The following is a 111,062-nucleotide window of genomic DNA, read 5'->3' on the forward strand; positions in this document are numbered from 1 at the left end:
CAGGTCGTTTAGCTCAGCTGGGAGAGCACCTCCCTTACAAGGAGGGGGTCACTGGTTCGATCCCAGTAACGACCACCAGATTGAAAAAGCCCGCAGCAATGCGGGCTTTTTTTATGGCCGTTCGGCGTCAGGTTCTCAGTCGATCGAGTTGGGTGGCCAGTGCCGTGGCAGCCTGCTCCAGCTGCTCGCTCAGGTGATGGCTGGCGTTGGCTTCCTGCCCCAGGGTGGTGGCGGCGTCGCCGATCCGCATCAGATTCTGGTTGATGGTGTCGCTGACGGCGCTCTGCTGCTCGGCCGCCGTGGCCACCTGGCTGATGTGATCGTGGATCTGCTGGATCTGGGTGACCACCTGATTGAGGGCCTCAAAGGCCTGCTCCGTCCCTTCCACCGTGCTGGCCGAGCGAGTGATGCCGGTACTCATCAACTGCTGGCTGCTGTTGACCTCGGTCTGCAGGCTGCCGATGAGCTGACCTATCTCGTCGGTGGACTCCCGGGTCTTGTTGGCCAGCGCCCGCACTTCGTCTGCTACCACGGCAAAGCCGCGCCCCATGTCGCCGGCCCGCGCCGCCTCGATGGCCGCATTGAGCGCCAGCAGGTTGGTCTGCTCGGCAATGGCTCTGATCACGTCGAGAATGCGGCTGATGTTGGTGCTGCGCTGGGCCACCTGGGCGACGGCCTTGTCGGCGAGGTGCATGTCTTCAACCAGGGTGTGGATCTCGGTGCGGGCCCGGCTCAGGGTCTGCTGGGCCGTGCTGATGTGATGGGTGGCCGTCTCCGATTCCTGGGCTGCCTGCTCGGCATAGCCCGCCACGCTGACCGCCGTGGTGCTCATCTGATGCATGGCACTGACCACGCTCTCCAGCTCCAGGCTCTGCTCGTCCAGACTGCTGCGCATGGTGTCGGCCGTCTGCTTCATGCCCTGGGCCTGCTGGTGTACCTGCTGGCCGATCTGCTTGCTGCCTTGCACCATGCCGCGCAACTTGCCGAGGAAGGCATTGAGGTGGCCGCCCAGCTCGATCAGCTCCTGGTGGGTGTCTATCCTCATCTGCTGGGTCAGGTCCCCCTCGTTGCTGGAGAGGTGGGATACATGGCGACTGATGAGGGAGAGGGGAGCCGTGATGGTCTGGATGAACCAGATGAGCAGCGCCAGCGCCAGCAGGGTGATGACGACGATGGCAATCAGCTGTTGCTGCTGGGTGGCCTGCAGCAAGTCGCCAAGCTGGTTGCTGATGGTGTTGGCCTGGCTGAGTGCCAGCGCCTTGGGCACCTTGAGCATCAGCCACCACTGGGTGTCGGCTGCGTCGATCCTGACCGGTTGTTGCAGGATGAAGTCGGTCTCGGTGTCCTGCTCCTGGCCGGTGGGGGCGGTGAGGCCGGCTTCCGTCAGCGGCCGCCCCAGCTTGTCGGCGTGACGGTTGCTGCCGACGATGAGGCCCATTTTGCTGACCAGAGTGACCTCGGCCTGGTTGTCATACAGGCTCTTGCCGAGGTTCTCGGCCAGTTGCTGGAAGATGGGCAGGTTCATGTCGACGCCGGTGATGCCGACAAACTTGCCGGCTTTCAGAACGGGCACCGTCAGGCTGGTCATCAGCATCTTGTTGCCGGGGCTTATCTCGTAGAGGTAGGGCTCCATCAGACAGGGGCGCAGGGTGTCGCGGCCGCACAGGTACCATTCGCTGTTGCGGATGCCGAACTCGTTGACCGAGGTGTCGTATTTGGCGGCACTGGTGGCGGCATCCACCGGCTGCTGGCTGATCTGGCCGCCCTGGTCGCGAGTGAAATAAATTTCCAGGCTGCCCTTGCCGGCGACGGAGTGGGAGGCGCCGGCTTGCCAGCTGGCATCCTGGCCGTCGTACCCGTCGGGTTCAAACTGGGCATAGATGGAACTGATGCCGCCCGCTTGTTGCAGTCGACTGTGAAGCAGCGTCTCGACCTGGGGGCGGCTCAGCAGCCTGTCCGGCTGCGCCATGCTGCCCTCCAGCTGGGCCGCCATGCCCAGCGGCACCTGATAGGACTGCTGCAGCAGGTCGGCGATCTGCACCGCATAGCGTTCGGCCTGGAACTGCAGGGTACGGGAGACTTCCTGCTCCAGCGCCTGGCGGGTCTGGCTGACGATGTTGCTGCGCAGGGTGTTCAGCGAGGAGGACTGCATCAGGGTCATGGCGAGACCGCTGGCGAGAAACAGCCCCATGGTGAGCAGTAGCAGCTTGGTTTTGAGGGAACGTTGTTTCATTCGACAACTCCTTTGGCAAGAATGACAACGAATTACTTGAGTATATTCGGACACTTGCGCAGCACCGGATTTGTTGATGGGTTTGTGCGCGGCTTCTGGTTATAATTTTTGCCTTTCCAAGCGTTGATGGAACAGTCGCAATGAGCAATGCACTGAACAATGTCCCGCCGGTAGTCGAGATGGACTATCCGTTTCCGGCCAAGCCCCTTCCCCTGAGTTCCGAGCAGAAGACGACCCTGATCGCAGACATCAAGGCACTGCTCAAGGAGCGCAAGGCGGTGCTGGTCGCCCACTACTACACGGATCCCGAGATCCAGGCGCTGGCGGAGGAGACCGGTGGTTTCGTCGGCGACTCCCTCGAGATGGCCCGCTTTGGCCGTGATCACGCCGCACAGACCCTGATCGTCGCCGGGGTGCGCTTCATGGGAGAGACCTCCAAGATCCTGAGCCCCCACAAGCGAGTCCTGATGCCGACGCTGGAGGCCGAGTGCTCGCTTGATCTGGGCTGCCCCATCGAGCAGTTCTCCGCCTTCTGCGACGCCCATCCCGACCATATCGTGGTGGTCTATGCCAATACTTCGGCGGCGGTGAAGGCGCGGGCGGACTGGGTGGTGACCTCCAGCATCGCGCTGGAGATCGTCGAACATCTGGACAGCCAGGGTCACAAGATCATCTGGGGCCCGGACCGTCACCTCGGTGCCTACATCGAGAAGAAGACTGGCGCCGAGATGTTGCGCTGGCAGGGCCACTGCATCGTCCACGACGAGTTCAAGGCCCGCGCCCTGCGTGAGCTGAAGGAGCAGAATCCGGATGCCGCCGTGCTAGTCCACCCGGAGTCCCCTGCCTCGGTGATCGAGCTGGCCGATGCGGTGGGCTCTACCAGCCAGCTGATCAAGGCGGCCAAGGAGCTGCCCCAGCAGAAGCTGATCGTGGCGACTGATCGCGGCATCTTCTACAAGATGCAGCAGGCCTGCCCGGAGAAAGAGATGGTGGAGGCGCCGACCGGTGGCGATGGTGCGACCTGCCGCAGTTGCGCCCACTGCCCCTGGATGGCGATGAACGGCCTGGTGGCCATCAAGGAGGCCCTCACCGATGGCGCCGAGCGTCACGAGATCCTGGTGGACGAGGATCTGCGGGTGAAGGCCTTGATCCCGCTCGACCGCATGCTCAACTTCGCCGCCGAGCTCAGGCTCAAGACCCAGGGCAATGCCTGATCACCAAGACAAAGAGATGCAAAGAGGGCTCCCGCGGGAGCCCTCTTTATTTATCTGAACCTCATCCAGCTCAGATGATCACGGTGGAGAAGCTGTGCTCTTCATCCGGTGCGACGGTCACGCCTGCCTCGCTGGCGATGGCGGCTTCGACGCAGAGCATGGTGCGATAACCATCATCGCTCATGTCGGCCATGGTGCGGGCACCTTCCAGCCAGGGAGTCCAGACCACCACGCTGTCGTGGTTGCCGCTGACCACCCGGGTCTCGCGTTCGCCATCCTGGATGCTGACGTGGGCCGCAGGCTGCCAATAGACCCGATCCAGCGGTCCGTTCAGGGTCAGAGGGCCCTGCTGCTGGCCATTCTGGCCGGTCAGTTTGTCGGCATAGGGCTCGCCAAGGCCGCTGACGCTCACTGACTCCGGTGAACTTATCTGCAGGTAGGTGTGCAGGGCGCCGCTGTAGACGAGCGGCGCTTTGCCGGTGTTGCGGGTGGTCAGTACCAGAGCCAGCTCCTTGCCGACCAGCACGTCCAGCTCCAGCTCGAAGGCATGAGGCCAGAGCTGACGGGTTGCCTCGTTGTCACGCAGGGATAGGTGTACCAACGTTCCGTCTCCGTGATCGGAGACACCGTCCAGCGTCCACAGGCTGGTGCGGGCAAAGCCGTGGGAGGGCTTGCCGCTGCCGACGCGGGCAGGGGCCGGGCCGAACCAGGGCCAGCAGAGGGGAATGCCGCCACGGATGGGTTTGCTGCCATCCAGCACCGCCTTGTCGCTGAGCCAGATGGAGGCGGGTTCGTCGTGACGCTGGTAGCTCAGCACGTGGGCGCCAAACAGGCTGATTTCTGCCTTGGCGTAACCGTTGTTGACGGTCAGCAGGGGTTGGCCAGCCGGGTGGTGGCTGAGGGTACAGTGGGCAGTCAGAGAGCGTGTCGGTTGCATGAGGGCTCCTGTGCTCGCGCACATTCAGAAGAGAGGGTTGGAAAAATCCCGGTCCAGAATACAAAAAGGCGGCCCATGGCCGCCTTTTTCAAGCTACTTGATTGCGTATCCCAAATTACTTGGAGATGTGAGCGATCAGGTCCAGAACTTTGCTGGAGTAGCCCATTTCGTTGTCGTACCAGGATACAACTTTAACGAATTTGTCGTTCAGCTGGATACCAGCTTTGGCGTCGAATACGGAGGTCTGACGCTCACCCAGGAAGTCGGTAGATACAACTTCGTCTTCGGTGTAGCCCAGAACGCCCTTCATGGCGCCTTCGGAAGCAGCTTTCATCGCTTCGCAGATTTCTGCGTAGGTGGCAGCTTTCTTCAGGTTGACGGTCAGGTCAACAACAGACACGTCCGGAGTCGGAACGCGGAAAGCCATACCGGTCAGCAGGCCTTTCAGTTCCGGGATAACCACGCCAACAGCCTTGGCAGCACCGGTAGAGGACGGGATGATGTTCTGAGCCGCACCGCGGCCACCGCGCCAGTCTTTGGCAGACGGACCATCAACGGTCTTCTGGGTAGCAGTGGTAGCGTGAACGGTGGTCATCAGGCCGGACTCGATACCGAAGGTATCGTTCAGAACCTTGGCGATCGGAGCCAGGCAGTTGGTGGTGCAGGAAGCGTTGGAAACGATGTCCTGGCCAGCATAGGTAGCGTCGTTAACGCCCATTACGAACATCGGGGTAGCGTCTTTGGACGGACCGGTCAGAACGACTTTTTTGGCGCCGGCAGCGATGTGCTTGCGAGCGGTCTCGTCGGTCAGGAACAGACCGGTAGCTTCGGCAACAACGTCAACACCGATTTCGCCCCATTTCAGGTTGGCCGGGTCACGCTCAGCGGTAACACGTACGGTTTTGCCGTTGACAACCAGATTGCCGTCTTTGACTTCAACGGTGCCCTTGAAGCGGCCGTGAGTGGAGTCGTACTTCAGCATGTAGGCCATGTAGTCAACGTCGATCAGATCGTTGATACCAACCACTTCGATGTCAGAACGCTCAGCGGCCAGACGGAAGACGAAACGGCCGATGCGGCCAAAACCGTTAATACCTACTTTGATAGTCATAATTGGTTACCTAACTGTTCAGTAGTCAAAGAAAATTCCGTTTGTAAATTTACTAGAACTCCCCCGTGAGTCAACCAACAATCTGTCTGAAATTGCGCTATATCATGAAAAACTGTGAAATTTATTTTCTGTTTATGTAACTGACTACCAGCTTTTGTCGAAATAACTATCTATCTCCTGGCGGTGCGGTTATCAACAATAGTGCCTGCTCGGTCACACAACCAGCCAGGCAGATGTGTAAAAATGTGCGCGGTTTAGCATGGCCCATAGAGCCACTGTTCAAGTACCACCCATAAAAATTAATCAAAATAGTATAGATAGAATCCACAGCGGGAATTCTCAAACTATGACCACCCTGATTGAACAGCTGGCTGCCGCCAAAGGTATCGCCAGCGAGTATGTTGATGCCTGGGGCCACCCGGCTCAGGTATCCGAAGAGAGCAAGGCCGCCATGCTGGGCGCCATGGGTTACCGCGTCGATGACGAGGCCGCCCTGACCGAGCAGCTTGAGCAGGAGCACCGCCAGCACTGGTTGCGTGCACTGGATCCCGTGATGGTGGTCCGCAGCGGCGAGCCCATTACCCTCGAAGTCCGTCTGCCCATCGAATTCGTCAACGACGCCCTCAGCTGGCAGCTCAAGCTGGAGCAGGGCGGCCTGTTGTCCGGTCAGCTCACCCCCATCGACGGCGAGCTGGTCGGCGTGGCCGAATTCGAAGAGATGGAGTGCCAGGCCTATCGCGTGGCTCTGGATGTGCAGCCCGAGCTGGGTTATCACGATCTGATCCTGCTGGAAGAGGGCAATGACGAGCCGCTCGCCAGCATGCGCCTCATCGTCGCGCCCAAGGCGTGCTACAAGCAGCCTCCCATCGCCAATGGCCGCAAGGTGTGGGGTCCGAGTGTGCAGCTCTACTGCCTGCGCAGCCGCCACAACTGGGGCATCGGCGATTTCAGCGATCTGGGCCAGCTGGTCGAGAAGATGGCTACCTGGGGCGCTCACTTCGTCGGTCTCAACCCGATTCATGCCCTCTATCCGGCCAACCCGGAGAGCGCCAGCCCCTACAGCCCCTCATCCCGGCGCTGGCTCAACGTGGCCTACATCGATGTGGAAGCCGTGCCCGAATTTCTGGCCAATGCCAGGCTCAAGGCCGAGGTGGCGAACCCCGCCTTCCAACAGCACCTGAGCGAGCTGCGTGCCAAGGGCAACGTGGATTACACCGGCGTCATCGAGACCAAGCTCGGCATGCTGCGTCAGGTGTTTGACCAGGCCAGCCTGAGCGCCGAGCGCCAGGCCGCCTTCGATGCCTTCGTTGCCGCCGGCGGCGACAGCCTGCAGCAACAGGCCGCCTTCGATGCCCTGCAAGCCCACTTCTACGCCAAAGGCGAGAATGCCTGGGGCTGGCCGGTGTGGCCGGAGCCGTTCCGTGACTACCACAATCCCGAAGTGGCGGCCTGGATGGCCGAGCACCGCCAGGATGTGAATTTCTACCTCTATCTGCAGTTCCTGGCCGACGAGCAGCTGGCCCGGGCCGACGCCCGTGCCAAGGCGGCCGGCATGGTGATGGGGATCTACCGCGATCTGGCGGTGGGCGTCTCCGAAGGCTCCACCGAGATCTGGGCCAACCGGGATCTCTACTGCCCGAAAGCCTCGGTCGGTGCGCCGCCCGATATTCTGGGTCCGCTCGGCCAGAACTGGGGCCTGCCCCCCATGAACCCGAACCAGCTGTTCGAGGCGGCCTACCAGCCGATGGTGGATCTGTTCCGTGCCAACATGCGCTCCTGCGGCGCGCTGCGCATCGACCACGTGATGGCCTTGCTGCGCCTGTGGTGGGTGCCGCCTGGAGAGTCTGCCGCCAAGGGCGCCTACATCTATTACCCGGTCAACGACCTGCTCGGCATCCTGGCCCTCGAGTCCCACCGCAATCAGTGTCTGCTGATCGGCGAGGATCTCGGTACCGTGCCGGAGGGGATCGACGTGACCCTGAAAGAGAACGGCGTCCACTCCTACAAGGTGTTCTTCTTCGAGCGCTCCAAGGCCGATGGCGGCTTCATCTCTCCGGCTCACTACGCCGAGCAGGCGATGTCGGCGCTGACCACCCACGACATGCCGACCCTCAAGGGCTTTTGGCATTGCGACGATCTGGCGCTGGGACGCGAGCTGGGCTTGTATCCGGATGAAGACGTACTCAAGACCCTGTATGCTGATCGCCACCAGGCCAAGCAGCGGATCCTCGACAGCCTGCACGGCCACGGGGTGATCTCCGGCAACATCAGCCACGACGTGAACTGGGTCGGCATGAACACCGAGCTCAACCACGGTCTGCAACTGCACATGTCTCGTGGCAGCTGCGCCCTGTTCAGCACCCAGCTGGAGGATTGGCTGGAGATGGACAAGCCGGTCAACGTGCCGGGCACCAGTTACGAGTACCCGAACTGGCGCCGCAAGCTGTCTACCGATCTGGAGGATATTTTTGCCAATGAGGCGCTCAAGGCGCTGGCAGGCAAGATGAGCCAGGCCCGTGACGAGGCCAGTCGTTGAGCCACTGCCGACAAAACGTGACTCACTTACATCCGCTTCGGCCCAGGCCGGAGCGGATGCTCAGCTATGAAAGGAAATCTCGATGCTCGTTGAACGTTTGGTTGCAGCCCGCTGTTCCGATCCCTTCTCCCACTTAGGCCTGCAGGCCAATCCGGATGGGCCCGGCCTCAAGCTGACCGTCTGGTTACCCGATGCCCAGGCCGTACGGGTCAGGGATCTCAAGTCGGGCAAGATTGTTGCCACCCTGGCGCCCACCGATGATTCGGGCCTCTTTGAAACTGTTTTCACCCGCCGTAAAAATCCCTTCCCCTACCAGTTGCTTGCCGACTACCCAGATGCCACCGTCGAGGTCATCGATCCCTACCAGTTCCAGGATGCGGGCTGGGCCGGGTTGGCGGAACTCACCTACCAGCCGGAAAACCTCTACCACACGCTGGGTGCTCAGCTGCGTACCGTGGAGCATCTGGACCAGCAAGTGGAGGGGGTGCGTTTTGCGGTCTATGCACCGAGCGCCACCGCGGTGAGCCTCATCGGCGATTTCAACTTCTGGGATGGCCGTCGCTACCCGATGCAGCGCAGCCAGTGCGGTCACTGGGTGCTGTTCGTACCGGGCCTCAAGGCCGGGGATCGCTACAAGTTTGAACTCAAAGACCCGGCGGGTAACCGGCTGCCGCACAAGAGCGACCCGGTCGGTTTCTATTGCGAGCAGTACCCCTCGTTCGCCTCCGTGGTCTATGACCACGACCAGTACCAGTGGCAGGATGCCGCCTGGCGCGAGAGCCAGCTCAACGACAAACGCGAGCAGCCGCTCTCCATCTACGAGCTGCACGTGGGCTCCTGGAAGCGTCACCCCAACGGTGACAGCCTGAGCTGGCGCGAACTGGCGGTGGAGCTGGTGGATTACGTCAAGGGGATGGAGTACACCCACATCGAGTTGCTGCCGGTCTCCGAGCACCCGTTCAGCGGCTCCTGGGGCTACCAGCCGGTGGGCATGTTCTCGCCCACCAGCCGCTACGGCACGGCTGATGATTTCAAATACTTCGTGGACCAGTGCCACCAGGCCGGCATTGGCGTCATCCTCGACTGGGTGCCTGCCCATTTCCCGTCCGATGCCCACGGGCTGGCCCGCTTCGACGGCACCCCGCTCTACGAGTACGAGGATCCGCGCCGTGGCTGGCACCCGGACTGGAACTCCTACATCTACGACTTCGGCCGCAATACGGTGCGCCAGTTCCTGGTGGCCAGCGCCCTGTTCTGGCTCGACAAGTTCCACGTCGACGGCCTGCGGGTGGATGCGGTCGCCTCCATGCTCTATCTGGACTATTCGCGCAACGCCGGCGAGTGGGTGCCCAACGTCGATGGCGGCAACCACAACTACGAGGCGATCAGCCTGTTGAAGTGGACCAACGAGGAGGTGTACGGCAAGTACCCCCACGCCATGACCATCGCCGAGGAGTCCACCGCCTTCGCCGGGGTCTCCCGTCCCACCTTCCTGGGCGGCCTGGGTTTTGGCTTCAAGTGGAATATGGGCTGGATGCACGACACCCTCACCTACATGCAGAAAGAGCCCATTCACCGTCGCTACCACCACAACGACATGACCTTCTCCATGGTGTACCACTATGACGAGAACTTCATTCTGTCGCTCTCCCACGACGAGGTGGTGCACGGCAAGCACTCCATGCTCTACAAGATGCCGGGTGACGAGTGGCAGCAGGCGGCCAACCTGCGCGCCTACATGGGCTTCATGTATGCCCACCCCGGCAAGAAGCTCAACTTCATGGGCACCGAGATCGCCCAGAGCAACGAGTGGAATCACGATGCCCAGCTGCCCTGGCACCTGCTGCAGTATCCCAAGCACGGTGGCCAGCAGCGGCTGATCCACGATCTCAACCATCTCTACCGTCATGAGCCTGCCTTGTATCAGGCGGATTATGAGCAAAACGGCTTCCGCTGGCTGGATCACAACGACGCCGACAACAGCATCTTTGCCTGGCTGCGGGCCGACAAGCAGGGGGCCAACCCGCTGGTGGTAGCCTGCAACTTCACGCCGGTGCCGCGGCTTGCCTATCGGCTCGGGGTGCCGGCGGCCGGTCACTACCGGGTGGTGCTCAACACCGACAGCGAGCATTACTGGGGCAGCAACTATGATGTGGGTCTGGTCTTCGTCGCCGAGCCGACCCCGTGGCAGGGGATGGCGCACAGCATAGTGCTGGATCTGCCGCCGCTCGCGACCTTGTTCATCAAACAGGAGTCTTGATGTTCGTAATGGAAAAGGGGCAGGACCATCCGCTGGGGGCCCTGCTCGACGAGACGGGTTGTCACTTCTGCGTCTGGGCACCGCAATCGGACAAGGTGGAGCTCTGCCTGTTCGACGAGCAGGAGCGGGAGCTGGCTCGCCTCGAGCTGCCTGGCCGGCGCGGCCAGAACCGCTTCGGCCATGTGCGCGGCGTCAAGGCCGGTCAGCGCTACGGTTATCGGGTGCACGGCACGCCCCAGGAGGGGATGCTGTTCGACCCGGACAAGCTGTTGATCGACCCCTACGCCAAGGCGCTCAGTCGCCCGACCCACTGGGATGACGCCCTCTATCAAGGGGACAGTGCGGCCATGGTGGCCAAATCCGTGGTGGTGGATGACACCTTCGACTGGCAGGGAGTGGGCAAGCCCGCCATCGAGCCGGCCCGCACCGTCATCTATGAAACCCACGTCAAGGGTTTCACCCGCCAGCATCAGGGGGTGCCGAGCGAGCTGCGTGGCACCTATCTGGGCATCTGCCACCCGCTCATCATCGAGCATCTCAAGTCCATCGGCATCACTTCGGTGCAGTTGATGCCGGTGGCGGCCTTCATGTCCGAGCCCAGGCTCGAGCAGCTGGGGCTGACCAACTACTGGGGCTACAACCCCATCGCCTTCTTCGCTCCCGAGCCGCGCTATGCGGTGCAGGAGGCGGTGACCGAGTTCAAGACCATGGTGCGCGAGCTGCACAAGGCCGGGCTCGAGGTGATCCTGGATGTGGTCTACAACCACACCGCGGAGTCTGGCTTTGATGGCCCCATGCTCTCCTTCAAGGGCTTTGACAACGCCGGTTACTACGCCTTCGAGGCGGGGGCGCACGGCCCCGATTACACTCGCCACGCCAACGTCACCGGCTGCGGCAACAGCGTCAATCTGGATCACCCCAACAGCCTGCGGCTGGTGCTCGACGCCCTGCGCTACTGGGTCACCGAGATGCAGGTGGATGGCTTTCGCTTCGATCTGGCGGTCACCCTGGCGCGGGAGGCGGGCGAGTTCGACCCCATGGGGGCCTTCTTCAAGGCCATGATGGCAGACCCCGTGCTGGCACGGGTCAAGCTCATCGCCGAGCCCTGGGATATCGGCCCGTTCGGCTATCGGCTCGGCCAGTTCCCGAGCCAGTGGCTGGAGATCAACGACCGCTACCGCGACACGGTACGCGCCTTCTGGCGCGGTGATGCTGGCAAGATGGGGGACTTTGCCACCCGGCTGGTCGGCTCACGGGATCTGTTCCCGAAGAACTGGCGATCCCCCCATACCAGCGTCAACTACCTCTGCTATCACGACGGTTTCACCCTGGAGGATCTGGTCTCCTACAACCAGCGCCACAACCAAGCCAACGGCGAGGACAACCGCGATGGCCACGGCAACAACCTCTCCAACAACCACGGGGTGGAAGGGCCGACTCTGGATCCGCGGGTCAACAATCTGCGCCAGCAGCAGAAGCGCAACCTGATCGCCACCCTGCTGTTGTCGCAAGGCACCCCGCACTTCCTCGCCGGCGACGAAATGGGCCGCAGCCAGCTTGGCAACAACAACGCCTACTGTCAGGACAACCAGATCAGCTGGGTCAACTGGCAGTGGCGGCCGGAGGACGAGCGGCTGCTCGCCTTCACCCAGCAGATGCTGGCGCTGCGGGCGGAGTCCACCGTCTTCTCCAACCTGCAGCTGAGCGACGACAGCTGGAACGGCGCCCCCAGCAGCTGCCACCAGGTCAACTGGTATCACCCGGACGGCCATCAGCTCACCGATCAGGACTGGCACGCCCCCATGGGGCAGGCGTTTGCCATGGACATCGGCATGATCGGCTGCGGCGGGGAGCGCTGGTACGTGTTGTTCAACGCCAGCGACTACGACATCCAGTTCCGTCTGCCGCCGCCGGGGGAGGGGCTGGAGTGGATCCAGACCATCGATACCGCCACCAACGACGGGCTGCCGTTCCTGCCTGACGACATCAAGCGGCAGGTGGCGGTGGGCCGGGCCCACTCCCTCAAGCTGCTGGAGCGGGTCGCCCTGAGTGCGGTGGCACTGGCCGAGGAGGGGGTGGTCGCCACCCCGGATGTTGCCGTCGTGTTGCCAAGCGGATCACAGTTCCCGCTGGCGGGGTAGAGCGCGGCGCCCTGACTGGGTATGCTGGGCACCGATATTCACGGCAAGGAGTCAGTATGAGCGGCAACACCCCCAACCCCGAGCAGTGGCGCCGGCAGTTGAGCGCCGAGCAGTATCACGTCTGCTGGGAGAAGGGCACGGAGCGTCCCTACAGCGGCGCCCTGCTCCACAACCGCAAGAGCGGCGACTACCTGTGCGTCTGCTGCAAGCAGGTGCTGTTTCACTCGGATGCCAAGTTTGACTCGGGCTGCGGCTGGCCCTCGTTCGATCGGGCCATCGAGGGGACCGTGACCTACACCGAGGATGGCAGCCACGGCATGAAGCGGGTGGAGATCACCTGCAGCCAGTGCGGCTCCCACCTTGGCCACGTCTTCCCGGACGGACCGACCGAAACCGGTCAGCGCTACTGCGTCAACAGCCTGAGTCTGGATTTCGATCCCGAGCCCTGAGTCTGGCGCCCGGCATCCATGCAAAAACGGCCCCCTGCCTTGGCAGGGGGCCGTTTCTTTGTTGGGCCTATCAGGCCAGCAGCAGGGTGGCTACCACCAGCAGGGTGGCCAGCGCCAGAATGGGCAGCTTGAGTCCCCGCAGCAGATAGAAGCCGACGGCGGCCAACGCCAGATCGGTGGGAGCCAGCACGGCGCTCTGCCAGACCGGCTGATAGAGCGCCGCCAGCAGCAGACCCACCACGGCGGCGTTGATGCCGGCCACGGCGCCGGCGAGGCGGGGGCGGGTCAGCCAGCTCTGCCAGCAGGGGCCCATGGCCCACAGCAGCAAAAAGCCGGGCAGAAACAGCGCCAAGGTGGCCAGCAGGGCGCCGCCCACCGGGCTGGTCGGCAGCAACTGGGCGCCGAGATAGGTCGCCAGGGTAAACATGGGGCCGGGCACCAGCTGAGCCAGGCTGTAGCCGGTCAGGAACTGCTGCTGGTTGAGGCTGTGGCCCACGCTCTCCGCCAGCAGGGGCAGCACCACGTGACCGCCGCCAAACACCAGGCTGCCGGCCCGGTAGAAGTCACCGACCAGCTGGCCGACGGGGCTCCCCAGCAGTGGCAGGCCGACAAACAGCAGGGCAAACAGCAGCAGGGTGGGCCAGTGGGGTTGGCGCACAGGGATGGACTGAGCCGGCGAGGGCTGTGCGCCCGGTGTTTGCGGCGCGCCGACGCGGGCACAGAGCAGGGCGGCGCCCGCCAGCATGACGAGCTGGGTGAGCAGGCCTGGCTGCCACCAGAGGGCGGCCGCGGTGGCGACCATGATCCCCTGATTGCGCGTCGTCTTGCAGAACTGGCGGCTCATGGTGAGCACCGCATCCGCGACCACCACCAGCGCCAGCAGCTTGAGGCCGTGCAGGGCGGCATCGAGCCAGACGTTGTTGCCGAGCTGGCCCAGACCGATGGCGGCGGCCAGCAACAGCAGGAAGGAGGGGAGGGTGAAACCGGCGAAGGCGGCCAGTGCCCCAGCGAGCCCGGCCCGCTGGCGGCCGATGGCAAAGCCGAGCTGGCTGGAGGCGGGGCCCGGCAGCAGCTGGCAGAGGGCCAGCAACTGGGCGAATTCGGCCTGGGTCAGCCAGCCCAGCCGCTCGACGAAGGTGCGCTGGAAGTAGCCGATATGGGCGGCGGGTCCGCCGAAGCTGACACAGCCCAACCATAAAAACTGAATAAACACCTGCCCCACGTCCTCACTCCCTCGTTGTCATCATCGACCCCGATGATATGACAAAGCGGTGACTTTTTTATGACAAATCAGGGGGCTGCTAGCAGGTAGCCGCACCTTGTCAGCCGCAGGTCACTCCATCGGCTGGCCTGGTTGTGGCAGATAGCAACGGCCAGCAAGCCAGCAGGCGATGGCTTATGGGGCCGGCTGGCTTGAGGTCGGCAGGTAGCAACGATTCGCCAGCCTGCAGGCGATGGTCTATGGGGTGGGCTGGTTTGGCGTCGGCAGATAGCAACGACCGGCGAGCCAGCAGGCTATCGATTGGCGACTGGCATCGAAGTGGGGCTCGGGCAGATTGCGCGGATCGCACCAGACCCAGCCTTCGCACTTCTCCGGCTCCAGCAGCTGGGGCTCTCCCTCTACCTCGGCCAGCAGGGTGACCGAGACATAGTGCAGGCCGCTCTCACGCCAGGTCTCTAGGTTGTTGGTGACGGCGATGACGCTGGGGTTGCTGATCTGAAAACCCGTCTCCTCGGCCACTTCCCGGATCGCTGCCGATTCGAACGTCTCTCCCAGCTCCAGATGGCCGCCGGCAATCGACCAGTAGGGGGCGTGGCTGCCCTTGCGTTTGCCAAGCAGCACCTGGCCCTGGCGGTTGGTGAGGATCACGCCGACACCGACGCGGGGATAGGGAGTAGACATAAGAAGAGCTCCTTGCTGAGGGGGGTAATGGGTTGGTCAGGATCACTCTGTCATCGACCGCCGACGTGGGGATAGGGGGTAGACATAAGAAGGGCTCCTTGCTGGGATGACGCGAGACAAGCAGGGAACCCATGAGCGGCTCCTTGCACAAACTGCGAATTGCACCATAAAAAACGGGCCCACCTTAGGGCGGATGGGCCCGTCATGCAAGCAGTCTGCGGCGTCAGGCGCCAGTGCTGCGGATCACGCCAGCTTGACCAGCATCTTGCCTGTGTTGCGCCCTTCGAACAGCCCGATGAAGGCCTGCGGCATGCTGGCGAGCCCCTGATAGACGGTCTCCTCGGCCTGCAGGGTGCCAGCATCGAAGGCCGGGGTCACCTCGGCCAGAAACTCGCCGTAGTGCTGCCAGTGATCGAACACGATCAGCCCCTGCATGGTGAGGCGCTTGCGGATCACCTGGGAGAGGTTGCGCGGGCCGCTCGCCTCGCTCTGGCCGTTGTACTGCTCGATGAGGCCGCACATTACGATGCGACCGTGCACCACCATGTGGTTGAGGGCTGCGTCCAGCATGGCGCCCCCCACGTTCTCGAAGTAGACGTGGATCCCGTCCGGTGCCAGCCGGGCCAGCTCGGCATCGAGATCCGGGGTCTCACGGTAGTTGATCACCTCGTCGGCCCCCAGGCTCTTGAGGTAGGCCACCTTGTCGGCCGACCCGGTGGAGCCGATGACGCGAGCCCCCGCCCGTTTGGCAAGCTGCACCACCATGGAGCCGACGGCGCCGGAGGCGGCCGACACCAGCACGGTTTCACCGGCCTGCAGTTTGGCGATGCGGTTGAGCCCGGTCCAGGCGGTCATGCCCGGCATGCCGAGGGCGCCGAGAAAGAGCTGGGGCGGCAAGCGGGTGTCGGGCAGGCGGGTCAGCTGGGCACCGTTGGCGACGAAGCGATCGCGCCAGCCCAGCATGCTGCTCACCCGGTCGCCCACCGCGAAGTCCGGGTGACGGGAGGCTTCCACCACGCCGATGGCGCCGCCATCGAGGGGGCCGTTGAGGGGGAAGGGGGGAACGTAGCTCTTGGCTTCGCTCATGCGACCGCGCATGTAGGGATCCACCGACAGCCACTGGTTGGCGACCTGCACCTCTCCTTCTTGCAGCTCGGGCAGAGCCACCTCGGTCAGGGTGAAATCGGCCAGGCTGGGCAGGCCGACCGGGCGACGCAGCAGCTGGATCTGATGGCTGGACGGATTCATGGTTTTTTCTCCAGTGTAAGGGGGGTTGGCAACCTGCGGGTCGCCAGCATGGCTATTTCCAAGGGGTTGAGGCTGAACGGGTTCACGCCGTCTCATCCAGCGGGGCGCCGTTGAGCAGCAGCCGGGTGACCACATTGCCCCGCATGGCGTTGGAGAAGGGGCAGGTCTGGTGGGCCAGCCGCACTATCTGCTCGGCCTGCGCCGCCTGTTCAGGTTGGGTCGTGGCGAGTGCTACGTCCAGCGTGATGGCGAAGTTGAAGCGGCCATCGTCCAGCGCCAGCAACTCGACCCCGGCGGTGACGGGAGCACTGGAGAGGGACGAGCCAAGTTTGTGGGCCACGTGGATCAGCGCATTGGAGAAGCAGGCAGCATAACCGGCGGCCAGCAGCTGTTCCGGGTTGTTGCCCTTGCCGTTGCCGCCGAGGGCGGTCGGCAGGGCCAGTGCCAGCTGCAGGCTGTTGTCCAGGGTGTGAACCTCACCGTTGCGGCCGGCCTGGGCGATGGCTTGAGTGCGATAGAGCGTCTTCATGTCGGGGTCTCTGATTTTGTTTGTGTGCAAAGTAAATTCAGACTAATCCCGAAAATACGGGCTGACAACTATTTTGTGTGCAAATTATTCGACCCCCGATTTTCCTGGGGTATACTGGCCCCAGTCGTCAGCGAGGTGCCCCATGAGTGAATTGAAAAAGCAGGTCTGTTTTGCCCTCTACAGCGCCTCCAACGCGGTAATGCGGGCCTATCGGCCGCTGCTGGACAAGCTGGATCTCACCTACACCCAGTATCTGGTGATGCTGTCGCTGTGGGCGCGGGACGAGGTCAGCCTCAAGGAGATAGGTCAGGAGACCGGGCTGGATGCGGGCACCCTGACCCCCATCGTCAAGCGGCTGGAGAGCAAGGGCTGGTTGACCCGCACCGTCTCCAGCGAGGATGAGCGGCAAAAATGCATCGGCCTGACCGAGGCGGGGCGTCAGCTGCAGCAGGAGGTGAGGGAGTGCTGTCTGGCGGACAGCTTGCGCAATCAGGTGGATCTGGCCGATGCTGAACTGGCCCAGCTCAAGCAGCTCTGCGATCGCATCTCGGCCCAGCTGGGGCGTTGAGTCGGCCCATCCATCCAGTCTGAGGATCCACCCATGAAACTCCTGTTGCCCCTGTTTGTCCTGTTGCTGACCGCCTGCAGTTCTGGCTCCCATGCCCCTTCGATGGCCATCGACGATGCCGATGCCTGGCAGGCTATCTGCAAGGACGGCACCCGGGTGCGGGCCGTGGTGGAGGAGGGGATCTGCGCGGATCATCGCGGTGTTGCCATGTGGACGAATAAGCCAAGAGCCGCACGGATGGCAGAGGAAGCCGCCAAATAGTGTGATCCAGGCGCCATAAAATGACACAACCGGCCGACTGGCCGGTTTTTTTCGCGATCCCGTCGGCACTTTGCCATCTTGTTCATGGTGCGCTCAGTTTTCTCTTCCCATACTGGCCCTACAGTTCCAAAAGAGGAGAGACGAGATGCAATCATCGTTGGTTGGGCTCTCCATTCTGTGGGGGCTGGCCAGTTTTGGTGTTCAGGGGGATTTCATCGAGAGCCGTGATTCCGTTGCGCCATCCTGGCAAGCCGAGTCCAGAGTGGAGATGGAAGGTTATCTGATCGAGTCGCTGGGTGAAGATCGCTGGCTGTTCGACAACGGCAGCGAGAGCCTGCTGGTCTCCCTGCCCCAGGGGCAGTGGGTGCCGACCGGCGAGCGGCTGCGGGTCAGCGGAGAGCCCCAGCAGGAGCAGGCCGGCTGGCTGTTGCAGGTGCAGGATGTCAGCCAGGTAGCGGTCTGAGTGCAGGCTGCTGACTGAAGATAAAAGAAGAGGAGGCCAGTGGCCTCCTCTTCTTTTATCTTCAGTCAGCCGATCAGGGCCGGCGGTCAGCCCAGATGGTTGAGCGGCAGCGCCGTCTTGTGCTTGATCCGGCGCAGCACGAAGCTGGAGCGCACTCCGGTCACCCCCGGGATGTGGGTCAGCTTGTCCAGCAGGAAGTGCTGGTAGTGTTCCATGTCCCGCACCACCACCTTGAGCTGGTAGTCGGCGTCGTTGCCGGTGATAAGGTCACACTCGAGCACTTCGGGCAGCTCACTGATGGCGCGGTCAAAATTTTCGAACCGCTCCGGGGTGTGCCGGTCCATGGAGATGTGAATGTAGGCGGTGAGGGTCAGCCCCAGCTGGCGGGCGTTGAGCAGGGTGACGTGGGTGTCGATGAGACCGGCATCCTCCAGCGCCTTGACCCGGCGGGAGCAGGGGGAGGGGGAGAGCCCGACCAGCTCGGCCAGCTCCAGGTTGCTGATGCGGCCATTCTCCTGCATCAACTCCAGAATATGCCTGTCTATGCGATCAAGTTTCAGCATTCTCCGTTCCTCGTTGCAATTACTAATTCACTTTTCCTAGATTAAGGGTGAACTATTGCAAAAACAACTGAAAATACATGCTACTTCGCAACCACTCACCGGGCCGGCAGGGATACCATGGTTACATCTTCCGGTGGCAAGACAGAAACCCAACCCGGTCTCTGTGGTGAAGGACCTTACCGGGTCAACAACCCCATCAGCCGTCTCACCTTATCGGGAAACGACGGGCTGGAACGAGAGCATCCCCTCCCCGAAGGCAACAAAGCAGGCATCCCGGCGCCTGCTTTGTTGTTTCTGGCGTTTGCGGATCAGGGCTGCGGCCTGATGCGATAGAGGCAGCGGTGATCCCCCTCCAGCAGATACTGCTCCCGCTCCACCCCGGCCGGCGCCAGCAAGCGGCGAAACATCTCCAGCTCGCTGCGACAAAAACCCCGGCAAGCCCGCGCCGCCGCGCAGATGGGGCAGTGGCTCTCCCACAGCAGCCAGCTGCCATCCTCCTCCTGGCGAAAATCCGCCATATAGCCCTCTCGCGTGCGCTGCGCCGTCAGTGCCGCCAGCCTGTCGGCCAGCGCCGGCTGGGTCAGCTCGGCCTGATAACGGGCCAGCTGCTGCTGCTCCCGCTGGGCGATCAGCCGCTCCATGCCCACTTCGCCAAACAGCTGCTGGATGTTGTCGATAAGCTGCAGCGTCAGTTCGCTGTGGCTGTCGGGGAAGCGTTGCCAAGCCTGTTCGGTCAAGTGCCACAAGCGTACCGGTCGACCGCGCCCGCGGGCCTCGTCGTTGAAACTCACCCAGCCGTCGGCCTCCAGCGTCATCAGGTGCTGGCGGGCACCCATGGAGGTCATCTGCAACTGCTCTCCCAGCTCGGCGGCGCTCTGTGGACCGTGGCTCTTGAGCAGAAACAGTATCTTGTCGGTGCTGGCATTCATGGCAAGGCTCTCATCGTCGGCAGGTGCGGTCGCTTGCGCGGCCGCGGTTCTGGCATGGATAAGAGCATTATGGGGAGGGGGATTTTTTAAATCAACAATTCGCTTTACTTAATCTGGTTTGATTGCCAACATAAATAAACCAATAACTTTATTTAATTGGGCAAACATGGAAGGGATCAAGGGGCAGGCCAGCCTGTGGGTACTGGTGATGACGGTGACGCTGGCGGTGGCGGGTTTCAGCCTGCCATCTCCGGTGCTGGCGCCGCTGATGCTGGATCCGGCCCAGGGCATGCTGACGCCGGAAGCGTCGGACTGGAGCCGCAAGGTATGGCTGGGGGTCTTCATGGGGCTCTATCCGCTGTTTCAGCTGGTAGGGGCTCCCTGGCTCGGCAAGCTCTCCGATCGTCATGGCCGCAAGCCGGTGCTGACCCTCTGTCTGGTGGGCGTGCTGGTGGGCTACGCTCTGATGGCGCTGGGGATCGCCTGGCGATCCTTGCCGCTGCTGTTGCTGAGCCGGGTGGTGGAGGGCTTCTTCAACGGTGACATCGCCATCGTGCAGGCCATGGCGGCCGACATGAGCACCGCCAAAACCAAGGCGCGCAGCTTCGCCTGGATCAACATCGGCATGAACCTGGGCTGGGTGGTGGGCCCCATGATCGGCGGTTATGCCGCCGTGGTGTCCGGCGATTACAGCCTGGCGGCCTGGCTGGCGGTGGCCATGACTCTGATCAACCTGCTGCTGGTGCTCTGGCTGCTGCCCAATCGGCCGGCGGCGGCCCGCAGTGAGCAGCCGGCACCGGCCCTCTCTTCCCGCCAGCTGCTGCTGCAACCGGCGCTGCTGCCCTACTTCGTGCTGACCCTGCTCAGCTACGGCGCGGTGCAGCTCTACTTCACCTACTTCAATGTCTGGCTGGTGGAGCGGCTGGCCTGGGATCCGGTGCAGCTGGCGCAGGCCGCCGTGCTGGTGAGCGTGCCCATGATCCTGGGATCCTGGCTGGGTTCACGCCTGGCTCGTCATTGGCGTGGCAGCAGTCTGGGGGTGGTCGGCCATCTGGTGATGGCGGCGGGTATGCTGATGTTCGTGCTGCCCGGCCATTGGTGGGGGCTGGCTCTCACCTTTATTCCCACCGGCATCGGCATGAGTCTGGGAGAGCTGGCGACCTCGGTGGCGGTCTCCAACCGCAGCCATGCCGAGCAGCAGGGGCAGGCGATGGGGCTCTATCGCGGGCTGGCGGTGGGCAGCGAGATCCTGGCGGTGGTGGTCGGCAGTCTGGTGCTGCTGGCGGGCACCGAGTGGCCCTTCTATCTGGCGGCGCTGTGCAGCCTGCTCTGTGCCGTCGGCTTCTATGGCCTGCGCCGGGCGGCGGATCGGCGGCAGCGGCTCGACGTTCAGGTGGAAGCCGGCTGACGGGATCACAGTTCGGCGACGGGATGGCGGGTCGGACTTGCATCGTGGCGCCGACTCTGGGACGGTATGGCTCTTTGCCTTGCTTGCCCGATCGCCCGGTGCTCCCCGCTATGTTCAGCCTTTGGCGGTGGCATGAATCGTTATCAGGCCATGGCGTTGAAAGCGGGTTGGTATGGCGCTGCATTCATTCGTTTCGACATTTTGGAGGTGATATGAGTCGTTTTCAGGCCATTGCGTTGGACATGGACGGTACCCTGCTGACCCGGGATCACAAGATCTCGTCCGCCACCCGGGCCGCGCTGGCCCAGGCCCGCGCCCACGGCATCAAGGTGCTGCTGGTGACGGGGCGCCACTTCATGACGGCCCGTCCTTTCCATCACGAGCTTGCCCTCGACACCCCCATCATCTGCAGCAACGGCGCCTACCTCTATGATCCGCTGCAGGAGCAGATCCTGACCGGGGATCCGCTGGCGGTGGCTCCCCTCAGCCGGCTGCTGGCGGAGGTGCAGGCGCACCAGATGGGGGCCCTGTTCCATCTCGACGAGGGGATCGGCTACCTCGGCTGCGAGGAGCATGTGACCCGGATGCGCCATTGGTCGGCAAGCCAGCCGGATCATCTCAAGATCTCCCTGCTGCCGGCGGAGGATCTGGCGAGCTGGCTCAGCCGGCCGGTCTGGAAGCTGGAGCTGTTCAACCAGGATCCCGCCCTGCTCCATCACTTCATGGCAGAGGTGGTGGAGCAACTGCCCTTTACCCGTGACTGGGCGGCGCCCTATGCGGTGGAGCTGGTGCAACCCGGCTGCAGCAAGGGCAACCGGCTGGCCCAGTGGGCGGCGAGCGAGGGGATCGCGATGGAGAACGTGGTGGCGTTTGGCGACAACAACAACGACATCAGCATGTTCGAGCAGGTGGGGCTGGCGGTGGCCATGGGCAACGCGGCGTCACAGATCCAGGCGCTGGCGGATCGGGTCACCGCCGATCACAACGAAGACGGCATCGCGCTGGCGCTGCAGCGCTGGGTATTGCCCGCCTGAGGGACAGCAACAGCAACAGAGAGGGGCCATGTCGGCCCCTTTTTGGTTTGTCAGTTCCCGAAGGAGAACTGGATCACCCGATCCGGGAAGCGGATCCGGTTGTAGTCACGGCGCAGCCCCTCGTAGTGACGGATGGCGCGCTCGCGCTGGGCGCGGTAGTAGTCGCGCTGCTTGCTGTCGTTCTCGTTGCGGATCTGGCGCTCCAGCGTCTCGATGTCGCGCTCGGTCCGCTCCATGTCGCTCTTGAGGTCGCTGAGCTGTTTTTCCACCAGGTACTCCTGGCGGCCGCGATCGTACTGGGTCAGGAAGCTGGCATCGTTGGGACAGACCCCCTGATACTCGGCGCCGGACTTGCCCTTGCTGTAGGCGAGTTCCGGAATGCAGTAGAGCTCCAGCCCCTTGGCATAACCCCGTTTCCACTCCGCCTCGTCCACCTTGAGGCCGTATTCGCCGCAGGTCGAGACGTAGTCGCGGGTGGCGGCCCGGGTCTTGCCCTGTTCGCCATCCTGATAACCCAGGTTGTACCAGCTCATGGTGCGGCACTCTTCTTCCGACAGCGAGCTGCAACCGGCGAGCAGGAAAGGCAGGGTCAGCAACAGGATCTTGGGGGACATGGACGACGGGCTCGGAGAGGAATGATGGGGGCATTCTAGAGAGGATGCCGGGGCAGGACAAGGGATGAAAAACGGTGCTGGCCGGCGCCGTTTTCTGAGCGGTTTGTCACTATTTGCGCGGGCTGGCGGCGTGGCGACCTGCGCCCTTTCCTTGTTGCCGGTCACGGGGTAAACTGCGCCATCTTTTAACTGGCGCGTAACAAAAATAATGAAAGTCCTGACCGTCGATTACCGCTCGCCCGATGCGGCGCAGCGCTTCACCGAATCCCTGCGGACCACCGGCTTCGGGGTACTGACCAATCACCCCATCCCGAAAGAGCTGGTGCAGTCCATCTATGACAACTGGTATCGCTTCTTCATGAGCGAGCAGAAGCAGGATTTCCTGTTCAATCGCGAGACCCAGGACGGCTACTTCCCGCCGTCGGTGTCCGAGGTGGCCAAGGGCCACAGCCAGAAGGACATCAAGGAGTACTTCCACCTCTACCCCTGGGGCCAGATGCCGGTCGAGCTGAAAGAGCAGGCGATGGAGTACTACCGCCTCGCCAACAACCTGGCGGCCGAGCTGCTGGGCTGGGTCGAGCAGTACACCCCGAGCGACATCGCCGCCCACTACAGCTGCCCGCTCTCCTCCATGATCGAAGAGAGCCAGAAGACCCTGCTGCGGGTGCTGCACTACCCGCCGTTCGACGGCACCGAGGAGCCGGGTGCCATCCGCGCCGCCGCCCATGAAGACATCAACCTGCTGACCATACTGCCTGCCGCCAACGAGCCGGGCCTGCAGGTGAAGGGTTCCGACGGCGAGTGGATGGACGTGCCATGCGATTTTGGCACCCTCATCATCAACATCGGTGACATGCTGCAGGAGGCCTCCCACGGCTACTACCCCTCCACCACCCATAGGGTCATCAACCCGACCGGCGGCAGCGCCAGCAAGTCTCGCATCTCCCTGCCGCTGTTCCTCCATCCGCGCCCGGACGTGGTGCTCTCCGAGCGTCACACCGCCCACAGCTACCTGATGGAACGGCTGCGGGAGCTGGGGGTGATCTAGTCCCCAAAGCTGGTTCACTACCCTGTAAAACCGGAGCAAAATTGCTCCGGTTTTTATTTGTTGGCAGGATTGCGCGTTAAATAGAATTTAATTAGGTAATGCTGCCAATAATACGCGCTTTATCCAGATAAGCGGCGTTGTGATTGCGCAGCCCCACCCGTACTCTGAGCGTCATTTTGGGCCCCTTGTGGCGGGCCCCACGGTTGGAGTTCTTATGAAGCAGTCCCAATGGTCATCCCGGCTCGGTTATATCCTGGCCGCCGCCGGTTCCGCAGTCGGTCTCGGCGCTATCTGGAAGTTCCCCTATGTGACGGCCGCCAACGGTGGCGGCGCCTTCCTGCTGGTGTTTCTGCTGTTCAGCTTCACCCTGGGGGTGGCGGTGCTGATGGGGGAGACCTTGCTCGGCAGCCTGAGCCGGCGCGGGGTGGTGGGGGCCTTCGGTGCACTGATGGGCAAGCGCTGGCGCTGGGTCGGCGCCATGGGGCTGCTCAGCAGCCTGCTCATCTACAGCTTCTACAGCGTGGTGGGCGGCTGGACCCTGGGCTACACCGGCATGGCGCTGGCGGGCAGTCTGCAGCACGGTGACGGCGCGGCCCTCACCGCCCGCTTCAACGACTATGTGGGGGATCCGCTCTGGCCGGTGCTGACCCATCTGCTGTTTGCCGGGCTCACCTGGTGGTTCGTGCAGGGAGGCGTGCAGAAGGGGGTGGAGCGCACCCTGCGCTGGATGATGCCGGCCCTGTTCATCATGATCCTGATGCTGGTGGCCTTCGGCCTCACCCTGCCCAACGCCATGGCCGGGGTGCGCCACTTCCTGATGCCGGATTTCAGCAAGCTCGGCATGTCCGGCGTGCTCGACGCCATGGGGCTGGCCTTCTTCTCCCTCTCCATCGGCCTTGGCATTCACACCACCTATGGCGCCTACCTGCCCTCCAGTGACGGGGTCGGCCGCTCCAGCCTCTGGGTGGTGCTGTTGGCAAGCCTCATCGCCGTGCTGGCGGGCTTGATGATCTTCCCGGTGCTGGCAGCGACCGGCATCGATCCCGCCTCCGGCCCGGGTCTCACCTTCATGACCATGCCGGCGGTGTTCCAGCAGTTGCCGTTCGGCCAGGGGCTGGCGGTGGTGTTCTTCGCCTTGCTGGTGGTGGCGGCGCTGTCGTCGGCCATCTCGCTGCTGGAACACCTGCAGTGCTTCGTCAGCGAAGGCCTGGGCTGGTCACGGCGGGCCGCCTGCGGCCTCATCACCGCGCTGGTGATGGCGGGCGGCATTCCGGTCAGCCTGTCGTTCGGGCCCTGGGCCCAGGTGACCCTGTTTGGCAAGAATATCTTCGAGCTGCTCGATTTCGTCACCTCCAACCTGATGATGCCCATGTTCGGCTTGGCGCTCACCCTGCTGCTGGGTTGGAAACTGGGGCGCCAGGCGCTGCCCGCCGGGCTGGCGCTGCACTGGCGTACCCTGGTGATGGGCTGCTGGCGCTGGCTGGCGCCGCTGCTGATCGGCGGCATCCTGGTGCGCGGGCTGGTGTGATCAGGGTTGGCGGATGGGCTGCTGCGGCTGTTGGTGACGGTCCCTGACCTTGTCGATGGCCGCCTGCCAGCGGGCGATCACGGCGTCATCCTCGCTCTTCGAGAAGACGATGTAGAGCCAGTGTTCCTGCAGCAGCAGCCCTGAGTTCACCACGCTGCGGGGGGAGAACTTCATCTTGGCCAGGATGGCCGGCATGATCTGCTCCCCCATGGGGAAGGCGTCTATCTTGCCGAGCATCAGTCGTTCGATGGCATCTTCTATGGTCTGGCAGCGCACCAGATTGGTGTAGCCCTCGCGGGTGAGCAGCTCGTCATCGGCGTTGCCGAGCAGCACGCCGACCCGCGCCAGCTGGCGCAGCTGGGCCAGATCGGTCAGCGGCTGGCTGCCCCTGGCCTGGTAGATTACCACCCGGTTCAGAAACAGCGGCCCCACCCACTTGAACTGGGACTCCCGCTGGGGCGTGCGCAGAATGACGAACAGAGCGAAGCCGGGCTCGACCCTGGTCAGCGCCAGCGCCCGCTTGAGGGGGTAGATCTTGATGGGATAGTCGACCCCCATCTCCTGCTGGGCCTCCTGCACCAGTTGCACCGCCAGCCCGCCGAGCTTGCCGCCGCTGGTGTGGGTAAAGGGGGGCAGTTCGTGGCTGAGCAGGGTCAGCGGGGGTTGCGTGGCCTGTGCCAGGCCGGGCAACAGTAGCCAGGGCAGCAGCCATTTCATCCAGTATCCGGTCAGGTGCGTCACGTCGGTACATCCATGTTGCGCAAGGGAGTGGCAGGGCAGGTCGGTCCCATCCGGTTGCACCGAACCCGCCCAAGCTAAGACTATTATCGTTCAAGGCCGTGGGCGGGAAGGCTGCGGCGCTGATTTTTGGCGCCGGCCGGGTGAAAACAAGATTTTTTTGACCGCATGAAAAAAAGTTTGGTCATGTTGTGTCAATTTTTCTTTCCATGGTTTAGGCTGTGATCCCTTTTCAGCATTCAGATCAGATTATTCATGTCACGTCGCGTTGCCCTGTTCGGTCGATTTTTTAGCTCGCAAGAGAGGTGACCTTGCACGCGCAGCTTGTCTGAATGTTCATTGCAAAGGTCGCCACCAGGCGGCCTTTTTTGTTGCCCCGCCCAGTGCGGCTACCCATGGAGTATCGAATGTTGTCTTGCCCGGAGGTTGTATGAGCCAGGTTCAGTGGTCTTCCCGTATCGGTCATGTGCTGGCAGCCGCCGGTTCGGCGATCGGCCTTGGCGCCATCTGGAAGTTTCCCTATGTGACGGCCACCAACGGCGGCGGTGCCTTCCTGCTGATGTTTCTGCTGTTCAGCTTCACCCTGGGGGTGGCCGTGCTGGTGGGTGAGACCCTGCTCGGCAGTCGCAGCCAGCGCGGGGTGCTCGGTGCCTTCCACAAGCTGGTGGGGCCGAACTGGCGCTGGATGGGGTACATGGGGATCCTGTGCGGCTTCTTCATCTACAGCTTCTACAGCGTGGTGGGCGGCTGGACCGTGGGTTATGCAGCGCTGGCGGTGAGCGGGCAGCTCAACCTGAGCGAGGGGGCGGCGCTGACCGCCTTGTTCAACGGCTATGTCAGCCACCCCTGGTGGCCGGTGCTGACCCATCTGGTGTTTGCCGGGCTCACCTGGTGGTTCGTGCAGGGGGGCCTGCAGAAGGGGGTGGAACGGGCGCTGCGCTGGATGATGCCGGCCCTGTTCGTGATGATGATGCTGCTGGTGGTGACTGGCCTCTCCATGCCGGGCGCCATGGCCGGGGTGCGCCAGTTCCTGCTGCCGGACTTCTCCATGCTGACCGGCCAGGGCGTGCTGGACGCGCTGGGGCTGGCCTTCTTCTCCCTTTCCATCGGGCTTGGCGTGCACACCACCTATGGTGCTTACCTGCCCAGCAGCGAGGGCGTGCTGCGCTCCGGCGTCTGGGTCGTGACCCTGGCGAGCCTCATCTCGGTGCTGGCGGGGTTGATGATCTTCCCGGTGCTGGCCTCCACCGGCATCGATCCCACCGCCGGCCCAGGGCTCACCTTTATGACCATGCCGGCGGTGTTCAACCATCTGCCGTTCGGCCAGGGGCTGGCGGTGGTGTTCTTCCTGCTGCTCTTGGTGGCGGCACTCTCCTCCTCCATCTCCATGCTGGAGCACCTGGTGCGCTTCACCACCGAGGAGTGGGGTTGGTCGCGGCGCGGCGCCTGCCGGGTGCTGACCCTGCTGATCATGGCGTCCGGGATTCCGGTGAGCCTGTCGTTCGGCCCCTGGAGCGAGCTGACCCTGTTCGGCAAGACCATCTTCGATCTGCTGGACTACCTCACCTCCAACCTGATGATGCCGCTGTTCGGTCTGGTGCTGACCCTGCTGCTGGGCTGGCGACTGGGTGAGTCCGTGCTGCCCGCCGGTCTGTCGCCGCTGCTGCGCGGCTGCCTGCTCTGGTGCTGGCGGCTGGTGGCGCCGCTGCTGATCGCCGGCATCCTGGTGCGCGGGCTGTTGTAACCGCGGCCCGGCGCTGACCGAGCCTAGTTGGGCCTAGCTGGGCGGTGTGGCGGGCAGACGGGGATTGAGGTGGGAGCGGATCTGCAACAGGGTCTTGCGGTACTCCTCGGCGTGGTGCTCCATGAAGGAGGCGCTGTGGTTGAGGCGTCGCTCCAGCCGATCCACCAGCAGAGCCACCCTGGGGGCGGCCATACCGGCCGGCCAGCACAGTTGCAGCAGCTCCAGCAGTTGCCAGGCATCGCCGGGCAGGGCGGGGAACTCCTCCTGCAGGGTCAGCGCATACTGCACGGCCAGCTGGTGCTGGCCCGCCGCGCTGGCCCGCTGCCGTTCCTGGCGCAGGTAGGTCAGCCGCAGCTCGCGCCGCTCCAGCTGTTTCATGAAATCGCCTATGACCTGCTTGAACAGCTGCTGCACCAGCGGGGCCGGGGCAACCCTGGCCTGATACTGGCTGAGCTGGCTCAGGTAGCGCTGGGCGTGGTGGGGCAGGCCACAGAACTGGCTGACGGCAAAGCCGAGCAGCTGGTTGAGGTGGTTGTCCCGCGCGCTCTCCGGCGGGTGCTTGGCGAGCAGCAACAGGGCCTCGTCGAAGCGGTAGTCCAGGCTCAGCATCAGGGCCTGCAGCAAGGCATCCTCGTGGGCCCGCAGGGTGACGGCCTGGCTGAGGTAGCGATACTCCTGCTGCAAGGCACTGATCCGGGTGGCGCTCGGGTAGTGCCAGAGCACCGCCAGGCTGGCATTGAGGATGAAGTTCTCGATGGATACCCGGAACTTGTGATCGGCGAAGAAGCGCAGGCTGAGGGCGTTGGCCTGCTCCAGCGCCTTGCCCTCGTCCTTGAGCAGCAGCGCCAGCAGAATGGCCGCCTGGCGCCACTCCGGTTGCCAGGCCTGCTTTTGCAGCAGCAGGGTGAGCACGTCCCAGGCCCCTTCCCATTGCCGCTCGTGCAGCAGACAGGCCAGCGCCAGCTCCAGTTGCAGGGGGGCAGGCAGCCGTTCCCGGTTGCGGGCCAGATCCTTGCGCGCACTCTCCAGCTTGTTCAGTCCCAGCAGGGCGTGGATCAACCCCTTGCGCGGCCACCAGGCATCGTGCTCCGTGGTGCAGACCGCGTAGTGCTGGGCGGCGTGAAAGTGATCCTGCTGCTGCAGCAGCATGTAGCCCTTGATCCTGTCCAGCAGCGGCCCCAGCTCCCGGTGCTTCTGCTGTTGGTAGAGCAGGTCCTCGCACAGGGCGCAGCTGACCTGCCACTCCCGGAGCTTCATCGGGGCGGGCAGGGTGCGGGTCAGCCCGGTCAGCTGCACCAGTTCGCGCAGACTGGCGGTGAGCTGATCGGCGGTAAACGGCATGGGCAGCAGCAGCGGAAAGTAGAGGTCGGAAGGGGGAAACTGCAGCTGATCGTGATCCTCGTCCAGCAACAGCAGCACGCAGCCCGGTTCGAGCAGACCCAGATAGTGGGCCTCCTGCAGCAAGCGCACCCCCTCACGGGCCTGATGGTGGTACTGGCGGCAGATGACCACATCGAACGACTGCTGGCGCAGCAGGGTGGGCAGGGTCGCCAGCTCCTTGCAGTGGGTCAGCTGGGCGGGGGTGATCCCTTGCTCATTCAGCCCTCGGGAGAGGGCCGTGCTGAGCATGGCATCATCTTCGATCAGGAGGATCTGCATCCTTGGCGCTCCTTGGCTGGTTCAGGGTACGGACAAGTATGGCATGTTGCCGGAGTCAAAGAGAGCTATCACTTTTGGCGCCAGCCTGCGGGCGGTCAATTCCTCCCCGGCGTCAGGCACCTGGCGGGTTGATGAGAAACACCACAGCGCCGCGATAGGCCGCCGAGTCGACCAGCCTGCTTTCCCAAGTTTGATCCCACTCGCCTCCTTGCACCAGCCCCACCTTGAAGGGCAGGGTCAGCCGCGTCAGCGCCTGCAGGTAGCGGGCGTAGCCCGGCTCGGTGCGGCGGCCGCGATAGGTCTGCACCACCAGCTCGTCGACCACGCCGGCGAGGGCGTTGAGGGTCGCCACATCGCCGGTGCGGGTCCAGTCCAGCAGGCCGGTGATGCTGATGGCGCAGTCGGCGGGCAACTTGCGGCGGAGCTGGCGCAGAAAGTCGCCATAGTCCGCCAGCCGGTGGGTGCGGGCATCAAAATCGATCTGGACGCCGCGCACCCCATTGCCCTTGCGCTGCCAGGCCGCCAGCTGGTTGGTCAGGCTCTTGAGCAGGGCCTCATCCCAGTCGAGCCGCTCCACCCGGTAGGCGAGCCAGAGCTCCTTTACCGGCAGCTTGCTCGGCGCTATGCCTTGGCCCTGAAAGCGCACGGGCTGGCGCGCATCGAGCGGGCCTATCTCCCCCTGATGCAGATAGAGCCGCTCGGCCTGTTGCAGCACCGGCTGGGGCCTGACCCCGGCCCACAGCCAGAACTGGCGGTAGTGGCTCGCCTCGACGGCGGCGCTGGCCTCGGCGCCCAGCAGCGCCAGCATCACCAGTAATATTTGAGCTGCTTGGCCCACTGGCTCGTTCCGTGCTGGCGTTTGAGGGTGTTGAACCAGCCCTTGCGCTGGCTGAGGGGGATCTCCTGGCTGCCGCAGCTGTTGTTGCCGCTCGGGGCGTAGCAGTTGATGGCGCGGTAGAGGGCGTAGGCCTTCTCCTCCTTGGCGGCCTTGGGGTTGGCGATCACCTGTTGATACCAGTCGAGCCGGCTGCGCTGCTGGCCGGCAAACAGATCCCGGCTGCCCGCCAGGGTGTCGGCCCCCGGCCGCTGCAGGATCGGATCCCAGTCCAGCCCCTGGCTCAGGAAAAACTCGCCGAGGCAGTTGAGCGCCTTGGGGGATTTGGGGCTGTCCGCCAGGGTGGTGACCACCGCCGTGAGCGCCGGACACTGATACTCCTGGCTTCCTTGCCAGTCGAACGGAGCGGCCAGCGGAGCCAGCGCCAGATCCTGCAGGAAGCCCCGGTAGTCGCCGTGGGTCAGCTGCTTGTAGCGCAGGGTGTGGCCGGCACGCTGGCGCAGGGGCTCGGAGGCCTGCTCATTCTGCACCATGCGGCGCAGCAGCGGGGCCGGTGCCACGTACTCCAGCAGCGGAATGCGGTAGTGATCGCTCTGGATGGGGCTCTCCTTGGCGAACACCTGCTCCAGCCGGCCGGCCCGCTCCAGGGTCATGGCCAGTGCCAGCTGCAGCAGCTGATCCTGCAAGGGGGTGGGCTGGCTGGCGAGCAGGGCGCGCCATTGCTGCTCCGCCTCGGGCAGCGCCTGACTGGCCGCCAGCGCCATGCCCTTGAGCACCTGCTGGCTGAAGGCCAGGTTGTCGAGTGGTCCCTTGTCGAGGGCAGGAGCGGCGGCGATGACGGCGGCATAATCCTTGGCCAGATAGTAGCGCTCGGCCTGTTGCAAATAGGCGAGCCAGGCCGGGTTGCTGGCAAACTGGGCGCTCTGCTGCGCGAGCTCGCTGCTTTGCAGCGGCTGCCACTCGTCCCAGCTCTCGTGCAGCCGCAGCCGGCGCAGATCCTGCACCAGGGTCAGCTGCGGCATGGCGGCTGAGCCGGTGAAGCCGGGCTGCATCAGCAGCTTGAGGTCTATTTCGTTGAGCAGCTCCGGGTTGCCCGGCTGGCGGCTCGCCTGCTGGAACAGGCCGGCCAGCGCCGCCTCGTCCCCCTTGAACCAGGCGAGCCGGCGCAGCAGCCCGTTGGCGGAGTCGAGATAGCGCCCCTCTGGGTAGCGGCTGCGATAGTCGGCGATGAACTGCTCGGCGCGCTGCACGGCGGCCTGGTCAATCTGGTTGCGATCCAGGGCGCCCCAGTCATCGAAGGCGCTTTGCTGGGACTGGTTGAGGGCGACCCGGATCCGCATGTAATCCGCCGTCTCTTTCAGCCAGGGCTGATCCTGCCCGGCGAGAGCAGCAAACAGCGCATCGGCCTGGGCGAACTCCCCCTGATAGAAGAGTCGGCTGGCGGCCAGATAGTCGGCAAAGCCCTGGCCGGCGGCCGACAGCGGCGTGGCCTTGTCCTCCGGCGCCGTTTCGGTCTGCTGGGCGCACTGACCCAGCATGGCCAGCCGCTGGCGGGCCAGCTGGCTGCGCTCGTCGGCGCCAAGCGCCGGGGTGTCGACCAGCGCCTGCAGGAAGGCTTCGGCTGCAACCGGATTGTTGCTGATGCAGCGCCCCTCGCTCCAGCCGGCGGCCCGCTCCAGGGCGGCCTGGGTGGTGCTCTGCTCGATGCCGAGACCGGCGGCCAGCGCCAGCAGGGGATCCGGTCCGGCGGGGGCCGGCTCGGCTTGGGCCGGGTTGAGCAGGGCCGGGTTGAGCAGATCCTCGATGGCAAAGGGCAGCGGCAGCGGCGCCTTGGGCAGCGAGAAGGCCTGCTCATCTGCCAGCAGCAGCGCCAGGTTGGTGCGGGTGTCGTTGTCGGGGGAGAGGAACGGCAGCCCGTTCAGATGGCACTGGGCGGCGGTCAGTTGCAGGGTGAGCGGCGTCTCGCAGCCATCCGGGCCGCAGGCCAGGGCGGGCAGGCTGCACAGGGCCAGCCACAGGGGAGTCAGTTTCATGGGCGCTTCCAGCAGGAGTCGGGATGCTGGCACGCTACAAGATGGCTTCGCCCCTTTCAACTGACCATAGGGGCAGGTCGGCCGGCGGCGGGCCTACTGCAGACCGGGGCCTTTGGCCGAGAAGGGGCAGTCGCGCTGCTGGATCAGTTGTTCTCCTGAGCCCGCCGCCCCCTGCCAGTGCAGGGCAAGCTGGCCGAGGCGGCCCAGGTGGCGCAGCTCGAATTCGTAGCGCAGACAGGGTTCGGCGAGGGGCAGGCTGGCCATGCCGGCCGGCAGGCGGTAGTCGTAGCGCAGCAGGGGGCCGTCTGTCAGCGTGCTGCGGCTTGGTAGCAACCCTTCCGCCGTGGGGACGGGGGAGCTCAGCCGGCGGCGCAGGCTGAGGGGGGCATCGATCGCCTTCTGGTAGTGGAGGCCGTTCATGGCCGCCAGCTCCTCTTCCAGCCGCTGCAACTCCCCCTCCAGTCCGCTCAGCGCCGCGCCCAGCTGTTGATGAGCGGGGGAGGCGCAGCCCCCCAGCAGCAGGGTGAGAAGCAACAAGGGGGCGCGGGTCGGGTGCATGGGCTCTCCTTTGAGCGCATGGATGGGCTGGGCCGGGGCTGACTATAGCAGGGTATTGGTGGGCGGCGCGGCACGCAGCAGACCGGCGAGCCGCTCCAGCCCCTCGGCGACGCGGGCGTCGGTGGCCGGCTGGCTCAGGCTCAGCCGCACGCCCTGCGGCGCGGCGAACTGGCCGGCGGCGAAGTGTTCCCCGCTGGCCACGCCGACGTCAAGGGCGTTGGCGGCCTCGGCAAACTCCTGGCTGCGCCAGGGCTCCGGCAGCGGCAGCCAGGCGTGCATGGAGCCCGCCTGCCAACAGGCCCCCGGCAGCAGGTGGCGCAGCAGCTCGCCGCGACGTGCCAGGATCTGCCGCTGCTGCTCTACAAGAGGCATGATCTGGCGCTGGCTCACCAGCTTGCAGGCCAGCTCGATGAGCAGCGGGCTCACCATCCAGCTCGACAGTCGCATCGCCTGGGCGAAGGCGCCGCGCAGGGCCGGCGGGGTCAGCACGAAGCCGACCCGCAGGCCGCCGCAGGCGATCTTGGCCAGGCTGCCCAGATAGATGACCCGCTCCGGCGCCAGATTGACCAGCGGCGTCACCGGTTGCTGGGGCAGCAGGCCGTTGACGTCATCCTCGATGATCAGCAGGTCTTGGCGACGGGCGATGGCGACGATGGCCTCGCGCCGCGCCAGGCTCATGGTGGCGGTGGTGGGATTTTGCAGGGTGGGGGTGAGGTAGAGCAGCTTGGCGCGGCGGGTGCGGCAGGCCGCCTCCAGCGCGTCGGGCAGCAGCCCCTCTGCGTCCATCGCCAGCCCCACCACCTGATTCTTCAGCTGACGGGCGTTGCCCAGCATGCCGGGGTAGCTGAGCCCTTCGCAGAACAGGGTCTCCCCCACACAGCCGGTGGCCAGCAGGGAGAGCATGATGCCGTGCTGGGCGCCGTGGCTGAACAGCAGATACTCCTCGCTGCCCGCCACCCCCTGCTCGGCCAGCCAGTCGATGAACAGCTGGCGCTGGCCGGGCTGGCCCGCCTCCTTGTCATAACCGAGCAGGGCGTTGAGATCCCCGTCCGCCACTTCCGCCAGCATGGGGCGGATGATGGCGGCCCGATCCAGCTGCACCGGCAGGTTCTGCCACAACTCGATGCGGTGCCCCTCCTCCTTGCGGATCACCCAGGCGTTGGCCGGATCCTCATGCTCCCCCTTGACCCAGGTGCCGTGCCCCACCCGGGCTGCCAGCAGCCCGCGCCGCTCCGCCTCGCCATAGGCGCGGGTGACGGTGCCGACGGTGACGCCCAGCTTGTCCGCCAGCGCCCTGTGGGTGGGCAGCCGGGTCTCGGGTGGCAGGGAGCCGTCCTGAATGGCCTGCTCGATGGCCTTCACCAGCTTGAGGTAGAGGGGGCCGGCGAAGGGGGTGAGGTCCGGGGTCCAGATTGTCATGGTGACAATAAATCCATTGATCGAAATGTATCGGCAATATAGCGTGATTTTGAACCCGATAACAACCAAAAGTGGCACATTGTATCGATACAATGTGCGCAGTTCAGGAGTACAAAGATGACGATCGAATGGTATGCCACCCTGTTTGGCTTTGCGTTGCTCACCTGTGGCACGCCGGGTCCCAACAACCTCATGCTGACCGCCTCCGGCGCCAACTTCGGGGTGCGTCGCACCCTGCCTCATCTGATCGGTGTCGTGGTGGGACAACCCGTCTTGCAACTGGTGCTGGCGCTGGGGCTCTACCCCCTGTTCGAGCGTTGGCCGCTGCTCAAACTGAGCCTGCAGGTGTTGGGCAGCCTCTATTTGTTGTGGCTGGCATGGCGCATCGCGGTGGCCGGCGCCCCCGGCGATCCGGAGCGACGTTCACGCCCGCTGACCCTGCTGGAGGGGCTGGGCTTTCAGTTTCTCAACCCCAAGGCCTGGATGATGGGGATTTCCGCCATCAGTCTGTTCAGTCTGCCGGGCAGTGCTTACTGGCCGAGTCTGTGGGGCATCATGGCCGTCTTCCCCATGGCGGGATTGCCAGTCTGCTTTGCCTGGGTGCTGTTCGGTCATCAGCTCAGCCGCTGGATCAACTCTGACAGAGGCTGGCGCCGGCTCAACGGCAGCCTGGGGGCGCTGACCGCGCTCTGCGTGGTGATGCTCTGGTACTGAGTGCCGCCAGGGGCCGCATAAAGATGCGAAGAAAGTGCATCTGCGGCCTTGTCTGACGGGCACCGGCTCTGCATATTAGAAGGCTTGTCGCCGAGTCGGCGCCCTGCATCATCAAGAGGTTGAGATGGATCTGAACTGGTTGCTTCCCCTGGCGGGCTTTGCCCTCATCACCTGCGGCACGCCGGGCCCCAACAACATGCTGCTCACCAGCGCCGGTGCGGCCCAGGGCTTTCGCCGCAGCGTGCCCCTGCTGGTGGGGGTGGTGGGGGGGATCAACCTGATGATCCTGGCCACGGCGCTGGGGCTGGGGGTGATGTTCGAGCAACTGCCGCTGCTGCACGACGGGCTCAAGCTTATCGGCTCGGCCTACCTGCTCTGGCTGGCCTGGAAGGTGGCGACCGCCAGCGGCCCGGCCGAGGGCAACCGGCCGCTGATCCCGGCCCATCAGGGGGCCATGCTGCAACTGCTCAACCCCAAGGCGTGGATGATGGCGCTCTCCGCCATCAGCGGCTTCACCCTGGCGGGGGAGGCCTACTGGCCCTCCGCCATCTGGGTGCTCGGCATCTTCTTCGTGACCGGCCTCTATACCGGGGCCTTCTGGGTGCTGTTCGGTGCCCAGGTGCGCCGCCTCATCCGCACCGCCAGAGGCTGGCGTCGTTTCAATCTCGGCATGGGGGTCGCCACGGCGGCCTGCGTGCTGATGATCTGGATTTAGTCCGGGCCTGCGCCCGGGCCTTTACCGGCTGTCTTGTTGGCCCTGCGGGGCCTTTTTTATTCTTGGGGCGGTGCGATGACGTGCGCCGCCCTCTGCTCGGTTTGCACGATCGATTTACACGATCGGCTTACACAAGGAGGTCCCATGAAATGTATCGGTCTGCTGGGTGGCATGAGCTGGGAGTCCACCGTCAGCTACTATCAGGCGCTCAACCGGGGCGTGCGCGAGCGGCTCGGCGGCCTGCACTCGGCGCGGGTGCTGCTGAGCAGCGTCGACTTTGCCGAGATAGAGCGGCTGCAGCATATCGGGGACTGGCCCACCACTGCCCGCCTGTTGGCGGCCGAGGCGCGGGCTATCCAGGCCGGCGGCGCCGATTTTCTGCTGATCGGCACCAACACCATGCACAAGGTGGCGCCCGAGATCGAGGCCGCCATCGACATCCCGCTGCTCCATATCGCCGATGCCACCGCGCGTCAGCTGCAAGCGGACGGGATCCAAAGGGTCGGTCTGCTCGGCACCCGCTTCACCATGGAGCAGGATTTCTACAAGGGGCGCCTGCAGGACAAATTCGGGCTGGAGGTGCTGGTGCCCGGCGAGGCGCAGCGGGAGCGGGTACACCGCATCATCTATGACGAGCTGTGCCTTGGCGACATTCGCGATGGATCGCGGGCCGAGTATCTGGCCATCATCAGCGCGCTGGCCGACGCGGGTGCCCAGGCGGTGATCCTCGGCTGCACCGAGATAGCCCTGCTGGTGGGGGAGGCCGCGGCCGCGGTGCCGCTCTACGATACTACCGCGATTCACGCCGAGGCGGCGGTCACTCTGGCGCTGGCTTGAAGACAGGGGCCTGCTGGCAAGCGGATAAGCCAGAAATTGTCCGGCCGCCGGCTTGGCAGGGCTTGACCTTGCCGCAGGGTTGCTGCTTAGGCTGAAGGTCCGCTTTGGCCAACGAGGAACGACTCATGCAGCGTCGCGATTTTCTCAAATTCTCCACCGCCGTCGGTATCGCCGGTGCCCTGCCCTGGTGGGGTCGGGCGGTTGCCGCCGAGCGGCCAGCCCTGCCGATTCCTGCGCTGCTGGAGGCGGACGCCAGCGGTGTGTTTCAGCTCAGGGCCCAGCCGGGCCAGATGCAGTGGCGACGCCAGCCGACTCATAGCTGGGGCTACAACGGCAACCTGCTCGGCCCCACTCTGCGTGCCCGCCAGGGGCAGGCGGTGCGAGTCCGGGTCGCCAACCAGCTGGCGGAGACCACCACGGTGCACTGGCACGGGCTGGAGGTGCCCGGCACCGCCGATGGCGGCCCGCAGGCCAGCATCCCTTCCGGCAAAGAGTGGCAGGCGGCGTTTCGCATCGAGCAGCCGGCGGCCACCTGCTGGTATCACCCCCACACCCATGGGCAGACCGGCCATCAGGTGGCCATGGGACTGGCCGGGCTCTTCATCCTCGACGACGAGGAGAGCCTGCGGCTGCCGCTGCCCCAGCGCTGGGGCGTGGACGACATCCCGCTGGTGCTGCAGGACAAGCGGCTCGATGGGCGGGATCAGGTGGACTACCAGCTGGATGTGATGAGCGCCGCGGTCGGCTGGTTTGGCGATCTGATGCTGACCAACGGCGCCGTTTATCCGACCCACGACGCGCCTCGTGGCTGGCTGCGGTTGCGGCTGCTCAGCGGCTGCAATGCCCGCTCCCTCAGGCTGGCGACCAGTGACGGCCGCCCCTTGTATGTGATCGGCAGCGATGGCGGTCTGCTGGCAGAGCCGGTGGCGCTGAGCGAGCTGGTGCTGCTGCCGGGGGAGCGCTTCGAGGTGATGGTGGATGCCCGCAACGGCAAGGCGTTCGACCTGCTCACCCTGCCGGTACGCCAGATGGGAATGACCCTGGCGCCGTTCGATGCGGCCCTGCCGCTGCTGCGGATCCGGCCCTCCCTCATCGAGGGCAAGGGGCGTCTGCCGGACAGCCTGGCCCGGCTGCCGGCGCTGCCCGCCACCCAAGGCTTGCCGAGCCGCACCCTGACCCTGTCGATGGATCCCGAGCTGGATCGGCTGGGGATGCAGACGCTGATGAGCCGCTACGGCCACGGCGCCATGGCGGGCATGAGCATGGCCCACGGCGAGACGGGCGCCATGGCCGGGATGAAGATGGACGGGCAGGGCGACGGGATGGCGGGGATGGATCATGGCGCCATGGCCATGCCAGCGGGCGAGATGCAGCACGACACCATGGCCGGGATGCAGGAGGACAAGGGCAGTGCCAGGCCGCTGGATCTGCACGGCGGCAACCGCATCAACGGCCAGGCCTTCGCCATGAACGACCCGCAGTTTGCGGTCAAGCGCGGCCGCACCGAGCGCTGGATCATCTCGGGGGAGGGGGACATGATGCTGCACCCCTTCCATATCCACGGCACCCGCTTCCGGATCCTGAGCGAGAACGGTCAGCCGGTGGCCCCCCATCGCGCCGGCTGGAAGGACATCGTCAAGGTGGAGGGCGGGCGCAGCGAGGTGCTGGTGCGTTTCGATCACACGGCGCCCAAGGAGCGGGCCTACATGGCACACTGCCATCTGCTGGAGCACGAAGATACCGGCATGATGCTCTCGTTCACGGTGGAAGAGTAAAAAAGAATGGCCCGAACGGGGCCATTTGTTCATTTCACTGGTCAGATCTCACTATCTACGCACGCCACATACCCCTCGGCATAAAAGCGTGTAAAATTGCGCCCTGAATTTTCCGGCCAGCGCGCGCTGGCCGCGACTCCTTACCTGCAAGGCTGACACTGTGACTGAAGTAGATAGATTCGCGGACATTCGCCCCTACCGCGATGAGGAAGTGCCGGCAGCCATCGAACGGCTGATCCGGGATGATGAATTTGTCGGCGCCATCGCCAAGTATCGTTTCGGCTCCCTGATGAGCTGGCTGGGCTGGGCCATCCGCCCGCTGATCCGCCAGTTCCTGCGCTACAAGTGGTCCAAGGTGACCACCATCCATCAGGTGCAGATGGGGGTGACCCGCTACATGAGCCGGATGATCGCCACCTCCACCCAGGGGGTGACCTTCTCCGGGCTCGAGCATCTGAAGAAGGAGCAGGGCTACCTGTTCGTCTCCAACCACAGGGACATCGCCATGGATCCGGCGTTCGTCAACTGGGGGCTGCACACCCACGGGTTCGATACCGTGCGCATTGCCATTGGCGACAACCTGCTGCGCAAACCCTGCGCCACCGAGCTGATGAAGCTCAACAAGAGCTTCATCGTCAAGCGCTCCGCCAAGGGGCCGCGGGAGATGATGAAGGCGCTCGGCGAGCTGTCGGCCTACATCGGCCAGTCGGTGCACGAAGGCCACTCCATCTGGATCGCCCAGAAGGAAGGGCGCGCCAAGAACGGCGATGACAAGACAGATCCGGCCATCCTCAAGATGTTCTACGTGGACGGCAAGAAGCAGAAGATCGAGTTCGTCGACTACATGCGCAGCCTCAATATCGTGCCGGTCAGCATCAGCTACGAGCTGGATCCTACCGACAAGGCCAAGGCGCGCGAGCTGTACGAGAAGTCGGTCAACGGCAGCTACGAGAAGGGCGAGTTCGAGGACATCGAGAGCATCGTCGCCGGCATCGTCGGTCAGAAGGGGCGGGTACACGTCTCCTTCGGCGCCCCCATCACCGAGGGCTTCCGCGATCCGGACGAGCTGGCTGCGCTGATCGACAAGGCGATCTGGGGCAACTACCGCCTCTTCCCGGGCAACTACCTGGCTGCAGATGTGTCCGGCAAGGCCAACACCATCGAGCAGGCTGCCTTCCTGAGCCGTCAGTCGGAGGTGCCGGAAGAGCACAAGGCCATCTGGCGCGCCATGTACGCCAAGCCGGTGGAGAACGCCGGAAAGGCTTGAATGGCACCGGTTATCACCGGGTGATGCGAAAAAAACGGGAGCAGATGCTCCCGTTTTTGCGTCTGGTCAAAGTCGACGGTGCTGGAGTAGTGAATAATATTGTTTCAGCTGGTACGATCACTGGGCGAACGCGCTTGCGCCTCTTGGCAAGCCGCGGATGAGTGTGTAACAGTGCACTCATCCCGCTTGATACGAGCAAATGCTCTATCTCTGTCTGCACGGATTGCAGGCGGTGTGACACAAGGACCTCAACAGGGTCCTTTTTCATTTTGCGGCTAAGATGTCGCCTGAATACACCTAAGGAAGCGCCATGATCACCGGCAGTCTGAACACCCTGCAGCGCACGCCGCTGCCCGCCCCGCTGGACCGCATCATGGTCGAGGTGGTGCAAAGCGTCGAACAGTGGCTGCTGGCGCCGCTCGGCAAGCAGGAGATCGACGGCCTCACGCTGTTCTGCCTGGTGAGCGAGGAGCTGACCGAGCCGGCCGCGGATCGCCGTGGCGAGTTCCATCAGCAGTATCTGGACATCCAGCTGCTGCTGCGTGGCGAAGAGTGGATCGGGGTCGGGCCCCATGGCTATGTTGCCGAAGGCGCCGATCATCCCCATCCCGACCTCTGGTTCGTCGAGGACGAACAGACCAGTTATCTGGCGTTGCAGCCCGGCGACTTCGCCATCTTCTGGCCGGGAGAACTGCATCGCCCCCTCTGTACCCCCAACCAGCCGGCTCAGGTGAAGAAGCTGGTGGTCAAGGTGCACCGGGATCTGCTGGCCGGCCTGTGACCGCTGGCGCAGCCTGGCTGAGACGAGTGCCCGGAATCATCCGGATTTGCACTTAACATATTGAAAAATTGGGCGCACTTTCCTGCGACCATAAGCCCCCGGCAGGGGAATCCCATCCACTTTGGATGACACGACACTGTCGGCATAAAGCCGAAGCACAGGAAGATGTAGAACATGAGCAAGTTGGTATTGATCCTTAACTGCGGTAGCTCTTCCCTGAAATTTGCCGTAATGGACGCCGAAACAGGTGAGGACATGCTGTCCGGCTTGGCCGAATGCTTCAATCTGGATGACGCACGTATCAAATGGAAACTCCACGGGGTCAAGGGCGACGCCATGCTGGGCGCCGGTGCTGCGCACCAGGAAGCCCTCGACCACATCGTGGGCCACATCCTGCCCCAGGATCCCGCCCTGGCCGATCAGCTGGTCGCCATCGGCCATCGCATCGTGCACGGCGGTGAGCAGTTCTCCCGCTCCGTGCGCATCGATGACGGCGTGATTGCCGGCATCGAGGCCGCCATTCCGTTTGCCCCCCTGCACAACCCGGCGCACCTCATCGGCATCCGTGCCGCCCTCAAGGTGTTCCCGGCCCTGGCCGACAAGAACGTGGCCGTGTTCGACACCGCCTTCCACCAGACCCTGCCAGAGGAAGCCTACCTCTACGCGCTGCCCTACAAGCTCTATCGCGAGAACGGCATCCGTCGTTACGGCGCCCACGGCACCTCCCACCGCTTCATCGCCGAAGAGACCGCCAAGGCGCTGGGCAAACCGCTCCATGAGCTCAACATCATCAACTGCCACCTGGGCAACGGTGCCTCCGTCTGCGCCATCAAGAACGGCGAGTCCGTCGACACTTCCATGGGGCTGACCCCGCTGGAAGGGCTGGCGATGGGCACCCGCTCCGGCGACATAGACCCCGCTGTAGTCTTCTTCATGCACGACCAGCTCGGTTACAGCGTGGAGCAGATCAACCACACCCTGACCCGCGAGTCCGGCCTGCTGGGCATGACCGAGGCGAGCAGCGACTGCCGCTACGTCACCGGCAACTACGCCACCGACGCCGGTGCCAAGCGTGCACTGGACGTCTTCACCTATCGCGTTGCCAAGTACGTCGGAGCCTATGCTGCCGCCATGGATGGTCGCCTGGACGCCCTGGTGTTCACCGGCGGCATCGGCGAGAACGCCGCCATGGTGCGCGAGATGGTGCTGGCCCGACTGGCCCTGCTCGGCTTCAAGATCGACAAGGAGGCCAACAACGCAGCCGTATTGGGCGGTGAAGGCCCCATCACCGTCGAAGGCAGCCGTCTGGCCCTGGTGATGCCCACCAACGAAGAGCTGGTGATCGCCCGTGATGCCCTGAGCCTGGTCGGCTAAGGCACCCCCTGGTGATGACAACGCCCGGCCCCTGCCGGGCGTTGTCGTTTCGGCAATAGTGATCGGCCTGTCATTTGACATGGGGGACCAGATGCGTACCCTGACCGCTGTGTGATATTGCGGAGGTAACGATGAAAGAGATGTTTTTCAACTGGTTGTCAGGCCTGGGGGTCGATGTGACCCCCATGATGGCCCTGGTGATCGCCCTGGGGTTCATCGTGCTGACCGCCATGGTGCTGCACCTGGTGCTGCACCGCATCCTGCTGGTGCGCCTGGTGGGGCTGCTCGGCAAGACCAAGCAGATGTGGCTGCCGCCCCAGTTGCAGCAACGTCTCTTCTACCGGCTCGCCTTCGTGTTCCAGGGCGCCGTGCTGCTCGGTCAGGCGGAGATCTGGCTGCCCAAAGCGTCCGGGAGCCTGGCGCTTATCGAGTTGCTGGCCCAGCTCTGGATCCTGCTGTTCCTGCTGCTGGCTCTGTTCGCCCTGCTCGACTGCATGCTGTCGGTGAGCCGTTACACCCGGCTCGGGCGGGATCTGCCCCTGCGCGGCATCTTCCAGGGGGTGAAACTGGTGGGCAGCATCCTGGTGGGCATCCTGATGATCGCCCTGCTGCTCGGCAAGTCGCCCCTCTTCCTGTTCAGCGGCCTGGGGGCCATGACCGCGGTATTGATGTTGGTGTTCAAGGACCCCATCCTCGGGCTGGTGGCGGGGATCCAGCTCTCCGCCAACCGCATGCTGAGCGTCGGTGACTGGCTGCAGATGGACAAGTACGGTGCGGACGGCGAGGTGACCGACATCGGCCTCACCACGGTCAAGGTGTCGAACTGGGACAAGACCATCACTACCATCCCTACCTATGCCCTCATCTCCGACTCCTTCAAGAACTGGCAGGGGATGACCGAATCCGGCGGGCGCCGCATCAAGCGCAGCGTCAACATCGACATGACCAGCGTGCGCTTCCTCACCTCGCAGGAGCAGTTGCAGCTCAAGCAGGCCAGGTTGCTGGCACCCTACCTCAGCCGCAAGGAGCAGGAGCTCAGCAGCTACAACCAGCAGCTCAGCGATGCCATCAGCTGCCCCATCAATGGTCGCCACCTCACCAACCTCGGCACCCTGCGCGCCTATCTGGATGCCTACCTGCGGGCTCATGCGGGCATTCGCAAGGACATGACCCTGATGGTGCGCCAGTTGGCACCGACCACGGACGGCCTGCCGCTGGAGATCTACTGCTTCACGGCGACCACCGCCTGGGCCGAGTATGAAGGGATACAGGCTGATATTTTCGACCACATATTTGCGATAATTGAGCAATTCCATCTGCGTTTGCATCAGTCGCCAACCGGTTATGACATGCACAGTTGGAAAAACGGCTGATCCCGCTTATGACAAGGTGCCGCGGCGCAGCGCGGCACCGTATTTAATCACCGACCCGTCAGCACGTGGCGGTTGAAATTTGAATGGCAGAGGAGAAAAATGGCGGCCTTCTCTTCGCCCCGGGCGCGCCCGTCGCCTCCGCGCTGGCCAGAGTGCTGAACCACCCCCTTTATCACAGGAAAGTTATGAAGCTCCTCCACAACACGGCGGCCGCACTGTGCTGCTCCCTGATCCTGGCCGCCATGCCCGCCCTCGCCATCGAATATGCCCTGCCCGCAGCCAACAGCCGCCTGGTGGGGGAGAACCTGGACTACGTGGTGTCCCCGGAAGAGGCGGGCCAACCCCTGGAAGCGGCAGCGGCCAGATTCCAGCTCGGCTTGACCAACATGCTGGAAGCCAACCCCAAGGCAGACCCCCTGCTGCTGCAGGCGGGCGAGAAGCTGGTCGTGCCGCATCAGCTGATCCTGCCGGATGCCCCCCGTGAAGGCATCGTGCTGAACGTCGCCGAGATGCGCCTCTACTACTACCCCAAAGGCAAGAAGGTGGTGGAAGTGCTGCCGATTGGCATCGGCCAGCTCGGCACCGACACCCCGGAAGACTGGGTGACCAGCGTGCAGCGCAAGAAGGCGGGCCCAACCTGGACCCCGACCGCGAAGATGCACGCCGAGTACGCCGCCCGTGGCGAGAGCCTGCCGGCAGTGTGGCCGGCCGGCCCGGACAACCCCATGGGGCTGTTCGCGCTCTACATCGGCAAGATGTACGCCATCCACGGCACCAACGCCCAGTTCGGCATCGGCCTGCGGGTGAGCCACGGCTGCGTGCGCCTGCGCAACGACGACATCGAGTACCTTTTCAAGAAGGTACCGGTCGGTACCCGCGTCCAGTTCGTCAACCAGCCGATCAAGGCCAGCGTCGAGCCGGATGGTCGCCGCTACCTGGAAGTGCATCAGCCGCTCTCCCGCAATCAGGAGGAGTTCAACTCCAGCCTGCCTGCGCCGCTGCCGATGACCCCGGCGGTGACCCGCTTCATCGCCCACGCCGACAGCGACTCCCAGCTGGTCAAGCAGGCGCTGGAGCAGCGCAGCGGCATGCCGATCGCGATCAATCGCTGATTGGTGCCTGCCGACATGGCCCCGACCTCTGGTCGGGGCTTTTTTTTGCGGCCGTGGAGGGGCTGTGCCGCGCTCGTGCCCGGCGGATAAGCAGTTGCTGTGTCAGGATAAAATCTGGCGGAACGGGGCAAAGCTGGTCTGTTGGTTAAAGATGAAACGTTTATATTGTGTTTTCTGTTTGTTAAAAAAGGTTGAGGTCATGGGATCTGCTGATTAAGCTAGGGCGGTTTTTTTAAGGAAGAGCCCGTCGTCAGAACGGGTACACATGTCACATAACGGAGTTTTGAATGACAGCCAGCACACCCATGCTCATCACCTTTCTGGTGTACATCCTCGGGATGGTCCTGATCGGCTTTATCGCCTATCGCGCCACCCGCAACTTTGACGACTACATTCTCGGCGGCCGCCGGATGGGGAGCTGGGTGACCGCCCTCTCCGCCGGTGCCTCCGACATGAGCGGCTGGCTCTTGATGGGCTTGCCGGGCGCCGTCTTCATCGGCGGCATCTCCGAGAGCTGGATCGCCATCGGCCTCACCCTGGGGGCCTACCTCAACTGGCGCTGGGTCGCCGGCCGGTTGCGGGTGCATACCGAGAAGAACCGCAACGCCCTGACCCTGCCGGACTACTTCACTTACCGCTTCGAGGACAAGAGCCGGGTGCTGCGGATCCTCTCCGCCCTGGTGATCCTGCTGTTCTTCACTATCTACTGCGCCTCCGGCGTGGTGGCCGGTGCCCGCCTGTTCGAGAGCACCTTCGGCATGAGCTATGACACCGCCCTCTGGGTCGGCGCCGCGGCCACCATCACCTACACCTTCTTCGGCGGCTTCCTCGCGGTGAGCTGGACCGATACGGTGCAGGCCACCCTGATGATCTTCGCCCTGATCCTCACCCCGGTGTTCGTCATCATTGCGGTGGGCGGCATCGACACCGCCATGGTGCAGGTGGCGGCGCAGAACGCCAGCAACCTCGACATGTTCAAGAACCTGGACTTTATCGCCATCATCTCGCTGATGGCCTGGGGCCTGGGCTACTTCGGCCAGCCCCACATCCTGGCGCGCTTCATGGCGGCGGACTCCCACCACTCCATGGCCAATGCCCGCCGCATCAGCATGACCTGGATGGTGCTGTGCCTGGGTGGCGCCGTGGCCATCGGCTTCTTCGGCCTGGCCTACTTCTCCACCTTCACCGAACAGGCGGCCGGCGTCACCGGCAACCCGGAGCGGGTCTTCATCGAGCTCTCCAAGATCCTGTTCAACCCCTGGATCGCCGGCGTGCTGCTCTCCGCCATCCTGGCGGCGGTGATGAGTACCCTCAGTTGCCAGCTGCTGGTCTGCTCCAGTGCCATCACCGAGGATCTCTACAAGCCGTTCCTGCGCAAGAACGCCTCCCAGCAGGAGCTGGTGTGGGTCGGCCGTGCCATGGTGCTGGTGATCGCGCTCATCGCCATCGCCGTCGCCATGAACCCGGAGAACCGGGTACTGGGGCTGGTGAGCTACGCCTGGGCTGGCTTTGGTGCCGCCTTCGGCCCCGTGGTGCTGCTCTCCGTGCTCTGGTCGCGGATGACCCGCAACGGCGCCCTGGCGGGCATGCTGGTGGGCGCTCTGACCGTCATCGTCTGGAAGCAGTTCGGCTGGCTGGGGCTCTATGAAATCATCCCGGGCTTCCTCTTCTCCGGACTCGCCATTGTCGTGTTCAGCCTGCTGGACAAGGCCCCCTCCAAGGCCATGCTGGAGCGCTTCGACGACGCCGAGCGCGAGTTCCAGACCCCGCCGGATGCGCTGGGTCAGCCGGTGACCGTCAACTGAGTTGGATACTTTGCATAACAAAAAAGCCCCGCAATGCGGGGCTTTTTTATGGACGACGATTTAGCCGGCGCACATCGGTGCGGGCCGCCGCACCGGTGCGTGTCAGCCAGCGGGCTCTGTCCTGATTGTTGGCTGTATGCATGGGCCCCAGATGCTGGCGGTGGGTCAGCCGGATGCCGCACAACCCCAGTACCTGCTTGTCGAGGATCCGCGAGGCGGGCTCCCCCAGCCACCAGCGGTAGTACCAGACTGGGCTGTCCATGGTGAGCAGCAGCCGCGCCGTTTTGCCTGCGAGCAGGCGCAGTGGCTGGGCCTTGCCCTTGACATATTGAAAGGCGAAGCCGGAGAGCAGGGTGCGATCCAGCAGGCCCTTGAGACGGGCCGGCATGCCACCCCACCAGAGGGGGGAGACTATCACCAGATGATGAGCGGCAGTCAGGCTCTGCTGCAACGCCAGCAGATCCGGCTCCAGCGGTGGCATAAGGTCATAGCCATGGCGCAAGTTCGGCTCGAAGGCGAGCTCGCCCACGTGCAGCAGAGTGACCTCTGCGCCTGCCTCCTCGGCGCTGCGAGCATACTCGCGGGCCAGGGCATGGCAGAAACTGTCGGGTTTGGGATTGCCGTTGAGAACAAGCAGGTTGGGGGTCATGGTATGGCTCCTTGAAGTGAGCCCCCATTACACCCCTTGTCCCATGGGACAGAGTCAAGCCACCTTGTGCCCACGATCCGCTGCGGCGGGATGACCCTGAGCGTCGGGGGATTGCCGCACCGGGGCGCCATAGCGGCAGGGGTGCTGCGCGAGCAGCGTGGCGCACTGACTCAGCCCCTGATGCTGGCGTTGCAACCTGGTGACCTCCGCCTCGATCTGTGCCAACTTGCCTGCGATAAGCTGCTCCACCTTCTGCCAGGGGAAGTGATCGAGGCTGGTGACGCCCTTGAGCAGGGGAACCAGCTCCCCGAGCCTGCAGCCAAGCCGCTGGGCTTCACGGATAAAGCCGACCCACTCCAGATCCTCGGCCCGGTAGACGCGATAACTGCCGCGCCGCCTGGGCTCGGGCAGCAGCCCGAGCTGCTCATAGAGGCGGACAGCCTTTGGGGTGGTGCCCGCCAGCCGGGCAAATTCGCCGATATACATGGTGCTGCTCGCAAAGGTGGTTTGAGAGGTGCCCACTATAGGTCAGTGGCTGGCGGGAGAGAATCCCCATGGAGGAGCTGTCGGCGCAGTGCATTGCACAGCAGCGCTCTGGATGTGGCTTTGCCCCATAGAATGCGAGGGCCGGGGTTTCGCCCGCCCTTCGGGCCGGGGCGAGTGACTTTGGAAAGACCCAAAGTCACCACAGGTCTTTTCCCCCGGCAAGCCGTCCGCTTCGCGGATTCCCTAGCCTCCTTCATCGGGTCGGACGGATCGCCGCACACGGCACATCCCTGCGCCGCCTGCGGCTGCGCCGCCGTCCATGACGGCGCTCCTGACCCGTTGAACTCGGCTCGGCGGCTTTCAGGGGGAAACAATACCCTGCCTGTCTGCGGCGCAGTGAGGTGTTCGTAGGGGCGGGATATGGCCGAGCTGACCCGTGATGGGGCCGCAACAGGCGCTGGTGGATTGGTGATCGCCACTATAAGAGAAAATGTGGTCATCCACGGAGAACCCATAAATTCCATTTATAGTGACTCTGGCGAGCCAGACAGGACCACCTGGTGGCCGAAATGGGCTCCCCAAGGGGATTTCCCGACCCTTGTTTATGTCGTGGCTGGGTTATAGACGAGAGTTTGAATACGCTGAGCTATTCGTACCTGTGAACTGAACATCAACATCAGTACCGAGCAAAATTCCAGAGGTTACGAATCACTCCTTGATGCTTTGCGATGCTTTAATCTGGCGTCGATTTTATCCGAAAGATCTTGGAAACCGTCCAGATCAAAAGGGGCGTAAATACGCTTGAGGCTGTTGGTTCGAATGACCATGCAATCGACGATAAGCATTTTTCCCATGCTGACCCCCACCATCTCGTTATATGGTATGGATACTTTTCGGAAAAATCGGTTTCTACCTACCACATCTTCACTTCTCAATTCGACAGAAAACAATCTGGAAGCTTGAGCCATCACGAACGATACGATAAAGGCTGCCAGCTGTATTTTTAGATATTGGTAAAAGAGCCAGATGCCCAACTCCATGTTGAGTTGCATTTTGTATGTGGAGAGTACAACACCCCCTGCAAACATCAATGTGATAAATATAAGGAACCGCTTGCTCATTGAGAGTAATGGTTGCGTCCAATTTAATAGGTATTTCATTGCTTATTCCAGTCAGATTGAAATATAACGAATGTTAATCAGTGGCTGATAGAGGATACCCATCTTGTCAGGACCGCCTGCTATCGATATGGTGGACGACTCGGATTTTTTTTTGGTCGGGTTATTCGTGATTGTCAGAATATGCTTCGCTATTTGAACCTGATGGCTCTTATAAATTAAGGGAAGGTTGAAGGCTCGTAGAGGGGCATTTCATTTAAAATGTATATTCTGTGCTTTTTTAACTTCATTCGCCATAGAAGAAAATGCATTGTAGATTTGTGATAACTTTCTGAAATCACATCTTGGTACAAATAATCTGCTAGTATTTGTTAATTGAGCGTAGATGCGTTTGCAGCGTAATTCATGTATATCATTATGTAAAGTAAAGTTATATACAATCAAAAAACCATCAACCATAAAATAGTAGTATATTTCATCTTGATGACTTTCATAATCTAGGTTGAATAATGCGCCCTTCAATAATTCATCACCTAAATCACCTTTTTCATCAACAACTCTAAGCATTGATATTTTTACAACATGTGATAATCGTATGGATGTCTGTATTTTTAAGGTGTTATTTAATATACAAAAGCGAATTAAATCATTAAACTCAGAGCATAAATCAATGTGTTTGAATGTAGGAATGGTTGATATGGATGCACGCCACAATATAGATATCAGGAAAAGATAGAACTTATTATGGTTGAAATCGTTAAAGATAACTCCATTTTCAACCTTTTTTACGTTATTTCTATTTTTAAGTAGATCAATTCCATAAGATTCGAATTCTTTACTTATGTATTGCTCACATTCATGGCATAGTAGATACTCTTTAGGGTCATAATTTCCTGTTTTAGCGCCTTCTCCTGCAGTAAAAAGTACTGTTTGACCATTCTTTTTTCTACGTTTAATGAATGATCTAGGGATAATGTGTGATAGCTGTAGCTCTTTTTCTGTCTCGCACAGCCGACATTTGTTTACTACTGGCATATTAGCTCCAAAATATAACTAAAATTATATTTAGTCGGCTCTGGTTTAATGATTTAATCCTCCTCACAGTTCCAAGTTATGCGTATTGTTGTCACGAAGTGTTTTATTTTGTAATGTAATTTAAAGAACCCGGCTATGTTGTTTTATTATTATTGTTACTTGTCCAGAAAATATATCGGAGTGCCCAGTGTTGCTGAATTATAGGTAGTGCTCTATAGCACCATGACAGAGCCTAAACTATTGGTGTTTGATTCTATTTCTAAAACCGAATTTCCACCGATTCCGCACTGCGCTTTGCCTCACCGTGATAAACCGTCTCGATATTATTGCCATCGGGATCGAGAACGAAGGTGGCGTAATAGCCGGGGTGATAATTGCGCTCGCCGGGGGCGCCGTTGTCCTGGCCGCCATTGGCCAGCGCTGCCTGATAGAAGCGATCCACCATGGCCCTGTCTTGTGCCTGAAAGGCGAGGTGATGGCGGCCGGTCAATACCCCCAGCGCCGCCGGGCTGTCTACAGCCGTGACAAACAGCTCGTCTGCCCAGAAATAACCCTCACCGGTGCCGCCTATGGGGATGTCGAGGGCGGCCAGTGCGGCCGTGTAAAAACGCTGGCTGGCGGCCAGGTCTTTCACCACCAGCTGGAGATGGTCGATCAGCCGACCGCGATGCAGTGTTTGTGTTTCCATACACCACCTTGCTTTACATGTTGTGGATGAGTCGCCTGCCGCCCCTCGCCGTGATCGACAGGAGTTGGCAAGCCGATGGCATGGCTACCGCCCCTGAATTTCAGCCTCCAGTTTGCTGCTTTGTAACCAACGGGGATGGCGGAGAGGGCTCATGGGTGACTCCGACGAGGCTTGGATTGCCATTCGGGTATGGTAGCGAGAGAGGGGCGCAGGGGAAGGGCGGGGTGATAAATGTTGGGGCGGGATCAACAAATTGGTCAGTACGGCAGGTGGGATTCCCTTGCCGGGGGGAGAGAAGCTGGTCCAAGTGTGGGGAGGGGCCGCAGCTCCTCCCTCATGCCAGTGCAAGCTGCTGACGGGCGCGCCACAGCCGCTCGTGGAAGAAGAACACCACTGTGTTGATGGCAGGCTCGATCATCGCCATCACGCCGCCGGTGAGCAGCTCGCCGCTCAGCAGGTAGGCGACGGCGAAGGCCACCGAGAAGTGCACCAGGGCGAAGCTGCTGGTCTTGGCCTGCAGGCTGTGGTGGGGCTTGAGCTTGTGCCAGCCGAGATCATGAAAGTAGAAGGCGACCGTGTTGACGGCGGGTTCGATCAAGGCGATCAGGCTGGCGGTGAGCAGTTCACCGGTCAGCAGGTAAGCCACGGTGAAGGCCACGGTGAAGTGCAAAACGGCAAAGCTGATGGTCTTTTTCATGATGGCGGCTCCCTCTGGTGATGAGCAGAGTATCCCCCGAAATCACATCAAATGAAAACTATTCTCACCTAATGATTGGATAGGGAGAGCCTATCAAGTGAGAACGCCCTCACCGGATTGGGAGTTGCCTGGGGCCACAGCGGCGCTAGAGTGAGCCTTTGCCATGAAAAAGGAGCTTTCATGCATATGAATATCAACGCCACCCTGATGGGGCAGTTCATCCTGTTGCTGATGATCATCGTCGGCGTCGTGGCCTGGCGACTGGCCCGCCGCAAGAGTGAGCATCCGGCGCTGATCACCGTGCTGTGCATGCTGCTCAGTCTGGCCCCGCCTTTCGCCCTGCTGGCGCTGCTTATTCTGGCGCTCTGGCGGGATCTGCCGGGCAAAACGTGAGGTTGGCCGACATGCTAAAAGCCCCGTGACGGGGCTTTTTTATTTGGGCGTCTCCCGCGCAGCTGCCGGTTGGGGCGGCAAGAGGCGGGCGAGGGGCTCACCGGCTGAGGGCGGCGATCCGCTCATGGGCCTGGCGCATGCCCTGCTCCGCCCCGTGGGGGTACAGGTCCATCCCTTCCGCGTAGACGAACTCCACCTGCGCGATGCCCATCAGGCCGAGCACGGACTCGAGGTAGGGGGTGACCGCATCCGTTGTCTGTCCTTGATGCACGCCGCCGCGGCTACTGAACACCAGAGCTTTTACCCCCTCCACCAGCCCCATGGGGTAGCTGTCGGTGTAGCGAAAGGTGACCCTGGCTCGCGCCACCAGATCGAACCAGTTCTTGAGCGGGGTCGGCACGTTGAGGTTGTACATGGGGGCGCCGATCAGCAGCAGGTCGGCGGCCTTGAGCTCGGCAATCAGTTGATCCGACAGCGCCACCGCCTGGCGGATGGCCTCGCTGGCTGACTCTGCCCCCCGCAGGGCGTGAAACAGTGCGCTGTCCAGTGGCGGCAGGGTGAGGGCCGGCAGGTCGCGTACCACCACCTGGTCCTGGTGGCCCTGCTCCCGGCGCGCTTGCAGAAAGCGCTCCATCAACTGGTTGGTGCGGGACGCGGGGCCGTTGAGGCTGGATTGCAGCAGCAGGATCTGACTCATGAGGTGAACTCCATCTGACAAAGTGTGGGGATGGAGGGAGCTTATCAGTCATTTTTTTCCGCAGTGCTGATACTATTTCGCCATATTGGTTCCACAAGGTATGCAATAGATGGCAAACAGTCTCAATGGCCTCGATCTGTTCGCCAGCGTGGTGGAGGCGGGCAGTTTCGCCCAGGCCGCCGAGCGGCTCCACCTCACCCGCTCGGCGGTGGGCAAGGGGATTGCCCGGCTCGAGCAGCGTCTCGGCGTCCAGCTGTTTCACCGCACCACCCGCAGCCAGAGCCTGACCGAGGAGGGGGCGCTGTTCCATCGCCACTGCCTGCGGGCGCTGGAGGAGGTGCGCCTCGGCGAGGCGGCGCTGGCCAGCAACAAGCTCACTCTCAACGGCAGCCTCAAGGTCTCCATGCCGGTGCTGTTCGGTCAGCTGTGCGTGGCGCCCCTGCTGCTGGAGCTGGCGCAGGCTCATCCCGGGCTGGCGCTGTCGCTGTCGTTCAGTGACCGCAAGGTGGATCTGGTGGAGGAGGGGCTCGATCTGGTGATCCGCAACGGGGAGCCGCCGGACAGCCTGGATCTGGCGGCGCGCCGGCTCGGCGAGCACGGCATGACGCTCTGCGCTGCGCCCGCCTATCTGGCCGAGCGGGGCGAACCGATGACGCTGGCGGATCTGGCCGAGCACGAGGGCATCGCCTATCTGCGGCAGGGGCGGGTGCTGGCGTGGCAGTGGCAGCTGGATGGCCAGTGGCAATCGGTGCGACCGACGGGGCGCCTGCAGCTCGACGATCTGCACGCCATCACCCAGGCGGCCATCGCTGGCTTTGGCCTGGCCTGGTTGCCGACCTGGCTGGCGCGCCCGCACCTTGAGCGGGGCGAGCTGTGCGAAGTGCTGGGCTCCCTCAAGGGCAGGCGTTATCCCATCAATGCCCTCTGGCCCCACAGCCCGCACCTGCCGCTCAAGACCAGAATGGCCATCGACTGGTTGGCGAGCCGGCTGCCGGAGCGGCTTGCCAGCGTGGCGGGGGCAGGCAGCCATGACCAATAAAAAGGGCCTGCAGTGGCAGGCCCTTGGCGGTGTGCGAGTGATGGAAGGCGTTACGCTTCAACCTTGTTGAGCCACTCGACCTTGTACTGGGCGCCGGCGCCCTGCGCCAGCTTGGCACACAGGGGTTTGAGGAAGGCTTCGATCTGCTCGTCCAGCAGCCAGGGGGGGCTCACTATCAGCATGCCTGAGCCGTTCATGCCCCAGTCGGCGGTCTGGCCGGCCACTTCCAGCTCGGCCACCAGGACGTTGCCGAAATTCTCCCGCTTGATGGCGCGCAGCATGTCGCGGGACTTGTCCGCCTCTTCCCCGAGGATGGGATACCAGAGGGCGTAGATGCCGGTGGCCCAGCGTTTTTGCGCCTTTTTCAGGGTATCGACCACGGCGAAGTAATCTTCCTTCAGCTCATAGGGCGGGTCGATCAGCACCAGGCCGCGGCGCGGCGTGGGCGGCAGCAGGGCCACCAGCCCCTCGAAGCCATCACGATGGTGGACGGCGACGCGGGGGTCGTAACCCATGTTAGCGCGCAGGTCTTCCACCTCGTTGTTGTGCAGCTCCATCAGCGCCAGCTTGTCCTGCTCGCGGGCGAGGCGACGGGACAGCTCCGGCGAGCCGGGGTAGTAGTGCAGCTGACCATCGCTGTTCATCTCCTCGATGACGCCGAGATAGGGGGCCATGGTGGACCACTGGGCCCGCTCATCCCACAGCCGGCCAATGCCGTCGGCATATTCCGCCTTCTTCTGGGACCAGTCGCCGCGCAGGTCGTAGAGACCGCCGCCGGCATGGGTATCCAGCACGATGAAGGGTTTCTCCTTCTTCTTGAGGGACTCGATGATCAGGGCCTGAACGGCGTGTTTCAGCACGTCGGCGTGGTTGCCGGCGTGAAAGGCGTGGCGATAACTCAGCATATTAGGTCTCTGAGGGGGCCCTGCTGGGCCCCCAGTAACAATAGATAGTTCAACAGGTTGCGGCTGTTGCCGCGAAACAGGGTGAGGCTGCGCAGGGTCTGCAGCAGCACCCCTTGTTGCAGTCGCTCCAGCTCCAGCTCGTGGGCCAGCATGGCCTGATACTCCTGCGCGCCGAGCCGCGCCTTGGCGCTCGAACGCAGGGTGCGCCAGGGGCCGAGCACCGCCTCGGTCTGCACCAGCGCCGGTTGCAGGTCGGTCAGATCGACCGGGATCCCGCACAGATCCAGCCGATGCAGCAGCAGGGCCAGGTTGACGTTGCCCCCCTGCGCCTGCACGCTGAGCCAGTCCTGGCTGCGCGCGCCGTACACCTTGCCACTCCACTGCCAGAAGTCGAGCGGGCCCGGCAGTTCGTGGGCGGCGATCCGCTCGCTCGCCATCAGCTGTTCGTCACGCAAGGAAGGCCTGCTCCACGGTTTCCAGCTCCTCGGAAAGGCTCATCCACTCCAGCTCCACCCCTTCCAGCTCCTCCTTGATGGGGCCCTGGGACTTGAGCAGCTCGGAGAGCTTCTGCTTGGCGCTCTCTTCATAGATGGCGGGATCGGCCAGCTGCTCTTCCACCGCGGCCAGCTTGGCCTGCAGTTTCTCCATGCTGGTTTCGAGCTTCTCCAGCTTCTGGCGCAGCGGCCGGGTCGCTTGCCGGAACTCCGCCTCGCGCCGCTTCTGATCCTTGCGCGCTACCGCCGAGTTGGCGGAGACAGGGCCATCGTCCGGTTTGGCGTTGGCCTCTTTCTCCTGCTCGCCGAGCCACTTGTGGTAGTCGTCCAGATCGCCGTCGAACGGCTCGACCCGGCCACCGTGCACCAGATAGAAGTCATCTGTGGTGGTACGCAGCAGGTGCCGGTCGTGGGACACCACCACCATGGCGCCCTCGAAGCCTTGCAGCGCCATGGTCAGGGCGTGGCGCATTTCCAGATCCAGGTGGTTGGTCGGTTCATCCAGCAGCAGCAGGTTGGGCTTTTGCCAGGTGATGAGGGCCAGCACCAGCCGCGCCTTCTCGCCGCCGGAGAAGGGGGCCACCTTGTCGAGCGCCTTGTCACCGTGAAAGCCAAAGCTGCCCAGGTAGTTGCGCAGCTCCTGCTCGGTTTTGTCCGGCGCGAGGCGCACCAGGTGATCGAGGGGCGAGTCGTCCAGGCGCAGGGTCTCCAGCTGATGCTGGGCGAAGTAGCCGATGCTGACCCCGGCGCTCACCTCGAGCTTGCCGGAGAGCGGCGGGTTGGAGCCCGACAGCATCTTGATGAAGGTGGATTTGCCAGCGCCGTTGCGACCGAGCAGGCCGATGCGCGAACCCGGCACCAGGTTGAGTTTGATCTTCTCCAGGATCACCTTGTCGCCGTAACCGGCAGAGAGGTTCTCCATGGCAATCAGCGGGGTCGGCAGGGCCGACGGCTCGCGAAACTCGAAGCTGAATTCGGAGTCGGCGTGGGCGGGCAGGATCTTCTCCATCCGCTCCATCGCTTTCAGTCGGCTCTGGGCTTGACGGGCCTTGGAGGCCTTGTAGCGGAAGCGGTCCACATACGCTTGCATGTGGGACATCTCGCGCTGCTGTTTCTCGTACATGGATTGCTGCTGGGCCAGGTGTTCGGCGCGCTGCAGCTCGAAGTCGGAGTAGCCGCCGGTGTATTCGTTGAGCTTGCCGTTCTCGATGTGGATGATGCGGCTGATGACCGAATCGAGGAAGTCGCGGTCATGGGAGATCAGCACCAGCGTGCCCTGATAGGCTTTGAGCCACTTCTCCAGCCAGATGACGGCGTCGAGATCCAGGTGGTTGGTCGGTTCATCCAGCAGCAGCAGATCGGAGCGGCAGAGCAGCGCCTGGGCCAGGTTCAGGCGCATGCGCCAGCCACCGGAGAAGCTGCGTACCGGTGAACTCAGCTGCTCGTCGCTGAAACCGAGGCCGTGCAGCAGTTCGGCGGCGCGGGCACGAATGCTGTAGGCGCCGATAGTGTCGAGCTTGCCGTGCAGCTCGGCCACCAGCAGGCCGTTGTCATCCTGCTCGGCCTGGGCCAGCTGGGCCTCCAGAGCGCGGAACTCCTTGTCGCCGTCGATCACGTAGTCGAGGGCGGAGCAGTCCAGCGCCGGGGTCTCCTGCGCCACGCCGGCAATCTGCCAGCCAGCGGGCAGGCTGAAGGTGCCGCTGTCGATGGCCAGCTCGCCCCGTACCAGTGCAAAAAAGGTGGACTTGCCACAGCCGTTCTTGCCCACCAGACCCACCTTGTGGCCGGGATGAATGGTGGCGGATGCGTTGTCCAGCAGCTTGCGGCCGCCGCGGATCAGTTCGATTTGACTGGCAACTATCATGGATTGGTCTGCTTGGCTCAAATGGAGGAGAAAAACTGGCGCGGATCTTACGTGAAACGGCGCAGATTTGCACTTGAGGTGGGGGGCAACCACTGGCTGGGGGGGCAAAAACATGCCATAACAGAGCAATCAGTCAGGGTTGGGGAGGTTAGCATGCTTATCAGGGACATCATGACGACCCGGGTCGCCACCGTTTCCATGGATGACCGGCTCAATGTCATCAAGGAGATCTTCGAGCAGGCTCACTTTCGTCACCTGCTGGTGCTGGAAGAGGAGGAGCTGGTGGGGGTCATTTCGGACCGGGATCTGTTCCGCGCCATCAGCCCCTATCTGGACTCCGAGGCCGAGATGAGCCGCGACACCGAGACCCTCAACCGGCGCGCCCACCAGATCATGAGTCGCCACCCCATCACCATCGCCCCCCAGCTCACGGTGCGGGACGGGGTCAAGATGATGCTGGAGAAGAACGTCTCCTGCCTGCCGGTGCTGGAAAACGGCGCCCTGGTCGGCATCATCAGCTGGAAGGATCTGCTGCGCGCCGCCCTCGACAGCGACGCCTTCTAGCCACGCCGTCACAGCTTGCAAGACAGCGAAAAGGGCTCCGAGGAGCCCTTCGTTGTTGGCGGTCATGGCGCCTTGCCCCTGTGTCAGGGCAGCGGCTCCACCAGCAGGATATGGGAGTCATGCCCCGTCACCCGCACCTTGCTGCCGGCGCTCAGCGGCTGGCTGCAGCGCACCGTCCAGGCGGTGTCGTCCAGGTGCACCCGGCTCATCCCCTGAGTCACGTCATCCAGCAGCACCAGCTCGCGGCCCAGATAGCCCTGCATCCGCTCGTTGATGGGGGCGGCGGCATCCCGGCTGGAGCGATCCCGACGGTGCTGCCAGCGCCACCAAGCCCAGGTGGTGAGCAGGGATTGCAGGCCGAACAGCAGCAGCTGCGCCTGCCAGCCGAAGGGCCAGACCAGCAGCAGCAGGCCCACTTCCAGCGCGGCGATGCCGGTCCAGAGCAGAAAGCCCACCGAGCCCAGCACCTCGATGGCCAGCAGCGCGAAGCCGAGCCCCAGCCAGTGCCAGTGGGTCAGCCCCTCGAACAGGGCTGTCATGACTTGCCGCCCTTGCCATCCTTGAACAGCTCGGCCATGCCGGCGACGGCGCCGATCAGGCTGCCCGCCTCCAGCGGCATCATCACCACCTTGCTGTTGGGGCCTTCGCCGATGCGGGCCAGCGCCTCGGTGTATTTCTGGGCCACGAAGTAGTTGATGGCCTGCAGATCCCCTTCGGCGATGGCCTTGGAGACCATGTGGGTCGCCTTGGCTTCCGCCTCGGCGGCCCGCTCGCGCGCTTCGGCGGCGAGGAAGGCGGCCTGACGTTCACCCTCGGCTTTCAGGATCTGAGACTGCTTCTCCCCTTCCGCTTTCAGGATCTTGGACTGGCGAACCCCTTCGGCTTCCAGCACCTCGGCCCGTTTCTGGCGCTCGGCCTTCATCTGGGCGTTCATGGCTTCGACCAGTGCCAGCGGCGGACGTACATCCTTGATCTCGATCCGGGTCACCTTGATGCCCCAGGGGGCGGTGGCGGCATCCATGGTGCGCAGCAGCTTCTCGTTGATGGTGTCGCGTTGGGAGAGCATCTCGTCCAGCTCCATGGCGCCGAGCACGGTCCGCATGTTGGTCATGGTCAGATTGCGGATGGCGCTGGTGAGATCGTTGACCTCATAGCCCGCCTTGCGGGCATCCACCACCTGCACGAAGCTGATGGCATCGATGGTGACGTTGGCGTTGTCGCGGGAGATCACCTCCTGCGCCGGGATGTCCAGCACCTGCTCCATCATGATGATCTTGTGGCCGACCCTGTCCACATAGGGGATCAGCAGGTTGAGGCCCGGCACCAGGGTGCGGGTGTAGCGGCCGAAGCGCTCCACGGTCCAGTTGTAGCCCTGCGGCACTATCTTGATGCCGGCGCTCAGGGTCGCGAGCACCAGAAACACGAAGATCCCCAGCACAATCAATGACTCATTCATTATTAAGCTCCTTATGAAACACTTTCACTAGCCTATGGCCTTGCGCCTGGCACCACAAGCGCCTTGCTTCGCCTTTGTCATCATACGGCTTTGTTAATTACTAAAACGCATTAAAAAGCATTTTTTATTATTTTGAGGGATAAGCAGCCCTGCCTATAGTCGCCCCATATTAGTCGTGTTCCGAGGGATGGGCCGAAATGGATTATTTGCCGATGTTTGCCAAATTGGACGGTCGCCCGGTGCTGCTGGTGGGAGGGGGCGAAGTGGCCCTGCGCAAGGCGCGCCTGCTGCTGGCGGCCGGTGCCAGGCTGACCCTGGTCTCCCCCGAGCTGGAACCCGACTTCCACCAATTTGCCGATCGCTTCACCCATCTGGCGGAGCGCTTCACCCCGGCCCATCTGGCCGGTCAGATTCTGGTGGTGGCCGCCACCGACGATCTCGAGGTCAATGCGCTGGTCTATCAGAGCGCCAACCAGCTCGGTCTGTTCGTCAACGTGGTGGACGACCCCAAGCGCTCCAGCTTCATCTTCCCTTCCATCATCGATCGCAGCCCCATCATGGTGGCCGTCTCCAGCGGCGGCAAGGCGCCGGTGCTGGTGCGCCTGCTGCGCGAGCGGCTGGAGAGCCTGCTGCCGCGCCATCTCGGCGGCCTGGCCGAGCTCTCCGGCCGGGTACGTGACCAGGCCAAGCGGGTGCTCTCCTCGATCTCCGACCGTCGTCGCTTCTGGGAGCGCGCCTTTGCCTCCAACACCCTGGCCGGTCTGATTGAGAAAGAGGATTGGCAGGGGGCCGAGCAGTGGCTGAACGAGGGGCTAGATAATGCGAAAAGCGAAGTGGGCGAGGTGGTGCTGGTGGGGGCGGGCCCCGGCGATCCGGGCCTTCTGACCCTAAAGGCGCTGCAACAGATTCAACAGGCCGAAGTGGTGCTCTACGACCAGCTGGTCTCCACCGAGATCCTCGACCTGGTGCGCCGCGATGCCACTCTGGTGTCGGTCGGCAAGAAGGCGGGGGCCCACAGCGTGCCCCAGGAAGAGACCAATCGCCTGCTGGTGGAATACGCGAAAGCGGGCAACCGGGTGGTGCGACTCAAGGGGGGCGATCCCTTCATGTTCGGCCGTGGCGGCGAGGAGCTGGAAGTGCTGGCCGACGAAGGCATCCCCTTCTCGGTGGTGCCCGGCATCACGGCCGCCGCCGGTGCCACTGCCTATGCCGGCATTCCGCTCACTCACCGCGACCATGCCCAGAGCGCCGTCTTTATCACTGGCCACTGCCAGAAGGAGGGCAAGGAGCCCGACTGGCAGCAGCTCGCCGCTACCAGCCAGACCCTGGTCATCTACATGGGGCTGATGCGCTCCGAGCATATCCGCCAGCAACTGGTGAGCCATGGCCGAAGTGCCGCCACTCCCATCGCCATCATCGAGCGCGGCACCACCGCCCGCCAGCGGGTACTGACCGGCACCCTGGCGGATCTGGCCGAACTGGCCGCCCAGGCAGTGAGCCCGTCACTTATCGTCATCGGCGAAGTGGTTGCCCTGCGCGAGCGGCTCGCCTGGTTTGGCGAGGGGCAACAGCAGGGCGCCTGCGACCTCAAGCTGGTGAGCCTGGCCTGAGCGCCGGCGGCGACAGCCATCGATTTGACGGTGCGGCCATGGCGGCACTGACCTGAACCAACACCGCGCCCTGACCAGGCGCGTTAGCAATGAACCGAGGACCCAGACATGGACCGTGAAAGACTGACCCACTTGCAGCAGCTGGAAGCCGAGAGCATCCACATCATCCGCGAGGTGGCTGCCGAATTTGAAAACCCGGTGATGATGTACTCCATCGGCAAGGACTCCTCCGTCATGCTGCACCTGGCCCGCAAGGCCTTCTATCCGGGCAAGATCCCGTTCCCCTTGCTGCACGTCGACACCGACTGGAAGTTCAAGGAGATGATCAAGTTTCGCGATGAGACCGCCAAGAAGTACGGGCTGGATCTCATCGTCCACAAAAACCCGGACGGTCTGGCCATGGGCATCAACCCCTTCGTGCACGGCAGCGGCAAGCACACCGACATCATGAAGACCGAAGGGCTCAAGCAGGCGCTCAACAAATACGGCTTTGACGCCGCCTTCGGTGGGGCCCGCCGCGACGAGGAGAAATCCCGCGCCAAGGAGCGGGTCTACTCCTTCCGCGACAAGTCCCACCGTTGGGATCCGAAAAACCAGCGTCCGGAGCTGTGGCGGGTCTACAACAGCCAGGTCAACAAGGGGGAGAGCATCCGGGTGTTCCCGCTCTCCAACTGGACCGAGCTTGACATCTGGCAATACATCTACCTCGAGAACATCGACATAGTGCCGCTCTACTTTGCGGCCCATCGCCCGGTGGTGGAGCGCAACGGCATCAAGATCATGGTGGATGACGAGCGCATGCCCATCGGCCCTGAAGATGAGGTGAAGCAGGAGCTGGTGCGCTTCCGCACCCTCGGCTGCTACCCGCTGACCGGTGCCATCGAATCCGCTGCCACCACCCTGCCGGAGATCATCGAAGAGATGCTGCTCACCACCTCGAGCGAGCGGCAAGGGCGGCTCATCGACCACGATCAGGCCGGCTCCATGGAGCAGAAGAAGCGTCAGGGCTATTTCTAAAAAAATGTTCTAAGGAATCGCAACATGAACAACCACATTCAGACCGCCATCAGCGAACAGGGCATTGAAGCCTACCTGCACGCCCAGCAACACAAGAGCCTGCTGCGCTTTCTCACCTGCGGCAGCGTGGACGACGGCAAGAGCACCCTCATCGGCCGCCTGCTGCACGACTCCCAGCAGATCTATGAAGATCAGCTCAAAGCGCTGGAATCCGACAGCCAGAAGCTCGGCACCACCGGCGAGAAGCTGGACCTGGCGCTCTTGGTAGACGGCCTGCAGGCGGAGCGCGAGCAGGGCATCACCATCGACGTGGCCTACCGCTATTTCTCCACCGCCAAGCGCAAATTTATCATCTCGGATACCCCGGGCCACGAGCAGTACACCCGCAACATGGCCACCGGTGCCTCCACCTGCGATCTGGCCATCATCCTGATCGACGCCCGCAAGGGGGTACTGGATCAGACCCGCCGTCACAGCTTTATCGCGAGCCTCCTTGGCATCAAGCAGTTCGTGGTGGCGGTGAACAAGATGGACCTGGTGGAGTTCAGCCAGGAGGTGTTCGAGCGCATCAGCTTTGAGTATCGCGAATTCGCCAAGAAGCTCAGCGTCGACACCATCCACATCGTGCCGGTCTCGGCGCTGGACGGTGACAACGTGGTCAACCCAAGCGACAAGCTGGCCTGGTACGAAGGCGAGACCCTGCTCTCTCTGCTGGAGTCTGCCGAGGTGGAACGCGAGCTGGAGCGTCACCCGGTGCGCCTGCCGGTGCAATACGTGAACCGCCCCAACCTCGATTTTCGCGGCTTCGCGGGCACCCTGGCCTCCGGCATCCTGCGGGTCGGCGACAAGCTGGCGGTGCTGCCCTCCGGCAAGGAGAGCACGGTGACCCGCATCGTCACCTTCGACGGCGATCTCGACTACGCCCTGCCGGGTCAGGCCATCACGGTCACTTTTGCCGACGAAATTGACATCAGCCGTGGCGACCTGCTGGTGGATGCCGCCAGAAAGCCGCTGGTGACCCAGAACGTGCTGGCTCACATCGTCTGGATGGGGGAGGAGTCTCTGCAACCGGGCCGGGTCTATGACGTCAAGCTGGCCACCAAGAAGAGTCGCGGCCAAGTGGAGGCCATCCGCCACCGCATCGAGATCAACAAGCTGGACCAACTGGATGCGAGCGAACTCAAGCTCAACGAAATCGGTCTGTGCGAGCTGAGCCTGACCGACCCGGTGGCGTTCGACCCGTATCAGGAGATCCGCGATACCGGCAGCTTCATCCTGATCGATCGGCTGACCAACGTCACCGTTGGCGCCGGCATGATAGTGGAGGGCTTGGCCGCTAAAGTGGCAACAGGGCACTACAGCGAGTTCGAAGTCGAGCTCAACGCCCTGGTGCGCAAGCACTTCCCCCACTGGCAGGCGCTGACCATCAGCAACGACGCAAGCAAGGAATAAGCCCATGACCTGGCAACAATCCCTGGTGCTGGGTCTGCTGGCTGCCCTCGTCGCCCTGCTGATCCAGGGCAAACTCCGGCCGGCGCTGCTCTTCTCGGGTGCCGTGCTCATCACCTATCTGAGCGGCCTGGCGGACATCAACGCCGTGGTGGCGGGCTACACCAACAGCGCCCTGCTGACCCTGGTGCTGTTGCTGCTGGTCTCCTTGGCGGTGGAAAAGACCCGGGTCATGAGCTGGTTCGCCAACCTGGTGGGCACCGGCTCCTTCAACAAGGTGCTGGTCAAGGTGTGGTTCTCCACCGCCTTCCTGTCGGCCTTCGTCAACAACACCGCCGTGGTGGCCTCCATGCTGGGGGCGGTCAAACGCAATCCCAACCATGCGCCATCGCGGCTGCTGCTGCCCATGTGCTTCGCGGCGACCTTTGGCGGCGTGCTGACCCTGATCGGCACCTCCACCAACCTTATCGTCAACAGCTTCCTCATCAAGATGGGGGCCAAGCCGCTCGGCATGTTCGACTTCTTCATGGTGGGGGCGGGAACCCTGCTGACCGGCCTGGTCGCCGTGCTGCTGTTTGCCCGCCACCTGCCGGAGCAGGACACCGAGATGAGCCGCGAATCCGGCTACTTTCTCGAGGCCAAGGTGGGCCCCGGCTCGCCCATGGCCGGTCGCAGCGTCAAGGAGAACGGCCTGCGCAGCCTGAAAAGCCTCTATCTGGCCGAGATCATCCGCGGCAACCAGGTGATCTGCCCGGTTCAGCCGGAACACGAGCTGCACGAGGGGGACATGCTGCTGTTTTGCGGCGACGTGGAGAGCGTCGGCGTGCTGCAGGAGCTCAAGGGGTTGGATCTCTACGGCCAGCACCGGCTCAACGGCCAGCACCTGGTGGAGGTGATCGTCAGCCACAGCTCGCGCCTGGTGGGCCAGACCATCAAGGATGCGGAGTTTCGCACCCACTTCGATGCGGTGGTGCTGGCGGTGCGCCGGGGCGAGACCCAGCTCACCGGCGGCCTCGGCCAGATTGAACTGCACGCAGGGGACACCTTGCTGCTGGCGCCCGGCCCCAAGTTTGCGGGCAACAAGTCCCTCTCCCGCGAGTTCGTGGTGGTGAGCGGGCTGGAGGCCTCCACCCGGCTCGATGCCACGCGCAGCGCCGCCGTGGTGGGCGGTTTTCTCGGGGTGTTGGCGCTGTCGGTGTTCGATCTGGTGCCGCTGTTCAAGGGGCTGCTGGTGATGCTGGTGGTACTGCTGTTCTCCCGCATCCTGACCCTGGACGAGATCCGCCGCCGTTTTCCGCTGGATATCTGGCTGGTGGTGGGCGGGGCACTCGCCATCGCCGATCAGCTGGAAAAAAGCGGGCTGGCCCGGGTCATCGCCGACTGGCTGATGGGGGAGTTCAACGGGGCTAGCCCCTTGATCGCCTTTATCGGCATCTACCTGTTTACCCTGGTGCTGACCGAGCTGATGAGCAACAACGCGGCTGCGGCGCTGGCCTTCCCCATGGGTTATCAGCTGGCGCTCAGCATGGATGTCTCCACCATGCCGTTCATTCTGGCGGTGCTGTTCGGGGCGAGCTCCAGCTTTATCCTGCCCTACGGCTACCAGACCAATCTGATGGTCTATGCGGCGGGCAACTACAAGATGCCGGATTACCTTAAATTAGCCCTGCCGGTCTCCCTGGCCTACAGCCTCGGGGTGATCGTCATGGTGCCCCTGCTGTTTCCGTTTTAAGGCGCACAGCCCGTGTCCTGCAGGGGTTAGGATGCTTTGCAGGGAATATACATACACGACGACCATGGCCCCCGTCAGTGGCGAGTGGCCGGAGGCTGAGCTCCAGGGAGCCAGACCGTTTCAGCATTGAGGCGTGAGCGCCAAGCAAGGAGTTTTGGATGAGCAATATCGTGTGGCATGCCCATGCCGTCGACAAACGGAGCCGGGCCGAGCAGAAGGGACAGAAGCCGCTGGTGATCTGGTTCACCGGGCTCTCCGGGGCGGGTAAATCCACTCTGGCGGGAGCACTGGAGCAGGCGCTGGCCGCGCAAGGCAAGCACACCTATCTGCTGGATGGGGACAATGTGCGCCACGGCCTCTGTGGCGATCTGGGCTTCGATGACGCCGCCCGCCAGGAGAACATCCGCCGGGTTGGCGAGGTGGCAAAACTCATGGTGGATGCGGGCCTGATCGTACTCACCGCTTTTATCTCGCCGTTTCGTGCCGAGCGTGCGCTGGTGCGCAATCTCGTGGGTGAAGGGGAGTTTGTCGAGGTGTTTGTGGATGCGCCCCTTAGCGTGTGTGAAGAGCGCGACCCCAAGGGGCTCTACAAGAAGGCGCGAGCCGGGGAAATTCGCAACTTCACCGGTATCGACTCCGCCTACGAGGCGCCGGAGCAGCCGGAAATCCATCTGCTCAACGCCGGCAAGCCGGTGGAAGTGCTGGTGGAGGAGTTGCTGGCTGCGCTAAGGCTGCGGGGGCTTATCGACTGAGGTAAATTGTCGATACCAAACATAAACATCGGAGGGGGCGTTTGCCCCCTTGTTTATTGCTTTTCAATTATATGACTGTCGTCATAGCCTCCATGCATAAAGGAGGGAGTGTCTATTGAAGAATGTATCTTTTAATCTGACAAGAATCATGTCATTAATTAGGTAGTTCTTTGATAGTGCTTATCTTCCCATCGATGATTTTTATTTCTTCACCAGGGCATTTAACTTGACTGTTTTTGCATGAATAGGTAACGGTTTTACTAATTAGTTGTTTTTCTTTGTTTATTACAAATTTCACTTTGCTGCGGTTTAGGCCGTATGTTGCGTAGATTAGGCATTCCGAGTCACCAGTCCTTAAATCTGCGACTTTGACTCTGCCAGCATCATTATCACTTAGTAGCTTTAGTTGTACTAGTCGGTTTAAGTTTTGTGGTACAAAAACGTCTTTTTCTAACCATACAGGTGCACATTCTTTGTATATATTGTTGCTAATGTCATTATTCCAGCCGCTCTCATAGGCACTTTTAGGTGCGGATGCACAAGAAATAATAACAAACGCTGATAATATAAAGAACAAGAACCTCATCGTACTATTCCTTCAATGTTTTTTTGACGGTAAACCAATAGGTAGTGGCATATCAATGCCATTGCAAATGGCACTTAAATACTAAGTGCAATGCATAGTAAAAATACCAAACGATTTTGCATTGATATTCAGATGTTTCATGGGCAATGTTTACGTACTAAAACGTGAAGCAATCTCTATTTTATTAACAAGATAGCCTAAAGAACCAATGCCACCATCCCTATCAAAAAAATCTAGTATATTGAGGATGCGGGCAGCTCGACGCTTTTCGGTTTCTAATGAACTTTCAGTGTCGCGTATCTTGATGTAAGGTGCCTTTATTTCTTCACTAACGAAGTGATTTGAATTACTAGCGATAATGTATGCCTCTAAAGCCATGCCATAGTTACTTTCAAATAAAGTCCCTTTTTTGTCTGCAGCCTTGACATGTTCGACGAGTTGAATAGGAGAAAGAGAACCAGATATAAATCGTTTATATACTTCAGGCTGTTTCACTTTTAAAACTATAAGTAGGCCTAAAAACAATGGGAATAGCTTATAATTTGATGGAGTTGTTCGTATCGATAGACTTAATAATGAGCAGCAATGAGTCTGCTCACGCAGAGTTAATTGGTATATATCAAATAGCTCAGTAAATATCTCTAGAGCCTGCTCTCCTTCATATCGTGTATTTTCTGATTTTTTTGTTGAGAAGTAATCTCTGAATGCATACTGGGAAAATAATGAATTAACAAACTTGCCTTTTTCTGGGGATGGCAAAAGATAATCAAAGTCAATAAAACGTCTTAAATACCCATTTACATTGATATCTATCCCATAAACGGCTTTGATTGAATGGCCTAACTGTTCCTTGTCCGCACCTAAAACAAAGATAATATTGGATACATTGAAAAAATGCTTGGCTTTTTCAAGTATTTCAATGGAGTATGTGGGGTGACATCTATCGAGTTCATCAATAATAAATACTAGTGATTTATTTTCTTCAATTGATATACTTTCTGCAAATTCTGAAAGGTGTTGTCTAAATACGCCGAGTGTCTTCTTGGCTCGTTCATATTTTTCAATTTGATCCTTTGCAACTGATTCAGCGAAAGAACTCAGCGCTTGTTCTGTCATTTTATCTAAATCAAGGATTCCAGCTGTGGCCAATTTAGCCGCAATAGGGATAGATCGCTTAACAAGACCTAATCCTACTTGTTTTGCTTTCTCATAATATTCTCTTGCTTTTCCTTCATTTTGGGAGGTGTCAAGATTTGCCATGAGCAAACCTATTTCACCAATTAGAGACACAAAAGCATCATCTGTAAAATCATTTTCCCAAGCATTAAAATAAAGAGTTGGTATATCATTATCTTTTAGGTGCTGCTCCCACATTCGTAAAAATGTTGTCTTACCTTGTCCCCATGGGGCATCAATGCAAATAACCATTGGCTCTTTTGACGACAGTACAAATTCAGTCAGAATTTCTGCGCTTTCTTTACGGTCGAGTTTGTCATTGGCAAAAGGATTGCCTGCGATAATCTCAACATCTTGTGCTTTAAGTATCATCATACCACCTAGTACTTATAACTAAATTGGGACACGTATGAGGCATGCATCAGTTTCACTATAAAAAGGAACGGGTATTGAGAATGCCCATCTCGTATGTTGGGCTAAAAATCGTAGATTGGTGCTGAACGTAGTGAATCTCAAAGTTTACCGCAAAGCGTATTAGAAAAATTGTTTTACCGATCGACCCAATCCATGTTTATCCCGCTCTGGTTGAGGTAGTTATGTTCGTCTGTTGGGCTTAGTTGCACTCGGCACCAACCGACAAAAACCACGCTACCGCACCTGACTTCCAGTATAAACATCGGAACGCTCTTCTATTTTACCTAAACGAACTAACCTGGAAGCAATGGAACCTTTTGTTCTTTTATGTATTTTTGATAATTCATCAATACGCAATCCTGAATCAAAGTTATTTGCCAGCATTTCATCTTCATCTGGCCTCCATGGCTTACCTGCATTTTCTGGTAAATCAGATTTACGCTTTTGAGAAGAAATTGATGCTTCGAGACTCTGCTTTGCAACAAATAAAGCTCGAATAACTTGTGGTTGGTTAAAACTGCTTTCGTGTGATAACTCTTCACCTGTTTCTGGATTAACGCCTTCTGACAATGCTGAGATGATTTCTAAAGCCTTAATTACATCCATATTTTCCCCTTTAACGCTGAAGAACTTGTATGTTGGGTTTTGCTACGCTCTGTGCCAATCGGCAAAACCGCGTTACCCCCTCTGAATTTTCAGCCTCCAGTTTGCTACATTTTCTCTGTGGTGTGACTCATAGCTGACTCCGGCGAGAGTAAAATAATAAACTGTTATCACGGTATAAATAGGACATTTACCAGCCTACCCAGCTTCAATCAGTTGCCGCAGGAACTATTGGGTGGATTGCCTAGCTTCGACATTAACCACATGTTCATATCGCCGACGACCTCTTTGCGCAGGCTTTTACCGTCACTGTCCTTCAATCCATGATCAAGTTTTTCGTAACGCCGATATTCAATATTGTTTTTGCCTAGGTCTTTAAGGCGCTGCAACAATTCATCTGTTTTCTGTGGTGATACCGAAGTATCCATTCCACCCTGGACGATCAGCAAAGGAGACTTTACTTTTTTAAGGGTATCCAGCTGATCGATGGAGAGCATCTGCTGCCACCAATGATAGCCATGCCCGCTGACGTCAAGTTCAAAGGGTTTGTTGTTAAGAACATGTTCGGCAAACCCTTTAAAGCCGTCGATCTCTTTTCTCGCCGCATCGAGATTTTTATGCTCTGCAGCGATGCTGTGTGAGACGTCATCGATAAACCAGCGCCCACCGCCATTAAAGGCGATGGTGGCATCGATAGAGTCAATCTCCGTGGTCACCAAGTTGGCGATAACGGCCCCTTCGCTGCCGCCCAAGAGGATAAATGTCTTGTATTGCCCATTTTTTCGAACGGTATCGAGTACCACCTTGATATCCGCGACTCGCTGCGCAGGGCTATCCTTTTCAAGATATTGAACAGGGCAATCCTTGCGTACCGGATCGGTACTGTATTTTAAATTGCTATCAATGCCATACTTTTCGATCAGCAGAACATCAGCTTCTGGCCAAACATTTTTATAGTCGGAAAGTATCGAATCAATGTTAAGCACACTGTTGCAATCAGAGCCTTGCAGAATCAGTAGCAGTGTATCTGCGTCATGGGCATGTTGGACCAGATAATAGGAGATAGGCGGGCCATCACCCCTGCTGGCTGTGCGAGTGGTGATATCTTCAGCATTACTGGTGAATGTCAACAAGAGCAAAATAAAAGACACTACCCGGATTTGCATTGTATCCCCTAAGGGTGATGAGAAAAGATAGGCTTCCCAATGGCTGCTGAAGCCTTTATTCATTGGTAAATCACCCCAGCCTGGCTGGGGTCGACAACGGCACCTTGTTATAAGCCATCAACCACCAAACTCTCGGCTGATAATTTTTGTGGGGATAACATTTTCTGGTAAGTCACTAGACGCCTTTTGAACAAAATCACCAGCCAAACCAAATGCTTTATCAACGGGTTCTACTTTTACTCCACTTTCGACAGCTAAATCCAAAATCTTCTTGCCAATATCATTGCAAACATCGACCCAGTTTTTTGGCAATTCCCCTATGGTGAGCTTGGGTTGACAGGTTAGTTGAAAAGTTTCTTTACCTTCTTGTACTTGAATCGAAACATCAACACATTCACTTTTATATGGATTGGCTAAGACACTTGAACTAAGTAAAAATATGGCTCCAACATATGATTTTATCATGACACGTCCTTGTGATTTTTAATGCGCACCAAGGGGCCGGTAACGCACGACAGCTAAACGCAGTAGCAACAACGATAGCCGCTGTGGTCATGGTTGGAATCGTCACGCGTTGACAGTTCCTCTTGAGGCGTTGGTTATGAGTGTGACTCAAAGGGAGTCAGGTTTACTTCTTCAAGCTCACAAACTGCTTTTACCGTTGGATTGTCGCTGAGACGCTGTAAGTACAGCGCTAAGTGATTAAAGGTCATTGGTGACCGTTTGATTGGCAGGGACCATCCTGCAAGCATAAATAGAAAGTAATCACATGCTGAAAATTTATCACCCAACAAATACTCATTGTTTTCTAGCTGGTCATTGATGATAGATAAAGCTTCCGCTATACGCTCATCCTGTGCAGCTATCACGCAAGGTATTGAAACTTCATCAGTTGTATGTTTATGCGGATAGTAGCGAACCATCAATTCGGCTTGGAGTGTATTATTTAGGAATGACAGCCATTGAAAAAACAATGGCCTTTTCGGATCGCCAATAAGAGGGATTAATTCGTATTCAGGATGCAATTCACAAATGTGGATACAAATTGCAGGGCTTTCGAAAATGGCCTGTCCGTCAACGACCAATGTTGGAATACGACCTGCTGGATTTAACTTCAAATAATTAGCTAATTTCTGAGCATTAGACTTTTTATCGACTAACAACAACTCATAATCTGCTTGCACATGATGAAGTAAAAAATGGGGAGCTAAACTCGCATTGTTCGGATAATAGTAAAGTTTTAACAAAATTGGTTCCTGTCCGTGAAATATAAATGCTCATAATGGTGGTGAGATGTAAGACGGTACTAACACGTTATAACCGCCTTACATATAATACTACCCGGCCTTAATGCCAAGAATGAAAATGATGTTTTGAATAAATAGCTTAACCTTACATCTTTGAGGCTTAATGCCTTCACTTTACGTCCTCTTTTAGCACCTCAATTACCACCGAATAAAGAAACAGTAAGAGAGTCGGCCGTGGAAATCATAGGCAAGGCTACCGCCCCTGAATTTCAGCCTCCAGTCTGCTGCTCCTTTCCCTGTGGTGTGGCTCTGGTCTGGTACATGGCTGACTCCGACAAGAGGGGATCTGCTGGCCATGTTACCGAACGGAGCCTTTTAGGGAAGGGGGAGTGGGTGATTTCTCGGGCAAGATCAATAAATTGAGCGGCCATGGGGCGGTGGTCGGGCGATGTAAGGACCTCCGCGACCTTGTTTGCTCAGTGCTCGCTGCACATTTGGGCGGGGGAATGAACTGCGGGGCTGTCACGCTGTTGAGCGAGGCGCAGCACAGATACTAGGGCGAGGGCATCAAGGCTGGGTCTGTGATGGTATGGGCGTTTCCATTCGGTCAACTCTGCATGCCCCACCCGAGATAAATGAGCCCGCTGTCGGTGACGACGGCGGGCCCATCTTTTTTGTTGTTAGCGCACGTTCTGCAAGTCCAGCTGGCAGGCACCGTCCGGTGACTGGATCCGGCGGGCGAGCGGGGGAGCTTGGTTGACCATTGCCGCTCATTGCCTGCCTGCAAATAGACGATAGCAAGGGGCGGGCCAGATCCTCGGTGAGCTTGTCACACGCTTCTTGTCACGGCATTGACCTGGGGCAGCCTGTGGCATGAGGTGTCAGAGCTGACGGTATTTGCATTTCAGGAACTGTTTTGGCAACGGCAGGCCACTATTTCGCAAGATGCTGTGGCGGTGTGCGAAACGACGGAGCCCGGGGGACGGGCTCCAGGGGATCAGGGGGCTGGGTCGGCCGGGGCAGGCTCAGGCCCGGCGGACGGGGTCAGCATCATGGTCTCTATCTGCAGTCCCTGCACCAGCACGGTTTTCAGGTCCTGCAGGTACTCCTCCAGCGGCGGCTCCTGCAGCAACTGGGCGAGCTCGTTGCCGACCGGGGTCAGCCGGTAGTAGAGCAGGGTGATGTTGGCCTGCTTGCGCTGCAGCCGCCAGCGCTGATCGCCGAACTCCAGCTCTACCCCGTCGGCGGGCAGCGGGCCGGACTCCAGCTCGCCCCGGTGCAGCAGGCCGAGTTCGAACAGCTGCAGCAGGGCGTTGTAGGGGATGCGGTACTTGCCAAGGCCGAGCCGGGTCACCCGGGCCCGGCTGAGCAGGCTGGCCCCCTTGTGCAGCCCCAGCAGCAGCCGCTGCTCGTCGCTGCCCACGTAGTGGCAGGAGAGGGAGCAGATGCGCTGGAACAGCTGGGCCTCGCGCTGGGTCATCTCCTTGAGGGTGGAGAGCGCGCGGATGGAGAAGCGGCCCGGGGTGGCGATCTCGATGGCGAAGATGCGGCCCCACAGCTGCTGCATCGGCACCATGCTGATGTCTTCCGCCAGTTGCAGGAAGCGGGTCAGCCAGTCGCTGTCCATCTCGCCGCCGGCGGCCGTCTCCTCGCAGTGGCGGGAGGCCATCACCATGATGGCTTCCAGGTTGCGCTGGCGGGCGGCCTGATCCGCCAGCTGGCGAAAGGTGGCGCGCTGCTCGAAGGTGCTGTCGCTGTTGCGGGTGAGCATGCCGTCGATACCGCGGCTGCGGGCCAGGCGCAGGGTCTGCTCCTGGCTGCTCAGGATGGAACTCTCTTTCTTGGGCGGGGGCAGGTCAGCCATGCTGGCTCCGTGATCGCAAGGTCTAGCCTTGAATGTTACTCCAACCGGGATGGCGGGCAATCCCTCAGGCAGGGGCTGGTCGGGATCCGGTCGTCGCGGATAACAAAACGGCCTCCCGCGGGAGGCCGTGTGTGCCTGGTTACTGCTCTTCGTAGACGCTCACCTCGACCGCCTCCATGGAGTAGGAGGCGGTGGCCATCTCGTGGCTGGAGCTGACCGTGCGCATCTTGCCCTTCACCCAGATGGCATCCCACAGGTCGTCCACCGGCGCCCCCTTGGGGTAGCTCACGTAGACCACCTGGTTGGTGGGCGGAGGCGGCACATGGATGCAGGCGCCGAAGTAGGGCACCAGCAGGAAGGCGGTGATCTTCTTGGCATCCCCCTCCAGCGGCACCACGAAGCCCGGGATGCGCACCTCTTGGTTGTCCAGCTTCTGGTTGACCCCGCCCACCGGCTGCGGCACCGAGGCAAGGTTGCCGTCGTGGCTCACCTGGGGGGGCGGCAGCAGTTTTTCACCGGCGGGAATGAGCACATCCCAGTCGATGGTCTTGTACTCCACGGCCATGGCCGGCAGCGCCAGCAGGGCGGCCAGCAGCGCCACAATTTTCCACTTCATCATCTGTCCTTCTCGTTTTTTATGGGCGTCTGGCTAGACGCGAATGCTCATGCCATCGCTCAGGCTGTAGCGATAAGCGCGGGCCGCGGGCAACAGGCCGATCACCATGCCGGCCAGCCAGACCAGCCCCAGCAGCAGCCACTCGTGGGCGCTCGGCAGCCCCAGGCTCAATTGCAGGCCATAGTGGCTGAGCAGCCAGGGGGTGGCAAGCCCCTGCCCCAGGTAGAGCACCGCCACCCCGAGCGCGATGCCGGCGGTGGTGAGGGCCATCGCCTCCAGTGCCAGCAGCAGGAACAGGTGGGCGGGGCCGGCGCCGAGAGAGCGCAAGATGGCAAGCTCCCGGCGCCGCTCGTTGAGGCCGGCCAGCAGGGTGGTCAGCATGCCGATGAGGCCCGCCACTACCACGAAGCCGGCGATCACCGACAGCGCCGTCTCCGCCACGCTCATCAGGCTCCACAGCTCCTGCAGGGCGGCCCCCGGCAGGATCGCCATCAGCGGCTCGCCCCGGTAGGTGTTGACGCTGCGCTGCAGCTGGAACGCCAATATCCGGTTGCTGAGCCCCACCATGAAGGCGGTGATGGTCTTGGGGGTGAGATCCTGCGCCAGCGCCTGCTCGGCAGTCACGTTCTTGCTGTGACGGCCGGTGTCCCAGCCCAGGTGGATCGCCTCGATGCCGGCCAGCGGCACGTGGATGGTGCGATCGATGGGGGTACCGGTCGGTGCCAGGATCCCCACCACCTTGAATGGCAGGTTGTCGTGCTGGCTGAACGAGGTGTTGCCGGCGCCGTGGGCGATGACGATGGACTGATCCAGCTTGTAGCCGAGCTTCTCGGCCACCTGGGCGCCGAGCACCGCCTCGAACGGTGTGTCGAACGCTCGCCCTTCACGCAGCTCCAGCGCCTGCTGCTGGCCGTACTTCAGGTGGGTGAAGTAGTCGCCATTGGTGCCAAGCACGCGAAACCCCTTGTGGGAGTCGCCAAGGGAAAGCGGGATGGTCCAGGCGATGCCGCGCTGGTTCTTGATGGCCTGATAGGCATCCCAGCCCACGTTGTTGGTGGGATTGCCGATGCGAAACACCGAGTAGAGCAGCAGGTTCACCTGGCCGGAGCGGGCGCCGACGATGAGATCCGTGCCCGACACCGTATTGGCGAAGCTCTCGCGCGCCTGGTTGCGCACTCGCTCCACCCCGAGCAGCAGGGTGACGCTGATGGCGACGGCCAGCAGGGTGAGCCCGGCGGTGAGGCGACGGGCCCAGAGGCTTTGCAGGGCGAGTTTCAGCATGATGCCCTCCGGTTTTGTGGTCGTACCGCGTGGGTGCGAATGGCATTCATCAGGGAGATGCAGTGTTGAACGGTGCTCAGCATGATGCCCTCCTGTTCAGGTGTTGCAGGTTTTCCACCCGCGGAAAGAACGGTTCGAGGTAGGGATCGTGGCTGACGAAGACCAGGGTCGAACCCTGCTTGTCGCACTCCTCGAACAACAGCTTGATGAAGGCGGCCCGGTTGTCGGTATCGAGGGCCGAGGTGGGTTCGTCGGCGATCACCAGCGGTGGTGAGCCGATCAGCGCGCGGGCGGCGGCCACCCGTTGCTGCTGGCCGATGCTGAGGGCATGGACGGGCCTGTGTAGCGCCTCCTCGGGCAGTTGCAATTCCCGTAGCAGGCGGCGTGCCTCGTCGGCCGGGCTGCCCTGCAGCCGGGCCCGCTTCTCGGGGGAGAAGGTGAGGGCGCTGGTGACGTTGTCCTGCACGGATAAAAACGGCAGCAGGTTGAACTGCTGGAAGATGTAACCCAGATTGGCCGCCCGGAAGTGGTCGCGGGCACGGCCAGAGAGCCTGGCCAGCGGCTGGCCCAGCACCTCCAGGGTGCCGTGGTTGGCGGTCTGGATCCCGGCCAGCAGGCCGAGCAGGGTCGACTTGCCCGAACCGGACGGTCCCTTGATGAACACCCGCTCTCCCTCGCTGATGGTGAGGGCGGGCAGATCGAGTACAACCTCGTGACCCGGCCAGGCAAAGGCCAGATCGCGGATCTCAACCACGGCGTTTTTCATGGCGTTACCAGCTCAGTTTGTTGGCGGAGGGGGTCAGCTCGGCAGCAGTCTGGCCGCTGGGCAGGATGCCCTGCACGCTCAGCTTCTCCAGGCTCGGATAGACGCTGAACAGGGTGGCCTCCAGCCCGGTCAGCTTGGCCGGGGTAGCGCAGGTGTAGGTGTACATGGCGCCCATGTCGGCGTGACCGGCATCGTCGTGCTGGTGTTCGTCGTGTTTGCCGTCAGACTTCTGGTGGTCATGGTCATGGTCATGGTCATGGTCATGGTCATGGTCATGGTCATGGTCATGGTCATGGTCATGGTCATGATCGTGCTCTTCTTTGGCGGCCTGCAGCTCTTGCTGGGTCAGCTTGCAGCCGGCGGCCGGGTCGAAGCGAAACAGGGCATCGGGTTGCTTGAGTTGAGCCATGGCCTTGGCGTATTGCGCCTTCTCCTCGTCGCTCTTGGCGGCATGCTCGAAGCCCACCAGATCGGCGGCGGGAGCCTGCAGCTCGATCATCAGCTGGTTGCCATCGAGTACCAGATTGAGGTGACCGTGGCCGTGCTCGTGGGCACCGTGGCCGTGACTGTCGTGTTCATCGTGGTTTGCCTGCACGCCAAACGCGGCGGCCGCCAGTAACAGGGTGACTGCTTTCATCGTTAATCCTTTGAAAAATTTATTGAAAAATGGATTTAGCCGGATAAGCGATGAAGCAGTGGCGGCGCGCGAATGCGGCACTGGCCTGACGGGGTGACATGAGGTTTGGGCAAGGCGGCATCAACGAGCTTGCCGATGACCACTTGTGAAGACGGGATGACCAGGGTTGGGGTGAGTGCCAGCTTGCCATCCAGATGCAGGGCGCAGAGGACGCAGGCGTGGTTGTGGCCGGGCAGGTCGGCTTCCAGCGGATGTTGTGCCAGCACCGGTTGCAACCACAACCAGCCCAGCAGCAGCAACCAGATTTTCAGCTTGGTACGACCCATAGACCCCTATCAAAGGGGCGCCATCAGCGCCCCTTCTTTCTGACTTAGAGATGGGACTTGATGAGCCCCATCACGGTAGCGATATTGTTGGCATCGAGCTGGCCATCTTTGGCAAACAGCACCTTGCCCTCTTTGTCCAGCAGGATGATGGCCGAGCTTTCCGGCGCCAGATCCCAGGCGTTGCGGGCCATGCCCTTGGCATCCAGCACCATGGCGGACCAGGGGAATTCCTTCTTGCTGTCCTCGGCACTGCTCTTAACAAAGCCGGAGGTGCCCCAGATGGCGTCATTGCTGTTGATGATGGTGACGGTCTGGTACTTGTCGTGGGGCAGCTTGGCCGCCTTGATCGCTTCGATCATAGGGGCGTTGAGCTCCTTGGCACTGGAACGACCGGCGATGTGCTGGATCAGAAAGACCTTGCCGGCCAGCACCTTGCTTTGCCAGGGCTGATAGCTGATCTCTTTCTCTTTCAGAACCAGTTCACCCTTGTCGCTGATGTTGACCAGCGGCACCTGGGCCGACTCCTTGATGTTGTGAGCCAGGGCCAAGGTTGGCAGCAGCGCCAGAGTAAGTACGAGATGTTTCATCCTGATGACACTCCTTTTGTTATGTTATAACGATTTTTGCATTGAGGGAATGGGGCAGTACTCATCCTAAACTGATCGGATCTGTTTAAGAAGTGTTAAATAAACGTGTGATTGGCCCGCTTGCCTGCCCGCCTGCGCGGGGTCTGGCTGGCAAAGGCGGCTAGAATGGCACGCAGTCGATAAAAATCAATTGCTTATCAACTGGTTTGAGGAGTCTGGCTGCGGCCTGCAGCCAGACAGGAGGTGAGGGGGGGCTCAGTAGAGCGGTTCGCTCACCAGCGGAATCTTGGCCATGGTCATCTGCTGGGCCAGCAGGGGTGAGCCGGTCAGCAGAACGTGGCGCTGGTTGCCGATCACCACGGTATCCCCTTTCAGGCCGCTGTCGGCAGTAATGGCGAGCCAGGCCGGCGAGACGCTGCCGATGCTGATGTTCGGGTAGATGATGCTGAGCATGTACTGGGGGGCCAGCTCGGCCAGCAGGCTGGCCATCAGCAGCGCCTTCTCGTCGCTGTCAGCCTTGTTGCTCTGCAAGGCTTGCAGCGGCGGCGCGAAGTGGTCCATCTGCTCGGGCGGGGTAGGAATGCCGCTCAGCCACTCCTGCAGCAGGCCGACGCTGGTGGCCAGATCCTTGGCCAGGAACTGTTTCGCCAGGGGCCTCAGGTCGCCCTTGAACTGGTAGAACAACTGCGAATAGTTGGGACGCACGCAGGGCAGCTTGCGATTGGCGGGATGGACGCAGGGCACCACCCGCATCTGATAGAAGGCATCGTCCTGATATTGCTGATAGGCCTGCCAGAACAGGGTCGACTCCATGCTGTCGTCGTGCAGGGTGAAGGCCTGCTCCAGATTGCGAAACTTGGTGGCGGTCTCGGGGCTGGTCTGATTGATCAGGTTGATGCTGTTGTAGAGCCGCGGACTGATGTAGGAGTAGAGGGTCTCCAGCGGATAGTTGAGGGAGGCATCGAGCAGGCTCATCTCGTGGCGGCTGGCGGAGATGACCCGCTCATCCGTGTTCAGTAGCAAATGCTTCTGCTGGCCGTCGGCCGATTGCCACTGCCAGCTCAGGGTGACCTCGTTGGCCCCGGCCATGGACGCGAACACTAGACTCAACAACAGACCTTGTGCCAGTTTCATGATGTGCATCCTGCTCGGGGTGATAATAAACAACTAGGTGAGCTGGCCGATTTTGGATGAGTCTGGCATTTGTGATTTTGATAACAGATTGATCGGGCTTTTAATTTAATTCTGGAAATAAGTCATGCAGGAAACCGTCATGAAGCGAATCACACCGTTGTTGCTGCTGTTGGCCACCTTGCCGGTCGCGGCGGGGCCGGTCATCGTCAATCAGGGGATGTCCAGCGCGGATACCTTTGCCCTGCGGGACAAGCTGGCGCGGGAACATGAATGGCAGGAGTGGCTGCGTTTCCAGCAGGCCATCAAGTGGCTGGAGGTGCTGCCGGTGAACTGCGAGCTGATGAGCGATCAGGATGGCAGCTATCGCTGCGGGGGAGACTACTACCGATCCTATCGACAGGATGGGCGCGACATCTATATCCAGGGGGATCCTGCCGGTGTGACGCCGGGTCAGCGCCCGCAACAGCCCATAAAAAAGGCGCCTTGAGGCGCCTTTTTCACGATAGATACGCTTACTTGGCAGCGTAACGCTCGGCAGAGCTGATGATCTCGGCTTCGGCAGCGGCCTTGTCGCCCCAGCCTTCAACCTTGACCCACTTGCCTGCTTCCAGCTCTTTGTAGCGCTCGAAGAAGTGCTGGATCTGGGCGCGCAGCAGCTCGGGCAGATCGTTCACATCCTTGATGTGATCGTACTGCTTGGTCAGCTTGGAGTGCGGAACGGCCACGATCTTGGCATCTTCACCGGATTCGTCGGTCATCTTCAGCACGCCAACCGGGCGGCAGCGAATGACGGAGCCGGCCAGCAGCGGGTAGGGAGTCGGCACCAGCACGTCGACCGGATCACCATCCAGAGACAGGGTGGCGTTCACGTAACCGTAGTTGCACGGGTAGAACATCGGGGTAGACATGAAGCGATCGACGAAGATGGCACCGCTGTCCTTGTCGACTTCGTATTTGATCGGGTCGGCATTCTGCGGGATTTCGATGATGACGTAGATGTCGTCGGGCAGGCTCTTGCCAGCCGGGACCAGGTTCAGGCTCATGACGTTTCCTTTGAGTGTTGGAGTCAAGTTTGCAGGCCGATATTATAGCGATGTCGCGTCAAATGACCATATTTCAGGGCCACTGCGACAGAGTTGGTGGATACCGCACAGCTTGGGTCTGCCAAATTGCCGTCACCTTGCTAGAATGCGCACTCCCTTTACTGGAAAAGGCAGCGGTATGCACATTCACATCCTCGGGATCTGCGGCACCTTCATGGGTGGTCTGGCGGTGTTGGCAAAACAGCTTGGTTACCGGGTGACCGGTTCGGATGCCAACGTCTATCCCCCCATGAGTACTCAGCTCGAGCAACAGGGCATCGAACTGACCGAAGGTTATGACTCTTCCCAGCTCGATCCGGCGCCGGATCTGGTGGTAGTCGGCAATGCCATGAGCCGCGGCAACCCCTGTGTGGAGTATGTGCTGGACCGCAATCTGCCCTACATCTCCGGCCCCCAGTGGCTGCTGGAGCACGTGCTGCAGGATCGCTGGGTACTGGCCGTCGCCGGTACCCACGGCAAGACCACCACCGCCAGCATGCTGGCCTGGGTGCTCGAATACGCCAAGCTGGAGCCCGGCTTTCTCATCGGCGGTGTGCCCGGCAATTTCCCGGTTTCCGCCCGTCTCGGCTCCGCCCCCTTCTTCGTCATTGAGGCGGACGAGTATGACTGCGCCTTCTTCGACAAGCGCTCTAAGTTCGTCCACTACCACCCGCGCACTCTGGTGATGAACAACCTGGAGTTCGACCACGCGGATATCTTCCCGGATCTCGCCGCCATCCAGCGCCAGTTCCACCACCTGATGCGCACCGTGCCGAGCAATGGCCGGGTGCTCTTCCCCAAGGGGGACGAGAACCTGGCTGCCGTGCGCAAGATGGGCTGCTGGAGCGAAGTGGAGCTGGTGGGTCAGGACGACGCCCAGTGGAAGGCGGTCAAACTGGCCGACGACGGCTCCGCCTTCGAGGTGTGGCTGGACGGCGTGAAGCAGGGCGAGGTGCACTGGGAGTGCATCGGCGAGCACAACGTCAACAACGGCCTGATGGCCATCGCCGCTGCCCGCCATGCCGGCGTGATGGTGGAGCACGGCATTGCGGCGCTCTGCCAGTTCAAGTCCCCCAAGCGGCGGATGGAGCTCAAAGGCGAGGTAGCCGGCATCAGCGTCTATGACGACTTCGCCCACCACCCCACCGCCATCGAGACTACCCTCGGCGGCCTGCGCGCCAAGGTGGGCAAGGCCCGTATCCTGGCGGTGCTGGAGCCCCGCTCCAACACCATGAAGCTGGGGGTCCACAAGGAGGAGCTGGCCGGCTGCTTCGATGGCGCCGACGAGGTGTTCTTCTTCCAGCCGCCCAACATCGGCTGGGATCTTGGCGAGGTGACCACCCACATGACCCGACCGGCCAAGGTGTTCAACGATCTGGAGACTCTGATCAACCGGCTGGTGGCCGAGTGCCGCGATGGCGATCATATTCTGATCATGAGCAACGGTGGCTTCGGCGGCATTCATGACAAGCTGATCGCCCGCCTCAAGGACTATCACGGCCAGCTATGAACAAAGCGATCACCCTGGCGCTGACCGGCGCCTCCGGCGCCCCTTATGCCCTGCGCTTGCTGGAATGCCTGGTGCAGGCGGATTATCGGGTCTACCTGCTCGCCTCCTCGGCGGCTCGTGTGGTGCTCAAGACCGAGCAGCAGCAGGAGTGGCCCGGCTCGCCCAAAGAGCTCTCTGCCTATCTCTGTCGTCAATATGGCGCCCGCGAGGGGCAGATAGTGGCCTGTGGCAAGGAGGAGTGGTTCTCGCCGGTCGCCTCCGGTTCGGCAGCGCCCAGGCAGATGGTGGTCTGTCCCTGCTCCATGGGCACCGTCTCGGCCATTGCCAACGGCACTTCCGACAATCTGCTGGAGCGGGCGGCGGACGTGGTGATCAAGGAGCGCGGCCAGCTCATTCTGGTACCTCGCGAGAGCCCCTTCTCGGCGATCCACCTGGAGAACATGCTGAAACTGGCACGGCTCGGGGTGACCATCATGCCGGCGGCGCCGGGCTTCTATCATGAGCCAAAGAGCATCGCGGATCTGGTGGACTTCATGGTGGCGAGGATCCTCGACCATCTGGGGATCGAGCACGATCTGACCCGCCGCTGGGGCTACGCCAAAGGGTGAGATGGGAGATTGCGGACAAACAAAAGCGGCGCCGACCTGAACAGTTCGGCGCCGCTTTATTTTGACGGAGCGGGTTAGGCTGCCTGGATCGGGGCCGTCACGTACTTGAACAGAAAATCGGTCACTTCTTCCCGGTCAGGGCGTTGTGGCTGATTGATCATCTGCATCATGACGTAACCAAAACCGGTCAGGGAGCGGGCCAGGTCCTGGGCGGACAGCACGCTCTGGATCTCGCCGGCATCCATGGCGCGTTGCAGGTGGGGTGCAATGCGCTCCAGTGCCTTGTCCAGCAGCTTGGCGTAACGGGGCCAGACCTCTTCCCGCACCGATGAGCTCCACTCCAGCCAGATGCTGGCGTGGTCAGGCTGATCGTAGGCGGCGTCGACAAACAGCTTCACGTGGCGGCGAATGCTGTCGCTGACCGGGCCCTGGCCGGTGTAGGCCTGTTCCAGCATCTGATGCACGAAACGTTCGATCTCGGCCAACACTTCATCCACCAGCTCTTCACGGGTGTTGAAATAGTTGAACACGGTAGCAACCGAGACCTTGGCCTGTTCTGCGATTTCGGCGTGACCCGCACGGCCAATGCCGCGACGGGAGAACACCTCGATGGCACATTCCATCAATTGATTGCGTCGGGCTTCCGGCGAAAGCCGGGTTCGACGTCTTATTTCTGCGCGTGGTTCCATAGTTTTTTCATCTAATAGTTATTGATTATGGTGTTTATAGTATTGTCACCGATAATGCCCGAGGGCCTGCTAACTCTATCAATTAAAATAAGCCGATAAAAGCATCACGTATGCCTGACGCCCTTCGGCTTGAATGGTAGAATCATCGGTTTTGACGTTAATGAACGGCCAAATTCGCTTTGGCCATTATGGAGTAAGTGATGAAACACACTGTCGAGGTGATGATCTCCGAGGCTGAAGTCGCCGCCCGGATCGCCAAATTGGGTGAAGAGATCACCGCCCGTTATCAGGGCTCTGACGAAGTGGTCATGATCGGCCTGCTGCGTGGTTCCTGCATCTTCCTGGCCGACCTGTGCCGCCAGACCCAGCTGCCCATCACCCTGGATTTTATGACCGCCTCCAGCTATGGCTCCGGCATGCACAGCACCCGTGACGTGCGCATCCTCAAAGATCTGGATGACGACATCAAAGGGAAGGACGTGGTGATCGTCGAAGACATCATCGATACCGGCTACACCCTCAACAAGGTGCGCGAGATCCTCTCTCTGCGCGAGCCGAAATCCCTGGCCATCTGCACCCTGCTGGACAAGCCGTCCCGCCGCGAAGTGCAGGTGCCGGTAGACTGGATCGGTTTCTCCATTCCCGATGAATTCGTGGTGGGCTGTGGCATCGACTATGCCCAGAAGTACCGCAATCTGAAGTTCATCGGCAAGGTAGTACCGCAAGAGTAAGCAAGGTTCAGGAATATCACGGGCGAGGTGGCAGAGCGCCATTTTCTGTCTGCAGGCGGCCTTGGCCGCCTTTTCTGTCTCGAGATGGGATGCGCCATCACAGGGGTTGCAATGAACGCACTGGAAATCAGCGGCCTGAAAAAGACCTATCAGGGGGGCGTCGAAGCCCTTAAAGGCATCGATCTTACCGTCAAGCAGGGGGATTTCTTCGCGCTGCTCGGCCCCAACGGGGCGGGCAAGTCCACCACCATCGGCATCATCAGCTCGCTGGTGAACAAGAGCGCCGGCAAGGTGAAGGTGTTCGGCTACGACATTGATACTCACCTGGAAGAGGCCAAGGCCCAGCTCGGGCTGGTGCCGCAGGAGTTCAACTTCAGCCAGTTCGAGAAGGTGATCCAGATAGTCACCCATCAGGCCGGCTTCTATGGCGTGCCGCGGGCCGAGGCCAAGATCCGCGCCGAGAAATATCTGCGCCAGCTCGACCTGTGGGACAAGCGCGACATGCCGGCCCGTACTCTGTCCGGTGGCATGAAGCGCCGGCTGATGATCGCCCGCGCCCTGATGCACGAACCCAGGCTGTTGATCCTCGACGAACCGACCGCCGGGGTGGACATCGAGATCCGCCGCTCCATGTGGAGTTTCCTCAAGGATCTCAACGAGCAGGGCGTCACCATCATCCTCACCACCCACTATCTGGAAGAGGCCGAGATGCTGTGCCGCAACATCGGCATCATCGACAAGGGCCGCCTGATCGAGAACACCAGCATGAAGAATCTGCTGGGCAAGCTGGGCCGCGAGACCTTCATGCTGGATCTGGCGCCGGACTCCGCCGTGCCGAACGTGCCCGAGTTCAACGGTCGCATGCAGGACGAGCGCACCCTGGAGGTGGATCTGGACAAGAGCCAGTCTCTCAACAGCCTGTTCGAGCAGCTGTCTAGCCAGCAGGTGCAGGTATTGAGCATGCGCAACAAGGCCAACCGGCTGGAAGAGCTGTTCGTCACCCTGGTCGAGGAGGGGAGAAAAGCATGAACCTGACCACTTACTACATCGCCTTCAAGAGCATTCTGGCCAAGGAGATCAGCCGCTTCACCCGGATCTGGATCCAGACCCTGGTGCCGCCCGCCATCACCATGAGCCTCTACTTCGTCATCTTCGGCAACCTCATCGGCGGCCGCATCGGTGACATGGGGGGCTTCACCTACATGGAGTTCATCGTGCCCGGCCTCATCATGATGTCGGTGATCACCAACTCCTACTCCAACGTCGCCTCCTCCTTCTTCAGCGCCAAGTTCCAGCGCAACGTGGAGGAGCTGCTGGTGGCGCCGGTGCCCAACTACGTCATCATCGCTGGCTACGTGGGCGGTGGCGTGGCGCGCGGCCTCTGCGTCGGCCTCATCGTCACCCTGGTGTCGCTGTTCTTCGTGCCGCTGCAGATCCACCACCTGTTCAGCGTCTGCTTCACCGTGCTGCTGACCGCCATCCTCTTCTCGCTGGGCGGCCTCATCAACGCGGTGTTTGCCAAGACCTTCGACGACATCAGCATCATCCCCACTTTCGTGCTGACGCCGCTCACCTATCTCGGCGGGGTGTTCTACTCCATCAGCCTGCTGCCACCCTTCTGGCAGGGAGTCTCCCAGGTGAACCCGATCATCTACATGGTGAATGCGTTCCGTTACGGCTTCCTCGGCATCTCCGACGTGCCGCTCGGCACCGCCTACCTCATCATCATCGGCTTCATCGTGGCCCTCTACGGCCTGGCCTGGTGGCTCATCTCGCGCGGCACCGGGCTGCGCCACTGATAGAATGCAACGGGCACCCTGAGGTGCCCGTTTTTTTGTCGCCTCTTTTCCCTCCCCTGTACTGGCCCCCTCTCGAACAGGGTCAATAACCGCCCTCTTATCAAGGTTTTATCCGGCACCTTGTGATCCACCGCAATTTTCAGATTACCCCCAAAGGTATAATTCCCGCGGTTGGAAGGTCTGCACAATGGAGGCCCTCCGTCTCTTCTTTTTCTCACCAGGGCAGGATCGCCTATGTCACTGATCACCGAGTTGCCAGCCATTTTCGACAGTTTTTCAGATGCCCGCCGTCAGGGCTTTCTGACCGTGATGGCACTCAAGGAGCGACAGATCCCCCTGGTCGGCACTTACTGCACCTTCATGCCACAGGAGGTGGCGATGGCCGCCGGCGCGGTGGTGGTGTCACTCTGCTCCACCAGCGACGAGACCATCGAGGAGGCCGAGAAAGACTTGCCCCGCAACCTCTGCCCGCTGATCAAAAGCAGCTACGGTTTTGGCAAGACCGACAAGTGCCCCTACTTCTACTTCTCCGATCTGGTGGTGGGGGAAACCACCTGCGACGGCAAGAAGAAGATGTACGAGTACATGGCCGAGTTCAAACCGGTGCACGTGATGCAGTTGCCCAACCGCGCCGATGACGAGGCCTCCCGTACCCTGTGGCGCAGCGAGATCGTCCGCTTCAAGGAGCTGCTGGAGCAGCAGTTCGGCAACCCCATCAGCGAGCAGGCGCTGCGCGACGCCATCGTGCTGAAGAACCGCGAGCGCCGCGCGCTGGCGGACTTCTACCGGCTGGGCCAGCTCAACCCGCCGGCGCTGAGCGGCACCGACATCCTCAAGGTGGTCTATGGCGCCACCTTCCGCTTCGACAAGGAGCAGCTCATCAGCGAGCTGCAGGAGATGACCCGCCACATCAAGGTCGACTATGCCGACGGCAAACGGCTCGATGCCCGCCCGCGCATCCTCATCACCGGCTGCCCCATCGGCGGCGCCGCTGACAAGGTGGTGCGCCTCATCGAGGAGCACGGCGGCTGGGTGGTAGGCTACGAGAACTGCACCGGCGCCAAGGCGACCGAGCAATGCGTCAGCGAGGAGGGCGACTTGTTCGATGCGCTGACCGACAAGTATCTGGCCATCGGCTGCTCCTGCATCTCCCCCAACCATCAGCGCATGAATCTGCTGAGCCAGATGGTGGAGGAGTATCAGGCGGACGGGGTGATCGACGTGATCCTGCAGGCCTGTCACACCTATGCGGTGGAGTCGCTGGCCATCAAGCGCCACGTACGAGAACGCCACGGCATTCCCTACATGGCGGTGGAGACCGACTACTCCAGCGCCGACAAGGGACAGCTGGCCACTCGGCTGGCGGCCTTTATCGAAATGCTGTGAGGAGGCGCCGTGTTACTCACCATCGGGATTGACTCGGGCTCCACCGCGACCAAGGGGATCCTGTTCGACCACAAGGATGGCGGGCGCATCGTCCGCCGCTTTCTGGTACCGACCCCCTTTCGTCCGCTGGCTGCCATCGAGCAAGGCTGGGAGACGCTCTCGGCCGCGCTGCCAGAGCGCCCCCATCTGACCCTGACCGGTTATGGCCGCGATCTGGCATCGTTCGCCGATCGGCGGGTTACCGAGATCTCCTGCCACGGGCTGGGGGCGCGCCTGCTCTGCCCGTCGGTACACACCGTCATCGACATCGGCGGCCAGGACAGCAAGGTGATCCAGCTCGATGGTGAGGGCAATCTCACCGACTTTCTGATGAACGACAAGTGTGCCGCCGGTACCGGCCGCTTTCTCGAGGTGATCACCCGCACCCTGGGGGCGCGGGTCGAACAGCTCGACGAGTTGCTGCAAGGGGCCGAACCCCACGACATCAGCAGCATGTGCACCGTGTTTGCCGAGTCGGAGGCGATCAGCCTGCGCTCGGCGGGCATTCCGGCCGAGTCGATCCTGGCCGGCATCGTCCGCTCCATGGCCCGGCGCAGTGCCAACTTCATCGGTCGCCTCGGTGCCAGACCGACCGTGCTCTTCACTGGCGGCGTCAGCCACTGCGCCACCTTCCGCCACTATCTGGCGCAAGGATTGGGCTGCGACGTGGCCACCCACCCGGACGCCCAGTTTGCCGGCGCGCTGGGGGCGGCCCTGTTCGGTGCGCGTGCCCGCACGGGAGGCAAATCATGAACGCAGAGTTCCTCTACCTGTTCCACTCCACCCTCGGTACGCTCAGGCTGCGCAAGCGGCTGGAGCAGCAGCCCCACGCCTTTCGGGTCTGCGACGTACCGCGTCGGCTCAGCGCCGGCTGCGGCCTCGCCATCCGCCTGCACTGCCCGCCCGAGGAGTGGCAGCAGTGGTGCCAGCACGGCGAAACCGCCGCCGTCTTTCGTTGTGACGAAGACGGTGAGTATTGCGAACTGGCCCGTTATCCGGCCGCCGACTAGGGCATGGTGACGCCTGCTCGAGGAGTTGGCAGTGGGGGGCATGGATGATAAAGAGCTGCCCCATGGCCGTTTATCTGCGGGTGCTGACCAGGCTGGCGCTGGGGGGATTTTTCGTTGCCTCCGCCGGATTCAAGCTGGCGGCGCCGGAGCTGTTCGCCGAGCAGATCGGCGCCTTCGGCCTGCTCTGGTCGCCGTTCATTCCCCTTGCCGTCTGGGGGCTTGTCGGGCTGGAGCTCTGCGCCGGGCTCGTGGTGATCGCCAACCGGCGCTGGGGGCTCTGGCTGGTGATCGGGCTGCTCGCCCTGTTTATTCCGGTGTTGGGCTATGGCATCGCCATCGGGCTCGACATCTCTTGCGGCTGTCTTGGCAGGGCTGATCTCAGCTCGCTGCCACAGGCCCTCTTGCGGGATCTGCTGCTGTTGACGCTTGCGGGCGCCTTGCTGCGCCACTCCCGCCCCGTTTTTACCGTTCCAAAGGAGCAGTGACATGATGAGATTGCAATCCCGCACCCTGATGGCCTCGCTGATTGCGGCCAGCTTTGCCCTCGGTGGCTGTGGCGACAACCAGTTCGAGCAGGAGACCAAGCTGGAGCAGGCGGCGGTACAGATCTCCCAGGAGACCCAGCAGGGTGGCTATCAGCTGCTGACCGTGGCGGAGCTGAAAACCCGGATGGATAAAGGCGAGGCGCTGGTGATCATCGACACCATGCCGTTCGAGGACTCCTACAAGAAGGAGCACATCCAGGGGGCCAAGAATTTTGCCTTCGTGAAGGAGGCCAAATCCGGGGATGACTGGAGCCAGATCGTCGAGGGGAGCGGCACGCCCGAGCAGCTGCTGGCCCTGCTGGGCGACGACAAGACCCGTCCGGTGGTGTTCTACTGCGGCTTCGTCAAGTGCGGCCGCAGCCACAACGGGGCCGCCTGGGCAGTCACCCAGGGCTATCAGCAGGTCTATCGGGTGCCGGGCGGCATCTTCGCCTGGAAAGGGGCGGGTTACCCGGTCACCGCCGAGTAGGCCGGGAACGCTCAGAAACAACAAAGCCCGCACATGCGGGCTTTGTTGTCAGTGGCGCTGCGGCTCAGGGGCGGGCCAGCGTCACCACCCGGTTGTCGATGAGGCGGGCCTTGCCGAGATACGCCGCCATCAGGATCACCAGCTGCTCGCTCTGGTCGGTGGCCGCTTCCAGGGTGGCGGCATCGACGATGTCGATGGCATCGGTCCGAAAACCGGCCTTGTCCAGGCGCTGGCTGGCCTGGGCCACCAGGGAGGGCAGGTGATGGTCACCCGCTTCAATCTGCTCGGCGATCCAGTTCATGGTGCGCGCGAGCTCAGGGGCCAGGGCCCGCTCGGTGGCGGTCAGGTAGCCGTTGCGCGAGGAGAGCGCCAGCCCGTCCTCGGCCCGCACGGTGGGCACGCCGACGATCTGGATGGGCATCGCCATGTCGGCCACCATCTTGCGAATGAGCGCCAGCTGCTGGTAATCCTTCTGGCCGAAGCAGGCCACATCCGGCTGCACCAGATTGAACAGCTTGGTCACCACGGTGCTGACGCCGCGGAAGTGACCCGGACGCAGCGCCCCTTCCAGCAGACCGGAGAGGCCCGGCACCTCGACGAAGGTGTGACTGGCGAGCCCCTGCGGATACATGATCTCCGGGGTCGGCGTGAACACCATGTCCACCCCGGCCGTTTCCAGCTCGGTGCAGTCCTGCTCCAGGGTGCGTGGGTAGTTGGCGAGATCCTCGGCCTTGTCGAACTGCATCGGGTTCACGAAGATGCTGGCCACCACCTTATCGGCGTGGTGGTGCGCCTCTTTCACCAGGGTCAGATGGCCCTGATGCAGATTGCCCATGGTGGGCACGAATGCGATTGTGAGCCCTTCACGGCGCCATTGGCCGATCTGTTCACGCAGAGCGGCGGGGTTGTTAACGACCAACATCAGCAGTTCACCTTCGAAAAGATCAAAGAGAGGCGGGCGTTATGGGCCCGCATGGGTAAGAGAGAAGTGGCAACGGGCAGCATCATCGGCAGGTCACCTTGGGATGAGTCATCAAGAGACGGGTTGCTCAGTCAGCACCAGAGGGCGAAGCGGGGGCGCAGGCCCCCGCTCTCGTCACGCTATCGGATCAGTTGAAGCAGTGTTCCGGGCCCGGGAAGGTGCCTTCGCTCACCTGCTTCACATAGAGCCGGATGGCGGCGCGCATGTCGCCGGTCTCGGCCAGGAAGTTCTTGGTGAACTTGGGCACATAGCCGGAGGTGATGCCGAAGGCATCGTGCATCACCAGGATCTGGCCGTCGGTGGCGGGACCGGCACCGATGCCGATCACCGGAATGCGCAGCGCCTTGCTGATGCGCTCGGCCAGCGAAGTGGGCACGCATTCGAGCACCAGCAACTGGATGCCGGCAGCCTGCAGTTCGAGGGCCTGACGGTAGATCTCCTGGGCCTGGAACTCGTCGCGTCCCTGCACCTTGAAGCCGCCGAATACGTGCACGGATTGCGGGGTGAGGCCGAGGTGGCCGCACACCGGCACGCCGTTGCGGGTCAGGTGGCGAATGGAGTCGCACAGCCAGTCGCCCCCTTCCATCTTCACCATGCGGGCACCGGCCGCCATCAGCCGGGCGGCGTTCTGATAGGTCTGCTCCGGAGTGGCATAGCTCATGAACGGCATGTCGGTCACCACCAGTGCATTGGTGGTGCCGCGCACCACGCAACGGGTGTGATAGACCATCTCATCCATGCTGACGCCCAGGGTATCCTGACCCCCCTGCAGCACCATGCCCAGCGAGTCGCCAATGAGCAGCACGTGGGCGCCCTCGTCGTCGAACAGCTTGGCAAAGGTGGCATCATAGGCGGTGATGGCGGTGATTCGTTGGCCTTCCTGCTTCATCTTCAGCAGGTTGGTGGTGGTGATCTTGCTCATAGAGGCTCCTGTTCGTCTGCACCGGGGGCAATGATGGCAAGATCATTGTGCGGGCAGCGGGCAACCAGTTCTGCGAGTGGGGTGCCGCAAGGCAGTACCAGAGCGGGTGCAATCTCGGCCAGGGGCAGCAGCACGAACTCCCGCTCCTTCATGCCGTAGTGGGGAACGATGAGGCGTTCATGCCTGATGATCTGATCGCCAAACAGCAGCAGATCGAGATCCAGGGTTCTTGGCCCCCATCGCTCATCCTTGCGCACACGTCCTTGTTCCAGCTCGATGCTTTGTAGTTGATCCAGCAGCGCCAGCGGCGTCAGCCGGGTGTTGAGCCGGGCCACGGCATTGACGTAGTCCGGCTGGTCAGCAGGGCCCATGGGGCGGCTGCTGTAAAACGACGAGGCCTGCACCAGCACGGATCCCGGCAACCTTGCCAGGGCGGCGACGGCGCGACGAGCCTGACCGAGCGGGTCAGACAGGTTGGAACCAATGGCGATGAAGACCTCGGTCATCACGTCAGTTGTCACTCGGCCGCTTTCGGTTTGCGGCGACGGGGGCGACGACGGTTGCGGCTGTTGCTGCTGCGCTTCTCGCCATCGTTGCTGCGGGCCTCACCGGCCTGACCGCGCTCACCGCTTGCCGGGCGGCGGGTCGCCTCCCGTTGCAGCTGCGGGCGCACGTCCGGATTGGACTCCACGTAGCGTTCCCACCAGCTGGCCAGCTCGCCCAGACCGCGCTCGACCCGGTTGCGCAGCAACAGGAAGTCAAACGCCGCGCGGAACTTGGGATGTTCCATGGCCCGCTCGGGATGGCGGCCCTGACGGCGGGTCAGCCGCTGCTGCAGGGCCCAGATGTCGCGTACATCGGTGGTGAAGCGGCGCGGGACGGCGATGATCCGCACCTGGTTGTCCAGCACCTCGTTGATCGCCAGCATGAAGGCGTCATACCAGGGCAGGCCGCTCTCGTTCTCCAGCACCCGGCCGCGGGCCTCGACACAGCCCCACAGCAGGGTGGCGTAGAGGAAGGCGGGGGTGACGCGCTTGTCTTCCCGTACCCGGGTGTCGGTATCGATCAGCGCCTGCTCGATGAACTGCTCGTAGGGCAAGTTGCCGTGCGGGGTGAACAGCGCCGCTACTTGCGGGAACAGCTGTTGGAACAGACCGTATTCGCGCAGCAGCTTGTAGGTGGCCAGGCCATCGCCAGCCAGGAACAGCTTGAGGGTTTCCTCGAACAGGCGGGCCGCCGGAATATCCTGCAGCAGCGGCGCCAGCTCCTTGATGGGGGCGGCGGTGCGCTGGCTGATGGTCATGTCCAGCTTGGCGGCGAAGCGCACGGCGCGCAGCATCCGCACCGGATCTTCGCGGTAACGGGTCTCGGGATCGCCAATGAGCTCCAGCTTGCGTTCGGCCAAGTCTTCCAGCCCGCCCTCGAAATCGTGCAGGGTGAAGTCCTTGGCACTGTAATAGAGGGCGTTGACGGTGAAGTCGCGACGCTCGGCATCCTCTTCGATGGTGCCGTAGACGTTGTCGCGCAGCAGCATGCCTTCATCGGATTGGGCCGACACATGTTTGCTGGTATTGACCTGATGGTGGTGACCGCGGAAGGTGGCCACTTCGATCACGTCACGACCAAAGACGATGTGGGCCAGCCGGAAACGGCGGCCGATCAGGCGGCAGTTGCTGAACAGCGACTTGATCTGCTCCGGCGTCGCATCGGTGGCGATGTCGAAATCCTTGGGCGTCTTCCCGAGCAGCAGATCCCGGACTCCGCCGCCGACCAGGTAGGCTTCGTAGCCGCCCTTGTTCAGGCGATAGAGCACCTTGAGTGCATTCTCGCTGATCTCTTTGCGCGAAATCGGGTGCTGGTCACGGCTCAAGGTACGACGTTGCCCGGCGACGCGGGCCGGAATGGGGGACTCCGCCGACTGCTCGCCGTCTTCCTTGCCGAGCACTTTGCGGCAAAAGTTTGCGATCTGGGAAAAAATGGTACACCTCGTTATGACTTCAAATTGACGGGAGGCCAAAAAAATAGCGGCCTATCATAGCTCACGCCTAACCAAATGAAAAACCGTGACGGCAATTGATCTCGTTTGAGAGGGCGCGGTCGGGAAAAATAGCGGTCTATTCCCATCGCTCACGCCTGACCAAATGAAAAACCGTGCTGGCAATTGATCTCGTTTGAAGCGGATTATCCCGGCTAAATCATCGCAAACCGCGCTGATTCCACCCAAATCCCCCCTGAACTGCCTATTCGTTTACGCCAGCTGTCAGCGCAATCTTCTCGCTGGCAGGCACCCGGGCCAGCTGCCAATGGGCGATGCCCCAGTCGATGACCTCGTCCACCCGGCTTGCCATCAGCTCGGGGGGCGGGCACTGGCCGAGAAAGTGCAGCGCCTGCCACAGGGCCGGGCGCACCTCGTCCTGTGCCAGCGCCGGCGCGTGGTTCTGCTTGGAGAGCTTGTTGCCGTCGGCCTGCACCGCCAGTGGCAGATGCACCCAGGCGGGCACGGGGGCGCCCAGGGTCTGGTAGAGGGCAATCTGGCGTACCGTCGGCTCCAGCAGATCGGCGCCGCGCACTATCTCGGTGATGCCGCAATCCATGTCGTCCACCACCACCGCCAGGTTGTAGGCATAGAGCCCATCGCGCCGGCGTACGATGAAATCTTCCTCGGCCAGCGCCGCCGGCACTGCAATGCGGCCCTGCAGCCCATCCTCGAAATCGTACACCGGGTGGTGCTGGCGCACGCGGGCGGCACAACCCTCCGCCGTGAGACCAAGGGTGCGGCAGTGACCGTTGTAAAAGCCGCCGCTGGCCATGATTTCGCGCCGGGTACAGCGACACCAGTAGAGATCGCCGGCCCGGTAGAGCTGGTCAATGATCTCGTCATAGCGGCCGTGGCGCCAGCTCTGGTACATCACCTCGCCATCCCACAGCAAACCATGGGCCTCCAGGGTCTGCAGTATGAGCTGGGCGGCCCCCGCCATCTCCCGCGGCGGATCGATATCTTCGATGCGCACCAGCCAGCGCCCCTGCCGTGCCCTGGCCTGCAGGAAACTGCCGAGTGCCGCGATCAGGGAGCCGAAGTGAAGCGGGCCTGAGGGGGAGGGGGCAAAGCGGCCGATATAAGGGCGGGTCTGGGACGAGGGGATGGTATTCACGGGCATGCGGATTCGGGCAAACGGGACATTGAGGCTGCATTCTGGGACGGCCCGGCCAAAAGCTCAATAAAAAAGGGAGCCCGCGAGCTCCCTTTTTTCTGTTATGCCAGAGGTCGGTATCAACCGGCCATCTGTTTTTCCTTGATTTCAGCCAGGGTCTTGCAGTCGACACAGAGGTCGGCGGTGGGTCTGGCTTCCAGACGGCGGATACCGATCTCGATACCGCAGTGTTCGCAGTAACCGAAGTCATCGTCTTCGAGCAGCAGCAAGGTTTTCTCGATCTTCTTGATCAGCTTGCGCTCACGGTCGCGGGTACGCAGTTCAAGAGCGAACTCTTCTTCTTGCGCGGCGCGATCCACGGGATCCGGAAAGTTGGCAGCCTCATCCTTCATATGGTCAACGGTGCGGTCAACTTCCTGCATCAGTTGGTTGCGCCAGGCTCCCAGGATCTTGCGAAAATGTGCCTTTTGTTGGTCATTCATGTACTCCTCACCCGGTTTTTCCTGGTAAGGCGCCACACCCGCAATGGCCAGGGGGCCCAGAGATTTCCTGTTTTCGCCTGTTGGCATGCCCTGTCTCCTAATTCAGCACGCTACCCGTGCCATCCATAAATTGAGGGCGACATCTATAGCAGAAGGGTAACTTGGAGGCAAACAAGCCGTACCAATAATGTTACCCACTCCAACATTTATTCGCTGCCCTCGGGTAGCAGGTGACAAGATTCAAACGGGATAAAATCTTGGGCCACCATGCTCTGCACCCCAACATGGGGTCGATAGCATAAAATTTCAACCCCTGCCGTAATTGCTTGCTCAATAAGCAGACTATAGTGCGGATCTATATGCGCTGCCGGGCGCATTCTCACGATTCCGGAGTGCAAAACCATAAATAACAGCACGGCTCTGTGGCCTGCCGCCTTCATGGCCATTAATTCACGCAAGTGCTTGGCGCCACGGGTGGTGACCGCATCGGGGAAGTAGCCCATGCCGGCTTGCTCCCGCTCGTCGAGCAGGGTCACCGATTTCACCTCGATATAACAGGCAGGCCGGTGGTCATCTTCCAGCAGCAGATCGATGCGACTGTTCTCTTCGCCGTATTTCACCTCGGTGCGCAGCCTGGCATAGCCGCGCAGCGGGGCGAGGGCATCCTGCTCGATCAGCTCCCGGGCCAGCTGGTTGGCGCGGGCCGTGTTGACACAGATGAAGTGACCGGCCGGGCTCTCGGCGATCTCCCAGCTGTGGGGCAGCTTGCGCTTGGGGTTGTCTGAGGTGGAGTACCAGACCCGGGTGCCCGGTTCGGCACAGCCGGTCATGGCGCCGGTATTGGCGCAATGGATGGTGATCACTTCGCCGTTGTCGAGCTGCACGTCGGTCAGGAAGCGCTTGTAACGGGAGATCAGCTGCCCGGATTGCAGGGGGGGATCGAAGATCATGGTATGGCTCTCTTAATCGATGAGTCTGGGCATGGCCGCCGGTCAGGATGCCATTTTCTCTCTGGCCCGCAGCGGCCAGCAGGCGAGGGGCTCGTAGCGCTCCCCGTCCGGGGTCGAGAGGGATTGATAGAGGCAGAAGCGGTCGGCCTGTAGCACGAAATCGGGGGCGGGCAAGGCGGCCGGCGGTTCGCTCGCCTTGCGCGACAGGGTGACGTGGGGGCGATAGCCCTGCTCGCCGTTGCCAAGCCCCAGCTTCTCGCCGTGGCGACGCAGCGCCCTGGCCAGCACGGTGAGCTCGTTGGGCCACTCCGTCGGGCCGACCCAGGCAGCCTTGGCGCGGCCGAACCAGCCGGTTTCATTGAGCGCTATGGTGAGCGGCGGGCAGTGCTGGCGCTCGACGGCGGCCATCAGGCGGGTGGTGGTGAGCTGATCTGCTTCGCCGAGGAAGGCCAGCGTCAGGTGGAGATTGGCGGCGGGCACCGGTTGACCCGGCCAGGGCAGCTGGTCGCGCCAGGCGACGAGATCGGGTGCCAGCGCCTCGGCGGGCAGGGCAAAGAAGAGTTTGGCCATTCGGGTGAGCATGCCTCTTTCATGCAGACAGGGTGGCCCATTCTAGGGCAGCCACTGCATCCTGTCTCGCCGGCCGACATCCGCTCACGGTGCCCGGCCAGGCTGTGGCAGAATAGGCGCCGTTTTACGACTTGCAACAAGAAGGTGCAGATCCCTTTGTCTTCCCTCCCCATAGTGTCGGTGCTGCCCGCACTCTTTGCCGCCATCGACAACCATGCCAGCGTGATCCTGCAGGCGCCTCCCGGCGCGGGCAAATCGACCCTGCTGCCGCTGGAGCTGGTGCGCCAGCATCGGCTGCCCGGTCGCATCATCATGCTGGAACCGAGACGTCTCGCGGCGCGCAACATCGCAGCCTTTCTGGCGCGCCAGCTCGGGGAGAAGGTGGGCGAGCGCATCGGCCTGCGGGTACGTGGCGAGAGCCGCACCAGCAGCCAGACCCGGCTCGAGATCGTCACCGAAGGGGTGCTGACCCGGATGCTGCAGCAGGATCCTGAGCTTACCGGCGTCTCCCTGGTCATCTTCGATGAGTTCCACGAGCGCAGCCTGCACGCCGATACCGCGCTGGCCTTCGCCATCGAGAGCCAGCAGGGATTGCGCGATGACCTCAAGCTGCTGGTGATGTCTGCCACCCTGGATGGCATGGCACTGGAGCGGCTTTTGCCGGAGGCCCCGGTGGTTCGCTCGGAGGGGCGCGGTTTTCCCATCGACTACCACTATCGCCCCGCCAATCGCCAGCAGTGGCTGGAACCCCAGGTCGGCGCCGTGGTGCTGGAGGCGCTGGCTGCCCATGCTGGCAGCCTGCTGGTGTTCCTGCCGGGCCAGGGAGAGATCGAGCGGCTGGCGCAGTGGCTGGAAGGGCGGCTGCCGGACGAGGTGACCCTCGCCCCTCTCTACGGCCGCCTCGACATGGCGGCCCAGCAGGCGGCCATCGAGCCGGCACCTGCGGGGCGCCGTAAGCTGGTGCTCACCACCAATGTGGCGGAGACCTCGCTCACCATCGAGGGGATCTCCGTGGTGGTCGACAGCGGGCTGGAGCGGCGCGCCTCATTCGACATCAAGAGCGGCGTCACCCGGCTGGAGACCCGCCCCATCGCCAAAGCCTCCGCCACCCAGCGGGCGGGTCGCGCCGGTCGTCTCGGCCCCGGTGTCTGCTACCGGCTCTGGAGCAGCGAGGTGCAGGAGCGCCTCGCCGAGCAGAGCCCGCCCGACATCCTCACCCAGGAGCTGACCAGCCTGCTGCTGGACGCCGCCCAGTGGGGGGCCAAGGTCGAAGAGCTGCCGCTGCTGGACATGCCGCCGGCCACCGCCGTGGCCAGCGCCCAGCGGCTGCTGGTGGCCCTCGGTGCCATGAAGCCGGAGGGTGAGCAACAACTTACCCCGGCCGGCCGCGCCATGGCGGCCTTCGGTACCCATCCCCGGCTTGCCCGCATGCTGCTGCGCGCGCGCGAGCTGGAGGCCGAAGGTCTGACAGGGATTGTCGCCGATGCGGCTTTCCTGGTGGCGCTGCTGGAAGAAGATCTGCGAGGATCGGAGCGCCTCTCCGTGCTGTTCCACCGCCGTCAGGGGGCCCTGCGCCAGAGTGCGGCGCGCTGGTTCGAGCGGCTCGGCGCCCGCCCCGCCAGTGCGCAGGGGCAATGGCTGGGGCTGCTGTGTGCCCTCGCCTGGCCCGATCGCATCGGCAAGCTGCGCAGCGGCAGCCGCTATCAGCTCAGTGGCGGGGTGAGCTGCGATCTGGTAGAAGGTCACCCCTGTCAGGGGCAGGGGGCGCTCATTGCCATCGAGATGGGCCAGAACGAGCGCGGCAGCCGCATCTTCATCGCCGAACCGATAGAGCTTGATGAACTGGTGCGCCAGCTGCCTGAGTTGGTGAGCGAGCGCCAATGGTTCGACTGGGACGAGCGCGAGGAGCGGGTGCGGGCCGAACGCCAGCAGGTGCTCGGCGAGCTGGTGCTGAGCCTGCGGCCGCTGACGGATCTCTCCGATGAACAGAAGGGGCGCTGCCTGCTGCAGGGCATCCGGAGCAAGGGGCTGCATGTGCTGCCCTGGGATGACGCCAGCGAGGGGCTGCTGGCCCGATTGCGCTGTGCCCGCGACTGGTTGCCCGACGAAGGGTGGCCGGCCATGGACGAGGGGTGCCTGCTGGCTGACCTGGAGCAGTGGCTGCTGCCGGCGGTGAGCGGCATGACCCGGCTGGAACAGTTGAAAAAACTCGATATGAGCGACATCCTGCGCCAGTCGCTGCCCTGGCCATTGCCCAAGCGGCTGGACGAGGCGCTGCCCGGCCACTTTACCGCGCCGACCGGCAGCCGGGTGCGGATCCGCTATCAGCCGGGTCAGGCGCCGGTGATCCCGGTGCGCATTCAGGAGATGTTCGGGCAGGCTGCGACCCCGTGCGTGGCCGATGGCCGGGTGGCGCTGGTGGTGGAGCTGCTCTCCCCGGCCCAGCGGCCGCTGCAGATCACCGCCGATCTGGCCGCCTTCTGGGCCGGCTCCTACGAGCTGGTGAAGAAAGAGATGAAGGGACGCTACCCCCGCCACTACTGGCCGGACAATCCGCTGGAGGCGATGCCGACCAGGGTCACCAAGAAGAAGATGGGATTGTAGGTTCGATTGGCCAAGTCTGATCGGACGTTCGCGAACGCGACATAACAAGTAGAAAGGAAAGCAAAGAGGATTTATGGCAACGCAACGACGCAAGCGCACCCCCAAGAAGGCGGCGCCCAAACGCACCATCTGGCGCACGCTGTTCTGGCTGGGCTTCAAGCTCTCCCTGGTGGGAGCGGCCTTCATGGTGGTGTTTGGCATCTACCTCGATACCAAGGTGCGTGAACGCTTCGACGGCGAGAAGTGGCAGTTGCCGGTGATGGTCTACAGCCGGCCGCTGGAACTCTATCCCAGCCAGCGCCTCTCCCAGGCCCAGATGCTGCGCGAGCTCAACATGCTGAGCTACAAGCAGGTGCGTCAGCCCCACACTCCGGGCGAGTATGCAGTGAGCGGCAACCGCATCGAGCTTATCCGTCGGCCGTTCGAATTCCATGACGGAGCCGATGCCGCCCGCGGCCTGCGCCTCACCTTCAACGGCGCGCGGCTGGAGGGGATCCAGTCGCTGGAGAATCAGCGTCAGCTCGGCTACGCCCAGATGGACCCGGTGCTGCTCGATCGCCTCAACACCGAGGATCGGGAAGACCGCCTGCTGGTGCGCATCGCCGAGGTGCCGGACAGCCTGCTGATCACCCTGCTCACCACCGAGGATCGCGACTTCTACCAGCACGGCGGCGTCTCGCCGGTGGCCATCATGCGGGCCATGGCGGCCAACCTGCTGGCGGGTCGCACCGTGCAGGGGGGCAGTACCCTGACCCAGCAGCTGGCCAAGAACTTCTTCCTGACCCGGGAACGCAGCCTGTGGCGCAAGGCGCAGGAAGCCTACATGGCGGTGCTGATCGACTATCGCTACAGCAAGGACGAGATCCTGGAGGCCTACCTCAACGAGGTCTATCTGGGGCAGAACTTCTCCCAGGGGGTCTATGGTTTCGGGCTCGCCTCCTACTTCTACTTTGGCATTCCGGTCAACGAGCTGGACATCGATCAGGTGGCCCTGCTGGTGGGCATGGTGAAGGGCCCCTCCTATTACGATCCCTGGCGCTTCCCGGAGCGGGCCAAGGCGCGTCGTGATCTGGTGCTCAAGCTGCTGATGGATCACGGCAGCCTGCAACCGGCCGAGTATGAACTCGCCAGCAAGCAGCCGCTCGGCATCATCACCCGCGGCCAGATGAGCTATGGCCGCACCCCGGCCTTTATGGGCCTGCTCAAGCGGGAGATCCAGAGTCGCTTCGGCCCGGATCTGCTCAAGCAGTCCGGCCTCAAGATCTTCACCAGTCTGGATCCCATCGCCCAGCATGCCGCCGAGCAGGCGGTGGAGTCGGGTCTGGCCCAGATCGAGAAGCTGCGCGGCAAGAAGAAGCTGGAGGCGGCCATGGTGGTCTCCGACTGGCACAAGGGCGAGGTGGTGGCCATGGTGGGCGGCCGGGATCCGCGCTATGCCGGCTTCAACCGGGCGCTGGATGCCCGTCGCCAGATAGGCTCGCTGGTCAAGCCGGCAGTCTACCTGACCGGTCTCTCCAACGGCCTGACCCTGGGCACGCCGCTCAAGGACCAGCCGATCCGCATTCGTGGCAAGGATGGCCAGATCTGGACCCCGCAAAACTACGACCGCAAGTTCCGCCAGAGCGTGCCGCTGATGGATGCGCTGGCCAGCTCCCTCAACGTGCCGACCGTCAATCTGGGGCTGCAGGTGGGGCTGGACAAGGTGGTGGACACCCTGCACAAGCTGGGGGTGGAGCAGGAGATCCAGCCCTATCCCTCGCTGGTGCTGGGGGCGGTGGCGCTCTCGCCGATGGAGGTGAACCAGATGTATCTGCCCATCGCCAACCAGGGGCTGACCCAGCCGCTGTCGGCGATCCGGGCGGTGGTCAACAGCGACGGCAGCAAGCTCTATCAGCATGATGAAGCGGCCAAGCGGGTGACCGACGAGCAGGCCAGCTGGCTGACCCTGTTCGCCATGACCAAGACGGTGAGCCAGGGCACGGCGCGCGCGCTCGGTGCCAAGTTCCCCGGCGCCACCATGGCGGCCAAGACGGGCACCACCAACGAGCTGCGCGACTCCTGGTTCACCGGGCTCGACAACAACGAGCTGGTCAGTATCTGGGTCGGTCGCGACGACAACACCCCGGCCGGCCTGACCGGTGCCAGCGGTGCCCTGCAGCTGTTCAGCGGCTACATGAGCCAGCGCGGGGTCAACAGCCTGGCCATGAACATGCCGCAAGGGGTGAGCTGGGCCAGCTTCTCCCGCGCCAGCGGCACCCGGGTCACCAGCGACTGCCCCGGCAGTCTGCAGGTGCCGGCCAAGCTGGCCGGGCTGGCCGAGCCCATGGGCTGCGCCAGCCCGGTGTCCAGCCCGGCCAATGCGCTGGACAACTGGTTCAACGGTTTCTTCAACTGACCGCGGCGGGCAGCCCAGGCTGCCCGCTTGCCCGGAGTGTTCATGTCACATCCTCTGTTTGATGCCATCCACCACGTGGCCATCATCGCCAGCGACTATGCGCGCTCGCGCCACTTCTACCATCAGGTGCTGGGGCTGCCCATCATCGCCGAGACGCTGCGCGAGGAGCGCCAGTCGTGGAAGCTGGATCTGGCGCTGCCGGACGGCAGCCAGCTGGAGTTGTTCAGCTTCCCGGCGCCGCCGCCGCGCTCCTCCCGGCCGGAGGCGTGCGGCTTGCGCCATCTGGCCTTTCGGGTCGCTGAGCTCGACCGGGTCATCGCCCATCTGCAGGGTCATGGTATCGAGGTGGAGCCGGTGCGGGTGGATGAGCTGACCAGCAAGCGCTTTACCTTCTTCGCCGACCCCGACGGCCTGCCGCTGGAGCTCTACGAAGCGGGCCGCTGAGGCAGACCTGTCGCGAGCCTGCATTGCCTCATAAAGAGCAGAAGCCGCCCGGTTAGCCGGGCGGCTTCTTTTCATGGTGTGCGGTGCGTGACGGGGGCGATCAGGCGGTGGTGAGCAGGGTTACCGCAACGGCCATCACCAGCATGCCGACCCAGCCGATGGGCTTGAGCCGCTCGCCAAACAGCAGCAAGCCACCGAGGGCGGTGCCCAGAATGCCGATGGCACCCCAGGTGGCATAGGCCACGGCCAGATCGATCTTGCCGGTGCTCACCGCTTCCGACAGCAGGGTGAAGGCACACAGCACCAGCAGGATGCCGAGAAACCCCCAGCCTTTGTGACGAAAACCAACCGAGCGGTTGATCGCCATGTTGGCACCGATATCCAGCAGGGCCGCCCCCAGTACGATGATCAACGGGTGCATACGGCCTCCTTGGCAGCGCCAAGGCAGCGAGTACAGCCAGTACCTGCGGCCGGTTTGTCATGGGCAGCGCCAAGACGGCGGGTGCTGCCGGTGCCTGCGGCCGGTTTGTCATGGGCAGCGCCAAGGCGGCGGATGCTGCCGGTGTCCGCGGTCGGTTCGTCATGGGTTTCACCCATTGTCACCAGAACAATACCCACTATGGCCAGCGCTAGTCCGATCAACTCCTGAGCATTCAGGTGGTAGTCGAGGAACAGCACGGAGACGACGGTGATCAGCGCGATCCCCAGCCCCTCCCAGAGCGCGAAGGCAATACCAATGGAGATTGTTTTGGCGGCTTTGGCCAACAACAGATAAGAGAAGGAGATGAGCAGCCACATTGGCAGATAGTTGAGCCAGCCGGCCTCGTTCTCCGGGATCATGGCCATGCTGGAGGTCCCGGCGACCTCGGTCAGAATGGCGCCCGTCAGGAAGATGCGGGCCAGGAGCATGCGATTGAATAACATAAAATGTCCTTTTGTTGCTGCGACGGGGCCATGATAGCCGCAGCTTGCTCAGGCGACAGAATCGCTGAGCGTCGACAATTCAGACGCTGATGGTTTGCCTTGCGAGAAGGGGGCAAGGTAAGGTGAATATCGGATACCCTGCTCACGACCCAGATCATGAAGCTCTATCAGATACAACTCTTTGTGGAATCAGCCAGCAGTGGCTCCATTGCCAATACGGCGCGCCGGCTTGGCAAGAGTCGCAGCGCCGTCAGCACGGCGATAGCGGCGCTTGAGGTTGAGCTTGGCGTCGAACTTTTTGAACGAGGTGCCAACCAGAGCCGCTTGACCGAGATCGGCGAGCAGGTGCTGGACGACTGCAAACGGCTGCTGCAGGCCGCCAACAGCCTCAAACTCAAGTGCGAACACTACGCCTCCGGCGCCGAGGTGGCGCTGCGGGTGGCGCGGGATGACGCCATTCCCGAGGCGGTGTGGCGGGAGATGCTGGGGGCGCTGCGCCACCAGTTTCCCGGCACCAGCATCTCGCTGGTGCTGGCCTCGCCGCCGGAGCTGCCCGCGCTGGTGGAGGAGGGGTTTGTCGACGCCGCCTTCGGCCTCATCACCGAGGAGCAGGAGCGCAGCGGCCTCAACATCGAGGTGCTCAACCCGATCCGCACCCTGATGGTGGTGGCCCCGAGCCACCCGCTGGCCAGCCTGAAGCGGGTATTGCAGCAGGATCTGACCGGTCATACCCAGGTCACCCTCTCCTATGTGGACGAATTTTCGGTCAAGAGCCTGCTGCCCATCGGCGGCCACCACATCGGGCTGTCGAGCTTCGAGCTGATGCGCGATGCGGTGCTCGACGGCCTCGGCTGGGCCGTGCTGCCGTCGCCGCTGATCCAGAGCCAGCTGCGGCAAGGGGAGCTGTTGACCTTGAAGCACAAGTTCAGCCTGCAGTGGCGCGACTACGGCGTCTATCTGTCGCAAAATGCCTATCACGGCAAGGTGTTGGCCTGGCTGAGGAAGGCAATCCAGGCCTATCTCGAACCGTTCGAATAAACCGGCCGGCGCTGGGCGGACACGAGGGGGGCAAGTGCAGGGGCTTGTGATCCATCACTGCCTGATGGTACATACTGTCAGTACCCTCATGCAGCGCCTGGAGGCGTGAACGATATGAGCAGTGCCCAAGACAAGGACGAGCTCTGGCTGGATGACGACATCATCGAGCTGGATGACGATGAGGCCGTGGTGACCAAGGCGATCAACCCCTGGCAGGTGTTGATCGTCGATGATGAGCCGGACATTCATCATGCCACCCGGCTGGCACTTTCCAACATTCAGTACAAATCCCGCCCGCTTGAACTGCTCAACGCCTACAGCGGCGCTGAAGCGGCCCGCATGCTGCTGGCCAATCCGCGCATCGCCCTGATCCTGCTCGACGTGGTGATGGAGACCGAGGATGCCGGCCTGCGGCTGGTGCACCAGATCCGTAACGAGATGCACAACAGTCTGGTGCGTATCGTGCTGCGCACTGGCCAACCGGGGCAGGCCCCGGAGCAGCGGGTGATCCTCGATTACGACATCAACGACTACAAGACCAAGACCGAGCTGACGGTGCAGAAGCTCTATACCACCGTTATCGCCTCCCTGCGCTCCTACGAGACCCTCTGCGCCATCGACAAGAGTCGGCAGGGGCTCGGCAAGATACTGGAGGGGGCGGGGGATCTCTATCATCTGCATTCGCTGCGGGAGTTTGCCTCCGGCGTGCTCAAACAGATCAGCGCCATTCTCGACGTGGGCACCGAAGGCGCCATCTGCGCCGAACGCCGGCCCGGCTCGCAGGAGCTGGAGATCCTGGCGGCCACCGGCGACTATGAATCCTTGCTGAGCGATGTGCCGCTCAGCGCCTTCCCGGCCCTGCACGATTCGGTGATGAGTGCGCTGGCCAACCGCTGCAACCGCTTCGAGCATCCCCAGGATGCGCTCTATATCGCCGCCCAGAACGGGCGTGAGTTCGTGCTCAATTTTACCCCCACCCAGCCGCTCGATCCGCTCGAGTGCGATCTGCTGGACGTGTTCTGCCAGCGGATCTCGGCGGCGTACGACAACCTCTATCTCTACAACCAGCTGCTGCGCGCCCAGGAGGCGACCGTGGTGGCGCTGGCGGCGCTGGCGGAGTTCCGCGATTCGGATACAGGTGATCACGTGCTGCGGGTGCAGAAGCTCTCCGATGCCATCGTGGCCGAGCTGCAGCAGGCGGGGGCCTATCCCGATGAGCTGACACCGGGCTTCGTCGACATGATCGGCATGGCCAGCATACTGCACGACGTGGGCAAGGTGGGCACGCCGGACCACATCCTGCACAAGCCGGGCCGGTTCGAACCGGATGAGTGGGTCATCATGGAGCAGCACGCGGACATCGGCGCCAGCATATTGCACAAGGCGGGGGAGATGGTGGAGGGCACCAGCTATCTGTCGCTGGGGGCCGAGATTGCTCGCGGCCATCATGAACACTTCGATGGCAAGGGTTACCCGGAGCAGCTGGCCGGCCAGCAGATCCCGCTGTCGGCCCGCATCGTGGCCGTGGTCGACGTGTTCGATGCCCTGCTCAGCAAGCGGCCCTACAAGGAGCCCTGGTCACTGGCCCGACCATGGAATATATCCTGTCACGCTCCGGCAGCCAGTTCGATCCCCTGGTGGTGCAGGCGCTCCAGCGTTTGGTCAGCCAGTCGCGGCTGCCATACGAGCTGTGACACCGGACGGAAACAACAAAGGGGCCACTGGCCCCTTTGTTGTTTCCGGCTGCCTGCGCCACCGCATCGATCTCGTCAGCGCGGCGCGTAGCGTGTGCGGGGCTGCTGCCGGCGAAACGGCAACAGCACCAGGCTGAGCAACAGATCGCCAAGCAGGGCTGCGAGCAGGCCTGCCGCCATGCCGCAGACGATGGCGGCCTGCTTGAGCGGCACCACGTAGCTGTAGTTTTGCAGGGTATCCTGCCAGAGCTGGGGCTCGGCGCGCAGCAGCAGGTGGGAGAGTTGCCGGTACCAGGGATGGTGCTTGTAGACGCTCTCCTGCTGCAGGGTCTGGCGCTGGCTGACCAGCAGCTGCAGGCTGGCAGCATCTTTGGCGAATACCGGATCCGGGTTGGTGCGGTAGTGGTTGACCAGGGCCGTCAGATCGCCGTCGAAATGCTGGTCCGCCGTCTCCTGAAAAGGGGCCAGGCTGAGGCTGGCCTGTTGCAGGCGGGCATCCAACCGCTGGTAGTAGAGGTCGATCAGACCCGGGATCTGCACGCCGGCCAGCAGGCCCAGGGCAAACAGCATCATCCGAAGGTAGCTGCGCATAGCACTCGTCATCTCGCGAAATAGAGGGACTCCATACTAGCCGCAAGGCTGCAACAGGCCAAGCCGGCAGGGGACGCGCCGGCTTTCCGGATAGGAGGCATGACCCTTTCCTCCCTCGTTTGTGTGATTCACGTCACGCTTTTTATGCTTTAAAATACGGCCCCATTTTTCGGGGAGGAGAGTCCGTATGCGCAAATTTATACCCTGTTATCTGTTGGGTGGTCTCATCGCCATCAGTTGGGCCGCTTTGCCCGATCACGGCCCCTGGGATCAGTGGGATCTCGCCGTCTTCCATCTGGTCAATGGCTGGCTGGGTCAGGCTCAGTGGTGGGCCGATCTGGTGGCCGTGACCAACAACCGGCTGTTCGATCTGGCGGTACTCTCCTGCATGGGGCTGATCCTCTCTCACTGCTTCTGGTGTGCGGACGAGCAGGGACGCCGCCGGCTGGTGGCCATGGGGATCGTCATGCTGCTGGGGGCCCTGGTGATCAACCAGTTCGGTCATCTGCTGCCGGTCAGCCGGCCGAGCCCGACCCTGACGGTGACGGACGCGCTGCGGGTGACCCAGCTCAGCGAGATCCCGACCAAGGATTCGTCCAGCGACAGCTTCCCCGGCGATCACGCCCTGTTCCTGATGATCTTCGCCGGTTTTGCCCTGCGCTATCTGCCACGCTGGGCCGGGGTGACCGCGCTGCTGATGGTGCCGTTGTTCTCGGCGCCCCGCATCCTCTCCGGCGCCCACTGGCTGACGGATGTCTATGTGGGGGCCCTGTCGCTGACCCTGCTCTGTCTGCCGCTGCTGCTGTTGACCGGGCTGTCGGATGCGCTGATCGGCTGGATCGCCCAGCGACTGCCGCGTCTGCCGGGCTGGCAGTGGCTGGCGGGCAAAACGCCGGCGAGTCAGCAATAAAAAAGAAGGTCGGTGCATACCGGCCTTCTTTTTGGCTACTTCCCGCCGGTGACTGTGGTCGTCGCGAAATGACCATGACTACCACCGGTGGCCCCAGGCCTGCTGGCCCTCATAGACAAGTATTAGCAGATTCGTTCGGGCGTGCTCATCATGACTTTCTCCAGATAATCGTTTGCATGGGCTGAATGCTTGATCCTGACCAAGATTTTTTATTTTTGCTGCCTTAGAATCGCCGCCCGTTGCTGGAGAATTCTGTATGTTAATTAATCTTTTGCGCCTGATATTCATCATCTGCGCCCTGGTGTTCATCTTCATGCTAGTACGGGCCTGGTGGCACAAACGGCAACAGGGGGAGCTGGAATCGACCCCCTTCTGGCCGGTGGCGGCCATCGGTTTTGTCGCCAATTTTCTCGATACCCTGGGGGTCGGCAGTTTTGCGGTGAAGACCGCCTGCTACAAGCAGTTCAAGCTGATCGACGATCGGCTGTTGCCGGGCACCCTCAACGGCCAGTGCGTGTTGCCGACGGTCACCCAGTCGCTGATCTTCATCGGCGCCGTGCAGGTGGATCCGCTCACCCTCATCGGCATGATGGTGGCCGCCGCTGCCGGGGCGGCCTGGGGGGCGCGCCACGTCGCCTCGTTCGATCGCCAGACCATCCGGCTGGTGATGGCGGTCTCCCTGCTGGTGGTGGCCGGCCTCATCTTTGCGGGCCTGCTTGGGCTGTTCCCCCTCGGTGGCGATGCCATGGGGCTGACCGGTTACAAGCTCGGGATCGCGCTGCTCGGCAACTTCATCTTCGGCGTACTGATGAACGTGGGCATCGGCCTGTTCGCCCCCTGCATGACCCTGGTCTATCTGCTCGGCATGAATCCGCTGGCGGCGTTTCCCATCATGATGGGCTCCACCGCCGTGCTTAGCGTCTTCTCGGCGGGCACCTTCATCCGCAAAGGGGCCTTCGACGCCAAGGCGGTGCTGGCGGTGGCCATCTTCGGCCCTGTCGGCGTGGTGCTGGCGGCCATGCTGGTCAAATCCATGGACATGGCGATGCTCAAATGGCTGGTGGCCTTCATCGTCATCTATACCTCCTGGACCATGTACGCCTCCTGGCGGGCGGCGCGGCGGGCGCCACAACCCCGGCTGGCAGGCGTCACTGGTTAGCCAGTACGGCGCGAGTCGGTGCTGGCCGTGGAGTATTGAAGTGATTGCAGATCTTCAGCGTTATCTATACCTCCTGGACCATGCCCGCTTCTTGGCGGGCGGCGCGGCGGGCACTGCAACTCCGGCTGGCAGAGGTCGCAGGCTGGCCTGCACCAGAGCCGCTTCGGCCCTGGCCCCCAAAAACACATAGAGCCCGAGGGCCAGCAGCAGCCCCACGGCGCACCCCATCACACCCACCGCCGGCCAGAGCAGTTCGCTCTGGCCGAGCGAGCCCTTGAACAGCAGCAACAGCCCCTCGATGGAGACCGCGATCAAGATGGCGGCGATGAAGCGGGTAATGGTGCGGCGAATCGCGCTGTGGCGAAAGATGTCCTTATGCAGCAGCACCTCCTCTTCCAGAATGGTTTTGCCCAAGTCGAATACCGCCAGCGCCAGGGTCAGGAAGATGATGGCACTGAAGGCCCCCAGCCGGTTCTGCTGCGCCCCGCACAGCAGCAGATAGAGCTGCTCCAGCCCGTGCCAGATGAGCGTCGCGACGATCAGAAACAGCGCCAGACTCAGCACCACATAAACCCCCTTGAACCAGGGCATGGCCCGGCGTCGTTCCCTGTCCCCCATCAGCCAGGCGATGAGCTGGTTCAGGCAGAGGGTCAGCTCACGGCCCTGGCCTCTCACGATCAGGTGCAAACGGGCTTGCGGCGCCGGCACCGGTGGCAGGATCCCGAGCGGTTCCCGACTGGGTGCCTGGTTCAGGATGAAGGGATAACTGCGGAGTGAATCGGGTGATGCCGTGAGCAGTCCCAGCAGCAGAGGAGCCAGTTCGGCTTCGTACTCCTGATAGCGTCGCAGCACATCGATGGGGCTCATTTCCGCCATATACACCTCGCTCAAACGGGCTTGCATCCAACTTGCAGGGTGCAAATTGTGGGCCCGTTTTATGACGGGCAGAGGGGCGGGATATGCACCGTTTGGTGACAGAGCAGCACCGCTTGCGTAAATGCTGCACCAACATCGGGCGTACCGGGGGAGGCCGAAGGACGCCGAAGCGGCAATGAAAAAAGGGCCCGTGAAGGGCCCTTTTGCGAGAAGCGGCGGCTTAGCCGGCCAGTTTGGCGAAGCTGCGCTCGGCGGCGGCCAGGGTGTGTTCAATCTCCTTGTCGCCGTGCGCCAGCGACAGGAAGCCCGCCTCGTAGGCACTCGGCGCCAGGTAGACACCCTCTTCCAGCATCAGGTGATAGAAGCGCTTGAAGCGTTCCATGTCACAGCGGGTCACCTGCTCGTAGCGGGTGATCTCGGGCTCGTCGGTGAAGAAGAAGCCGAACATGCCGCCCACGTAGTTGATGGCAAGCGGGATGCCGTGCTTGGCGGCAGCGGCTTTCAGCCCTTCGGCAACCCGGGCTGTCTTGGCGCTCAGCTGCTCATAGAGGCCCGGCTCCAGCAGCAGATCCAGCATGGTCAGGCCGGCAGCCATGGCCACCGGGTTGCCGGAGAGGGTACCGGCCTGATAGACGGGGCCGGTTGGGGCGATGTGCTGCATCACCTTCTTCTTGCCGCCGAAGGCGCCGACCGGCATGCCGGCACCGATGATCTTGCCGAGGGTGGTGAGATCCGGGTCGATATTGTAGTGGCCCTGGGCGCCGCGCAGGGAGACGCGAAAGCCAGTCATTACCTCGTCCAGGATCAGCAGGGCGCCGGCCTCGTCACAGATGGCGCGCAGCCCTTCCAGGAAGCCGGGTACCGGCGGGATGCAGTTCATGTTGCCGGCCACCGGCTCGACGATGATGCAGGCGATCTCGCTGCCGTACTGGCTGAAGGCTTCGCGCACCGACGCCAGATCGTTGAACACGCAGGTGAGGGTGTGCTTGGCAAAGTCGGCCGGGACGCCCGGGCTGTTGGGCTGACCCAGGGTCAGCGCGCCGGAGCCGGCCTTGACCAGCAGGGAGTCGGCGTGGCCGTGGTAGCAGCCTTCGAATTTGACGATCTTGTCGCGACCGGTGTAGCCGCGGGCCAGCCGGATGGCGCTCATGGTCGCCTCGGTGCCGGAGTTGACCATCCGGACCTGTTCCATGGAGGGGACGATCTGGCGCACCTTCTCGGCCATCAGCACTTCGATCTCGGTCGGCGCGCCGTAGCTCAGTCCCTTCTCCACCGCCTTGATGACGGCGGCCTTGATGGCCGGGTGGTTGTGACCCAGCAACATGGGGCCCCAGGAACCGATGTAATCCACATAGGCCTGGCCATCCACGTCATAGAGGTAGGCGCCATCGGCGTGATCGATGAAGCGGGGTGTGCCGCCGACCCCATTGAAGGCGCGGACCGGTGAGTTGACGCCGCCCGGAATGGTCTGGCGGGCCTGTTCAAACAGCTGATCTGATTTTGACATGGATCATCCTTAATGGGATTTTGGTCGTCACACAGGCGCAGGTGGCCGATTGCGGCTCGGCAGTCAGGGGGCGCTGGAGTATGCTTGCGCTCTTGACCCCGGCCAAGGACTGCCCCGTGTTAAATGAAACGGGCCGACTATAGCAGAAAGGCCCGGTGCTGGGCAGCCGGACAGCAGGCCGGATGATCGTCACCTCCGTCAGCAAACGAATGTGGTTTTTTCATGTCGCAACAAGCTCTCTCCTCCTCCGAACCGCTCTCGCCTCCCCGCGGCCCTGTCCTGCGGCGGATCATTCATCAAGACAAGATGCCCCTGCTGGTGCTGCTGTTGGCGGCGCTGGTCGGCACCCTGGCCGGGTTGGTCTGCGGACTGTTCGAGTCCGGCGTGCACTGGCTGGCACAGCAGCGTGTCGACCTGCTGGCCGATCGCCCCTGGTGGCAGCTCGGCCTGCTCGGCTTTGGTTTCAGCGCCTTGCTGGGTTGTATTGGTTATTTCCTGACCCATACCTTTGCGCCGGAGGCGGGTGGCTCCGGCATTCCCGAGATTGAGGGGGCCATGGACGAGCTGCGTCCGGTACGCTGGTGGCGGGTGTTGCCGGTCAAGTTCTTCGGTGGCATCTGCACCCTGAGCTCCGGCATGGTGCTGGGGCGGGAAGGCCCGTCGGTGCAGATCGGCGGCAACCTCGGCAAGATGGTGGCGGATATCTTCCGGCTACCGAAGGAGCATGGCCACGCCCTGCTGGCAGCCGGGGCTGCGGGCGGTCTGGCCGCGGCCTTCAATGCGCCGCTGGCGGGGATCCTGTTCGTGATGGAGGAGATGCGCCCGCAGTTTCGCTACTCCTTTCTGGCCATCAAGGCGGTGGGCATCTCCGCCATCATGGCGACCCTGATGCTGCAGAACATGAAGGGGCAGGGGGCGGTGATCAGCTTGCCTCACTACGATGCGCCGGCTCTCAGGGCGCTCTGGCTGTTCCTCTTCATGGGGGCCGCTTTTGGCGTGCTGGGTTTTGTCTTCAACAAGCTGGTGCTGGCCTGTCAGGATGGTTATCTGGCGCTGCATCAAAACAAGCGCCATCGCTTCGTGGCCATCGGGACGCTGGTGGCAGGAACCTTCGGCGTGCTGTCGCTGGTTGCCCCGGCGGTGACCGGCGGCGGTACCGAGCTCATCCCCCATCTGATGGGCGGGGAGTATGCGATGGCCACCTTGTTCCTCATCTTCTCCATCCGGCTGGTGGCTACCCTGGTCTGTTTCTGCTCAGGCGCGCCGGGCGGGGTGTTTGCCCCGACTCTGGCGCTGGGCACCCTGTTCGGGGTGGTGTTCGGGCATCTGTTCCATGCGGCCTTCCCGGAGCTGGGCATCGAACCCGGTGCCTTTGCCATTGCCGGAATGGGCGCGTTGTTTGCCGCCACCGTACGTGCCCCCATCACGGGGATCGTGCTGGTCACCGAGATGACCGACAACTATCAGCTGATCCTGCCCATGATGATCACCACGGTCGGTGCGACCCTGGTGGCGCAGTGGTTGGGGGGGCGCCCGATTTATTCCCAGATCCTCGAGCGAACTTTACGGCTCGCTGCGCGTCAAAAGCGGGGAGAAAGCGGCGTCACCGCCGGTTAACCCTTTGTCTGCCGGCCTGAATCTGCTTGAGTCGCGTATAGTGAAGGGAGCGTGGCCGCAGTATGCGCAGTAACAAAAGAGGCCTTATGTCCCAGATAGTGAAGTGGTTGGCAGTGCTGATGGTGGGGGCGCTCATCGGCTATTTCGTCGGTAATCGCCAGGAGCTGGCCCAGAGCAGCTTGCTGACGGTGCAGCAGGAGACGCTGGAGCGCCAAGGCAAGGCCATCGGCCAGCTCAAGAGCGAGCTCGGCATCAAGGAGACTCTGCTGGCTACCCAGAAGGCGGCGTTCGAGCAGTTGCAGCAGGCGCTCAAGGATCAGGAGGCCCAGGTACAGGAGCAGAAGCGCCAGCTGGCCTTCTTCGAGCGGATCATGCGCCCCACCGGCGAGCAGGTGGGGGTGGTGATCGACAACCTCACCCTGCAGGAGACCAGTATCCCTGGCCGTTATCACTATCGGCTGGCGCTGACCCAGCCCGCCAAGAAGCGCGAGCTGTTTCGTGGTCAGGTACAGATAAAGGTGGAAGGCAGTCAGGGCGACAAGCCCAGAACCCTCGGCAGCCGTGAGCTGGGTATGAAGGTAGGAGAGGGGCGCTATGCACTGCGTTACTTCCAGCTGCTGGAAGGCAACTGGCAGTTGCCGGAAGGCTTTGTACCGGATCGGGTACGGGTCACCATCAGCAAGGATGGTCGGCAACCAGCCCAGGAGCTGCTGGCTGAATGGGGCGAGGTAATCAAGCCGCTGGTGGTCGCTCCACCGGCACCCGTACCGGCCGCACAGTAAGAAGCTTGGTGAATACTTGAACTGAATGGTCGGGTATTGGATAATTTCGCGGTTTCCATGTTTGTGGATTTAACGGTTGTGAGGTCAGTAATGAGTGCAGTAGCAGAAGCCCCGTTGCCCATCCAGATGACGGATGCGGCAGCCAACAAGGTGAAGACCCTGATCACCGAAGAAGAAAATCCCGAGCTCAAGCTGCGGGTGTACATCACGGGCGGTGGCTGCTCCGGTTTCCAGTATGGTTTCACCTTCGATGAGAAGATCAATGAAGGGGATACCGTGGTCGAGAAGAGCGGGGTCACCATGGTGATCGATCCCATGAGCCTGCAGTATCTGGTTGGCGGCAGCGTGGATTACACCGAAGGTCTGGAAGGTTCTCGCTTCACCGTGACCAACCCCAACGCCACTACCACCTGTGGCTGTGGTTCCAGCTTCTCTATCTGATATAGAGATACTGCGTGACATCGAAGGGCCCCAAGGGGCCCTTTTCGTTTTCCCCTCATACCTATAGTCTGACGCCCTTGACCAGTCAGTAATGCTAAAGGGCCCTTGGTGGGCTTACTTTGGGTTGTTGTTGGGGCGCTTTTCATCCTGATTGATGGTTAGTTAAACACTTGAACGTCTTTTTCAAAAAAACACGGAGTTTTCGCTTGTCAGCGAGAATCATATCCCTATAATGCGCCTCCATCAGCACGGCGCAGTGCGCGTCTGGTCTGGTTTGCAAAACAAACCAGTAAGGGTTATAGTTGTAGACCCTGCTCTTTAACAATTTGAATCAAGCAATCTGTGTGGGCACTCACAGCATCGAGCATCAAAAACAATTTTTGATATCAA

Annotated in this window: 107 protein-coding genes, 1 tRNA gene and 2 pseudogenes; 53 read left to right on the top strand and 57 right to left on the bottom strand. The window is 61.9% G+C overall.

The features are described from left to right. The first annotated feature begins 2 nt into the window (after positions 1 to 2). A tRNA-Val gene (locus PG881_RS02940) sits at positions 3 to 78 on the top strand. 49 nt (positions 79 to 127) lie between these two features. Here the strand turns inward: PG881_RS02940 and PG881_RS02945 are convergent. Next, positions 128 to 2,233, bottom strand: coding sequence for a methyl-accepting chemotaxis protein (locus PG881_RS02945; RefSeq protein WP_270797969.1), 2,106 nt, complete (start codon positions 2,231 to 2,233; stop codon positions 128 to 130). A 140-nt stretch (positions 2,234 to 2,373) separates the two neighbouring features. Between PG881_RS02945 and nadA the strand changes: the two genes are divergently transcribed. Next, positions 2,374 to 3,447, top strand: coding sequence for a quinolinate synthase NadA (nadA, locus tag PG881_RS02950; RefSeq protein ID WP_029302198.1), 1,074 nt, complete (start codon positions 2,374 to 2,376; stop codon positions 3,445 to 3,447). A 70-nt stretch (positions 3,448 to 3,517) separates the two neighbouring features. Here the strand turns inward: nadA and PG881_RS02955 are convergent, their stop codons facing one another. Then, the gene (locus PG881_RS02955) at positions 3,518 to 4,384 is read right to left on the bottom strand and encodes a D-hexose-6-phosphate mutarotase (RefSeq protein ID WP_270797970.1); all 867 of its coding nucleotides are present in this window, start codon (positions 4,382 to 4,384) and stop codon (positions 3,518 to 3,520) included. 115 nt (positions 4,385 to 4,499) lie between these two features. Then, entirely contained in the window at positions 4,500 to 5,495 is a 996-nt protein-coding gene (gene gap / locus PG881_RS02960; RefSeq protein ID WP_011707358.1) for a type I glyceraldehyde-3-phosphate dehydrogenase, read from the bottom strand. A gap of 346 nt (positions 5,496 to 5,841) precedes the next feature. On the opposite strand from gap, the gene malQ reads away from it, so the two are divergent. The 4 genes from malQ (at position 5,842) to msrB (ending at position 12,881) form a co-directional block, all read left to right on the top strand. Further along, positions 5,842 to 8,031 carry a 4-alpha-glucanotransferase gene (gene malQ, locus PG881_RS02965; RefSeq protein ID WP_270797971.1) on the top strand — a complete coding sequence of 730 codons (2,190 nt, stop codon included), beginning with the start codon at positions 5,842 to 5,844 and terminating at the stop codon, positions 8,029 to 8,031. Between the two features lie 82 nt (positions 8,032 to 8,113). Further along, positions 8,114 to 10,291, top strand: a complete 2,178-nt coding sequence (gene glgB, locus PG881_RS02970) for a 1,4-alpha-glucan branching protein GlgB (protein ID WP_270797972.1) — start codon at positions 8,114 to 8,116, stop codon at positions 10,289 to 10,291. Beyond that, complete coding sequence (gene glgX, locus PG881_RS02975) at positions 10,291 to 12,432, top strand: glycogen debranching protein GlgX (protein ID WP_270797973.1); 2,142 nt, start codon at positions 10,291 to 10,293, stop codon at positions 12,430 to 12,432. The genes glgB and glgX overlap by 1 nt, the downstream gene beginning before the upstream one ends. A gap of 56 nt (positions 12,433 to 12,488) precedes the next feature. Next, positions 12,489 to 12,881 (top strand): peptide-methionine (R)-S-oxide reductase MsrB, encoded by a 393-nt coding sequence (gene msrB / locus PG881_RS02980; protein ID WP_017411114.1) that lies wholly within the window; start codon positions 12,489 to 12,491, stop codon positions 12,879 to 12,881. A gap of 70 nt (positions 12,882 to 12,951) precedes the next feature. Here msrB and chrA read toward each other — a convergent pair whose 3' ends face one another. From chrA to PG881_RS03000, 4 genes are all read right to left on the bottom strand, one after another. Then, complete coding sequence (gene chrA, locus PG881_RS02985; protein ID WP_270797974.1) at positions 12,952 to 14,103, bottom strand: chromate efflux transporter; 1,152 nt, start codon at positions 14,101 to 14,103, stop codon at positions 12,952 to 12,954. A 237-nt stretch (positions 14,104 to 14,340) separates the two neighbouring features. Next, positions 14,341 to 14,784 carry a nucleotide triphosphate diphosphatase NUDT15 gene (locus PG881_RS02990; protein ID WP_017411112.1) on the bottom strand — a complete coding sequence of 148 codons (444 nt, stop codon included), beginning with the start codon at positions 14,782 to 14,784 and terminating at the stop codon, positions 14,341 to 14,343. 243 nt (positions 14,785 to 15,027) lie between these two features. Further along, positions 15,028 to 16,032 (bottom strand): NADP-dependent oxidoreductase, encoded by a 1,005-nt coding sequence (locus PG881_RS02995; protein WP_270797975.1) that lies wholly within the window; start codon positions 16,030 to 16,032, stop codon positions 15,028 to 15,030. An 82-nt stretch (positions 16,033 to 16,114) separates the two neighbouring features. Then, entirely contained in the window at positions 16,115 to 16,561 is a 447-nt protein-coding gene (locus PG881_RS03000) for an organic hydroperoxide resistance protein (protein WP_242797553.1), read from the bottom strand. A gap of 142 nt (positions 16,562 to 16,703) precedes the next feature. On the opposite strand from PG881_RS03000, the gene PG881_RS03005 reads away from it, so the two are divergent. The 3 genes from PG881_RS03005 (at position 16,704) to PG881_RS03015 (ending at position 17,853) form a co-directional block, all read left to right on the top strand. Continuing rightward, complete coding sequence (locus PG881_RS03005) at positions 16,704 to 17,129, top strand: MarR family winged helix-turn-helix transcriptional regulator (RefSeq protein ID WP_041216537.1); 426 nt, start codon at positions 16,704 to 16,706, stop codon at positions 17,127 to 17,129. 33 nt (positions 17,130 to 17,162) lie between these two features. After that, positions 17,163 to 17,390 carry a hypothetical protein gene (locus tag PG881_RS03010; RefSeq protein WP_011707348.1) on the top strand — a complete coding sequence of 76 codons (228 nt, stop codon included), beginning with the start codon at positions 17,163 to 17,165 and terminating at the stop codon, positions 17,388 to 17,390. Positions 17,391 to 17,535: 145 nt separating this feature from the next. Beyond that, positions 17,536 to 17,853 (top strand): hypothetical protein, encoded by a 318-nt coding sequence (locus tag PG881_RS03015; protein ID WP_005304873.1) that lies wholly within the window; start codon positions 17,536 to 17,538, stop codon positions 17,851 to 17,853. 86 nt (positions 17,854 to 17,939) lie between these two features. Here the strand turns inward: PG881_RS03015 and PG881_RS03020 are convergent, their stop codons facing one another. Continuing rightward, positions 17,940 to 18,416: an Lrp/AsnC family transcriptional regulator gene (locus tag PG881_RS03020; RefSeq protein ID WP_005304871.1), complete on the bottom strand. Its 477-nt coding sequence runs from the start codon at positions 18,414 to 18,416 to the stop codon at positions 17,940 to 17,942. A gap of 308 nt (positions 18,417 to 18,724) precedes the next feature. Continuing rightward, positions 18,725 to 19,345, bottom strand: a complete 621-nt coding sequence (locus tag PG881_RS03025; protein WP_011707347.1) for a helix-turn-helix transcriptional regulator — start codon at positions 19,343 to 19,345, stop codon at positions 18,725 to 18,727. A 166-nt stretch (positions 19,346 to 19,511) separates the two neighbouring features. Here PG881_RS03025 and PG881_RS03030 point away from each other — a divergent pair, with 166 nt between their 5' ends. Both PG881_RS03030 and PG881_RS03035 read left to right on the top strand, forming a co-directional pair. Then, on the top strand, positions 19,512 to 20,753 hold the full coding sequence (locus PG881_RS03030) for an MFS transporter (RefSeq protein WP_270797976.1): 1,242 nt from the start codon (positions 19,512 to 19,514) through the stop codon (positions 20,751 to 20,753). Positions 20,754 to 20,965: 212 nt separating this feature from the next. Next, on the top strand, positions 20,966 to 21,787 hold the full coding sequence (locus tag PG881_RS03035) for a Cof-type HAD-IIB family hydrolase (RefSeq protein WP_270797977.1): 822 nt from the start codon (positions 20,966 to 20,968) through the stop codon (positions 21,785 to 21,787). Positions 21,788 to 21,837: 50 nt separating this feature from the next. Here PG881_RS03035 and PG881_RS03040 read toward each other — a convergent pair whose 3' ends face one another. Then, the gene (locus PG881_RS03040) at positions 21,838 to 22,401 is read right to left on the bottom strand and encodes a DUF2799 domain-containing protein (RefSeq protein ID WP_011707344.1); all 564 of its coding nucleotides are present in this window, start codon (positions 22,399 to 22,401) and stop codon (positions 21,838 to 21,840) included. A gap of 208 nt (positions 22,402 to 22,609) precedes the next feature. Here PG881_RS03040 and PG881_RS03045 point away from each other — a divergent pair, with 208 nt between their 5' ends. Both PG881_RS03045 and PG881_RS03050 read left to right on the top strand, forming a co-directional pair. Further along, on the top strand, positions 22,610 to 23,449 hold the full coding sequence (locus PG881_RS03045) for an isopenicillin N synthase family dioxygenase (protein ID WP_270797978.1): 840 nt from the start codon (positions 22,610 to 22,612) through the stop codon (positions 23,447 to 23,449). Positions 23,450 to 23,663: 214 nt separating this feature from the next. Further along, positions 23,664 to 24,977: a sodium-dependent transporter gene (locus PG881_RS03050; protein ID WP_029302210.1), complete on the top strand. Its 1,314-nt coding sequence runs from the start codon at positions 23,664 to 23,666 to the stop codon at positions 24,975 to 24,977. Here the strand turns inward: PG881_RS03050 and PG881_RS03055 are convergent, their stop codons facing one another. Further along, entirely contained in the window at positions 24,978 to 25,694 is a 717-nt protein-coding gene (locus PG881_RS03055) for a substrate-binding periplasmic protein (protein WP_106551788.1), read from the bottom strand. A gap of 451 nt (positions 25,695 to 26,145) precedes the next feature. Here PG881_RS03055 and PG881_RS03060 point away from each other — a divergent pair, with 451 nt between their 5' ends. Beyond that, on the top strand, positions 26,146 to 27,459 hold the full coding sequence (locus PG881_RS03060; protein ID WP_017411099.1) for a sodium-dependent transporter: 1,314 nt from the start codon (positions 26,146 to 26,148) through the stop codon (positions 27,457 to 27,459). Between the two features lie 33 nt (positions 27,460 to 27,492). Here the strand turns inward: PG881_RS03060 and PG881_RS03065 are convergent, their stop codons facing one another. The 5 genes from PG881_RS03065 to PG881_RS03085 all read right to left on the bottom strand — a co-directional run bounded on the left by PG881_RS03065 (position 27,493) and on the right by PG881_RS03085 (position 33,963). Beyond that, positions 27,493 to 29,118 carry a hypothetical protein gene (locus PG881_RS03065; protein WP_270797979.1) on the bottom strand — a complete coding sequence of 542 codons (1,626 nt, stop codon included), beginning with the start codon at positions 29,116 to 29,118 and terminating at the stop codon, positions 27,493 to 27,495. 112 nt (positions 29,119 to 29,230) lie between these two features. After that, a complete protein-coding gene (locus tag PG881_RS03070; protein WP_270797980.1) occupies positions 29,231 to 29,956 on the bottom strand; it encodes a DUF3142 domain-containing protein in 726 nt (241 codons plus the stop codon). Continuing rightward, the gene (locus PG881_RS03075; protein ID WP_270797981.1) at positions 29,926 to 31,986 is read right to left on the bottom strand and encodes a hypothetical protein; all 2,061 of its coding nucleotides are present in this window, start codon (positions 31,984 to 31,986) and stop codon (positions 29,926 to 29,928) included. The genes PG881_RS03070 and PG881_RS03075 overlap by 31 nt, the downstream gene beginning before the upstream one ends. Before the next feature lie 93 nt (positions 31,987 to 32,079). Next, positions 32,080 to 32,544: a hypothetical protein gene (locus PG881_RS03080; RefSeq protein WP_270797982.1), complete on the bottom strand. Its 465-nt coding sequence runs from the start codon at positions 32,542 to 32,544 to the stop codon at positions 32,080 to 32,082. Between the two features lie 42 nt (positions 32,545 to 32,586). Next, the gene (locus PG881_RS03085; RefSeq protein WP_270797983.1) at positions 32,587 to 33,963 is read right to left on the bottom strand and encodes an aminotransferase-like domain-containing protein; all 1,377 of its coding nucleotides are present in this window, start codon (positions 33,961 to 33,963) and stop codon (positions 32,587 to 32,589) included. A 117-nt stretch (positions 33,964 to 34,080) separates the two neighbouring features. Here PG881_RS03085 and PG881_RS03090 point away from each other — a divergent pair, with 117 nt between their 5' ends. From PG881_RS03090 to putP, 10 genes are all read left to right on the top strand, one after another. Beyond that, positions 34,081 to 34,677, top strand: coding sequence for a LysE family translocator (locus PG881_RS03090; RefSeq protein ID WP_016351932.1), 597 nt, complete (start codon positions 34,081 to 34,083; stop codon positions 34,675 to 34,677). Between the two features lie 124 nt (positions 34,678 to 34,801). Next, positions 34,802 to 35,392: a LysE family translocator gene (locus PG881_RS03095; RefSeq protein WP_017411093.1), complete on the top strand. Its 591-nt coding sequence runs from the start codon at positions 34,802 to 34,804 to the stop codon at positions 35,390 to 35,392. 144 nt (positions 35,393 to 35,536) lie between these two features. Next, positions 35,537 to 36,229, top strand: coding sequence for an aspartate/glutamate racemase family protein (locus PG881_RS03100; protein WP_270797984.1), 693 nt, complete (start codon positions 35,537 to 35,539; stop codon positions 36,227 to 36,229). A gap of 125 nt (positions 36,230 to 36,354) precedes the next feature. Beyond that, the gene (cueO, locus tag PG881_RS03105) at positions 36,355 to 38,004 is read left to right on the top strand and encodes a multicopper oxidase CueO (protein ID WP_270797986.1); all 1,650 of its coding nucleotides are present in this window, start codon (positions 36,355 to 36,357) and stop codon (positions 38,002 to 38,004) included. A 160-nt stretch (positions 38,005 to 38,164) separates the two neighbouring features. Next, positions 38,165 to 39,271: a 1-acyl-sn-glycerol-3-phosphate acyltransferase gene (locus tag PG881_RS03110; protein WP_270797988.1), complete on the top strand. Its 1,107-nt coding sequence runs from the start codon at positions 38,165 to 38,167 to the stop codon at positions 39,269 to 39,271. A 310-nt stretch (positions 39,272 to 39,581) separates the two neighbouring features. Beyond that, a complete protein-coding gene (locus PG881_RS03115; protein ID WP_270797990.1) occupies positions 39,582 to 40,052 on the top strand; it encodes a YhcH/YjgK/YiaL family protein in 471 nt (156 codons plus the stop codon). A gap of 174 nt (positions 40,053 to 40,226) precedes the next feature. Continuing rightward, positions 40,227 to 41,426, top strand: a complete 1,200-nt coding sequence (locus PG881_RS03120; protein WP_270797991.1) for an acetate kinase — start codon at positions 40,227 to 40,229, stop codon at positions 41,424 to 41,426. A gap of 131 nt (positions 41,427 to 41,557) precedes the next feature. After that, positions 41,558 to 42,799, top strand: a complete 1,242-nt coding sequence (locus PG881_RS03125; RefSeq protein ID WP_270797992.1) for a mechanosensitive ion channel family protein — start codon at positions 41,558 to 41,560, stop codon at positions 42,797 to 42,799. Positions 42,800 to 42,984: 185 nt separating this feature from the next. After that, on the top strand, positions 42,985 to 43,911 hold the full coding sequence (locus PG881_RS03130; protein WP_270797994.1) for a L,D-transpeptidase family protein: 927 nt from the start codon (positions 42,985 to 42,987) through the stop codon (positions 43,909 to 43,911). 287 nt (positions 43,912 to 44,198) lie between these two features. Then, on the top strand, positions 44,199 to 45,716 hold the full coding sequence (gene putP / locus PG881_RS03135; RefSeq protein ID WP_011707325.1) for a sodium/proline symporter PutP: 1,518 nt from the start codon (positions 44,199 to 44,201) through the stop codon (positions 45,714 to 45,716). A gap of 46 nt (positions 45,717 to 45,762) precedes the next feature. On the opposite strand, the gene PG881_RS03140 is transcribed toward putP, so the two are convergent. The 6 genes from PG881_RS03140 to PG881_RS03165 form a co-directional block, all read right to left on the bottom strand. Continuing rightward, positions 45,763 to 46,365, bottom strand: a complete 603-nt coding sequence (locus tag PG881_RS03140; protein ID WP_270797995.1) for an NAD(P)H-dependent oxidoreductase — start codon at positions 46,363 to 46,365, stop codon at positions 45,763 to 45,765. Between the two features lie 54 nt (positions 46,366 to 46,419). Next, positions 46,420 to 46,851, bottom strand: coding sequence for a MerR family transcriptional regulator (locus tag PG881_RS03145; RefSeq protein WP_270797996.1), 432 nt, complete (start codon positions 46,849 to 46,851; stop codon positions 46,420 to 46,422). Between the two features lie 701 nt (positions 46,852 to 47,552). After that, positions 47,553 to 48,011, bottom strand: coding sequence for a hypothetical protein (locus PG881_RS03150; RefSeq protein WP_270797997.1), 459 nt, complete (start codon positions 48,009 to 48,011; stop codon positions 47,553 to 47,555). A 210-nt stretch (positions 48,012 to 48,221) separates the two neighbouring features. After that, entirely contained in the window at positions 48,222 to 49,004 is a 783-nt protein-coding gene (locus PG881_RS03155) for a hypothetical protein (protein WP_270797999.1), read from the bottom strand. A 259-nt stretch (positions 49,005 to 49,263) separates the two neighbouring features. After that, positions 49,264 to 49,692 carry a VOC family protein gene (locus PG881_RS03160; RefSeq protein ID WP_270798001.1) on the bottom strand — a complete coding sequence of 143 codons (429 nt, stop codon included), beginning with the start codon at positions 49,690 to 49,692 and terminating at the stop codon, positions 49,264 to 49,266. Between the two features lie 334 nt (positions 49,693 to 50,026). Continuing rightward, positions 50,027 to 50,389, bottom strand: a complete 363-nt coding sequence (locus tag PG881_RS03165; RefSeq protein WP_270798003.1) for a DUF2061 domain-containing protein — start codon at positions 50,387 to 50,389, stop codon at positions 50,027 to 50,029. Positions 50,390 to 50,575: 186 nt separating this feature from the next. On the opposite strand from PG881_RS03165, the gene PG881_RS03170 reads away from it, so the two are divergent. Next, positions 50,576 to 50,782 carry a hypothetical protein gene (locus tag PG881_RS03170; protein ID WP_252377642.1) on the top strand — a complete coding sequence of 69 codons (207 nt, stop codon included), beginning with the start codon at positions 50,576 to 50,578 and terminating at the stop codon, positions 50,780 to 50,782. Between the two features lie 97 nt (positions 50,783 to 50,879). Here the strand turns inward: PG881_RS03170 and PG881_RS03175 are convergent, their stop codons facing one another. Next, positions 50,880 to 51,479, bottom strand: a complete 600-nt coding sequence (locus PG881_RS03175) for an FMN-dependent NADH-azoreductase (protein WP_201971313.1) — start codon at positions 51,477 to 51,479, stop codon at positions 50,880 to 50,882. A gap of 109 nt (positions 51,480 to 51,588) precedes the next feature. Here PG881_RS03175 and PG881_RS03180 point away from each other — a divergent pair, with 109 nt between their 5' ends. Then, the gene (locus tag PG881_RS03180; protein WP_077096567.1) at positions 51,589 to 52,518 is read left to right on the top strand and encodes a LysR family transcriptional regulator; all 930 of its coding nucleotides are present in this window, start codon (positions 51,589 to 51,591) and stop codon (positions 52,516 to 52,518) included. A gap of 50 nt (positions 52,519 to 52,568) precedes the next feature. On the opposite strand, the gene PG881_RS03185 is transcribed toward PG881_RS03180, so the two are convergent. Genes PG881_RS03185 through PG881_RS03195 form a run of 3 tightly spaced genes read right to left on the bottom strand, consistent with a single transcriptional unit; the run spans position 52,569 to position 55,781 of the window. Then, complete coding sequence (locus PG881_RS03185; RefSeq protein WP_259232047.1) at positions 52,569 to 53,423, bottom strand: 23S rRNA (adenine(2030)-N(6))-methyltransferase RlmJ; 855 nt, start codon at positions 53,421 to 53,423, stop codon at positions 52,569 to 52,571. Further along, positions 53,417 to 53,878 (bottom strand): DUF2390 domain-containing protein, encoded by a 462-nt coding sequence (locus tag PG881_RS03190; RefSeq protein WP_270798010.1) that lies wholly within the window; start codon positions 53,876 to 53,878, stop codon positions 53,417 to 53,419. The genes PG881_RS03185 and PG881_RS03190 overlap by 7 nt, the downstream gene beginning before the upstream one ends. Continuing rightward, positions 53,871 to 55,781 (bottom strand): ABC transporter ATP-binding protein, encoded by a 1,911-nt coding sequence (locus tag PG881_RS03195; RefSeq protein ID WP_270798012.1) that lies wholly within the window; start codon positions 55,779 to 55,781, stop codon positions 53,871 to 53,873. The genes PG881_RS03190 and PG881_RS03195 overlap by 8 nt, the downstream gene beginning before the upstream one ends. A 153-nt stretch (positions 55,782 to 55,934) precedes the next feature. Between PG881_RS03195 and PG881_RS03200 the strand changes: the two genes are divergently transcribed. After that, a complete protein-coding gene (locus tag PG881_RS03200; protein WP_011707313.1) occupies positions 55,935 to 56,345 on the top strand; it encodes a CBS domain-containing protein in 411 nt (136 codons plus the stop codon). An 83-nt stretch (positions 56,346 to 56,428) separates the two neighbouring features. Here PG881_RS03200 and PG881_RS03205 read toward each other — a convergent pair whose 3' ends face one another. Both PG881_RS03205 and PG881_RS03210 read right to left on the bottom strand, forming a co-directional pair. Next, entirely contained in the window at positions 56,429 to 56,884 is a 456-nt protein-coding gene (locus PG881_RS03205) for an NfeD family protein (protein ID WP_041218350.1), read from the bottom strand. After that, on the bottom strand, positions 56,881 to 57,801 hold the full coding sequence (locus PG881_RS03210) for an SPFH domain-containing protein (protein ID WP_011707311.1): 921 nt from the start codon (positions 57,799 to 57,801) through the stop codon (positions 56,881 to 56,883). The genes PG881_RS03205 and PG881_RS03210 overlap by 4 nt, the downstream gene beginning before the upstream one ends. Positions 57,802 to 57,998: 197 nt before the next feature. Between PG881_RS03210 and cysG the strand changes: the two genes are divergently transcribed. The 5 genes from cysG (at position 57,999) to cysC (ending at position 64,361) form a co-directional block, all read left to right on the top strand. Beyond that, a complete protein-coding gene (cysG, locus tag PG881_RS03215) occupies positions 57,999 to 59,411 on the top strand; it encodes a siroheme synthase CysG (protein ID WP_270798014.1) in 1,413 nt (470 codons plus the stop codon). A 108-nt stretch (positions 59,412 to 59,519) separates the two neighbouring features. Next, a complete protein-coding gene (cysD, locus tag PG881_RS03220; protein WP_039214485.1) occupies positions 59,520 to 60,428 on the top strand; it encodes a sulfate adenylyltransferase subunit CysD in 909 nt (302 codons plus the stop codon). Positions 60,429 to 60,452: 24 nt separating this feature from the next. Beyond that, complete coding sequence (gene cysN / locus PG881_RS03225) at positions 60,453 to 61,880, top strand: sulfate adenylyltransferase subunit CysN (protein WP_270798016.1); 1,428 nt, start codon at positions 60,453 to 60,455, stop codon at positions 61,878 to 61,880. Between the two features lie 4 nt (positions 61,881 to 61,884). Next, positions 61,885 to 63,609, top strand: a complete 1,725-nt coding sequence (locus PG881_RS03230) for an SLC13 family permease (protein ID WP_029304865.1) — start codon at positions 61,885 to 61,887, stop codon at positions 63,607 to 63,609. A 158-nt stretch (positions 63,610 to 63,767) separates the two neighbouring features. After that, positions 63,768 to 64,361 carry an adenylyl-sulfate kinase gene (cysC, locus tag PG881_RS03235; RefSeq protein WP_270798017.1) on the top strand — a complete coding sequence of 198 codons (594 nt, stop codon included), beginning with the start codon at positions 63,768 to 63,770 and terminating at the stop codon, positions 64,359 to 64,361. Between the two features lie 154 nt (positions 64,362 to 64,515). Here cysC and PG881_RS03240 read toward each other — a convergent pair whose 3' ends face one another. The 14 genes from PG881_RS03240 to PG881_RS03305 form a co-directional block, all read right to left on the bottom strand. Continuing rightward, positions 64,516 to 64,947, bottom strand: a complete 432-nt coding sequence (locus PG881_RS03240) for a hypothetical protein (RefSeq protein WP_270798018.1) — start codon at positions 64,945 to 64,947, stop codon at positions 64,516 to 64,518. A 150-nt stretch (positions 64,948 to 65,097) separates the two neighbouring features. Next, positions 65,098 to 66,495, bottom strand: a complete 1,398-nt coding sequence (locus PG881_RS03245) for a KAP family P-loop NTPase fold protein (protein ID WP_270798019.1) — start codon at positions 66,493 to 66,495, stop codon at positions 65,098 to 65,100. A 276-nt stretch (positions 66,496 to 66,771) separates the two neighbouring features. Further along, the gene (locus PG881_RS03250; protein ID WP_270798020.1) at positions 66,772 to 67,143 is read right to left on the bottom strand and encodes a hypothetical protein; all 372 of its coding nucleotides are present in this window, start codon (positions 67,141 to 67,143) and stop codon (positions 66,772 to 66,774) included. Between the two features lie 209 nt (positions 67,144 to 67,352). Continuing rightward, entirely contained in the window at positions 67,353 to 68,369 is a 1,017-nt protein-coding gene (locus tag PG881_RS03255; RefSeq protein WP_270798021.1) for an alpha/beta hydrolase family protein, read from the bottom strand. A gap of 54 nt (positions 68,370 to 68,423) precedes the next feature. Next, the gene (locus PG881_RS03260) at positions 68,424 to 68,771 is read right to left on the bottom strand and encodes a hypothetical protein (protein WP_270798022.1); all 348 of its coding nucleotides are present in this window, start codon (positions 68,769 to 68,771) and stop codon (positions 68,424 to 68,426) included. A gap of 134 nt (positions 68,772 to 68,905) precedes the next feature. Next, positions 68,906 to 69,553, bottom strand: a complete 648-nt coding sequence (locus tag PG881_RS03265; RefSeq protein WP_270798023.1) for a glutathione S-transferase family protein — start codon at positions 69,551 to 69,553, stop codon at positions 68,906 to 68,908. A gap of 997 nt (positions 69,554 to 70,550) precedes the next feature. Further along, positions 70,551 to 71,417, bottom strand: a complete 867-nt coding sequence (locus PG881_RS03270) for a TIGR03899 family protein (RefSeq protein WP_043127439.1) — start codon at positions 71,415 to 71,417, stop codon at positions 70,551 to 70,553. Between the two features lie 139 nt (positions 71,418 to 71,556). Beyond that, positions 71,557 to 72,036, bottom strand: coding sequence for a DUF3299 domain-containing protein (locus PG881_RS03275; RefSeq protein WP_011707301.1), 480 nt, complete (start codon positions 72,034 to 72,036; stop codon positions 71,557 to 71,559). Positions 72,037 to 72,066: 30 nt separating this feature from the next. Then, positions 72,067 to 73,314 (bottom strand): ABC transporter permease, encoded by a 1,248-nt coding sequence (locus tag PG881_RS03280; RefSeq protein WP_168755482.1) that lies wholly within the window; start codon positions 73,312 to 73,314, stop codon positions 72,067 to 72,069. A 76-nt stretch (positions 73,315 to 73,390) separates the two neighbouring features. Beyond that, positions 73,391 to 74,080: an ABC transporter ATP-binding protein gene (locus PG881_RS03285; protein WP_270798024.1), complete on the bottom strand. Its 690-nt coding sequence runs from the start codon at positions 74,078 to 74,080 to the stop codon at positions 73,391 to 73,393. A gap of 4 nt (positions 74,081 to 74,084) precedes the next feature. Further along, the gene (locus tag PG881_RS03290; RefSeq protein WP_270798025.1) at positions 74,085 to 74,717 is read right to left on the bottom strand and encodes a DUF2796 domain-containing protein; all 633 of its coding nucleotides are present in this window, start codon (positions 74,715 to 74,717) and stop codon (positions 74,085 to 74,087) included. 35 nt (positions 74,718 to 74,752) lie between these two features. After that, a complete protein-coding gene (locus tag PG881_RS03295) occupies positions 74,753 to 75,043 on the bottom strand; it encodes a hypothetical protein (RefSeq protein ID WP_045789052.1) in 291 nt (96 codons plus the stop codon). 44 nt (positions 75,044 to 75,087) lie between these two features. Beyond that, positions 75,088 to 75,630, bottom strand: coding sequence for a YtfJ family protein (locus tag PG881_RS03300; protein WP_011707296.1), 543 nt, complete (start codon positions 75,628 to 75,630; stop codon positions 75,088 to 75,090). Positions 75,631 to 75,885: 255 nt separating this feature from the next. Then, positions 75,886 to 76,764: a hypothetical protein gene (locus PG881_RS03305; protein ID WP_029302247.1), complete on the bottom strand. Its 879-nt coding sequence runs from the start codon at positions 76,762 to 76,764 to the stop codon at positions 75,886 to 75,888. A 124-nt stretch (positions 76,765 to 76,888) separates the two neighbouring features. Between PG881_RS03305 and PG881_RS03310 the strand changes: the two genes are divergently transcribed. Next, the gene (locus PG881_RS03310) at positions 76,889 to 77,251 is read left to right on the top strand and encodes a hypothetical protein (RefSeq protein ID WP_270798026.1); all 363 of its coding nucleotides are present in this window, start codon (positions 76,889 to 76,891) and stop codon (positions 77,249 to 77,251) included. A 25-nt stretch (positions 77,252 to 77,276) separates the two neighbouring features. On the opposite strand, the gene ppa is transcribed toward PG881_RS03310, so the two are convergent. Further along, complete coding sequence (ppa, locus tag PG881_RS03315; RefSeq protein WP_011707292.1) at positions 77,277 to 77,807, bottom strand: inorganic diphosphatase; 531 nt, start codon at positions 77,805 to 77,807, stop codon at positions 77,277 to 77,279. Positions 77,808 to 77,985: 178 nt separating this feature from the next. Between ppa and mpl the strand changes: the two genes are divergently transcribed. Together mpl and PG881_RS03325 are read left to right on the top strand one after the other, a co-directional pair. Beyond that, entirely contained in the window at positions 77,986 to 79,356 is a 1,371-nt protein-coding gene (gene mpl / locus PG881_RS03320) for a UDP-N-acetylmuramate:L-alanyl-gamma-D-glutamyl-meso-diaminopimelate ligase (RefSeq protein WP_270798027.1), read from the top strand. Then, complete coding sequence (locus PG881_RS03325; protein ID WP_041218363.1) at positions 79,353 to 79,964, top strand: flavin prenyltransferase UbiX; 612 nt, start codon at positions 79,353 to 79,355, stop codon at positions 79,962 to 79,964. Before mpl ends, PG881_RS03325 begins: the two co-directional genes overlap by 4 nt. 74 nt (positions 79,965 to 80,038) lie before the next feature. Here the strand turns inward: PG881_RS03325 and PG881_RS03330 are convergent, their stop codons facing one another. Continuing rightward, complete coding sequence (locus tag PG881_RS03330) at positions 80,039 to 80,653, bottom strand: TetR/AcrR family transcriptional regulator (RefSeq protein WP_011707289.1); 615 nt, start codon at positions 80,651 to 80,653, stop codon at positions 80,039 to 80,041. 200 nt (positions 80,654 to 80,853) lie between these two features. Between PG881_RS03330 and hpt the strand changes: the two genes are divergently transcribed. The 8 genes from hpt to PG881_RS03370 all read left to right on the top strand — a co-directional run bounded on the left by hpt (position 80,854) and on the right by PG881_RS03370 (position 86,632). Continuing rightward, positions 80,854 to 81,384: a hypoxanthine phosphoribosyltransferase gene (gene hpt / locus PG881_RS03335; RefSeq protein ID WP_011707288.1), complete on the top strand. Its 531-nt coding sequence runs from the start codon at positions 80,854 to 80,856 to the stop codon at positions 81,382 to 81,384. 111 nt (positions 81,385 to 81,495) lie between these two features. Further along, positions 81,496 to 82,413, top strand: a complete 918-nt coding sequence (locus tag PG881_RS03340; RefSeq protein WP_270798028.1) for an ABC transporter ATP-binding protein — start codon at positions 81,496 to 81,498, stop codon at positions 82,411 to 82,413. After that, positions 82,410 to 83,183 (top strand): ABC transporter permease, encoded by a 774-nt coding sequence (locus PG881_RS03345; RefSeq protein WP_158196690.1) that lies wholly within the window; start codon positions 82,410 to 82,412, stop codon positions 83,181 to 83,183. Before PG881_RS03340 ends, PG881_RS03345 begins: the two co-directional genes overlap by 4 nt. A gap of 234 nt (positions 83,184 to 83,417) precedes the next feature. After that, entirely contained in the window at positions 83,418 to 84,569 is a 1,152-nt protein-coding gene (locus tag PG881_RS03350) for a double-cubane-cluster-containing anaerobic reductase (RefSeq protein WP_270798029.1), read from the top strand. Positions 84,570 to 84,578: 9 nt separating this feature from the next. Continuing rightward, entirely contained in the window at positions 84,579 to 85,361 is a 783-nt protein-coding gene (locus tag PG881_RS03355; protein WP_270798030.1) for an acyl-CoA dehydratase activase, read from the top strand. Continuing rightward, a complete protein-coding gene (locus PG881_RS03360; protein ID WP_270798031.1) occupies positions 85,358 to 85,618 on the top strand; it encodes a DUF3343 domain-containing protein in 261 nt (86 codons plus the stop codon). Before PG881_RS03355 ends, PG881_RS03360 begins: the two co-directional genes overlap by 4 nt. 62 nt (positions 85,619 to 85,680) lie before the next feature. Next, on the top strand, positions 85,681 to 86,103 hold the full coding sequence (locus PG881_RS03365; RefSeq protein WP_270798032.1) for a MauE/DoxX family redox-associated membrane protein: 423 nt from the start codon (positions 85,681 to 85,683) through the stop codon (positions 86,101 to 86,103). A 1-nt stretch (position 86,104) separates the two neighbouring features. Further along, positions 86,105 to 86,632, top strand: coding sequence for a rhodanese-like domain-containing protein (locus PG881_RS03370; RefSeq protein WP_270798033.1), 528 nt, complete (start codon positions 86,105 to 86,107; stop codon positions 86,630 to 86,632). A 64-nt stretch (positions 86,633 to 86,696) separates the two neighbouring features. On the opposite strand, the gene panC is transcribed toward PG881_RS03370, so the two are convergent. From panC to thpR, 8 genes are all read right to left on the bottom strand, one after another. Next, positions 86,697 to 87,554 carry a pantoate--beta-alanine ligase gene (panC, locus tag PG881_RS03375; protein ID WP_270798034.1) on the bottom strand — a complete coding sequence of 286 codons (858 nt, stop codon included), beginning with the start codon at positions 87,552 to 87,554 and terminating at the stop codon, positions 86,697 to 86,699. A 187-nt stretch (positions 87,555 to 87,741) separates the two neighbouring features. After that, the gene (gene panB / locus PG881_RS03380) at positions 87,742 to 88,536 is read right to left on the bottom strand and encodes a 3-methyl-2-oxobutanoate hydroxymethyltransferase (RefSeq protein ID WP_011707281.1); all 795 of its coding nucleotides are present in this window, start codon (positions 88,534 to 88,536) and stop codon (positions 87,742 to 87,744) included. Continuing rightward, a complete protein-coding gene (gene folK / locus PG881_RS03385) occupies positions 88,533 to 89,042 on the bottom strand; it encodes a 2-amino-4-hydroxy-6-hydroxymethyldihydropteridine diphosphokinase (RefSeq protein WP_011707280.1) in 510 nt (169 codons plus the stop codon). The genes panB and folK overlap by 4 nt, the downstream gene beginning before the upstream one ends. Positions 89,043 to 89,053: 11 nt before the next feature. Beyond that, the gene (gene pcnB / locus PG881_RS03390) at positions 89,054 to 90,553 is read right to left on the bottom strand and encodes a polynucleotide adenylyltransferase PcnB (protein WP_270798035.1); all 1,500 of its coding nucleotides are present in this window, start codon (positions 90,551 to 90,553) and stop codon (positions 89,054 to 89,056) included. Positions 90,554 to 90,776: 223 nt separating this feature from the next. Then, positions 90,777 to 91,694, bottom strand: coding sequence for a tRNA glutamyl-Q(34) synthetase GluQRS (gene gluQRS / locus PG881_RS03395; protein WP_270798036.1), 918 nt, complete (start codon positions 91,692 to 91,694; stop codon positions 90,777 to 90,779). Between the two features lie 113 nt (positions 91,695 to 91,807). Next, on the bottom strand, positions 91,808 to 92,257 hold the full coding sequence (gene dksA / locus PG881_RS03400) for an RNA polymerase-binding protein DksA (RefSeq protein WP_005304459.1): 450 nt from the start codon (positions 92,255 to 92,257) through the stop codon (positions 91,808 to 91,810). 119 nt (positions 92,258 to 92,376) lie between these two features. Beyond that, entirely contained in the window at positions 92,377 to 93,120 is a 744-nt protein-coding gene (gene sfsA / locus PG881_RS03405; RefSeq protein ID WP_045526152.1) for a DNA/RNA nuclease SfsA, read from the bottom strand. Positions 93,121 to 93,162: 42 nt separating this feature from the next. Then, a complete protein-coding gene (gene thpR, locus PG881_RS03410) occupies positions 93,163 to 93,690 on the bottom strand; it encodes an RNA 2',3'-cyclic phosphodiesterase (RefSeq protein WP_270798047.1) in 528 nt (175 codons plus the stop codon). A gap of 156 nt (positions 93,691 to 93,846) precedes the next feature. On the opposite strand from thpR, the gene hrpB reads away from it, so the two are divergent. The 3 genes from hrpB (at position 93,847) to gloA2 (ending at position 99,133) form a co-directional block, all read left to right on the top strand. Beyond that, complete coding sequence (hrpB, locus tag PG881_RS03415) at positions 93,847 to 96,294, top strand: ATP-dependent helicase HrpB (RefSeq protein ID WP_270798037.1); 2,448 nt, start codon at positions 93,847 to 93,849, stop codon at positions 96,292 to 96,294. 73 nt (positions 96,295 to 96,367) lie between these two features. Then, a complete protein-coding gene (gene mrcB / locus PG881_RS03420; RefSeq protein ID WP_016351880.1) occupies positions 96,368 to 98,689 on the top strand; it encodes a penicillin-binding protein 1B in 2,322 nt (773 codons plus the stop codon). A gap of 42 nt (positions 98,690 to 98,731) precedes the next feature. Continuing rightward, positions 98,732 to 99,133, top strand: a complete 402-nt coding sequence (gene gloA2, locus PG881_RS03425; protein WP_270798038.1) for an SMU1112c/YaeR family gloxylase I-like metalloprotein — start codon at positions 98,732 to 98,734, stop codon at positions 99,131 to 99,133. A gap of 100 nt (positions 99,134 to 99,233) precedes the next feature. Here the strand turns inward: gloA2 and PG881_RS03430 are convergent, their stop codons facing one another. Then, complete coding sequence (locus tag PG881_RS03430) at positions 99,234 to 99,554, bottom strand: SMR family transporter (protein ID WP_011707272.1); 321 nt, start codon at positions 99,552 to 99,554, stop codon at positions 99,234 to 99,236. Positions 99,555 to 99,694: 140 nt separating this feature from the next. Continuing rightward, a pseudogene (locus PG881_RS03435) lies at positions 99,695 to 100,057 on the bottom strand (SMR family transporter); the annotation flags it as partial. A gap of 156 nt (positions 100,058 to 100,213) precedes the next feature. Here PG881_RS03435 and PG881_RS03440 point away from each other — a divergent pair. Next, positions 100,214 to 101,095, top strand: a complete 882-nt coding sequence (locus tag PG881_RS03440) for a LysR family transcriptional regulator (RefSeq protein ID WP_270798040.1) — start codon at positions 100,214 to 100,216, stop codon at positions 101,093 to 101,095. A 114-nt stretch (positions 101,096 to 101,209) separates the two neighbouring features. Beyond that, a pseudogene (locus PG881_RS03445) lies at positions 101,210 to 102,789 on the top strand (DUF3369 domain-containing protein). A 75-nt stretch (positions 102,790 to 102,864) separates the two neighbouring features. Here PG881_RS03445 and PG881_RS03450 read toward each other — a convergent pair. Next, positions 102,865 to 103,392, bottom strand: coding sequence for a DUF2937 family protein (locus PG881_RS03450; protein WP_270798041.1), 528 nt, complete (start codon positions 103,390 to 103,392; stop codon positions 102,865 to 102,867). A gap of 175 nt (positions 103,393 to 103,567) precedes the next feature. On the opposite strand from PG881_RS03450, the gene PG881_RS03455 reads away from it, so the two are divergent. Continuing rightward, positions 103,568 to 104,290 (top strand): phosphatase PAP2 family protein, encoded by a 723-nt coding sequence (locus tag PG881_RS03455; RefSeq protein WP_270798042.1) that lies wholly within the window; start codon positions 103,568 to 103,570, stop codon positions 104,288 to 104,290. 256 nt (positions 104,291 to 104,546) lie between these two features. Beyond that, positions 104,547 to 105,449 (top strand): sulfite exporter TauE/SafE family protein, encoded by a 903-nt coding sequence (locus PG881_RS03460; protein ID WP_045789069.1) that lies wholly within the window; start codon positions 104,547 to 104,549, stop codon positions 105,447 to 105,449. 60 nt (positions 105,450 to 105,509) lie between these two features. On the opposite strand, the gene PG881_RS03465 is transcribed toward PG881_RS03460, so the two are convergent. Continuing rightward, positions 105,510 to 106,325 carry a hypothetical protein gene (locus tag PG881_RS03465; protein ID WP_252376538.1) on the bottom strand — a complete coding sequence of 272 codons (816 nt, stop codon included), beginning with the start codon at positions 106,323 to 106,325 and terminating at the stop codon, positions 105,510 to 105,512. Between the two features lie 220 nt (positions 106,326 to 106,545). Continuing rightward, positions 106,546 to 107,832: a glutamate-1-semialdehyde 2,1-aminomutase gene (gene hemL, locus PG881_RS03470; protein ID WP_270798043.1), complete on the bottom strand. Its 1,287-nt coding sequence runs from the start codon at positions 107,830 to 107,832 to the stop codon at positions 106,546 to 106,548. Between the two features lie 222 nt (positions 107,833 to 108,054). On the opposite strand from hemL, the gene clcA reads away from it, so the two are divergent. The 3 genes from clcA (at position 108,055) to erpA (ending at position 110,672) form a co-directional block, all read left to right on the top strand. Then, positions 108,055 to 109,449, top strand: a complete 1,395-nt coding sequence (gene clcA / locus PG881_RS03475; RefSeq protein WP_017411006.1) for a H(+)/Cl(-) exchange transporter ClcA — start codon at positions 108,055 to 108,057, stop codon at positions 109,447 to 109,449. 86 nt (positions 109,450 to 109,535) lie between these two features. Next, positions 109,536 to 110,231, top strand: coding sequence for a DUF6776 family protein (locus PG881_RS03480; RefSeq protein WP_039214522.1), 696 nt, complete (start codon positions 109,536 to 109,538; stop codon positions 110,229 to 110,231). Between the two features lie 90 nt (positions 110,232 to 110,321). Continuing rightward, on the top strand, positions 110,322 to 110,672 hold the full coding sequence (gene erpA / locus PG881_RS03485) for an iron-sulfur cluster insertion protein ErpA (RefSeq protein ID WP_005304404.1): 351 nt from the start codon (positions 110,322 to 110,324) through the stop codon (positions 110,670 to 110,672). The last annotated feature ends 390 nt before the right edge of the window (positions 110,673 to 111,062 follow it).

The organism is Aeromonas sp. QDB54, assembly GCF_027707385.1.
GTDB lineage: Bacteria > Pseudomonadota > Gammaproteobacteria > Enterobacterales > Aeromonadaceae > Aeromonas > Aeromonas hydrophila.

What these genes read in the sequence shown, in the direction of transcription:
- PG881_RS02945 (WP_270797969.1), bottom strand. Translation starts at nt 2,233, where the DNA reads ATGAAACAACGTTCCCTCAAAACCAAGCTGCTACTGCTCACCATGGGG.
- nadA (WP_029302198.1), top strand. Translation starts at nt 2,374, where the DNA reads ATGAGCAATGCACTGAACAATGTCCCGCCGGTAGTCGAGATGGACTAT.
- PG881_RS02955 (WP_270797970.1), bottom strand. Translation starts at nt 4,384, where the DNA reads ATGCAACCGACACGCTCTCTGACTGCCCACTGTACCCTCAGCCACCAC.
- gap (WP_011707358.1), bottom strand. Translation starts at nt 5,495, where the DNA reads ATGACTATCAAAGTAGGTATTAACGGTTTTGGCCGCATCGGCCGTTTC.
- malQ (WP_270797971.1), top strand. Translation starts at nt 5,842, where the DNA reads ATGACCACCCTGATTGAACAGCTGGCTGCCGCCAAAGGTATCGCCAGC.
- glgB (WP_270797972.1), top strand. Translation starts at nt 8,114, where the DNA reads ATGCTCGTTGAACGTTTGGTTGCAGCCCGCTGTTCCGATCCCTTCTCC.
- glgX (WP_270797973.1), top strand. Translation starts at nt 10,291, where the DNA reads ATGTTCGTAATGGAAAAGGGGCAGGACCATCCGCTGGGGGCCCTGCTC.
- msrB (WP_017411114.1), top strand. Translation starts at nt 12,489, where the DNA reads ATGAGCGGCAACACCCCCAACCCCGAGCAGTGGCGCCGGCAGTTGAGC.
- PG881_RS02990 (WP_017411112.1), bottom strand. Translation starts at nt 14,784, where the DNA reads ATGTCTACTCCCTATCCCCGCGTCGGTGTCGGCGTGATCCTCACCAAC.
- PG881_RS02995 (WP_270797975.1), bottom strand. Translation starts at nt 16,032, where the DNA reads ATGAATCCGTCCAGCCATCAGATCCAGCTGCTGCGTCGCCCGGTCGGC.
- PG881_RS03000 (WP_242797553.1), bottom strand. Translation starts at nt 16,561, where the DNA reads ATGAAGACGCTCTATCGCACTCAAGCCATCGCCCAGGCCGGCCGCAAC.
- PG881_RS03005 (WP_041216537.1), top strand. Translation starts at nt 16,704, where the DNA reads ATGAGTGAATTGAAAAAGCAGGTCTGTTTTGCCCTCTACAGCGCCTCC.
- PG881_RS03010 (WP_011707348.1), top strand. Translation starts at nt 17,163, where the DNA reads ATGAAACTCCTGTTGCCCCTGTTTGTCCTGTTGCTGACCGCCTGCAGT.
- PG881_RS03015 (WP_005304873.1), top strand. Translation starts at nt 17,536, where the DNA reads ATGCAATCATCGTTGGTTGGGCTCTCCATTCTGTGGGGGCTGGCCAGT.
- PG881_RS03020 (WP_005304871.1), bottom strand. Translation starts at nt 18,416, where the DNA reads ATGCTGAAACTTGATCGCATAGACAGGCATATTCTGGAGTTGATGCAG.
- PG881_RS03025 (WP_011707347.1), bottom strand. Translation starts at nt 19,345, where the DNA reads ATGAATGCCAGCACCGACAAGATACTGTTTCTGCTCAAGAGCCACGGT.
- PG881_RS03030 (WP_270797976.1), top strand. Translation starts at nt 19,512, where the DNA reads ATGGAAGGGATCAAGGGGCAGGCCAGCCTGTGGGTACTGGTGATGACG.
- PG881_RS03035 (WP_270797977.1), top strand. Translation starts at nt 20,966, where the DNA reads ATGAGTCGTTTTCAGGCCATTGCGTTGGACATGGACGGTACCCTGCTG.
- PG881_RS03040 (WP_011707344.1), bottom strand. Translation starts at nt 22,401, where the DNA reads ATGTCCCCCAAGATCCTGTTGCTGACCCTGCCTTTCCTGCTCGCCGGT.
- PG881_RS03045 (WP_270797978.1), top strand. Translation starts at nt 22,610, where the DNA reads ATGAAAGTCCTGACCGTCGATTACCGCTCGCCCGATGCGGCGCAGCGC.
- PG881_RS03050 (WP_029302210.1), top strand. Translation starts at nt 23,664, where the DNA reads ATGAAGCAGTCCCAATGGTCATCCCGGCTCGGTTATATCCTGGCCGCC.
- PG881_RS03055 (WP_106551788.1), bottom strand. Translation starts at nt 25,694, where the DNA reads ATGAAATGGCTGCTGCCCTGGCTACTGTTGCCCGGCCTGGCACAGGCC.
- PG881_RS03060 (WP_017411099.1), top strand. Translation starts at nt 26,146, where the DNA reads ATGAGCCAGGTTCAGTGGTCTTCCCGTATCGGTCATGTGCTGGCAGCC.
- PG881_RS03065 (WP_270797979.1), bottom strand. Translation starts at nt 29,118, where the DNA reads ATGCAGATCCTCCTGATCGAAGATGATGCCATGCTCAGCACGGCCCTC.
- PG881_RS03075 (WP_270797981.1), bottom strand. Translation starts at nt 31,986, where the DNA reads ATGAAACTGACTCCCCTGTGGCTGGCCCTGTGCAGCCTGCCCGCCCTG.
- PG881_RS03080 (WP_270797982.1), bottom strand. Translation starts at nt 32,544, where the DNA reads ATGCACCCGACCCGCGCCCCCTTGTTGCTTCTCACCCTGCTGCTGGGG.
- PG881_RS03085 (WP_270797983.1), bottom strand. Translation starts at nt 33,963, where the DNA reads ATGACAATCTGGACCCCGGACCTCACCCCCTTCGCCGGCCCCCTCTAC.
- PG881_RS03090 (WP_016351932.1), top strand. Translation starts at nt 34,081, where the DNA reads ATGACGATCGAATGGTATGCCACCCTGTTTGGCTTTGCGTTGCTCACC.
- PG881_RS03095 (WP_017411093.1), top strand. Translation starts at nt 34,802, where the DNA reads ATGGATCTGAACTGGTTGCTTCCCCTGGCGGGCTTTGCCCTCATCACC.
- PG881_RS03100 (WP_270797984.1), top strand. Translation starts at nt 35,537, where the DNA reads ATGAAATGTATCGGTCTGCTGGGTGGCATGAGCTGGGAGTCCACCGTC.
- cueO (WP_270797986.1), top strand. Translation starts at nt 36,355, where the DNA reads ATGCAGCGTCGCGATTTTCTCAAATTCTCCACCGCCGTCGGTATCGCC.
- PG881_RS03115 (WP_270797990.1), top strand. Translation starts at nt 39,582, where the DNA reads ATGATCACCGGCAGTCTGAACACCCTGCAGCGCACGCCGCTGCCCGCC.
- PG881_RS03120 (WP_270797991.1), top strand. Translation starts at nt 40,227, where the DNA reads ATGAGCAAGTTGGTATTGATCCTTAACTGCGGTAGCTCTTCCCTGAAA.
- PG881_RS03125 (WP_270797992.1), top strand. Translation starts at nt 41,558, where the DNA reads ATGAAAGAGATGTTTTTCAACTGGTTGTCAGGCCTGGGGGTCGATGTG.
- PG881_RS03130 (WP_270797994.1), top strand. Translation starts at nt 42,985, where the DNA reads ATGAAGCTCCTCCACAACACGGCGGCCGCACTGTGCTGCTCCCTGATC.
- putP (WP_011707325.1), top strand. Translation starts at nt 44,199, where the DNA reads ATGACAGCCAGCACACCCATGCTCATCACCTTTCTGGTGTACATCCTC.
- PG881_RS03140 (WP_270797995.1), bottom strand. Translation starts at nt 46,365, where the DNA reads ATGACCCCCAACCTGCTTGTTCTCAACGGCAATCCCAAACCCGACAGT.
- PG881_RS03145 (WP_270797996.1), bottom strand. Translation starts at nt 46,851, where the DNA reads ATGTATATCGGCGAATTTGCCCGGCTGGCGGGCACCACCCCAAAGGCT.
- PG881_RS03150 (WP_270797997.1), bottom strand. Translation starts at nt 48,011, where the DNA reads ATGAAATACCTATTAAATTGGACGCAACCATTACTCTCAATGAGCAAG.
- PG881_RS03155 (WP_270797999.1), bottom strand. Translation starts at nt 49,004, where the DNA reads ATGCCAGTAGTAAACAAATGTCGGCTGTGCGAGACAGAAAAAGAGCTA.
- PG881_RS03160 (WP_270798001.1), bottom strand. Translation starts at nt 49,692, where the DNA reads ATGGAAACACAAACACTGCATCGCGGTCGGCTGATCGACCATCTCCAG.
- PG881_RS03165 (WP_270798003.1), bottom strand. Translation starts at nt 50,389, where the DNA reads ATGAAAAAGACCATCAGCTTTGCCGTTTTGCACTTCACCGTGGCCTTC.
- PG881_RS03170 (WP_252377642.1), top strand. Translation starts at nt 50,576, where the DNA reads ATGAATATCAACGCCACCCTGATGGGGCAGTTCATCCTGTTGCTGATG.
- PG881_RS03175 (WP_201971313.1), bottom strand. Translation starts at nt 51,479, where the DNA reads ATGAGTCAGATCCTGCTGCTGCAATCCAGCCTCAACGGCCCCGCGTCC.
- PG881_RS03180 (WP_077096567.1), top strand. Translation starts at nt 51,589, where the DNA reads ATGGCAAACAGTCTCAATGGCCTCGATCTGTTCGCCAGCGTGGTGGAG.
- PG881_RS03185 (WP_259232047.1), bottom strand. Translation starts at nt 53,423, where the DNA reads ATGCTGAGTTATCGCCACGCCTTTCACGCCGGCAACCACGCCGACGTG.
- PG881_RS03195 (WP_270798012.1), bottom strand. Translation starts at nt 55,781, where the DNA reads ATGATAGTTGCCAGTCAAATCGAACTGATCCGCGGCGGCCGCAAGCTG.
- PG881_RS03200 (WP_011707313.1), top strand. Translation starts at nt 55,935, where the DNA reads ATGCTTATCAGGGACATCATGACGACCCGGGTCGCCACCGTTTCCATG.
- PG881_RS03205 (WP_041218350.1), bottom strand. Translation starts at nt 56,884, where the DNA reads ATGACAGCCCTGTTCGAGGGGCTGACCCACTGGCACTGGCTGGGGCTC.
- PG881_RS03210 (WP_011707311.1), bottom strand. Translation starts at nt 57,801, where the DNA reads ATGAATGAGTCATTGATTGTGCTGGGGATCTTCGTGTTTCTGGTGCTC.
- cysG (WP_270798014.1), top strand. Translation starts at nt 57,999, where the DNA reads ATGGATTATTTGCCGATGTTTGCCAAATTGGACGGTCGCCCGGTGCTG.
- cysD (WP_039214485.1), top strand. Translation starts at nt 59,520, where the DNA reads ATGGACCGTGAAAGACTGACCCACTTGCAGCAGCTGGAAGCCGAGAGC.
- cysN (WP_270798016.1), top strand. Translation starts at nt 60,453, where the DNA reads ATGAACAACCACATTCAGACCGCCATCAGCGAACAGGGCATTGAAGCC.
- PG881_RS03230 (WP_029304865.1), top strand. Translation starts at nt 61,885, where the DNA reads ATGACCTGGCAACAATCCCTGGTGCTGGGTCTGCTGGCTGCCCTCGTC.
- cysC (WP_270798017.1), top strand. Translation starts at nt 63,768, where the DNA reads ATGAGCAATATCGTGTGGCATGCCCATGCCGTCGACAAACGGAGCCGG.
- PG881_RS03240 (WP_270798018.1), bottom strand. Translation starts at nt 64,947, where the DNA reads ATGAGGTTCTTGTTCTTTATATTATCAGCGTTTGTTATTATTTCTTGT.
- PG881_RS03245 (WP_270798019.1), bottom strand. Translation starts at nt 66,495, where the DNA reads ATGATACTTAAAGCACAAGATGTTGAGATTATCGCAGGCAATCCTTTT.
- PG881_RS03250 (WP_270798020.1), bottom strand. Translation starts at nt 67,143, where the DNA reads ATGGATGTAATTAAGGCTTTAGAAATCATCTCAGCATTGTCAGAAGGC.
- PG881_RS03255 (WP_270798021.1), bottom strand. Translation starts at nt 68,369, where the DNA reads ATGAATAAAGGCTTCAGCAGCCATTGGGAAGCCTATCTTTTCTCATCA.
- PG881_RS03260 (WP_270798022.1), bottom strand. Translation starts at nt 68,771, where the DNA reads ATGATAAAATCATATGTTGGAGCCATATTTTTACTTAGTTCAAGTGTC.
- PG881_RS03270 (WP_043127439.1), bottom strand. Translation starts at nt 71,417, where the DNA reads ATGGCTGACCTGCCCCCGCCCAAGAAAGAGAGTTCCATCCTGAGCAGC.
- PG881_RS03275 (WP_011707301.1), bottom strand. Translation starts at nt 72,036, where the DNA reads ATGATGAAGTGGAAAATTGTGGCGCTGCTGGCCGCCCTGCTGGCGCTG.
- PG881_RS03280 (WP_168755482.1), bottom strand. Translation starts at nt 73,314, where the DNA reads ATGCTGAAACTCGCCCTGCAAAGCCTCTGGGCCCGTCGCCTCACCGCC.
- PG881_RS03285 (WP_270798024.1), bottom strand. Translation starts at nt 74,080, where the DNA reads ATGAAAAACGCCGTGGTTGAGATCCGCGATCTGGCCTTTGCCTGGCCG.
- PG881_RS03290 (WP_270798025.1), bottom strand. Translation starts at nt 74,717, where the DNA reads ATGAAAGCAGTCACCCTGTTACTGGCGGCCGCCGCGTTTGGCGTGCAG.
- PG881_RS03295 (WP_045789052.1), bottom strand. Translation starts at nt 75,043, where the DNA reads ATGGGTCGTACCAAGCTGAAAATCTGGTTGCTGCTGCTGGGCTGGTTG.
- PG881_RS03300 (WP_011707296.1), bottom strand. Translation starts at nt 75,630, where the DNA reads ATGAAACATCTCGTACTTACTCTGGCGCTGCTGCCAACCTTGGCCCTG.
- PG881_RS03305 (WP_029302247.1), bottom strand. Translation starts at nt 76,764, where the DNA reads ATGAAACTGGCACAAGGTCTGTTGTTGAGTCTAGTGTTCGCGTCCATG.
- PG881_RS03310 (WP_270798026.1), top strand. Translation starts at nt 76,889, where the DNA reads ATGCAGGAAACCGTCATGAAGCGAATCACACCGTTGTTGCTGCTGTTG.
- ppa (WP_011707292.1), bottom strand. Translation starts at nt 77,807, where the DNA reads ATGAGCCTGAACCTGGTCCCGGCTGGCAAGAGCCTGCCCGACGACATC.
- mpl (WP_270798027.1), top strand. Translation starts at nt 77,986, where the DNA reads ATGCACATTCACATCCTCGGGATCTGCGGCACCTTCATGGGTGGTCTG.
- PG881_RS03325 (WP_041218363.1), top strand. Translation starts at nt 79,353, where the DNA reads ATGAACAAAGCGATCACCCTGGCGCTGACCGGCGCCTCCGGCGCCCCT.
- PG881_RS03330 (WP_011707289.1), bottom strand. Translation starts at nt 80,653, where the DNA reads ATGGAACCACGCGCAGAAATAAGACGTCGAACCCGGCTTTCGCCGGAA.
- hpt (WP_011707288.1), top strand. Translation starts at nt 80,854, where the DNA reads ATGAAACACACTGTCGAGGTGATGATCTCCGAGGCTGAAGTCGCCGCC.
- PG881_RS03340 (WP_270798028.1), top strand. Translation starts at nt 81,496, where the DNA reads ATGAACGCACTGGAAATCAGCGGCCTGAAAAAGACCTATCAGGGGGGC.
- PG881_RS03345 (WP_158196690.1), top strand. Translation starts at nt 82,410, where the DNA reads ATGAACCTGACCACTTACTACATCGCCTTCAAGAGCATTCTGGCCAAG.
- PG881_RS03350 (WP_270798029.1), top strand. Translation starts at nt 83,418, where the DNA reads ATGTCACTGATCACCGAGTTGCCAGCCATTTTCGACAGTTTTTCAGAT.
- PG881_RS03360 (WP_270798031.1), top strand. Translation starts at nt 85,358, where the DNA reads ATGAACGCAGAGTTCCTCTACCTGTTCCACTCCACCCTCGGTACGCTC.
- PG881_RS03365 (WP_270798032.1), top strand. Translation starts at nt 85,681, where the DNA reads ATGGCCGTTTATCTGCGGGTGCTGACCAGGCTGGCGCTGGGGGGATTT.
- PG881_RS03370 (WP_270798033.1), top strand. Translation starts at nt 86,105, where the DNA reads ATGATGAGATTGCAATCCCGCACCCTGATGGCCTCGCTGATTGCGGCC.
- panC (WP_270798034.1), bottom strand. Translation starts at nt 87,554, where the DNA reads ATGTTGGTCGTTAACAACCCCGCCGCTCTGCGTGAACAGATCGGCCAA.
- panB (WP_011707281.1), bottom strand. Translation starts at nt 88,536, where the DNA reads ATGAGCAAGATCACCACCACCAACCTGCTGAAGATGAAGCAGGAAGGC.
- folK (WP_011707280.1), bottom strand. Translation starts at nt 89,042, where the DNA reads ATGACCGAGGTCTTCATCGCCATTGGTTCCAACCTGTCTGACCCGCTC.
- gluQRS (WP_270798036.1), bottom strand. Translation starts at nt 91,694, where the DNA reads ATGCCCGTGAATACCATCCCCTCGTCCCAGACCCGCCCTTATATCGGC.
- dksA (WP_005304459.1), bottom strand. Translation starts at nt 92,257, where the DNA reads ATGCCAACAGGCGAAAACAGGAAATCTCTGGGCCCCCTGGCCATTGCG.
- sfsA (WP_045526152.1), bottom strand. Translation starts at nt 93,120, where the DNA reads ATGATCTTCGATCCCCCCCTGCAATCCGGGCAGCTGATCTCCCGTTAC.
- thpR (WP_270798047.1), bottom strand. Translation starts at nt 93,690, where the DNA reads ATGGCCAAACTCTTCTTTGCCCTGCCCGCCGAGGCGCTGGCACCCGAT.
- mrcB (WP_016351880.1), top strand. Translation starts at nt 96,368, where the DNA reads ATGGCAACGCAACGACGCAAGCGCACCCCCAAGAAGGCGGCGCCCAAA.
- gloA2 (WP_270798038.1), top strand. Translation starts at nt 98,732, where the DNA reads ATGTCACATCCTCTGTTTGATGCCATCCACCACGTGGCCATCATCGCC.
- PG881_RS03430 (WP_011707272.1), bottom strand. Translation starts at nt 99,554, where the DNA reads ATGCACCCGTTGATCATCGTACTGGGGGCGGCCCTGCTGGATATCGGT.
- PG881_RS03440 (WP_270798040.1), top strand. Translation starts at nt 100,214, where the DNA reads ATGAAGCTCTATCAGATACAACTCTTTGTGGAATCAGCCAGCAGTGGC.
- PG881_RS03450 (WP_270798041.1), bottom strand. Translation starts at nt 103,392, where the DNA reads ATGACGAGTGCTATGCGCAGCTACCTTCGGATGATGCTGTTTGCCCTG.
- PG881_RS03455 (WP_270798042.1), top strand. Translation starts at nt 103,568, where the DNA reads ATGCGCAAATTTATACCCTGTTATCTGTTGGGTGGTCTCATCGCCATC.
- PG881_RS03460 (WP_045789069.1), top strand. Translation starts at nt 104,547, where the DNA reads ATGTTAATTAATCTTTTGCGCCTGATATTCATCATCTGCGCCCTGGTG.
- PG881_RS03465 (WP_252376538.1), bottom strand. Translation starts at nt 106,325, where the DNA reads ATGGCGGAAATGAGCCCCATCGATGTGCTGCGACGCTATCAGGAGTAC.
- hemL (WP_270798043.1), bottom strand. Translation starts at nt 107,832, where the DNA reads ATGTCAAAATCAGATCAGCTGTTTGAACAGGCCCGCCAGACCATTCCG.
- clcA (WP_017411006.1), top strand. Translation starts at nt 108,055, where the DNA reads ATGTCGCAACAAGCTCTCTCCTCCTCCGAACCGCTCTCGCCTCCCCGC.
- PG881_RS03480 (WP_039214522.1), top strand. Translation starts at nt 109,536, where the DNA reads ATGTCCCAGATAGTGAAGTGGTTGGCAGTGCTGATGGTGGGGGCGCTC.
- erpA (WP_005304404.1), top strand. Translation starts at nt 110,322, where the DNA reads ATGAGTGCAGTAGCAGAAGCCCCGTTGCCCATCCAGATGACGGATGCG.